The sequence below is a fragment of the Flavisolibacter ginsengisoli DSM 18119 genome (assembly GCF_900129295.1).
GTDB lineage: Bacteria > Bacteroidota > Bacteroidia > Chitinophagales > Chitinophagaceae > Flavisolibacter > Flavisolibacter ginsengisoli.
Genome location: NZ_FQUU01000005.1, coordinates 1 through 115343, shown reverse-complemented (window position 1 = coordinate 115343; position 115343 = coordinate 1). Strand labels below are relative to the sequence as shown.

Below are 115343 nucleotides of genomic sequence, written 5' to 3'. Positions count from 1 at the left end.
TGATCTGCAGGTAATGATCCTGTAATTGTTTTGGCATCACCTCCAGGGTAGCCTTTCCCATTCCTTCAAAAAAACCGGGGATCATTCCTTCGCGCTTATAAAAAGCAGATATCACTACCAGCCTGTCCACCAACCCCGGCGACTTATGCGCCACCATCATTGCCGTATTGCCCCCATTGCTAAAGCCCATTATATGCGCCTTGCTGATGCCCAGGTTTTGCAGCAGTGCTATCACATCTTCCGCATCCTGCTCAAAAGATTCAGGAGCATCCCTGTCACCACTATGACCATGCGCCTGCAGGTCCATGGCGATCACCTTATAGTGTTTTGCCAGCATGGGCAAGAGGGTACCAAAGCTGGTATGGATAGATGAACCGCCGCCATGTATCAACACCAGCGGGTTGCCCGCACCATGAATTTCATAATACATGCTGATGCCATTCACTGGCGCATATGCCCCGGGGTTATTCTTTTCCATTATGGTTTTTACAGGAAGTTAAATGAAAAATGAAAAACCTAAACCATTTTCCCCGGAAATCCGATGAAGCACAAAGCCCTGTAGCCTGACATTCTTACACCCGTCTTACAGGTTTCTAACGCCTATGTACCGCCTCTTTAAAGAGCCGTTACAAAGCCGTTACATAGGCGGCACATAGGCGGTACATAGCCGTTGCATAATAGCAGGAAGTTGGGGGCCCGGAGCAACGAAAATGGTGGTAATTACCAGGCCGGGGGTATTCATTAAGGAAAAATTGTCAGGTGTGAACAGGGAAAGCCAAGCCATCCTATGCGTGAGAAGCCAGCCAACGACATAACAAAAAAGTGCAAAGGCCAGGAAATACCAAAAAACTTAATAAGGTAGCCCTTCAAACTACCATACATTTAACCTGCAGGAAGCCAGGAAACAGGTGGGCACATGCCTGGGAATACAATTTGATGATCAATCCCCGGAATAGCTAATTTTTACGAACCCATACTATGAACTTTGATTTCATCTCACTGGAAAGAAAGGAACTGAATTGCGAAGAATGCGGCTGGAGCGGCAAGGGCTATGAAACGGAAAAAGGTTTTGAATACCTGCCCCGCGCTATAGAGATCTATTGCCCCATTTGCGGCAACTTTTTTGGGGAGGTGCTTCAGGAAGAGGAATAAGCAGCCAGGCTATTACTGTATCATTTTATGGCGGATGATCTCCATAAGATCGGCCTTATAGCTATCCCCTATCAATATTTCCGCTGTTACACCCTCCAGCTTCACCATGTTGCCTTCAATACCTGTAATGCGCGGGACGGGAATGATAAAGGATTTATGTACCCGGATAAATAAGGGAGAAGGCAATCTTTCTTCTATCTCCTTCATGCTGGTATATACCAGGGTCTTTTGACCGGCGCGGTAAATGGCCACGTAGTTCTTCATCCCTTCGATGTAATCAATGTCTGCCAGGTTGATCTTGAGCAGCTTGCCTTTGGATTCTGTTTTGACAAAAATATAATCATCTTCAGCAGCTAAAGGCTGGGAAGCTACTTCTTCTTCACCAAGGTCTTTGACAGCTTTTTGCACGGCTGCCAGGAAGCGTGGAAGCCGAATTGGCTTCAACAGGTAATCCACCACATCCAGCTCATAGCTTTCGAGGGCAAACTCGCTGTAGGCGGTTGTCAGTATCACCTTGGCCTTGCCATTCAGGGCTTTGATGAAATCAATTCCTGAAAGCTCGGGCATCTGTATATCCAGGAATACCAGTTCAGCCTTTTGCGTGGTCACCAGTTGCAGGGCCTCAATGGGATTGGTGGTGCTGCCCACCAGGGTAAGCTGCGGGGTTTGCGCAACGTAGTGTGTGAGGATGTCAATGGCATGTTGCTCATCGTCTACTATGATGCAGTTGATCATAACTGGTTAATGGTTAATTCGGTGGTATAAACGTCAGCTTCGTCCCTGATGAGAAGCTGGTAATGGCTATCATATGCAAGGTCGAGACGTTTTTTGATATTATCTAATCCGATACCCGTTGACAGCTCTTTGGGACCTGTTTTCTTCCTGTTCTGGCAATAAAAATACAGGCTGTCATGGTTCACCTTTAATTTGATCACTATAGGATGCTCGGTGCTTTTGAGGTCACCATGCTTAAATGCATTCTCCACCAGGGTGATCAGAATAAAGGGTATGATCTGGGCGCCATTCACCACGCCTTCCACATCGAAATGGACCTTCAGGTTATTACTGAAACGAAGCTGGTTGATCTTAATAACATTGCGCACATGTTCTATTTCGTCTTTCAGCGGGGCCTTGCCATCTTTTGCATTTCCCTCGCTCAGGGCATAGCGCATGATATCGCTCAGCGTAAGGATACCTTCAGAAAGTTCGGCAGAATAGGGCAGTGATTTGGCATACAGGAAATTCAGGGTATTGTGCAGGAAGTGCGGGTTGATCTGTGCCTTCAGGAAATTAAAGTTGGCCTGCGACTTTTCTATCTCCAGCTGCAGCTTCTGGGCCTCCAGCACCTTGTGCTGCTTTTGCTGATCTCGCAGGTTGGTGAGGTAGGCAATCAGGAGTGACACTCCTATAAAGAAAATAGTATTGATGGATACTCCAAAGACCACGAGAGCGGCATTTGCATCATTTTCGCCTGTGGATTCAGGAAAAAGGAAATGAGAAGCTATGTGGTAGCCAAAGCTGAAAAGGACAAGGATCACTGAAAAACGGATGAAGTGCAGTAGTTTCTTTTTGGCACTAATGAAGTGGTAGTAATAATTGATGCTGACGTAATAGAAAACAGTGGCAAACAAAACACTCAGCACTGTTTTAACAGCTATCCTCCATGTAAATATGGATGACAGCTTGTTGGCTTCCTTGGGAATAAGTGACACAGCCAGGATGCCTATCAGTCCAAATACGGTATATAGACCAACGACTACCCAAAAGATCTTCCAGAAACTATATCGTTTAGCAAACTTCATGTATTATTTTTTCAAAAGGGGCAGGTCAGTGATTCAATTTCCGTATTAATTTTTACATTTCATAAAAAGGTAAAAGGAGGTATGACCCTCCTTTACCTTTCAAACTTTATCTATTAGTTACCGATTCCAATTCCACCTCCGCCGTTGCTTACTCTTTTGGTTTCTTCTTCGGCGCCGGTGTTGCGCTGGCGGGCTGCCTTCACTCCATTGTTACCAAAGCGATAGGTAAGGCTCAACTTGAATTGCTGGCTTTCCCACTTAGAGCTGAACTCAGACTTCTGTCCTGCAAATTCCGTAACACCTTTGAACTTCAGGCTGTTGAACAGGTCACTCACAGAAGCCTTTATATTGATCTTATTGTTCAATAATTGTTTTTGCAATCCTGCATCAACACTCCATAAAGCATTGGCTTTAAAGCTTCCCTGGTAAATGGTAGGTGCATTGTAAAAACCGGAAAGTTCTGCTGTCCATGTTTTGGCAAACTTCAGGCTGTTCTGTGCATAGAAAGTATATCCAAATGCATCCAGGTCTACCTTACGGCCAGTGCCGAAATCAGCTACATAATGAGAATAGTTAGCGCTCATATTGCCGAACACACTGTATGATTTATACTGGAATGGATAGCTGATGTTAAAGCTTACAACATCCTGCGTAGCCAGGTTTCTCTTTGACAGGAAGCTTTTTGTCTTCTCTGTTGTATCAGGTAGCTGCACAAACATGTTTTTGACATGGCTATAGTTCAACGAGGTATTCAGGCGATACTTATAGGTATGCGTGATACCAAAACTGTTGGTGTATTGCGGGCGCAGGTTGATGTTACCACGCATAAAGGTGTATTCATCCAGCTTGAACTCAAAGGGGTTCAGGTCCTGGTAAGCCGGGCGGTCAATTCGGCGGCTATAGGTAAGGTTCAACTGGCTCATTGGGTTCTTGTTGAACGTAATGGCTGCACTTGGAAACAGGTCAGTATAGTTGCGATCAAATGTTGAATCGTAACCAACATAACCATTATCGCCTTTTTTCTGTCCATTAGACACACCTTTTGTAACGGTGTTCTCTACACGAAGGCCAGCCTGGATCATGAATCCTTTAAAAGGACGGTTATAGTTCAGGTAACCGGCATTGATGTTTTCCTTGTAGGTAAAGCGGTTGCTGCGGTCTTTATCCAGCTCGTTTCCGCTGGTGTACACATTATAGCGCTGGAAGTCGTTGTCGGTTTTTACAAATGCAGTCTTTCCACCAAAACCAAGTTTGCCTTTTGCAAAGTTCTGCTCCCAGTCAGCTTTCAAAGAAGAGATATCAATATTTGATGGTGCTATCATCTGGTAGATCACATTGCTGATCTTATTCTGGCCAGAGGCATCATAATAGTAATTGGGCTGGTACTGGTCATTGTGCAGGTTGTAATTGCCATAGTCTGCATTGACAGTAAGGCTTTGACCTTTGGGGTCAGTGAAGCTATAATTCAGGTTATAGTTCAGGTTATCCCTTTTCATGGAGCTTTTATTATCTGCCACCAGGATCCTGTTTACTGTATTCGTTGCCTGGTCAGAGATGGTGGTGCGTCCATAATTTGTGATAGCAGGATCACTGAAGGATCCATTCACCATGACACCCACTGTATTTTTCTTATCAATAAAGTAATCCGCACCAGCCTTGAAATTATGGCTCTTGTTATTGAACATGATGGTGCCAAGGGTTTGAAAAATACTATCAGCAACTGTTCTGTGAATATTCAACGTATTGTAATTCTTTCCTTCATTGTAAGAATAGTTGCCAAACAGGTTAACATTCTTATTCCTGTGGTTCAATGAAATGCCTCCATTGTATTTTGGATAATGACCTATGTTCAATCCTGCATTGACGGAACCGTTTGTTCCAAAGGATTTGTTCTTTTTCAAACGGATGTTGATGATGCCTGCATTACCTGCTGCTTCATATTTAGCCGAAGGGTTGGTGATCAATTCAATAGCATCTATCTCGGCGGAGTTCATTGACTTGAGGTAGTTGGCCAGGTCCTGTCCGGATAGTGGACTTGGGCGGCCGTCAATATACACCTGCACGCCATTCTTGCCGCTGAGGCTGAGGTTGTCATCTTTATCTACAGTCACACCGGGTGATTTGCGCAACAATTCCAATGCTGTGGAACCAGTGGCATTGATGGTACCTTCTACGTTCAGGATGGTCTTATCAGCCTTTACCTCGATGATTGGCTTTTTAGCTGTTACCACGATGCCTTTCATATCGGCAGCTGCTTTGGTTAACAGGAGCTCAGGCGCCTTAACAGCTGTACCTGCCACAGTGAATGGAGTGGAAAGCTGTGAGTTGTACCCCACGTAGGAAGCCCCTACACGGTACTCGCCTTCTTTTACATCAGTAAAACTGTAGTTGCCTTCCTTAGTAATTGAAAGCTTGACTACCGAAGTATCTTTTGCTTTAAATAAGGTGATGGTGGCACCGTTCAGTGGTGTGCCCTGGGCGTCTTTAGCCAGGCCTGATACTTCCTGGGCATTGGAAGCAAGGGCGATGGTCATGGTTAATAGCAGAAATAATGATCTCATAACTTAAGTTTTATATCCCGGGTGATCTTAAAATGGGGATGTTTTCGTTTCAGGCACAAACGTATTCATGCCGTGGAGGACTGAGAAAAATGTTACACAAACAGCTTATTTGACTATACCAACGACCCTTTGTGGTGACTTAATGGTAAACACTTAGCAGCAGAGCTATGCATCCATGTCAGGTGAAATGCAGCTAGATTGAAATGAGCAGGAAATTATTTACTGTTAGGCCCAGAACAGGGAATCCCGTAGCTCATCTTTTAGTATGGACTGTTATTTGAATTTATAAGTGTCTAATTATAAACATATTCCATTAAACAAGGCAGTAGTCAAGCATGATTTTTGCATATAATATGATAACGAAACGCTTTGCTATGGATAACAATACAAACGACAGAACCCATTCCGGGCAACTGGAAAGCAGTCGGGAAACACAGGGGAATTCAAATCTTTCAAGGACGGAAGAGAACAGGAAGGACAACAAAAAAGATGAATCCATTGGAAAAAACATGAAAGCTGCTGAAAGGCCAAGAAAAAGCTTTCATAATGATGGTCCCGGGGGAAATTACAAGGGTTATTAAAAACATAAATGCCGGCAATGCCGGCATTTTTTTATAATGTATGCTCACTGCCTGTTGTACAACCAGGTCCAGTGTTTTAATTTTTCTTCTTCATTGATTCCCGGTTGGCCGGGTAATAACTTCCAGGACCAGTTGCCGTTACTGGTGGCAGGCTTGTTCATGCGGGCTTCGGATCCAAGGCCCATAACATCCTGCATAGGAAAGATTACAGTATTGGCAACAGAAGCAGCTGCCATGCGACAAAAGGTTTCGGCTACATTTTCCCTTGTTTGTTGAATGCCAGTATACTCCTCCAGTGCTTTCCTGGCGGATTCACCTGCTTCATCCAACCACCAGCCGGTGACTGTATTATTATCATGGGTGCCCGTATAAGCCAGGAAATGAGGGGTATACTGATGCGGGATATGCAATGAACGAGGCATATTACCTCCAAAGGCGAACTGCAATACCTTCATGCCTGGCAGTCCAAACTGATCTCTCAGGGCAAAAACAGTTTCATCCACATCTCCCAGGTCTTCTGCTAAAAATGGAAGATCGCCAAAAGCCTTCTTTATTGCATTAAAAAGATCGGCACCAGGGCCTTTTACCCATTGACCACTCCTGGCAGTTTGCGATCCTGCAGGCACTTCCCAATAATCTATAAATGCCCTGAAGTGATCCAGGCGAAGCAGGTCAAATAACTGCAGGTTTTTTCTAAGCCTGGCTATCCACCAGTAATAATTTTTTTTCTTCAACACATCCCAGCGGTACACGGGCATACCCCAAAGCTGGCCATCTTCACTAAAAGCATCAGGGGGCACACCGGCCATGGATATGCGGTTGCCTTCCCGGTCAAGGTAAAAGATCTCTTTATGAGCCCATACATCTGCCGAATCGTAACTAATATAAATAGGGAGGTCTCCAATGAATTGTATATCCAGCTTGTTGCAATAATGTTTTAATTCCTTCCATTGCCGGTGAAAAATGAATTGCAGCCATTGGATCATTTCCAACCCTTTTTTATTTTCCGACTGAAGGTTTTTTAATGTTTTGGCATCTCTGAGTTTCAGCTCTTCAGGCCATTCATACCAGGGTTTGCCACTATACATTTGCTTGATCAATATGTACAGGGCAAAATCATCCAGCCATTCTCTTTCCCTGCTCACAAATTGCCGGAATGCTTTATCCATGTTGGGGAAATGACCCTGCATAAACCTTTCAAAAGCTTTTTGGAAAAGCTGTTGTTTCATGCCCAATACCAAGGGAAAATCTACTGCGCTTTGAACAGGCAAACGACAGGCAGCTGCTTCTTCCTCATTCAATAAACCTTCTTTCACCAGCAAATCCGGACTTATGAGCAGCGTGTTGCCAGCACTGCTTGAAACCGAACTATAGGGTGAGTTGCCCTGGCCTTCTTCTGTAGGCGTAAGGGGCAACACCTGCCAGAAACGTTGGTTGGTGCGGCTTAAAAGATCAGCAAAAGCATAGGCTTCTGGTCCCATATCTCCAATACAATAGGGAGAAGCAAGGGAAGTAATATGCAGCAGGATGCCAGAGCCCCGGGGGTTAGATGGTATGCTGCCTTTAAGAATGGCAAACGGAAGGCCGGCAAATAAATGGCTTACCTGTACTTCTTTTTCATGTTTGTCTTTTGTAGCAAGCAGGATATGCTCCCATTCGGGGTCGGCATTGGCTGGCAGCAAAACACGCGTGTCTTCCCAATTAAGCTGTTCAAAGATGGTATTTTGGTGTGCCGCCATTTTAGCCAGGTGCAGCGGCACCACGACTATAAATAATTGTTTTTTGTGCTTCCTGGAAAATGCCAGGACATGCTGCGCATATTTTCCTTCCACAGCCAGTGGCTGGTACTCACCTTCTGCAAACAGTACAGGGTGTGCTTTGCGCAACTGGAAAAGCTTATGCGTCATCCATATTTTCAGTTGCGGGTGATGCCTCTGCTGCCAAAGGTCATGGTGGAAATTCTTCCTGCCCTCTTTTTGCATGATGGCTGAAAGCAGCTCCCTGTTTCTTTTGTAATCTACCGGGCGGCGGTTATCAGGATCTACCATGCTCAGGTCCCAGGCTTCACAACCCTGGTACACATCGGGCACTCCAGGGCAGGTAAATTTCAATACCAGTTGCACCAGTGAGTTGACAATACCGAAATCAACTATGATATCAAATAAGCTGCGCAGGCTTTTATAAAATGGTGTTTTGGTTTGCAGTAAGGCAGCTATAAACTGTTTCGCCTGTGATTCATAAGCAGCTACCGGGGAGGCCCAGTTGGAATGTGTTTTCCCTTCCCGGAGTGCTTTTTCAATATATTCCTGCAGGCGGCCGGCATAACTATCGGTATGCTCCCCACTCATAGGGTAAGTGCTGACAAGCACCTGGTATATCAAATATTCAATATTGCCATCTGGTATACTATCTTTTCGGAGCGGCTTGTTTAGTTCCTGCCACTCACGTATTTTTTGAAACCAAAGACCAGGTAGCTCGGTGAGCACATTGAGCCTTGCCCTGGCATCCTCTCCTCTTTTTGTATCGTGCGTGGCTGTAGCGTTCAGTGCATAGGGCCATTGTTGTTGTCGCTCTATCATGGCAGAATGGAAATGCTGCGTGCTTATTCCAAAGGCGCCTGGCGCATCGCCTACTTCGTTATGGCCGATAAAGTTATTATAGGTATACATGAGGGTGTCTTCCACGCCCTTTGCCATCAGTGGTCCCGAAAACTGCATGCACCGCTGGTAAAAATGCAGTGCCTGCTTCGCATATTCTTTACTGTTTACCGGGCGAAATAATAAGACATCCCTGAGTAGATTGATAGCTGCGACAAGGTCGCTACGTGATTGTCTTAGTTGTTCGAAAACCGTTTCGATATTTTTTACTTCCTCTGCTTCGAAAGGCATATGGTTGCCATAGAGCCTGTAGACAGGTATATGTACCAGGAATTCAGCCATTGCGGTTTTGATATCTTCTATTCGAATCTGCGCATAATCAGGCACCGCTACCAGGTTGGAATTCATGAGTAATTGGAAAAGATTTTCCAGCTCACCACTCATATGATGGTACAGGATATGTCTTTTCTTTTCCCATACCTGCTCCTGTATGCTTTGTTGCCGGCCTGCCAGCTCTTCATAAAAATCAATGAACGCCTGTCTGTTGTTGCTCTCTGTCAGCAGGTTATTCAACAGTGACAAAAAATGGTAACCTGATGTGCCCTGCACAGGCCAGGTGGCAGGAAGGGACTCGCCGGTTTCCAGTATTTTTTCAACAACGATATACGTGTTGTGCCCAACACTGTTGCGTAGCTGTTCCAGGTATTGAGTGGGGTCGTACAATCCATCCACATGGTCAATGCGTAATCCCTGTATCACACCATCCTTTACCAGTTGCATTACCAGCTGGTGGTGCGCTTTAAAAACCTCCGGCTTTTGGATATCCAGGCAGATCAACCCATTGACAGTGAAGAACCTCCGGTAATTGATATGCGCATCTGTTTCCTTCCAGTCACATAAACGGTACACCTGTTCTTCCGCCAATGCCTGTATCATTGCAGGGTCATTGTTATAAGAAGCCAGCAGTTTTTCAACCGGTTCTTTCAATACTTTATTGCGCATGATACCATCCACCTGTATCAACAGCTCGTGCCACTGCTGCCTGTAAATGCCCGGGTCATCTGCCTTATGGAGGTTCTCAATTTCATTGACCAGGATGAGGAAGGCCTGTGCACCTCCTGCGGCTTTAAAAAGCGTACCATATGACCGGGGATGCAGCGGAAATGCAGCATCAAAGTAGGTTAACACAAACCTGTTATTCTTGTACTCCAGTTTTAATTCATTGTTTTGAATCACTTCCTCAAGGGGTTTGCCAAGGAAGGGGACCATCAAACGACCCTGGAATAAAGAGCTTGTCCAGGCTACATCAAAAAAATCAGCATAAATAGAAGACCTGCCTTTTTCAAGTATATCAAAGATCCATGGATTACGGGTATCGTAGGCCATATGGTTGGGAACAATGTCCTGCAGCCAACCCATGTTAGCCTCCTGTAGCATATGGCTGATCTGCCGCAGCTTTTCTTCGGTACCTATTTCTGCGTTGATGGTTGTGGGATCCAGCACATCGTACCCATGGGTAGAGCCAGGCATGGCAGTGAATACCGGTGATGCATACACGGTAGTCACCCCTAACTCCTGCAGGTAGGGCAATATTTTTTCAAGGTCGTCGAAAGTAAATTCCTTATGAAACTGGATGCGGTATGTTGATACAGGATTGTACATAATTGATCATAATTGAATGGTGAATGGCCTGGTTCCTAAAAGAACAAAGGACTCTGGTTGCAATACAAACACATTAGTGTTGTTTCCTGGCCTGTCTTTAATGGATTTGTCCTCCCCCAATTTCCATTGTGAACTGGCTGAATCCAGGATAGTCATCAACGGGCTGGGGTTGGATATGCTTTGTGTTTGCACCTCGCGGGAGAAATTCATCAGGCACCATACAGATTCATTATGGTGCCAGCGACATAATTGTATTGTTTGTTTTACCTCGTCACAGGCTAACTGCACGTGTTTGCGGTTTAAATCTTTTAATACCGGGTGGGTTTTACGAAGGTGAAGCAAGGTTTTGTAATAATGCAGCATCGTGGCGTGCTGCTCCTGCTCCAGTTGATCCCATTGCAAGGTAGACAGGTCAAAAACTTCCCTTGATAAGGGGTCGGGAGCTTCTCCCTGGGCATGAAAAGCTGCAAATTCTTCCCTTCGCCCCTTGCGCACCGCTTCTGCAAGTTCAGGATCGGAGTGGTCGACAAAGTACTGGAAAGGATGTGTTGATGCCCATTCTTCTCCCATGAACAAAAGCGGTATATAGGGACTGAATATAACCGCTGCGGCCAATAGCTTTTGCATTTCAAAGCTTAACAACTGGCTGGTGCGTTCTCCCAGCATCCTGTTTCCTACCTGGTCATGGTTTTGGGAAAATACTATGAATTGCTGCCCGGGATTATCTATTGCCCTGGCTCCAAATTTTCTTTTCCGGTGTTCAGAATATTGTCCATCGTATACGTAGGCATCGGTATAGGATTTACACAGGTGGGCTATGCCATTGAAATCGGAATAGTATCCATAGTGTTCACCTGAAGCTGTAACCCTTAGCGCATGGTGGAACTCATCCACCCATTGCGCATCCATGCCATAACCACCCTTGGACAGGGGATTGATATAACGCGGATCATTCAGGTCAGATTCCACTACCAGGTAATGGTTTTTACCAGTATGCTGCATCAGATCGTCCACCTGTATCCTGATCTCCTTCAGTATGTGCACCGGGCTCATATCTTTTATGGCATGTACGGCATCAAGTCGCAATGCATCGATATGAAAGTCACGGAACCACATAAGCGCATTTGCTATGAAGAAGTCCCGGACACCATCGCACCAGGCATCATCAAAGTTGATGGCATCTCCCCAGGGTGTATGGTATTTATCAGTGAAGTATGGTGCTATGGCGCCAAGGTAGGCGCCTTCAGGTCCCAGGTGGTTATAGACCACATCCAGTATGACAGCCAGACCTTTTTCATGACATGCATTTACCAAATGCTGCAGTCCATTTGCCCCGCCATAGGAATTCTGCACCGCAAAGGGATATACCCCGTCATATCCCCAGTTGCGCTGACCGGGAAATTGTGCTACCGGCATGAGCTCGATGGCTGTTATGCCCAGTTGTAGCAGGTAGTCTAGCCTGTCTTCAATAGCCTCAAAGGTGCCTGCTGGTGTAAATGTGCCTACATGCAGTTCATAGATGATATAGTCCTGCAAAGGCAGGTTGTTCCAGTCAGTATCAGTCCATTGAAAACTATCAAGGTTTATGATCTCTGAAGGACCATGCACACCACCAGGTTGTGACAGGGATGCTGGATCGGGATATTCTTTATTGTCAATACGAAAGCGGTAGCGGTCACCTTCCTGTAATTCGCCTGAAAGCAAGAACCAATACCCTTCGCCTGACCGGGTAAGCGGTAACTCAAGTGAAGGACCCATCAGAAGAACAACTTCCTTTGCAAGCGGCGCCCATACATTCACCTGTGCCTTGTTATTTTTTAGCCTTATGCCTGGTATTTTGTGTTCTTCACTGTTCATCATCAGGAATAGGGTTGAATCAATACAACTACAGAACGATCGGCAACTTCAATCACTTCACCGGCGTTATAAATATTGGTGGGTTCTTCTATATGGCCTGTATTGGTATCGATCACCTGTATCCAGGTTGTGCCAAATTCTTCATCAGGTAATTTGTATCTCAAGGGGTGATGAGCTGCATTAAAAATGATATAGAAGCTGTCATCCATGATATCTTCTCCCTGTTCACCTTTCATTCTTAGCGCAAGCCCGTTGAGGTAAACGCCAAGGGATTTGGCAAAGTCAAGCTTCCAGTTCTCTTCACTCATTATACTTCCGTCTGGCAGGAACCAGGCGATATCGGGCAGGTTAGATTCATTGACAGGGATGCCTTTGAACCAACGCTTACGGGTAAACGAAGGATGGTGCTTATAGAAATGGATAAGCCTGCGGGTGAAAAGGATCAATTCTTTATCCCGGTCCTTCCAGTTGATCCACGATATTTCATTGTCCTGGCAATAAGCATTATTATTTCCTCGCTGGGTGCGGCCCATTTCATCTCCTGCCACCAGCATAGGTATTCCCTGTGACAGGAATAGCGTGACCAGGAAATTTCTTACCTGCTTTTTACGCAGTTGAATGATTGCTTCATCATCGGTAGGACCTTCAACCCCACAGTTCCAGGAACGGTTATGATTTTCGCCATCCAGGTTATTCTCTCCATTAGCCTCATTATGTTTTTCATTGTAAGAGACCAGGTCGTGTAAAGTAAAGCCATCATGGGCTGTGATAAAATTGATACTGGCAGTGGGCCTTCGGAAATCCGCCTTATACAGGTCGGAACTGCCGGTAAAGCGTTCGGCAAACTCAGAAAGCATACTGTCAGCCCCTCTCCAGTAATCGCGCATGCAATCCCGGTATTTTCCATTCCATTCTCCCCAGCCCGGAGGGAACTTACCTACCTGGTATCCTCCTTCGCCTATATCCCATGGTTCTGCAATGAGCTTTACCTGAGAGATGATGGGATCCTGGTGAATGATATCAAAAAAAGAACTGAGGCGGTCAACATCATGCAGCTCCCTGGCAAGTGTAGAGGCAAGATCAAATCGGAAACCATCCACATGCATTTCCAATACCCAGTAGCGCAGGCTATCCATAATAAGCCGGAGCACATTAGGCAGTCGTACATTCAGTGTATTGCCAGTGCCTGTATAATCCTTGTAATAGCGCTTATTTTCTGTAAGCCTGTAGTAACAACAATTGTCAACTCCACGGAAACTAACCGTCGGACCTAACTGGCTGCCTTCACCTGTGTGGTTATATACTACGTCAAGGATCACCTCAATACCTGCACGGTGCAGAGCTTTCACCATCTTCTTAAATTCATTCACTTGCCCGCCGGTGGCGCCATCTCCGGAATAAAACCGAACATCCGGGGCAAAATACCCGATGGTATTATACCCCCAATAATTGGTCAGGTTGTTTTCATGCAGGTGCCTGTCTGTGATAAAATGATGTACCGGCATAAGTTCAACTGCATTAATGCCCAATTCTTTCAGGTACTTTATTGTTACAGGATGGGCCATACCGGCATAGGTGCCTCTTAATACTTCAGGGATATCCGGGTGCTGTATAGTAAACCCTTTTACATGCGTTTCGTAAATGATGGCCTTATAATGTGGCAACTTCAACTGTGTATCACCCTCCCAATTGAAATTGGGATTGATAACAATAGATTTGGGAACGAAGGGAGCACTGTCCAGCTCACTATAACTCAGGTCCTCAGCAGGGTTGCCTACTTTATATCCAAACAAGGCATCATGCCATTGGATGGTTCCTGAAATAGCCTTTGCATAGGGATCGATCAAGAGCTTGTTAGGATTAAAGCGATTCCCGCTTTCCGGGTCGTACGGGCCATGCACCCTGTAACCATACAATTGCCCGGGGAACAGTTCGGGTATGTATACATGCCATACATGGTTGGTTCTTTCGCGCAGGCGAATGCGGTATGTTTCCACCTCGGCATTTGTAGAATTAAATAAACATAATTCGACAGTTTTCGCATTTTCCGCGTATAAAGCAAAGTTGACCCCGTTACCATCCCATGTAGCACCTAATGGGAAAGGCTGGCCCGGATAAGTGTTCATCTCCATTCAGCGTGTTTTGATAAGCTTTTTAATAAAAGCAATTCTTCCATTGTACTATAGTTTTGCAGTCAATCTTCTTGCCACCAGGTAAAACTGATGAGCATGAAACTATTACAAAAATGAATGACGAGAATACCTGGGCTCAACACCTAATAAACTATTATAAAGCATTACAGCCACCAGTAGAACTTCCCAACAATGTGGAGTGGCTATACCCCCAGCAAAATCCTGAAGTGATCTCTATCGTGGAAACATTTTGCAATAAGTTTTATGACGACAGTAATGAAAGAACATTGTTGCTGGGGATTAACCCCGGAAGGTTTGGAGCGGGTATCACAGGCGTAAACTTTACTGCTTCGAAAGAGCTGGAAGAATACTGTGACATAGACCATCCTTTTAAGAAAAGATCGGAACTATCCGCCGAGTTTATTTATAAAGTGATCAATGCCTATGGTGGCGTGAAACCATTTTATGCAAAATTCTTTATTGGGTCTGTATGTCCGCTTGGATTTATTAAGGGTGGAAAGAACATCAACTATTATGATGACAAGGACCTGGTGAAAGCTGTTCAGCCTTTTATTACACGTAATATGGAACGATTTCTATCCTATAAGGTGAACAGGAAAAGAGTGATCTGTATAGGAGGTGAAAAAAATTACAAGTACCTATTAGCGTTGAATGAAAAACACAAATGGTTCAAAACCATTGAAATTGTACCTCATCCCCGGTTCATCATGCAATACAGGCGCAAATACCTTGATGAATATATTAGCCAATACCTTGAGGTTTTGAAAAAGAAATAATAGTTTTGAGCCATCTTAAAGGCCGCATATGAAGTTCTGACGATTCTCCCAGTTAGTTTATCCGGAAGCAATTGCCTTCCTATTATTTACCAGTAAACTTCAATCCTGATCATGCCAGGCCAATCAACCACAACTATTTCACGGGTATATACTCTTATTGTTAGCGCTCTTAAAGGGGACCAACAGGATTACACAAAAGGAAGTCTGCGCAAGGCTATTCTCCTGCTTTCCATTCCCATGATACTGGAAATGGCTATGGAAAGTGTATTTGCTTTGGTGGACCTGTTCTTTGTCAGTAAGCTGGGCAAGCATGCTGTTTCCACTGTTGGACTTACGGAATCTGTGCTGACGATCATCTACTCTATTGCCGTAGGCATGAGTATGGCAGCTACAGCCATCGTAGCACGCAGGATAGGTGAGAAAAATCCTGAAGGCGCTGCCAGGGCAGCTATGCAGGCCTTGCTGGTAGCTGTTGTAACTATCCTAATCATTAGTGCTTTTGGAATGATCTACGCCCGCGACATACTGCGACTGATGGGTGCAGAGGATATGACCCTTCAAATGGGTGTTCATTATACCAGGACCATGATGGGCAGTAGCGTTGTCATTATGTTGCTGTTCCTAATCAATGGTATATTCAGGGGTGCCGGAGATGCTTCCATAGCCATGAAAAGCCTGTGGCTGGCTAATATCTGCAATATCATTCTTTGCCCCTTGCTGATCAACGGGCTGGGTCCGGTGCCGGCCTATGGTCTCACAGGAGCAGCAATGGCTACCACCATTGGCAGGAGCATAGGTGTATGTTACCAGCTCTACCATCTTTTTAATGGTTCCAGCCTGGTAAAGCTTTCACGCCATGCCATCAAAGCAGAATGGGATGTGATCAAATCGGTAGTGAAGATAGCCTGGCCTGCTACCTTGCAATTCATCATTGCTTCCTGCAGCTGGATCTTCCTGGCAGAACTGGTAGCAGAAACAGGGCATAGTGCTGCGTCGGCAGGTTACCAGACAGCCTTGCGTATCATCATGTTCTTTTTGCTGCCCGCCTGGGGAGCCAGTAACGCTGCAGCTACATTAGTAGGTCAAAACCTGGGTGCCCGGGATCCGCAGCGGGCAGAAAAAGCAGTGATCAAGACCGCGAAATATAATGCCGCTTTTATGGGCATGGTCTCCCTGCTCTTTTTGTTTGCCGCTGAACCGATCGTTTCCTTATTCGCCCTGCAAACAGAGGTAGCGCAAATAGCCACGAGGGCTTTGCGCATCATCAGCACCGGTTATATTTTTTATGGTGTGGGCATGGTGATGATCAATGCTTTTAATGGTGCCGGGGATACCAGGACACCAACATTGATCAATGTCTTTTGTTTCTGGCTGTTCCAGATACCACTGGCCTACCTGCTGGCCAAATATTTTAAGCTGGGATCGACAGGCGTGTTCATTGCCATACCGGTGGCAGAAACTCTTATTACTGTTACTGCCGTTGTGTTGTTTAAGAAGGGACGGTGGAAGAAGGTGATGGTGTAGAACTGGGATTGGGAGGAAGGAATAGGATTTAAGAGGAGTGTTACAATTTTAATGACATAGTGCGCATTTAGTATACTGGATTGATTTGATGTAATCTGTAATAGCAAATCGTAAAGTTGCCCGGTTACCACCACTAACCTTCCTAAATAGGGGCAGAAGAATAAGTTCAAAGTTTTATTTCTATTTTGCTGAGAATATTTGCAAACCTGGCCTTGATCAATAGTCCATCGACAAGTCATTCAGGGTAATGGATATTGTTACAAGACAGGAGTAAACAATACATAGAATTAAAAAACAAAACCAATGAGGAAAATAATTTCATTTATGCACATATCGCTTGACGGATTTGTAGCAGGACCGAATGGAGAAATGGACTGGATTAAAGTGGATGAAGAACTCTTTGATCATGTCGGAAAGCGGATAGGCGAAGGCGACACTGCATTATATGGACGGGTAACATACCAGATGATGGAAAGTTACTGGCCTTCAGCAGGGTCAGAACCGGATGCGAGCAAGCATGATATTGAACATTCAAAATGGTATAACCAGGTTCACAAGCTGGTTTTATCCAAAACGTTGAAAGAAGCTGATTTGAATAACACCACAGTTATCAGTGACAACCTTTCGGACAGAATAAATGAAATCAGACAACAGGAAGGCAGTGACATCCTGCTTTTTGGTAGTCCCACAGCAACGCATTCCCTTATACAACTGAAGCTGATTGATGGCTACTGGCTATTTGTTAATCCAATTATCCTGGGCCAGGGCATTCCATTGTTTGTAGACATCAAGGAAAAAATAAAACTCAAGCTATTGACCACCCGGCAGTTTACTTCGGGGGTAACTGAACTGAATTATATAGTGGACAGGCCATAAGAGTGAATGTAAATTCCCATTAGGACTATACCTTGAAGGCACCCCTTATAATATATTAGTTTGGCAATGGTATCAATTGAAACTTTCAGAAGCCTGGCGCTTTCGTTTCCTGAAACAAAAGAAGAGCTTCATTTTCAAAAAGCTTCTTTCAGGGTAAAGAATAAAATATTTGCCACCTATGATGCTTTACAGAAAAGGGCTTGCATTAAACTATCAGCAATAGACCAAAATGTTTTTTCGTGTGTCGATAAGTCCATCATTTTTCCGGTTGATAATAAATGGGGTAAGCAAGGTTGGACAATTATTGAAATGACGAAAGTGAGGAAAAACCTGTTTATTGATGCGCTGACAACTGCTTATTGCGAGGTTGCCCCCAAGAAACTAGCAGACACAGTTAGAGCAAAGGGAAGCGAATAGAAAAAAGCACAGGTAACAAGGTACACGCAACCTGGTCAACCAGGCTAATTCAATACTTGTAATTCTATTAAGGAAGCTGCGGTAAATTAAACCGGGTATAAACAGCATCACGAAATTTGACTTTATATGAACGTACAGGAGCAAATCACAGATTATATTACCTGCCTGCCTGAACCAAAACGCAGTGACATGAAAGAGTTGCACAGACTCCTGCTTAAAGTGCTGCCCGGAGGTAAATTGTGGTTCGATAAGGGTAAGAACAATGAAAATAAAACAATCAATAACCCTACAATTGGATATGGGGCTTACACAATAAAATATGCCAATGGAAAAACCAGGGAATTTTTTCAAATTGGTATCAGTGCAAATAAAACCGGGATCTCTGTATATATCCTTGGTATAAGTGATAAGACATACTTAGCACAAACATTTGGGAAACAACTTGGAAAGGCGAATGTGAGCGGATATTGCATTAGATTCAAAACGCTTAAAGAGATAAACATTGACATACTTGAAATAGCAGCACGATATGGTGTTTTCAGTTCTTCGGTGAGTAGTACTACAACCAAAAGTGATTAAACAACATTTGACTGAAAAACCCTGGCAATGCTAAGTGGCTGAATGGTTACTTACACATCTTTACATTAAAGTTCCTGTTACATATTTCTGCTCATCCTTTAGTAATTTGCTTAAAGTATATGAACAGGAGCACTATAGATACCAACTTACTGCGGCAGATCATTTTTATTGCAGTTATAATTTTCCTGGGTATCGTCCTGTTCAACCAGCTTTGGTTCTTTTTACCTGCATTCCTGGGGGCTGTAACATTTTATGTATTGATGCGCGAACGTATGTTTTACCTCACGGAAGTAAAGGGATGGGGCTACGGAAGTGCAGCCTGGGTATTGATGCTGCTTTCGTTTTTTGTTATTTTATTACCTACAGGCTTGCTGGGTAATATCCTTTATTCCAAAATCAGTTACGTGGTTACACACTCCAGCGAAACGCTGAACTCACTGAAAAGGGCTGCGGACCAGGTAAGTAAAAAGATCGGGTACGAGATCATCAACCCTAATGCCATTAATAAAATAGGTACATACATCACAGAACTGCTGCCTAAAGCTCTGGGTGTTACACTGAATACATTGATGCTGATAGCCAGTATGTACTTCATACTTTATTTTATGCTGGTCAACGGAAGGAAAATGGAAAACTCCCTGTACGAGTACATTCCATTAGCTGACGATAACGTAGGGCGTATAGGGGCGGAAGTGAAAGTAATGGTAGTTTCCAATGCCATAGGTATTCCCCTGATAGCATTGATACAGGGTGTGGTAGCGCTGATCGGCTACCTGATCATAGGGATTAATGAACCTTTTCTATGGTTTGCGGCCACCAGCATTGCTGCCATGATGCCAGTAGTGGGTGCAGCCCTCATCTATGCGCCACTAACCATCATGCTTTTTGCCCAGGGAGAAACTGGAAAGGGGATAGCTATGGGCATATGGGGTTTTGGCCTGGTGGGCCTTGTAGACAACCTTTTCCGTTTTTTGCTTAATAAATGGCTGGGAGATATCCATCCGCTGATCACCATCTTTGGAGTGCTCGTTGGAGTTCAGCTTTTTGGTTTTATAGGGTTGATATTCGGTCCATTACTTATATCAATGTTCATTCTTTTGCTCCGTATTTATTCTTCTGAATTCATTGTTAAGAAAAGGGATATTAACAGGGTGAAATGATTTTCTCGTAAAAACTCTTAGTACTTTTATCCCAATCCCGAGAAAAGTACCCAATTCCTAAATTATTCTTAGGAACTGCTTGCAAGTGTGATAGTTACATAATATTTTCACACCCAGTGGCGTTCCAATAACCACGAAAAACCCCAGGAGAGTGAGAAAGTTTTATTTGCCATTATCCATGTTATGCCTTCTTGCCACCTTTTTACTGCTTCCCGTAGTAAAAGCAGGTAGTAATAAAAATTTAAAGGCTACATCTTTTCGCCCGGAACGCACAGCAATTTCTACTGCCTTGTCTGCAGAAGCTGTTGCCTCATCCATTTATGATAGTTTGAACCTTGACCACCTTGGCCTTACCAAAGAAGCTTTGCTTTATGCCTATGAAGGACAGCAAAAGCTGGAGGAAAAAGGTGAAGTAGGAAACCCTGACATCTTAACGGTATGCGATTTTAGCCAGCCCTCTGATCAAAAGCGCATGTATGTGATCGATGTAAAGAACCTTAAAGTTTTGATTCATACCTATGTGGCACACGGCAGGAATTCAGGTTTGGAATATGCAGAACGTTTTTCCAACAGGCCCGAATCGCTGCAAAGCAGCCTGGGATTTTATGTAACCAAGAATACTTATTTCGGTAAGCATGGCCTTTCCTTAAGGCTGGAAGGACTGGAAAAAGGTTTTAATGATAAAGCGGAAGCCAGGGCCGTTGTAGTCCATGGTGCTCCTTATATCGGGGATCAACGCCTGGGAAGCCGTTATATGGGAAGAAGCTGGGGATGCCCTGCTGTTCCACAACAAATAGCTTCAGAAGTGATCAACACGATCAAAAACGGAACTACCTTGTTTATCTATCACCCATCTCAGAAGTATCTGCACGGATCCACTGTACTAAATGGCTGATTTGGACGCAAACAAGGATGGATGATAAAAGCCCCAACCGTACCCTATGGTTGGGCTTTTTCTTTTATATAATCTTTCAATTACCACCCTTTCTTCCCCATGCCATTTTTATTTGGAGATCTCTCTGATTAGATGTAGCTTTTACATTCCCCGCTTCCTCCAATCTTTCCCTTTTTCGAGAAGACCATTTTTACTCTGACCTGTGTTGGCTATATTTTTTAACCTTAAAATGTACAAACAATGCTAGTCATTGCACATCACAACATCAGCGATCCTGTTGCATTCTGGAGCAGAGCAAAAGAAGTAACTGAAAATCTGCCCGGTAATTTAAAAGTACAAAGCGTCTTTCCTTCTAAGGATGGTAAAACCGGTACCTGTATCTGGGAAGCCGATTCTGCACAGGATGTCCAGCAATTCCTGGATAAGAATGCCGGGGAATTTGCTAAAAACTTCTGCTACGAAGTGAATATGGAACAAGCCATGGGGCTGCCTAAAATGCAATTAGCAGATACCCTGCACGGTTAAATTCAACCTCTTAATGTAAAAAGCAGGCATTTGTCTGCTTTTTTATTAGATGTAGATAAGCTAAAGCTAAATGAATAGATAAGCCACCAGTTGAGCAAGAATGCCAATAAACAACCCGGTGTATACTTCAACAGGTATGTGTTCATTATTGATCATCCTGGCCGTACAAACCAGTCCTGCCAATAAAAGAGCAATAGATATATAGGCACCAATGTTATCTCCTGAAAGAAAACCCATAATAACAAACAGCGCACTGACAACTCCTACAGAAATGGCATGCATGCTCACTTTCATATAGCTGTTTACAATAAGTCCAAGGCTGGAGGCAAGGAAAACGGCAAGGCTGAACATCACAACCTCTTTTGGAAAAGCCTGGGTCCTGAATACGTACCAAATCCAGAAATAAAATATCCCAGTGGCCACATAGGGAATGATCCTGTCCCGCTGCGTTTTTAAATAAATGGAACTAATAAAACCCAGCCCCTTTGTCAATAGTATCGTTACCAGCGGAAGAACGGTATAATTAACCGTGAAGGAGATTAAAAGCTTTGTCTTGTCCCATTCAGTGAATTGCGGGAAGATCCTAAGGATATAAATAAAGAAATACCCAATGTATACGGGGATAAACAATGGATGGAAAACATAGGAAACTACTTTAGCAGCAATCTTTATTATGGGGTGAAAAGAAATATTTTGTCCGTCAGCTTCGGTTGACATCATTTTGCAAACATACGGGAAGCAGTAATGCCCTTCCCTGTTTTAAGAAATCCTTTTTAGTCCTACCCCCGGGGGTATGGTTATGAATTACATTGACCGCTTTTACAGCTCTTTTCGCAGCCTGGCCACCGGAATATTCAACTGTTCCCTGTACTTAGCCACCGTCCGGCGGGCAATATTATAGCCCTTTTCCTGCAACATTTCGGTCAGGCGTTCATCACTCAATGGCTTTTTCTTATGTTCATTTTCTATAAGGTCACTCAGTATTTTTTTCACCTCGCGTGTAGACACTTCTTCGCCTGTATCCGTTGTCAACGACTCACTGAAGAAGAATTTTAACCTGTAGGTTCCAAATTCAGTCTGCACAAACTTACTGTTGGCCACCCGGCTTACAGTGGATATATCCAGCCCGGTTCTTTCAGCAATATCTTTCAGGATCATTGGTTTAAGGGTGGTCTCATCTCCTGTAAGGAAAAACTCATGCTGGTGGTTCATTATCGCTGTCATGGTACTGATCAGTGTATGTTGCCTTTGCTTAATGGCGTCAATGAACCATTTAGCTGCATCTATCTTTTGCTTGATAAACAGTACCGCTTCTTTTTGGCGGCGATCCTTTTTCGCTCCCCTGTCATATTCTTTCAGCATATCGCGGTAGCCTTCGCTGATGCGTAACTCAGGAGCATTCTTTGAATTAAGGGTAAGCTCGAGCTTGTTACCGGCATTGGTAATAAAGAAATCAGGAACCACATAGTTCTCTGCCTTATTCATTTCACCCATGTTGCCACCTGGCTTTGGATTCAGCCTGGTGATCTGTATCATCACTTCCTTTAATTCCTCGTCACTCAGATTCAGTCCCCTTTGTATCTTTTCGTAATGCTTCTTGGTGAACTCATCAAAATAACGGGTTACAGCCATAATGGCGACATCCACTTCCTTACCCTCGGCTTTTTGCCTGATTAACTGTAAGAGGAGACATTCCTGTAAGTTGCGGGCACATACACCCGGAGGGTCAAATTGCTGAATGCGTTTGATCAACCCTTCCACTTCTGCATCTGAGGTCACTATATTTTGGCGAAAAGCCAGGTCATCCACAATGGCAGAAGTTTCCCTTCTCAGGTATCCATCTTCATCAATGCTACCAATGATCTGCTCAGTGATGCGAAATTCCCTTTCATCCAGGTTGAGCATCCCGAGCTGGGCCTCCAGCACTTCATAAAAGCTGGTCTCTACCTTATAGGGCATGGTGGTCTTTTCTTCCTGCTCACCATAATTATCATCTCTCATCTTATAATCTGCTATATCATCATCTCCTTCCTGCACATAATCCGAGATATCAATATTCTCATATTGTTCCTCATTAGACGATTCTTCATATTCTTCTTCCGGCGACTCCTTGAACTCATCCTGTGCATCTTCAAAGTCATCATGGGCTTCGTCAGATAATTCCAATGCCGGGTTCTCTTCCAATTCCTCCTTTATTCTTTCGTCAAGTATAGCGGTAGGCACCTGCAGCAGCTTCATTAACTGGATCTGCTGGGGTGATAGCTTTTGTAATAGTTTCTGTTGTAAACTTTGGCTAATGCTCATTATCAGTTTCGTCTGTGGCAAAAAAAATTTGCCGGGTTCACAAAAATCAAGCCGTAAATTTACTGCAAATAACAATCCATGGCCCGGATAGTAATTGTTTTGTTGGTGCTAATGGTGTTAAAATCCACCAAATCCGCTTCCCAAGCGGTTTCCAGGGGATATATGGATACGTGTGATAAAAAAATATCATTAAAAGTATTGCCCCCAAACTTCTACACAAACCATCTCTCTTTCTTTTGTAAAAAAGAATTACAGGTACAAAAATTTACTGCCATGCCTGTCTTCTTCAGGCTGGGTTCCAAAGAATATGTTGACCGCCTTGAAAGAAAACCTAATAGCGGTTACCAGGGAAAGCAATAAAAAAAGCTGTATCACTACAGCTTTATAACTAGGTAACCTATTATCGGTCTATAATAATCAGGCTTTCTCAAGGTTCTTTTTAAGTGCATCTTTTAGCGCCTCCAGCATCTTTATTCCTTTTTCTTTCACCTGCTCTTCTGTCCATAATAAGCTGATGGAAGTAGATATACAACGATTCATCACCGCGTCGCTTAAAGAAAAATCCTTTAGAGCCAGGTGTTCCAATGCAGCTACCTGGTCTTTATGCAAACGGTTAAGTGAAGTAGCGCTTTTCAAATGGTCCCATTTACGGATGTAGTGCCAGTTATTATCGAACCAGTAAAAATTCCCTCCTAATATGCCCCTGGCCTTGAATTCATTTACTACAGCGCGGGTCAATTCTTCATTTGGCAGGAACCAGCTGATAAAGGTGCAGCTATCACCTTCTGGATCTGGTACTGCACGGAAGGAGACTTCCGGAACCTGGGAAAGAATTTCTTTAAGGGCAGCATGATTTCTTTTCTGTATGGCCAGGAACTCATCAACTCTTCTTACCTGCGCCAGTCCAACAGCTGCATGCAATTCTGAAATACGATAGTTATAGCCTAGAAAAGGATGAAGGTCTGCGCCCCGGTCAACACCTTTATGATCATGTCCATGATCGGTATACCCATCACAGTTGTTGTAAACTTCTTTATTGTTTGTAAGCACCACACCCCCTTCTCCACAAGTCATTGTTTTGACGAAGTCAAAAGAAAATGTGCCGGCATCTCCAATAGTGCCCAGGCTTTTTCCCTTGTAGGTACCACCTATACTCTGGCAGGCATCTTCAAGTAATAATAAATTATGCTCTTTACAAATGGCCTGCAGTGCATCCAGGTCAGCCATGCTGCCACACATATGTACAGGCATGATGCATTTGGTCCTTTCAGTGATAGCATGACGAACCGCTTCAGGACTGAGTGTTAGTGTTTCATCAATATCAACCAGCACCGGTATGGCACCTACACTTAATACAGCCTCGAAAGAAGCAACAAAGGTGAAGGCAGGCATGATTACCTCATCGCCAGCTCCTACGCCAAGGGCTGCAAGCGCAGTGGTCAATGCAGCTGTACCGCTGGATAGCAACTGTGCGTACTTGCTGCCAAACCTGGAGCATAGGGCTGCCTCCAGTTCCTTAGCTTTCCACATTCCTTTGCGCGCCCCATCAAAGCCATAGCGCATTAATATTCCCGTTTCCAATACATCGTTCACTTCTTTTCTTTCTGCATCACTCCACAATTCAAATCCAGGCATATTTTCAGTTTATAGTTTTATACAATTGTTGAACCCAATGATTGATTTTTATATTCCAATATTGAGTGGTCAAAGATACTAAGACTGCCCACTCATAAAAAAAGCTATAAAGTTTATACTTTATAGCTTTTAACAGATCAGTTAGGCTACCAGGATTAAAGCAATACAGCAAGGCTTTTGATCACCGCTGTCAGCCTGATGGCATCGTGTATCCTTTGTTTGGCAGTACCATGCCCTATCAATGTTTTTTCGTGAGAAGTAACACAAAGTTCACAGCCATTCAAGGCACTAACAGCCAGGCTCACCAGTTCAAAAAATTCTTTTCCTAATAAAGGATTAGCCATTATACTCATTCTAATGCCTGCCTGAGTGTTGTTGTAAAACTCATCGTGCATGAAATGGCGAAAGCGATAATATACATTGTTTGCATTGAGCAAACTGGTGCAACTGATTATTTCAGCCAATTCTTTATCAGAAGCCCCTTCCTTTTCTGCAAAAGCACCAAAAGCTTTTTGCAATACTTCATTCTTCTCATTTACGGCAACAGCATAGGCAAGGAGATAAGCTTCCTTTTTTGTAAACGTGCCTGCATTCAGTGAATTGGTCACATTGATCTTAAGGTCCTTTAAATACCTCGAATCAGTTTGCGCCAGCACACGCAACTGGCCGGTTATATTTTCCTCTGTTAACCCTATCTCTGTTAATAAAGCCAGCGCATTATCTGTAGTTGATGCTATTCCAAACATTTTCTTCCTTTTATGATTGATAAAAAAAGAACGTCACGGTGCAGTATTGAAAATCTTCCAGTCTACACCATGACGTTAGTTATTAAGCTACCAGGGTAGCTTCACCTTTCTGCCAGTTACAAGGACAAAGTTCGTCTGTTTGTAAAGCATCCAGTACACGTAATACTTCTTTTACGTTACGTCCAACATTAAGGTCGTAAAGAGAAACCCAACGAATGATACCTTGAGGATCTACAATGAACGTAGCCCTGTAAGCTATCTTCTCTTCTGTTTCAAGTATACCCAGTTCATTGGCCAGTGACTTGCTGGTATCTGCAAGCATAGGAAACTTCAGGTTGCGCAGGTCTTCATGATCTCTTCTCCAAGCAGCATGTACAAATTCACTATCTGTTGATGCACCGATCAATACCGCCTCACGGTCTTCAAAATCCTGGAAATGGTTATTGAACTCAGCGATCTCTGTAGGACATACAAAAGTGAAATCTTTTGGCCACCAGAACATCACCATCCATTTACCACTGTTTTTGATCTCTTCATAGGACAGGTCATAAAATTCCTTTCCTTTTTCAATAGATACTACAGCCTTTTTATTAAACTCCGGGAAGGCCGACCCAATCGATAATACTACATTCTTCATATTCTTAGTTTCTTTTTTCGAGTGGCAAATGTCGGCAGAAATGCTTATCGATGAAATCGATTTTTATGATGTTATCATAGACGGTGCCTATATTAAAGGGGAAATCATTAGATAAAGCAACCTACTGTGGAGATATTAACAGTTCCATAAGATGGTGGCCAGGGGTAAAGAGAGGTTAAGAATTATATTAAAGCCAATACAGCCTTCAAAGTCAATACTCAAATGAAATGTTCAAGGTATTGCCGTAGTAAACTATCTACTAAGTTTATCTATCATATCTCCAAGGTCACTGATGCCCAAAGTGAACCAGAGAATTATTATGAACAGAATGATCTTTACAAGGAAAGGAATTGCGGTTCCAAATAGCCTTTGTAAAAAAATAGCTGCAGGCGGAAAGTAAAGCATAGAAAGGATGAGGAATACAATACCGGGAACAGGGTGAACCAGGAATAATTCAATACACCTATAGTGGCTACTATCGCCCATGCTATCAAGCTTCCCATGGATAGTAAAATGGTTTGCGTTCTCATGATCCTGCAAATGGTGATCCGAAAATACCTACAGCCAGTTCAATCCATATGATTAAAAGCGCAAGCAGTATGACTCCACATATGGCAAGCCTGGTCTTTATATTTTTAACCTTCCTCATTACCAGTTCACATAAAAGACCTGTACCAAGTAATAGCACACCTGCCACCATAAAATCAGAAACCGACCAATTGACTTCATTGGTGAATTGCATGGCTATGAACGGAATCAGCAACAGGATGGCTATTGTTAGTACAATGCCAGCCAATCTTTTGTTTTGTGTAAGCATATTTTAATTTTTTAATGATAATAAGCCTAAGGCTTAAAAGTACTTTGTAACACAAAGCTAATAGATACACTTTGTATTACAAAGTAAAATGGAAAATATCTTTGCTATTTACATATCTGGGCACTGTACAAGGACAAATAGCTTTCAAATTTCACTTTATATACATTACCCGAACTTGCATTTAATTTGTTCAACAGCTATCTTTCGACACAAGCTTATAAAAAGTAAATACAACCCAGGTCATTTATATCATGGCAGAATCTACCCTGGATATTGAACAGGACTTTTTAGTAAAAGACTCCAAAACCACCAATTACATTATAGGGGTTGCCCTGCTTGCCGTTTTTGTTGTGTCTATGAGTTATGGGGATTATGGTTGGTCCAATTACCTCACGGCTATTTGCCTGTTCCTGGTCCCCGGCGCGGTAGCCATTGCCAAAGGCCAGCGCAATACAATCATCATCAGGATCAATAAAACAGGATTCTTTTATGCAGGCAAGCTTATAACAGGCTGGAAATTATTTTATAATGCCACTGTGCAGGAAAAAACAGCTACAGGTAGCTACCAGGATAATTTTGTGCTGGTCTTCAGGTACTATTCCGCAGATCATGCTTTGATCTACACACTGAACATCCCCCTAACCAATACACAGGATAAATCAGAAGAAGAAATCATAGAAGCGATCAATTTCTTTTGCCATGAAGGCAGGCAGGTAACTCCTGATCAAACAATTACGCAGCAACAAGGATAAGGGCCAAGCTGAAAAGCAAAAGCCTGTAATACATACAGGCCTTTACTTATATTTTTATCTTATCCAGGTTTATGCTAAGGCTTCCCCTTTGTTGGTTTTTTTATATCCATTGGGATCTCTGTTGCTGAAGGCATAACTGAAGGCAAGGTAGCAATACCCCTGTTTGGATTGGGCGGTAGCCATTCCATGGGAGGTACCAGGGCAGGTGTGCTATAATAATTATTACGCAGGCTGTCAGACCATCCATTTGGATTTGACTGAAACGTGGTGCTGCTGAAATATGCACTTCCCTGGATGGTAGGATAGGTTCTTAATAATTTGATCTGGTTAGGCAACTCATTAGGGTTTTTCCAGGCCCGGCTGGAAGGGCTCTTCTCCAGTGCCCTGTAAACGCCCTGGCCAATATACATATGGCGGCCATAAGTATGCTTGCTCCACCAGTCTATCAGTGTTTCATAAGCTACCAGCTTATGACCCATTTCCCAGTATAGCTGTGGGGCTACGTAATCTATCCAACCCTTCTGCAGCCATAATAAGATGTCGGCATACAGGTCATCGTAGTTGGTTTGGCCGGCTTTTGTAGGGCTACCCATAGTATCCTTATCCTGGTTGCGCCAAACCCCAAAAGGTGAAATGCCAAACTTTACCCATGGCTTGGTATCCTTAATGATAAACGCCAGCTTACTTATGATGGAATCAACATTGCTTCTTCTCCAATCTTCTTTGTTTAATCCCCGGGGGTCTTTGGCATAGGAAGCTGCATCCGGAAATTCCCTGCCGGCAATTCTATAAGGGTAGAAGTAATCATCCATGTGAACAGCATCAATATCATAACGGCTTACAATATCCCTGATCACATTCTCCACCCATTGCTGTCCTTCTTTATTTCCCGGGTCAAAATAGGTGGTACCACCATAATTTAGGAACCACTCCGGGTGTAACCTTGTAATATGGGCAGGGGCTATAGAAGCCTTGCCAATAGAAAAATTGGCCCTGTAAGGATTGAGCCAGGCATGAAACTCGAGCCCACGCTTGTGCGATTCTTCAATCATAAACTGCAAAGGATCATAAAAAGGCACCGGGGGTTTACCCTGCACACCTGTCAACCACTGGCTCCATGGTTCATAAGGAGAAGGGTAGAAGGCATCAGTGGCTGGGCGCACCTGCACTATAACCGCATTCATACCATTGCGCACGTGCATATCCAACTGGCGTATAAAATCCGCCTTCTGGCTATCTACATCATACTGCCCCTTTTTGGGCCAGTCGATATTATCAACCGTGGCTATCCAAACGCCGCGAAACTCATACTTGGGTGGCTGAGCCTGTCCAAAAGAATATAAAATGGCTAGTAAAAGGGTGGTGGTGGCTAAAAGGTTCTTCATTATAATGATATGACAGCCGAAAAGTATAAAAATTTAAAACAACAACTCTCAAAGAAAGATTAAAGTGTAAGGATTGTAGACCATACCATGTATTTGATCGGCAGCATGACCAGCAAAAACCACCTAATAAAATGATGAATCAGGCACCTCAAACTCAATAGAATCAACAAAAAGGTCATTCGTCTTCGGAACCCCGAAGCTTGTCTAAAATAGTAGTAAGCATTTCAGCATCCTTTTCCGAAAGCTTGCCCATGATGTTTGAAATGCTGTCTGTTTCAGCATCCACTCTCTTTAATAGCTTCTGACCTTTTTCGGTAATCACCACATCTACCAGGCGTTTGTCGGCAGTGCAGGTAGTTTTTTTCACCAGGTCTTTTGCTACCAGGCGGTCCACAATACGGCTGGTATCACTCATTTTATCCAGCATGCGCTCCCGAATTTGAAGGGTTGACAACGGTTTAGGATGACTGCCTCTTAATATCCGAAGAATGTTGAACTGCTGGTGGGTTACATCAAAGCGGGCCAGGTTTTCCTTGATCTTCTCAATGGCCCAGCCATAGGTATATAGCAGGTTTATCAGCGCTTTATGACGGGCACTGGAAAACTTTTCCTGGTGTATGTCTTTTTCTATACCCACAAGTAATGATACAAATAATATTATTATGTAACAATGATGTGATTCCTTGCTACCTTTTACTTAACCCCACACCTTCACGCCTTCAGAGCAATTGGCACATATATCAATATTCTTACGGCTCTGAAGCACCTGGCTGCGGAAATGACGGTAGTTCTTATTGTGCCAAAGCTCTTTAAAGCTTTGCTGGCTTAGATCACCCAACTTATGTTTGGCATCCTTGTCAAAGCAGCAGGGCACCACAGATCCATCCCAGGTAATAACCGGATCGTGCCAAAGCCGCCAGCAATGGTTGGCATTATTGCCTTTGAACGCCATTTTACCGCTTTTATCCTTTTTGTAGCGGCTGTATTTCTGTATGGTGGGAATCAGTTGGTTAGGATCATTCTCATAATCATAGACCTGCGCCGTTTTCAGGCGTACCTGGTCCACTCCAATTTCCTTTGCCAAACGGTGTACTTCTTCTATCTGGTGTTCATTGTGCCGCACTACCAGGAACTGGAAAATTATAAAAGGTGTCTTGCTGCGCAATTCCTTTTTCCATTTCACAATGTTGGCCGCTCCCTCCAGTACTTTGTCCAGTTTTCCGCCTACCCGGTATTGCTGGTAGGTATCCTGCGTGGTACCATCTATGGAGATGATCAGGCGGTCCAGCCCACTCTCCACCGTTCTTTTGGCATTTTTATCATTCAGGTAGTGGGCATTGGTGGATGTGGCGGTGTAGATCTTCTTTTGCGTGGCATACTGCACCATGTCCAGGAAATCCGGGTTCAGGTAGGGCTCTCCCTGGAAATAAAATACCAGGTAGGTCAGCTCCTTATACATCTGGTCGATGGTCTCACGGAAAAAGTCCTTCTTCAACATGCCTGTAGGCCTTGAAAAAGCCCTCAGTCCACTTGGGCACTCCGGGCATCGAAGGTTGCAGGAAGTAGTTGGCTCAAAAGAAATAGAGATAGGATACCCCCACTGGATGCTTTTCTTCAGCCATTTACTGAGATGATAGCTGCTCACCACTTTCAACCCATTCAGCGCACGACGGGGTGTTATTTTAGTAAGAAAATTCACACTATCATTCCAGTTAAACTGCGGCATGGTGCAATTTACTCGTGAATTATGAATAATGCCTATATACCAATCTTTCTTTTTCAGCCTAGTAGGTTCAACCCTAATACCGGTCTTTCTGCCTTTTTCTGCCTGGCTACTCCCTATCTGCCCCCTACCTAAGTTATAGCTGCAGTATAGATACTGCGTGATCACCACGCAGTATCTATACTGTTCCTATACTGTTGATAGGGCGTTGATAGGAAGAAGCTATAGAACAGAAAGGAAGGAAATAAGGAGGAACCTTTATCCAGGACGGTTTCACTTATGAATCTAATTCATTGCAACTAAAGGCCTATAAGTAGTAAAAGAATGTTTAATTGCTTATAAACGGTTGTTGTTGACAAGGGAAACTTCCTAACATTGCAAAGTGGCAAGCAGAAAAAAATCACGTAACCGTTATTTGGGGCCTATTATTTTCATCTCCATTGTTTCTGCCGGCTGCTTTCTCCTGTACCTGGGCTACCTGTGGTACAAGACGGAAGAACTGAAGTTTATCACTTACCCCGAGTTCGGAATCCCCATTCCTTATGAATACGAGATACACGGGATTGATGTTTCCAAATACCAGCAGAAGATAGCCTGGGAGGCCGTAAAGGACATGCAGGTGCAGCATATAAAACTGGGTTTTGCTTTCATGAAGGCTACTGAAGGCAACGGTAATTATGACAGTTATTTTAAGCGCAACTGGAAGAAGGCTAAGGAAGCAGGCATTACCAGGGGAGCCTACCACTTCTTTATTGCTACTAAAGATGGAAAGACGCAGGCCAATAATTTTATCAATCATGTGAAGCTGGAGAGCGGCGACCTGCCACCTGTGCTGGATGTGGAGCAGACCTTTGGAGCTTCGCCGGCACAGGTGAGAGAACAAATGAAGGAATGGCTGGATGCTGCCGAAGCGTATTATGGCGTGCGCCCCATCATTTATACTTATATAGACTTTTATGAAAAGAACCTGGATGGGTATTTTGATGAATATCCATTGTGGGTGGCTCACTACCTGCAGCCCCACCAGCCCCGCATCAAAAGGCAATGGACCTTCTGGCAGCACAGCGAAAAAGGCAGGGTAAACGGTATTTTATCAAGGGTGGACTTTAATGTGTTCAATGGAGACTCTGCCGAATTCAGATTGTTACTGGTGCCATAGGATTTGCCTGGTATTTGTTTCATGATCTTCATCATTCCATGCAACCATGGTTTGCTTAACTTGCCTTCTTAAGCAAGAACTATGGATGAATACAACCAGGGGATTGACCCTGAAATAAAACGCTTTTTCAAAAAGATCATCAACTCGTTTTCCTATGGTCTGCTTTGGTTATTGAGCATGTTTACGGCGGGATTGTTCTTTGACCTGGGCATTACCCATAATGGTATAAAATGGTATAATATAGTTTTCTATATAGTGGCCATAACGTCCTTTATTTTCCTACTGATGTATTTCTACCGACTTTGGAAAAAAGGAAATCCTTTGTTGTAAGCCTTAGTTGTCCTGTTGTATAATAATTCTCCTGTACGCTCACGAGCTATGATCAGAAATGATCACCCATCTGCCTTTAATTTTCCGCAGCAGCAGGTCGTAGTGACCACTAATATCGCCAATACTTCTTGTTAACATCCATTTGCCCACCACATAGCAATACATCACAGATAAGCGCTTTACCTGGATGATGTTAAATGAAAGCTTGCCCATAGCCGCCGTATCGGGATATCCTTTTTTATAGTTGGCAAGTGTTTCATTCCACCCCCATTTAATGCCATTCTTGCCGATAAACATCAGGGAATCGCTTTTCCAATAGGTTTGCATGAATGCTTCCAGGTCGCCACGGTTCCAGGCTTCCACCTGCGTTTGCAATAAATTCCTGATCTGCTGCTCGTCCTTTGACTGCGCCTGGCTGATAGATGCCGAAACAAATAAAATAGCAGTAAACAACAATTTTAATCTCATACATGCTTTTTTGGGCAGCAATAAATATACAGTAATGCTATTGTATTATGGAAGAGCAATAGCCTGAGAGGGGGATCAAAATCCTGTTAATCCATATTCCCTGTAGGCACTGATGTCTACCTTTGCTGCAATACCCCTGGTTATGTCAAAAAGGATGATTTTTTACATTGTATTCTTTGCTGTGCTGGTCATTGGTTTTTTTGGATTCATATCCTATTCCATTCCTGGTTTTATGAAGCCCAAGTTGCCGCCCATCAGTACTGTAAAACCCTTTGCGTTTATTAACCAGGATGGGGGATACACAACGGAAAAGGACCTCGCGGGCAAAGTAGCAGTGGTGAACTTCTTTTTCACAACCTGCAAGTCAGTTTGTCCCAAAATGAACAATAACCTGAAGCCTGTGTATGAGCAGTATAAGAATAACCCCGATTTCATCATTGTTTCCCATACTTCAGATCCGGAAAGAGATTCTGCTTCGGTATTGAAAAGATATTCAGACTCCATGGGAGTTGACAATAAAACATGGATATTCCTGACAGGAAGAAAGGACAGCCTGTACAGTGCAGCAAGGCATAGTTATAAGATTGACGACCCCAAAAACTTTGTGCAGGATATTAATGATGATTTTTTACACACACAATTCATAGCTTTAATTAATAAGAAAGGAGATGTTGTTAAGATCTACGATGGCATAAAGCCTTCAGAAGTAAAAGAAATGGAAGTGGATATTTCCAAACTTTTGAAAGAATAAACAAATGGCCCAGGCCGAAAACAAATCTACCAATAGTCGTTTAAACGAAATATTAAGACGTAAGAACCTAAGTGTTACTGATAGCCGCAGAAAGATCCTGACGCTTTTCCTCAGCACGCCTGATGCTATGGCGCACGGGGATATTGAGAAAAAGGCAGGCGAAAAGTTTGACAGGGTAACGATTTACCGCACACTCCAAACCTTTGTTGAAAAAGGTATCGTTCACACCATACCTACGGCAGATAATTCTGTGCTCTATGCATTATGCAAGGACTGCGCAGAAGGGCATCACCATGATGACCATGTACACTTTGTCTGCTCACAATGTGACCGGACCATTTGCCTTGATGATGTTGTCTCTCCCAAAATAGATCTTCCTGAAGGTTATATTGCCGACAATGTACAGGTGGTGATCCATGGCACCTGCAAGGATTGTAATAATAAATGATACAGGAGCTTGTAGCTTTATAACAAAGAGAGGCCCCTGATAAGGACCCCTTTTTGTTATAATGTAGTTCTATTGTTTTTAGGAATGGTGCGTGATCTTTTCCATTTCATTCTGCACGAATAACATCAGCTCACTAATATAATCAGGAGCAAAACTGAACTTCAAGCCAGCAGCCTTGTATAGCTCAGGCAAGGTACGCGTTCCCCCCAGTTTGAGTGCAGTGATATAATGATCAATAGCCTTGTTCTTATCTTCTTTAAATTGCTTCCACAGTCCAATAGCACCTAGTTGAGCAATGCCATATTCGATATAATAAAAAGGCACTTCATACAGGTGCAGCTGGCGTTGCCAGGAATACTTACGGTATTCTTCAAGGCCGGTAACATCCAGGGCAACAGATGTGTATTGGTTTAATATTGTTCTCCAGCTTTCTGCTCTTTCCTCCAGGGTATGCTGTGGATTTTCATAAACCCAGTGCTGGAATTTATCGATCGTTGCTATCCATGGGAAGATGGTAAGCACCCTTTCCAGTTGTTGCTGCTTTGCCCTTTTCAGGTCTTCTTTATTGTCAAAAAATACATCCCAGTAATCCATACTGAATAGCTCCATGGTCATACTGGCCACTTCTGCTATTTCCATCGGATATTCTTTGAAAGCTGTAAGGGGTAAGTTATGCGTGAGGAATGAGTGGATGGCATGGCCACCTTCATGCACCATGGTGGTGACATCACTCATCTGGCCTGCAGCATTCATGAATATAAATGGTGCTCCCGTTTCAGGCAACGGGCAATTGTAACCGCCTGGTGCCTTTCCTTTCCTGCTGTCCAGGTCCAGTCTTCCCATCTCTTTCATCTTTGTAAGACATTCTCCGAAAAAGGGATGCATCTGGTTGAAACAGGCTATGGTCTTATTTACCAGCTCTTCTCCATTTACAAAAGGCGTCAAGGGCTTTACACCTTCGGGTTCTGCATCGGTATCCCATGGGCGTAGTGAATCAAGTCCCAGTTTCTGGCGCTTCCTGTCATAAACGAAATCTACCAGTGGAAGCATTTGTGTTCTTACGGCTTCATGAAACTGGAAGCAATCTTCTTTGGTATAATCAAACCTGCCAAGGTCTTCGAATTTATAATCGCGGTAATTTTCAAAGCCTGCATTTTTCGCTACCTGGTCGCGTTTTTGCACCAGCGTAGTGAACATGTCATTGAGCTTATCCTTATCCAGTAATCTTCTTTCCTGTATTTTTCTGTATACTTCTTCACGAATGGAGCGCTCAGGATTTTCCAGGAACTTGCTGGCCTGCTGCAGTGTATACTCTCTTCCCTGCATTTCTATGCTCATCTTGCCGGATATAACACCGTATTGTTGTGCCAGCACTGATATCTCAGCCTGCAGCGGAATATTCTTTTCCCTGAAAAGCTCTATGTTCTTTTTTACATTCCTGAGGTAAACCTTATAGCCTTCTGCATCTAACTGTGAAGTATACTCATTTTCTACCAGCTTACGATTGAGCTTATCAGCAAAAGGCTGGATCTTTGGCTGGATCTCCATTACGAAATACGTAAAGGCATCTTCCAGCTCTTTATTTTCAGTATCGCAGGTCATGCGGATCTGTCTCCATGCTGCATCCTCGCCAATAACAGCTTCCACCTCGCTCATATCCATCAACCAGTCTTCCAATGCTTTCTTTGAAGGGATAGGACGCTCCAGCAATTCTTTAAAATAAGGCTCCAACGTAGCCCAGTCAGTTACTTTAAAGTTGGCTGGTAAATAATTGCGGGGCACACTGGTTATCTGGGCTGAATAACTGATCTCTTGCTCTTCCATATTGGTTTAATTTAACAGGTAGGGTGAATCAAAGGAACAGGTTCTGACACCCGTTCCATGAAACCATTAATGGTGGAATATTGTAATTTTTGCCATGCTATATGGCAAAGGCAATAATTATTCCTCTGACTTTTTCTTACGTGTTCTTTTAGGCTTTTCTGTTTCTTCACCAGCAGGTTCTGCCTCAGCTTTAGGAGTGGCAGTTTTTGCTTTAGCCTTTGTTTTAGCCGGCTTTTCAGCAACTGCTTCAGATACGGCAGCTACTTCTTCCTGTACTGGCACTTCTGCGTTTTCCTCTTCAGGAGCTTCTTCCTTACGTGTATAATCTATTTTGTTGTTCTCTATTACTTCATACCACTTGATCATCTTCTTCATGTCGCTGCTGTATACACGATCGAAATCAAGATCAGGATATACTTTTTCAAAGTATGATTTCAATGCTTTATTATCTTTTACATCTGGCATGGCAGCATCACTGGCTTTCATGGCAGTAAATATATCAGCCAACTGTACGTTATCTCTTACAGTATATACTTCAATGCTTTCCAGGTGTGAAAGGTTGTGCACTCTGGATGAAACGAATTTAGTGCTCTGATCTTCCAAAGACCGCACAATGGCGCCATCAGATTTACTACTTACCACTTCAAATAAGCCCGGCATGCCAGTTACGGCTACTATTCTGTTATACTCCATATACGAAATTTTTGGGGCTGCAATATAAACCGATTTATTAGCATTAATTAACCTGAATTCCAGATAGGGGGGCATGGTTTTTACCAACTTTGTACCGGAATAGCCCTTAAACCAGTATCATGAACAGAAGAATGTTGTTGTCAGGAGTTCTTTTTTTAATCCTTTCCGCCCTCAATGCCCAAACGCTCAAAATACAGGGAACAGTAGTAGACCAGCAACGAAAGGTGCCTTTGCAGGGTGCCACGGTAAAGCTCAAAAGCGCTACCAATTCATTGATATTAAAGACACAGTTGTCTGATTCAACAGGCGCTTTTATATTTTCCGAATTAACACCTGACAGTTTTCAACTATCCATATCTTTTGTTGGTTTTAATACCGTAACCAGGAATATACGCCTGGATAGTTCAGATATAAGCGTAACTGTGAATTTAGTACCAGGCTCATCGCAGGAGTTGGCCACTGTTATTATTACTTCTAAGCCCCCTGTAGCCGTGCAGAAAGGAGATACATTGCAGATCAGCGCAGACCAGTTTAAGGTAAATCCTGATGCCAGCGGGGAAGACCTTGTAAAGAAAGTGCCCGGGATCACCATTGAAAATGGACAGGTGAAAGCACAGGGCGAGAACGTGCAAAAAGTAACTATTGATGGCCGTGAACTGTTTGGAGATGATGCCACGGCAGCTTTGCGCAACCTCCCGGCAGAGATCATTGACAAGATCCAGATCTTCGACAGGCTGAGTGACCAGGCCCAGTTTACAGGCTTTGATGATGGCAATACCAATAAATCGATAAACATTGTTACCAAGGCCAATATGCGTAATGGTCAGTTTGGAAGGGTGTATGCCGGCTATGGTACGGATGCTCATTATTCAGCTGGTGGAAATGCCACCATATTGAAAGATAACCGGCGTATATCACTGGTTGGCAATTTTAATAATACTAACCAGCAGAACTTTTCACAACAGGATCTTTTAGGTGTTACCAGCAACTCGCAACGCGGGGGCGGTGGTGGCAACCGCGGTGGCGGGGGCAGGCCCCAGGGAGGTGGCAATCGCGGCGGTGGTGGTGGAGGAGGCTTTTCAGGCAATTTTGGCAACAGCAGTAATTTCCTGGTAGGACAGCAAAATGGCATCAACAAGACCAATGCCTTTGGTGTCAACTATAGTGACCTTTGGGGCAAAAAAATAACGACCACGGGAAGTTATTTTTACAACCATACCAATAATAACACGAACGAAATTGCTAACACACAATATATAACCGGAAAGCCTGATGACATTAGTGATGTATCGGATACGACAATAGCAGGAAGTCGGAATACCAACCATAGGATTAATCTCAGGATGGAATACAAAATAGACTCCAATAATCAGTTGATTATTACACCAAACCTGAGTTTCCAGGATAATAATTCTGACAGGAATGTCAGTAGCCTTACTCATTTCTTTCCCCAGGGATCTGGTTCCATAAATATCAATCAGAATATTACCAACAGTACGCGCTCTGGTAATAACCTAAACAACAATATTTTGTACCGCCATTCCTTTGCTAAAAAAGGCAGGACCTTTTCTGTTAACCTGAATACTTCTTCTAACAAGAGGGATGGAGAGACATACGTACAAACCTTCTCGCAATACCTTGATAATAATGGAGCCGGGGAAGACACTACATCCAATCGTTTTGCCAACCAGGCAAGCAATGGCATGCAGCTATCTACCAACCTTGCCTATACCGAGCCACTGGGCACTAAGTCACAGTTGCAATTCAACTACAATCCCAGTTATGCTACAAGCAAATCAAACCAGCAAACCTATGCCCTGGATCCGGCTGATAATAAATATTCAGTGTTCCTGAACAACTTTTCCAATGATTTTGAAACCCGCACCAGGGCACAGAATGCAGGTGTTTCCTACCGGCTGGGTGACAGGGACAGGCAAATTTCTTTTGGTGTGAATTACCAGCATACAAACCTGAACAGCGAGCGTATATTACCCATAGTGGCCAGGGTGGATAAGAGCTTTGATAACATATTACCCAATGCCATGATCCGCTACAAGCTTTCCCCAAAAAGCAGCATAAGGCTTTTTTACAGGGCCAACGTGAACCAGCCTTCTGTCACACAATTACAGGATGTGCTGGACCCCACCAATGCGCCTGTGTATACGCTGGGGAATCCTGACCTGAACCAGCAGTATATGCATACCGTAAGTGGGCGCTATACATTTACAGATCCGGCAAAAGGATTGTTGCTAGTGGGTAATATCTTTTACCAGACCGCACAGGATTATATTGCCAATGCCTCTTATAATTCAAGAGATACTGTTATCAATGGTGAAAAGATCAGTGGTGCATACAGATTGAGTAAGCCTGTCAACCTGGATGGATACAGAAGCCTACGTTCCTTCCTCACTTTTGCTGTGCCCATGAAGTTCATTAAATCAAATTTCAACCTGAATGGAGGGGTTACGTTCAGCAAGTTGCCGGGTATTATTAATGGATTGCAGAATGAAACAGATAATACTACCTATACGGCCGGTGCTGTTATCGCCAGTAACGTAAGCCAGTATGTTGATTTCACTGTATCTTATTCAGCCAATTTCAATAACGTAAAAAACCAGTTGCAACCTGCTTCCAATGACCATTACTTCCAGCATGTGGCAGGACTGCAGTTGAACCTGTTATCAAAATCTGGCTGGTTCTTCCAGAATGATCTGAACAACCAATATTACAGTGGACTGAGTGCAGGCTTCAACCAGGACTACTGGCTCTGGAATATGAGTGGGGGCAAGAAGATCCTGAAAAATCAGAAGGGAGAGTTGAAGCTGAGTGTGTTTGACCTGCTCAAGCAAAACAGGAGCATTACACGTGACGTTACCAGTGAATATATCCAGGATGTGCAAAACCAGGTGCTGCAGCAGTATTTCATGCTGACTTTTACCTACAACCTGCGCAATTTTGGAACAGCAGCAGCCAGGGCTGCCAACAGGGCCAACAGGTGGGGCAATTAAAAATGTAAAATGTAAATGTAAAAATGGTTTGCCGGGGATGAAACGCTTGTGGCGAAGATTTCAGAGCCTTAGGTTTTCCTTTCTTCATTTTCCTTTTGAATTTTACATTTTACCTTCATTCCTCTCTAACTTTATTGAAACACTACTGCTATGATCTTTAAGAATGCTATAAGCTGGTTTGAAATACCAGCTACAGATATTGACAGGGCGCAGAAGTTTTACGAAGCTATCCTTGGTGTTTCCCTGGTATCCAATGATCTTCCCCATTTGCAAATGCGGATGTTCCCGATAGGTGATACACAAACAGGCGTTGGCGGAGCCTTATGCAAATCGGCTGAGTTTTATAAGCCATCTGCAACTGATGGCCCTTTGATATACTTTAACGCCAATCCAGATGTGCAAAGAATCCTGGACAAAGTGGAAGCAGCTGGTGGGAAAATAATTGTTCCAAAAACAGAGATCTCTCCTGAGCATGGGCACATGGCAGTCTTTATTGACTCTGAAGGAAACAGGATTGCCCTGCACAGCATAGCACAGCATTAATACACACTTCAACCATTCATATCATGTCAACAGAATCCATTAAAAAAGCCGTTGATAGCCAGGTAAAGAACCTGGAGGAAAAAACCGGGAAGAGTATTAACGAGTGGAAAAGCATTGTAAATAACAGTGGCCTGGAAAAGCACGGGGAACTGGTAGCAATGCTAAAAGATAAGTATGGCATAGGGCATGGCTATGCCAATATGGTGGTGCATCAAGCAAAGGAAACTGGTGCTGCCTCTTCCGCAGATGATGAATTGGTAACAGAACAATATAAAGGCAAAGAAGCGCTGAAGGAATTATATGACATATTGATAAAAGAGATTCATCAATTTGGTCCGGATGTGGAGCTGGCGCCTAAAAAAGCATACGTGAGTGTGAGAAGAAAAAAGCAGTTTGCCATCCTGCAGCCTTCCACCAAAACAAGACTGGATGTAGGACTGATGTTAAAGGACACACCTGCTTCGGGTAAACTGGAAGCAGCGGGAAGCTGGAACGCTATGTGTACGCATAGAATCAAGTTAGAAAGCAGTGCCGACATCACTCCACAACTGATCAAATGGATCAGGCAATCATATGACCTGGCAGGATAAAAGAATTAGCTGGCCGCCTGTAATTCCTGCCGGACATTTTCTATCCTTTGCTTCAAGGTTTCATGATCAGTATAACCCTGTGCCAGCAAGTAGAATTTTGAATCACTCACCTGCATCAATACGCAGGGAAAACCTGTAACCTGCAATTGCTTCACTAATGCAAATTCGTAATAGGCCTTCTCTTTGTATTCCTCGCTTTGCAGCTTTGTATAAAATTCCTCCTCAGGGATGCCATATTTCTGTACCAGGTGACGGTAGGCTTCCTTGTCTGTCAGGTCTCTGCCTTCATAGTTCAATGCATATTGAATATCACTGGCGATGAATACTGCCTTTTCGGGAAAATATTCTTTGAAAATGCATAATGCAATAGCCGGCAATGTTGATTCGGGATACCAGTCACTTTCATCAGCATGAAAGATGTGCCAGAGGAAATCTTCTCCGAATTTTATTCCTGTCAATTCTTCTACATTCTTATAGGCTTTTTGAATAAACGGCGCGATAGCACTGATATGCCTTGGCTTTTCTTCGAATATCATACCTCCGGAAAGCACCTCGAAATCAAACACGTCTTTATATTCAGTAGCTATCTGTGTCATTCCCTTGCTGAATCCATAACACCAGCCACAATAAGCATCATAACAATAATAAATGATGCTTTTGCTGAAATCCCCTGGTTCCTGGTGATCACCTATTTCCTTTAGATCTTCACTCATGTCATTCATTTTACAAATGCTTCTAATAATTATAACGGGCAAGCCATTATACACCTCTTATTAATGCGCTTCCAGCCAGTTGTCTCCTTCTCCTACCTCGGCCAGGATAGGAATCCCGTTTGGAAGTGTCATGGCAGATTGCATGCAATCCAGGATCACTGGTTTTATAAGTTCCACTTCATCACGTGTAGCATCAAAGACCAGTTCATCATGCACCTGCAGGATCATCTTCGACTTGAATTTGTGTTCTTTAAATGCTTTATCGATCTTAACCATGGCCAGCTTGATCATATCCGCCGCTGTGCCCTGTATGGGTGAGTTAATGGCATTGCGTTCGGCATAACCACGAACGGTGAAATTGCCGGAATTAATATCCCGCAACCAGCGCTTACGTCCCAGTATAGTCTGTACATAGCCATGCTCCTGGCAGTAATGGATCATGTCAGCCATATACTTGGTAATTCCGGAGAACTCTTTCTTATAATTATCTATGATCTCTTTTGCTTCCGTTCGGCTGATGCCCAGGTTCTCAGCCAGTCCGAAGGCACCCTGGCCATATATGATTCCAAAGTTGACACTCTTGGCCTTCCGGCGCATTTCCTTAGTTACTGTTTCCTCCTCTATACCATACACTTTTGCTGCGGTGGCAGTGTGCACATCCTTATTATTCCTGAATGCTTCACACATGCTGGGATCTGCGCTGAGAGCAGCCACAATACGTAGTTCTATCTGTGAGTAGTCAGCACTTACAATCACATGGTCCGCATCCCGGGCAATGAATGCCTTGCGGATCTCCCGGCCTCTGTCAGTACGAATAGGAATATTTTGAAGGTTAGGATTATTGCTTGCCAACCTGCCTGTAACTGCTACAGCCTGGCCATAGGTAGTGTGTACCCTTCCCGTCTTCTTATTGATCAAAAGAGGAAGCGCATCCACATAAGTGGATTTTAATTTAGTATACTCACGGTAAGCCAGGATATCATCAGCCACCGGGTGCACTACAGCCATCTTTCTCAACACATCTTCACCTGTTGCATACTGACCTGTCTTTGTCTTTTTAGCTTTTGGGTCAAGCTTCAATTTCTCAAACAATACTTCTCCCAGTTGTTTCGGCGATCCCAGGTTGAACCTAACGCCTGCAGCTTCATATACTTTTTCCTCATGCACCCTTGATTCAATATCCAAAACCCTTGAATATTCATGCAGGAAATCCATATCGATCCTTACACCTTCAAATTCCATTGCTGTCAATACGGGCACCAATGGATTCTCTACTTCGTAATAAATATGCTCTAATTCAAGCTTTTGAAGTTTAGGAATAAAGATATTTTTGAATTGAAGCGTAACATCAGCATCTTCAGCCGCATAGTCCTTCACCTTTTCAATTTCAATATCTTTCATACACAACTGGTTCCTTCCTTTTTTCCCAATCAGCTCTTCTATGTGTATGGGTTCGTAATTCAGGTATTTGGCACTCAGCCAATCCATATTGCTTTTACCATCCGGCTCTATCAGGTAATGGGCCAGCATAGTATCCAAGAGTTTTCCTTTTATCTCAACACCATACCATTTCAATATCAAAAGATCATACTTGATGTTATGGCCTATCCATGTCCTGGTATCATCATTGAACAGTGCAGAGAAACGCCCGAGAATATTTTTAGTGGCATCCACATCATCACATGGAACAGGTACATACCACCCCTGGTGTGGCCGCACTGAAAAACTCAAACCAACCAGGTCGGCATCATTGGCGTCGATGCTTGTTGTTTCTGTATCAAAAGATATCTCCTGGTATTTATTCAGCTCTTCCAGCAACATGCTGAATTCCGCTTCGCTTTCCACCAATTCATATTCATGTGGCGTATTAGTGATATTTTTTCCTGGCTGTACAACGGTGATCACTTCAGTTTCCTCTTCAACCCCATTGCTACCAAATAATTCTGTTTGTAAACCATTACCAGACTTCCTGGTACCAGCAGCATCTGTTTCTTCACCAAGCAGGCGTTTCAATACGGTTTTAAATTCCAGGTCAGTCAGTACTTCCCTAAGAGCATCGGTGTTCCAGTCCTTGATCAAAAAGTCTTCTTCATGGAAATCAACCGGTACGGAAGTAATGATGGTTGCCAGTTTTTTAGACATGATAGCATCTTCTCTTCCATTTCTCACTTTTTCACCCAGCGCACCTTTGATGTTATCAGCATTGGCCAATACATTTTCAAGGGTCTTATATTCTGTAAGCAGTTTGCATGCAGTCTTTTGACCAACACCTGCAATGCCCGGGATATTATCCACGGCATCACCCATCAAGCCAAGGATATCTATTACCTGGTCAACAGAATCAATACACCATTTATCGCACACTTCTTTTGGTCCCATGATCTCGACATCGCCACCCTGGTAGCCGGGCTTGTAGATCTTTACCTTGTCGCTTACCAACTGGCCATAATCTTTATCAGGTGTAACCATGAACACATTATAGCCTCTTGCCTCTGCTTGTTTGCTTAATGTACCTATTACATCATCTGCCTCGTAGCCATCGCTTTCAATGATAGGAATATTCAGGGCTTTGATGATCCTTTTTATATCCGGAATAGCAAGTGTGATGTCTTCGGGGGCTTCCTGCCGGTGTGCTTTATAATCAGCAAAATCAGTATGTCTTTCTGTGGGGGCGGCTGTATCAAAACATACAGCCATATGTGTTGGCTTCTGGTTGTTGATCAATTCTATGATCGTATTGGTAAAGCCGAATTGGGCGTTTGTATTTTTCCCTTTGGAAGTGATACGCGGGTTGCGGATCAGGGCATAGTAAGCCCTGAAAATTAAGGCCATCGCATCCAGCAAAAACAGTCTTTTGTCCATGCCGGCGAAGTTAGTCAAATACCTTACTGTAAAGGTTTAGAAAATGCAAAACCCCGCTTTGTCAGCGGGGTATGTTTAAGGTCTGTGTATCTGGGTTAGTAAATTAATTATAAGATAACTTTTGAGACTGAACACTACCCTGTGGCTTCATGTCTTTACTGATGTATTGTTCCGGGTTGCTTACTAAAACGGTGCCCTGCACGGATGCAGTAGTGGATTTAGCAGAAATAGGGGCCGGAGTGTTGCTGTCTTTGTGAATAAAGTTCAGGTAAAGAGCAAAGAACAGGAGGTTAAATGCAAAAAAGTTTAGGACACGTGATAGACGCTTCTTCATTAGATTTGGATTTAAAGTACAATGCCAAATTATACAGCGACTTTAACTCCTGCAAATGTTTGCTATCAGTTTTTTGCAAAATAGAGTGGAACCACTTAGCACATAATCGTAGAACTACGAAAACCCTTAGTTTACCTACTATAAGACAATTATTAGAGCCTATTAAAGACTGGCATACAATACCACATTTAGACCTTCATGCCTTCCAGCTTTTTTTGCATGGCGAACATTTCGTCTCTTAAACGGGCTGCTTCCATAAAGTCCATATCCCTGGCGGCTTTCTCCATTTCCTTTTTAGTGCGGGTAATGGCTTTTTCCAGCTGGGGAATGGTCGTGTATTCAGCATCATCCTCAGCTGCTTTGGTAATGATCTCTTCAACCGCATAAGGAGAATCCGGGTCATAGCCTTTGATATCAAGCACAGAAGTTTGCGCCATTACCTGCTCAATAGATTTTCGAACAGTCGTTGGCGTTATATTGTGAAGTATGTTGTAGGCTACCTGTTTTTCTCTGCGCCTGTTGGTTTCATCAATAGTGCGTTGCATGCTTTCCGTCATGGTGTCTGCATAAAATATCACCAGCCCATCCACGTTCCTTGCCGCACGTCCTGCGGTCTGTGTCAGTGATCTTTCATTACGCAGGAAGCCTTCCTTATCTGCATCCAGGATTGCCACCAATGACACTTCGGGAAGATCCAGCCCTTCCCTTAGCAGGTTAACCCCCACCAATACATCGATCTTGCCCAGGCGCAGGTCACGCAGGATCTCCACCCTTTCCAGGGCATCTATATCGCTGTGTATATATTTAGACTTGATGTCAATACGCTTCAGGTACTTGTCCATTTCTTCAGCCATACGCTTGGTAAGTGTAGTCACCAGCACGCGGTCCCCTTTCTTTACCCGCTTATCTATTTCATCAAGCAGGTCATCTATCTGGTTTACACTTGGGCGTACTTCAATGGGAGGTTCCAATAAGCCTGTTGGCCTTACCACCTGCTCCACCACTACACCACCAGTCTGTTCCAATTCGTAATCTCCAGGGGTGGCACTAACATAGATCACCTGGTGTACCAGGTCAGAAAACTCATGGAAATTAAGAGGGCGGTTATCCAATGCTGAGGGAAGTCTGAAACCATAGTCCACAAGGGTAAGTTTCCGGCTACGGTCACCGCCATACATACCGCTTACCTGGGGTACAGTTTGATGGCTTTCATCAATCACGCACAAGAAATCTTTTGGAAAATAATCAAGAAGACAGAAAGGCCGGGTGCCGGGTTTGCGCCTGTCAAAGAAGCGTGAGTAATTCTCAATGCCATTACAGTATCCCAACTCACGAATCATTTCCAGGTCATATTCTACCCTTTCCTTTAATCGCTGGGCTTCTATAAACTTACCTGTGCCTTTAAAATAATCCACCTGTGCTTGCATTTCGTCCTGGATCTCGTACATCACATTCTGGATCATATCCTTGGGTGCTACATACAGGTTAGCAGGGAATATAGCCGCATTATCCAGTTTGCCAATGCGCTTATTATCTTTTACATCAATGCTTTCTATCTCCTCGATCTCATCCCCAAAAAAAGTCACCCGGTAACCAAAGTCCACATAGGGGAGGTTGATATCTACTGTATCACCCTTAACCCGGAAAGTTCCGCGGTTAAACTCAATGGATGTCCTGTTATATAAGGAATTGACAAGTGAATGTAAAAAGCCCTGCCTTGATATTTGCTCTCCTTTGGCAATGCGAATGATACCGCTTTCATAATCTGTTGGATTACCCATACCATAGATACAGCTCACACTGGCCACTACAATGATGTCTCTACGACCTGAAAGCAAGCTGGTTGTAGCCCGCAGCCTGAGCTTATCCAACTCTTCATTGATGTTAAGGTCCTTTTCTATATAGGTATCTGTGGTAGGCATATATGCCTCTGGCTGGTAATAATCATAGTAAGAAACAAAATACTCTACCGCATTGTCGGGAAAGAACTGGCGGAACTCTCCATATAGCTGTGCTACCAGGGTTTTATTGTGGGTCAATACCAGTGTTGGCCGCTGAACGTTTTGAATCACATTAGCTACCGTAAAGGTTTTTCCTGAACCGGTAACACCCAGAAGTACCTGTGCACTCTCACCTCTTAAAACGCCATCAGTAAGTTCCTGAATGGCTGAGGGCTGGTCACCGGCTGGTTTATAAGATGATTGAAGGGTAAATGCCATAAAATACAAAATTAGCTAAGCAGGCGTTTATATCTATTTAAAATAAGGCAGAGTAAGCGTTAAAAAAGAAGTATAATTTATGTAATACAACTGAATATCAATGAATTATATATATGGCAACATCTTTGCCAATAAAAAGCAGCCGATCCAAGCAGATAATTATGAAAGCCATTAGCCTCGTGTTTTAAATCCAGATCTGAACAACCGTTTGAAAGTTTAAACCTATTGAACACCATTTAGGCCTGATATGATACTTACAGGCTCTTAAATAAAAATCCTCCTGATTTCACCAGGAGGATTTTTGTTTTTTTACTTAATCAGGCTAATTGCAGATCTCTTAATTTCTCCCTGATCTTGCCTTCAATTTCATCTGCAAGAGTTGGATTGTCTTTAAGCAATGATTTAACCCCTTCACGTCCTTGTCCCAATTTATCGCTGTTATAGCTAAACCAGCTGCCGCTTTTCTGAACAATTCCCATTTCTACACCCATATCAAGGATCTCTCCGATCTTGGAGATTCCTTCTCCGAATACCAGGTCAAATTCGGCAGTACGGAAAGGTGCGGCTACTTTGTTCTTTACCACTTTCACCTTCACACGGTTACCTACTGCTTCATCACCATCCTTGATCTGTGCCATACGACGAATATCAAGACGTACAGAGGCATAGAATTTCAGGGCATTACCACCAGTTGTTGTTTCAGGATTACCAAACATTACCCCGATCTTTTCACGCAACTGGTTGATGAAGATGCAAATGGTATTGGTCTTGGAAATAGTGGCTGTCAGTTTACGTAAAGCTTGTGACATCAAACGGGCTTGCAGACCCATTTTTGAATCTCCCATTTCACCTTCCAGTTCACCTTTTGGTACCAGGGCGGCTACTGAGTCAATCACCACCACATCCAGGGCACCTGAAAGGATCAGGCGATCTGCGATTTCCAAAGCCTGCTCACCATAGTCGGGCTGAGAGATCAACAGGTTATCTATATCTACACCCAGCTTTTGTGCATAGGCACTATCAAAGGCATGTTCAGCATCAATAATGGCACACATACCACCTTTCTTCTGTGCTTCTGCAATGACATGGGTTGCCACAGTTGTTTTACCGGAGCTTTCTGGCCCATAGATCTCAATCACTCTTCCCCTTGGTAATCCGCCAACGCCCAGCGCAGCGTCAAGACCAATGGATCCGGTGGAAACGACATCTATTTCCTTTTCGCCCTTTTCGTTCATCATCATTACACTTCCCTTACCAAAATCCTTATCGATCTTATCCATGGTAAGCTTGAGTGCTTTTAATTTTTCAGCGTTTGACATATTTTTTAGTTGAAAGAGTTATAAGAAAGATGGCTCTAATGTAGAACATATCTATGCATCTGTTCTTAAAATATTATTTGCAGGCGAAGCTAATGTTTTTAGCAAAATATACCTAATTATTATTAACCAAAATTCATTAATGATAGGTTAAAGACTAGCGTACGATCCCACCTGTTTTTGCAGGCAATTCTATCCTATTCCTCCCTCTGTTTATTCCCTTGCTATATACCTATATTCCCCTTAAAATTTCAATCCCTTAAAGAGTATATTTGCCTAAACAGATTAGCCATGAAAAAACTGCTACTTCCTGCTATATTGCTTATGGGCCTTGCACTGAATGCACAGCAAAAAGAAAAAATACCGGCAGCAAAAGGTGTGGTTTATGGCCAGGTTTCTAAGAACGAAACTGCAGCCATTGCTCCCGATGAAATCAAAGCCAAATTGGTAGATAACCAGTATGAAGGCCTTATTAAGGCAAAAGTGGTGGAAGTATGCAAAGCGGAAGGGTGCTGGATCAAGGTGCAGAAAAATGATGGTACCGCAATGATGGTAAGAGCTAAAGACCATGCCTTCCTGATGCCTGAGAACATTGTTGGCAAAACTGTACTAATTGAAGGTGCTGCTACGGTGAAAGAAGTATCAGAAGAAATGCGCAGGCATTATGCAGAAGATGCCGGGAAGTCTAAAAAAGAGATCGCGAGCATTAAAGGTTCAGAAAAAGATGTACAGTTTGCGGCCAGGGGCGTTAAGGTTTTAGATTAATTAATTCCTCAATAAAATTGAAGCCCCGCCTGCAAAGCGGGGTTTTTTATGGCATAACTTTTTTACCCCTATAACAAAGTGTGCCCATGCTCAAAATAGCTTCCTTTGTTTTATTGCTTTACTTGTTTTCCTGCGCTGATCCAGCAAAGGAAAAGGCTGTCAATGAGCATGCTAAAAGTAATCCTGCCCTTACTGATACCCTGCAGGGGTCGGTATCTTCCAATTCCTATGCGGCAAAACCTGCCTTACCCGAGGTTGAGGAGCCTATCATTAAGCCAAAGACCGAACAAATAAAAAGCCCCGTTGGTCTGTACAGGGTAATATTTCCTATTGAAGACTCTGTAAAGGTGGAACAAACTGTAAAGTTTTATAATAACAAGACTTATCAATTACAGGAAAGATACCCCGGGCATAAGAAGGATAGCATGGTGGTTATCCAGGGAACCTTCCTTCCTTCCAATGGTTTTATCTGGCTATACCAGGACCAGGTAGCAAGAGGGCGTTATAAATGGAAGAATGACACGCTACAATATTATGATCCCCTATATAAAAAGAGTTACTCCATGGTAAAACTCCAGGATGTACTGGAAAAGGATATATGGCAGCAGAAAAAAGCACAGGGTTACACATTGTATGGCGTAGGCAATGAACCATTCTGGAGCATAGAACTGAATAATGAAGATACCATTAGCTTCCGCCTGGCTGACTGGGAACAGGCCCTAAAAATGAAGCGTAAAGAAACCCTCACAGCCAAAGACACCATTGTATACCTGGCACAAAATGATTCCAGCCAGATAAAATTGATGGTGCTTCCCTATTTCTGCAGTGATGGCATGAGTGACTTTACCTACCAAAATAAAATATTAGTAAAGTTCAACAACCAAACCTACTCAGGGTGCGGTGTTGTCTACAAATAGAAGGCCTGGAACATACCTTTTAGGATTAGCTTTTCTTTAAAACCCGAAGTGCAATAGTTTATTTTTCTCATCGTTACCTTCCATGTATTCTTTAAGTACCTAAATAACCAGGTTTATGGAAAAAGTTTATTTGCTTCTTCGAAACAACCAGCAAACCGGGCCCCACAGCCTTGAAGAATTATTGCAACTTCAATTAAAACCCAGGGACCTGGTTTGGGTGGAGGGTAAAAGTTATGGCTGGTCATATCCCACAGAAATTGACACCCTACAACCTTATGTAAAAGATACTGCAAGCGCACCTAAACCACAGTCACAGGCTAACGCAGTTTCAGAAACAGAAAGAGTACCAAACCCTACACAGCCATCCCATAACAAGGTCTATGTCAGCATGCCTGGAGGCGGTGTACCTTTTCAATCTCCACCGGTTAGCCAGGATCCAATTGAACAAAAAGCTGAAGAACTCCGCAAAAGAGTTCAATCCTATAGTCCTCAACCCGATAGGGATAACCCTGGCATCCGCACCAACTATTCAAGGAAGTTGGAAGATGTAGAAGAGGATTACACTTCATGGGTCTTCCAGAAAAAAAGAAAGAAGAAGATATTGGCCGGCATATCACCTGTGGCTTTAGGTATAACCCTGGTTATTGCAACATCCGGCGCATGGTGGATGCTAAAAAGTTCGTCAGCAAGACCAGAACAACCACCGGTAGTTTCCACTGCCACACGAGTTGAAGAGCCTAAAGAGAATTCAGTAACGCAGCCTGTAGATAATTCAATAGTTACAACCGTATCAAATACACAAACTCCTGTAAAGAAGCAGCCCGTTACAGCAAATAAAATAAGGGCTAAAAAAGAACAGGCTACCATAATTCCTTCAACTACCAACCTTCATACCCCTTCACCATCTCCAGACAAGGTGAATGATACGCAAGCCAATCAAAATACAGCTGTTATAGCTCCTTCAAAGGAAAATACAGAAGTTGCTGCTGCACCGCAGCAGCCCAAAGAAAAAAGAACTATACGCGGACTGTTGAATGTGCTATTCAAGAAGAATAAAAAAGAGCAGGAAGCTGATGATGCCCGTGCTGCCAGTACCACCAGCAATGGACGGTCTGCATCCAGAAGGGATGAAGAGCAGGGTACCACAAGCGTTGATCTTTCCGACCAGGTGCAGGTTAGATCCAATCAATCACCTGCTGACTGGATGATGGGTGTGCAGGGCCTTAAACTGACCTTATATAATAAGAGTGCAGCCCAGTTAAAAAATGCAACAGTGGAAGTGTCTTATTTTTCTGAACAAAATGACCTTTTACAAAAGAAGACCTTGTCCTTTTCTAATATTGCTCCACAGAAATCACAAACAGTTTCAGCCCCTGATCATAGGCTGGCAGATCATATTACATACAATGTGATCAGCGCTACAGGCGAAAGCAATGCTTATGCAAACAAATAACTTGTACTGGATAAAAAAAGCTCAACCCATAAACCTCGTGGATCAAATAATGGATGCCATAGAGCGAGTATAAAACATTCCATTCTTAATTTTCACCAGTTCATACAAAGGCGTATTGTATCCATATGGTCATGGTTATAGTTTCGGCATTCTTAACCATTGTTTATGATACGCAAGATCTTGAAATGGACGCTTATTGTGGTATTGATCATAATAGCAGGTGTCACTTTAACCACCATCTTTCGACAGCATTTAAAATATGATGCTCCCTATCCCAACATTAAAGCATCAACTGATACGGCCATTATTGCCAGGGGGAAACACCTTGTAGTAGGACCAGCCCATTGCATTGATTGTCACAGTCCCCTTCCCAATAAAGATTCTTTATTGAACCATGGACAAGAAGTGCTGCCGGTTGGTGGCTTTGCATTTGACCTGCCATTTGGTAAATTCTATACCCGCAACCTTACCCCTGATAAAGAAACGGGCATAGGCAATATGACCGATGGTGAAATTGCACGGGTGTTGCGATACGGGGTCAAGAAAAACGGGGAAGCTGTTCTTCCCTTCATGCCCTTCCAGGATCTAAGTGATGAAGACCTTACAGCTATTATATCCTACCTCCGCTCTGTAAAGCCTGTAAAGAATAAAGTACCGGATCATAATTATAATCTTGTCGGCAATCTCATCAAAGCTTTTATGATCAAGCCCGTAGGCCCATCCACTAAACCGCCAATAGCTGTCAGGGCCGATACTACCGTTGCCTACGGTAAACATATGGTGATGGCAGTTGCCAATTGTAATGAATGTCACACCAAAAGAGATGGCATCGGCAATTTCGTTGGAGCACCATTAGCAGGTGGAACGGTCTTCGAAGAGAAAGGGCACCCGACACTCATCTCGCCCAACCTGACGCCTGACCCTACTGGACGTATTACTAACTGGAGCCAGGAAAGTTTTATCAAAAGATTTAGGCTGGGCAAGTTGATCCCTTACAGCCACATGCCCTGGGAAGCCTTTGGAAGAATGACAGATACTGAATTGATCGCCATATATAAATACCTGAAAACAGTTAAACCCGCAAAGACTGAAATACCCAAAAAGGACTCTTAACCAAACAACAACCAAAACACGAGCACAAGCCACCCACGGGTGGCTTTCTTATTTACATACCTGGCATTAAATACATAAAAACCCACTATGGCTTATTACAATTCAGTAAGGGTTTAACGCCATTTAGCAACCTAAAATGGCAGTTCGGTACCATTGCTCTTGATGAAGGATTTTATCCAATGTAGGTTTGTGGTGGAATTAAAATTCAAAACACTTTAAAATACATTTTATGACAAAGATTTTCTTCTCCATCGTTTTATTCACCCTTTTCGGTGTGAATACATTTGCTGCCGATTCACCAGTAACTAAACCAGTTTTACATTCTTTCGAGAAATCTTTCAGCACAGCAAAAGAAGTAGCCTGGACCGTTAGTAAAGACATTTACAAGGCTGAGTTCACATTTACCAACCAGCATGTTACTGCTTATTATGATGCTACCGGTACTTTATTAGGCTTGTCAAAGAATATTCTTTCTACGCAGTTGCCGGTATTATTGCAGAATAACCTGAAAGAGAATTACAATGGCTACTGGATCGCCAGCCTGATAGAGTTCTCTACAGAGGATGGCACTTCCTATTATGCCACCCTGGAAAATGCAGACAACAAAATGATCATTAAATCAAATGTCAATACCTGGACAATAGATAAAAAGATCAAAAAATAAAAACAGGTACACCCTGTTCAGTTGAAGAAGGCCGTCTTAACAGACGGCCTTTCTTTTTTATTGACCGCTGGTTATTCCATTCAACCAACTCCTTAAAATAAGATACAAGAAACCCAACCTGGCTCCTTTAATGCAAATATCTTTTTATAACCTTCATTATAGTTGCAGTTTACCTGAGGCTAAGCTGCAGCATAAGATCTCCCTGGCAGTTCCATACTATCTCAGTACTATCCCCGTAGTATCCCCATATGGCAACGGGTAAAGGATTAGTTGAGTATGAAGAATAAACCCGGATAATACAGTGATATATTACTGTTGATTGGCCTTATCTTACCAGCAATTATGCCGTGAGCCGGTTAGAGATAATAGATGCATAAGTATGCTTTGTAGTCCCGAACAAAAAAGAAGCGGTAATAGAAATTACCGCCGATAACAAAACTAACTGCTAATGAGAAAATGGGAGTTTATAGAACTGTAAAATTGGATCAATTTCCGGCGTAGATCAATACTGAACTGAATAGACCAGATAATATCTTACACGTATTGTAACTATAGTGCAATGAATCGTTTTGTTAGCATTGAGCAGTATTCAACAACTCCTCAAACATGTCAATATATTGGGCTACATGGAAGCCATCCATTAATGCATGGTGCACATGCACAGACATGGGCATGTTTTGGCGGCCATTTTCTTCCACCATTTTACCAAATGATATCTTAGGGATGCTGTCCTTGAATGAAAAGGCGCGGGCATGGGAGAGGGAGGTAAACCTGATCCATGGCACTGAGGAATAATGAATGACATTCTCTCCTGATACTGCCGGTATCAACCCTGTACTGTTCTGGACACGCTCAATTTCCTTTTTTGCACTGGATAAGAACTGGCCAAGGTCTGGATAATAATCTATGTACGAGAAACCAAATGTTCCATCAGGACGATTAATGGTTGGCGAAGCATTTACTTTATCATATACCATCACGCCATCTTCAACTATCCTGTAATGAAAAGGTTCTATAGCATTAGCAGCACACAGCGAATGGTATAGGTAATAAAGAAAGAATGAAATACCATTTTCTTTGGCCATCTTATAGGCATTAGTACAATCTACATTTACCGTTACACCAAAGAATGGTTCTTCAAACTGCCTGAAGAAATGAAAATGATCTTTACGTTTCCAATTGTCCATATCTAATAGATACCTGCTCATACCAAATGAATTAATACTTGCTTTATGTGTTCTACCTGCTTAAAGTTTTCATGTTCTATGGTATGGTCAATGTGCTCATGCGCCCAGGTGGTGTGATAGGGAATATGAAACCCATGGCCTCCAAGATTCAATACAGGTAATATATCCGACTTGAGCGAATTGCCGATCATCAGGAATTCTTCCGGTTGCACATCCAAATGCCGGATCAGCTTTTGATAATCTGATTCCTTTTTATCTGACATGATCTCTATGTGATGGAAAAAATGTTCAATGCCTGAGTTCTTTAACTTACGCTCCTGGTCCAGCAGATCGCCCTTCGTGGCAACTACCAGCCGGTACCTTCCTTTCAGTTGCTGCAACACTTCATCCACCCCATCCAGCAATTCTATAGGACGGGCAAGTAAATCCTTTCCATAACCTATGATCTTTTCGATGACATCAAGACTGATGGTATGTTGAGACACAGACATGGCGGTTTCAATCATGGAAAGCATGAACCCTTTTATTCCATATCCATACAATGCCAGGTTATCTATTTCGGTCTTCAGCAATTCCCGGGCAGAAGTGTGTTGCGGCAGGTAATCTTCCAGCAATACACAAAACTTCTTTTCTATTTCCTGGAAGTAAGGTTCATTTACCCAAAGTGTATCATCTGCATCAAAGGCAATTACTTTTATTGACATAGGTTGTTTGTAACTGCAAATCTGCGTTTTTCGCCAGATTTCTAAGTTATTACTATAAGTATTCAAATTTTCCCTCCCTATCCCATGTTTTGCCATATTAATAAATCTTATTAGATTCCTTTACAAAACCAAAAAGATGCGCCCGTTGTTACTGTTATCAGCCCTGCTATTAACACTTGTTTGCTTTTCCCAGGATAAAAACAGTTATGACTCTGTACTTGCTAAAAAATGGGGAGCAGATCAATATGGCATGAAGCAATATGTAATGGCATTTTTAAAGAAAGGCTCTAAAACAGTTGATTCTTCTCAAAGAAACCAATTGATACAGGGACATTTAAAAAACATTGGCAGGTTGGCCAAAGAAGGCAAGCTGCTGCTTGCCGGGCCCTTCCTGGATAATGGTGACCTGGCAGGGATCTTTATTTTCAATGTGACCACCGTTGAAGAAGCAAAAAATTTAGTTGCCACTGACCCTGCGGTAAAAGCGGGAATTTTTGATATGGAACTCCATCCATGGTATGGATCCGCAGCCCTTATGCAGGTTGCGACCCTCCATCGAAGCGTTCAGAAAACGAGCATTACAGATTAAGTGAGTAAAATAAGAGTGCATTTGCATTTAGTTACTCCCAAAATATTACATATTAAATCTTAACTATTACATCTCTTGATTAGTTCACCTGCACAAAATCGGGCCTGCGGATAAAGTTCTGTTTGTACTTAAATCTAATGTTGGTATTGAGTTGTAACTGGTAAGTATTGTTAAATGCATCCTTCTTGGGGAAATAAGAAGCCCTTAACTCCATGGTTCCGAATATTAGGCTTTCATTGCGGGTGCGTATTCCTCCGCCAATGGCCGAATAGAGCCTGGTGTTGCTATTTGATACCTCAGAGGGAAACTGAAACACAGTGGCACTGCTGAACACAAACGGAGCAAACTTGAAGAAGAATAGATTCCAGGGGCTGAAGAAAACAGATTCACCCTTTATAGTGGATCGCATAAACCCTCCCAGGTAGTTATTCTTAAAGTTATCGAACCCATATTTGCTTTCCATCAGCAATGGTTCATCCATCAATCCATTGAATTGCCTGCCATAGCTGGCATTAAAGAACCAGCGTTGTTTCCATTTGGTGCCCAATTGCCTTAACCTTGTGAAATAATCGATATTAGCAATAAGATTGATGTCCTCAAAACTGCTCTTATATAAGGATCCACCTACTGCCAGTGAATAACTCATATGTCCTTCTTTCTTTGTCAGGTAATACCTGTCAAATGACAATCCAAGGTAAGGACGATTCCTACCCTCTTTAATTGTCATTCCCCCAGTAATGGATGCTTCCAGGCCCTCCGGCACATCTTCTTTTCTTCCAAAACCATATATGTATTGCGTCTTGTAATAGTTCAGTTTAAAGATGGAAATGGAGCCTAGTAAAGCCCTTGAATTAGCATAAGCATAATAATAATGGTTGGTATATTCTATGGGCTTTTCAGTAAAATGCTGATCGAAAAAACGGGCGCTCACTAAAAAGCGCATACGTTCAAACTCGTTGGCACTCCCTATATTCTTAGAGCTTAGGTTCCATCCTGCCCAGGCATCGTAAATACGGTATTTATATTTAAGGTTAGTATGGTATACTGAATCCAGGTTAAACATATTGGTAGTGGAATGCCAGGCGGCGGAAGCTGAATATGTCCAGCGCATGTATGGGTTGACCAGGGGCTTCTCCAGTTTCAAATAGCCAAGTTGCTCTTCTGCTTTTTGGGTGTTGAAGGCAGGACTGAAATTGAGGTATCCTGCACTTCCATCTATAAATGTCCCTATTATATTGCGCTTTACATATTCGGCACCAAACCCGAATTGGTTATTCCTGGCCCTGTCGTATAAGGTTTCCACTTCCATCTTATCACCCCATCCCATAAAATTGTCTTCCCTTGCCTCTACCCGGCCACTCTGTGAATTTTTTACTGAAAGGGCGCCACCAATAGAAAGCACATCCTTTGTGTACACTACCACATCCACCGAATCAGGGTTGCCTTTTATTGACCTTACTTTTATATGAGCTTCCTGCAGAAAGGGCAGGTCTCTTAAATAGCGTTCATTATTGCCAAAAAGAAAAGGAGAAAGCGGCTCGTTCTCCTTAAAGAATAAGTGGTTGCGCACCACCCAGGCCCTTGTATTGCAATGGACAAAGTTTGCAATGTCTGTCAGGGTATTGTTGAATCGCCTTGAAGTATCCCCGATCATGATACCAAAATCAATAGGTTGGATAGTTATATTACGAATGATCTTGTTATTGTACTTCTGAAAAGGCAGATCGGCACGCTCCAGTATTTTGTTTTCTTCCCTGGTGGTATCGGTTATTAATGTTTGTGCAATAGCCCCTATAACTCCCTTTTTTGAGCGAAGGCTGTCCAGGGTGTTTTCTGCTTCTTTCTGCCCTTGAGCATCAGCAAGTGCCGGCATAAAAATGCCTGTCAATACCCAACTGCCGATATATATCCATTTTAGAAGCATCGAATCCCTATATGATTAAGTATTTACAAAAGGAATACCATCAAATTTATCAGGGGAACAATTTACAGGAATAACTGTTTTATTAGCCAATAAAGAGTGTTTTTTAAGACAAATTAATACCCTGCTTACGCTTTATGAGGTATTACTTCTTCCTCTGTCAGCCGGTAATGGGCCGCATAGGGAAGGGGGGTAATAGGTCTTTTTTTATATTCTCCCCATACCATGGTAAAACTGGCACCAAAGTAAAGGATCAAAGAAGAGTAAAATACAAACAAGAGCAACAATACCAATGAAGCTGAAGCACCATATACGTTATTAATACTGCTGTATCTCAAAAGCCAGTGCAAAATGATCTTGCCTGCTGTGAATAATAAAGAGGTCACCAGGGCGCCCACCAATGCTACTTTCCATTCCGGCCTGGCATCCGGCAGGTACCTGAATACCATCATGAACCATATCATCACTACCAATACAGAAACTACCTGGTTCAATACACCTTTAAAATACAGGGAAAGCAAGGGTGAGAATTCAAAAATGTAATTACTGGCAAGCGTCCTTGCGCCCTCCATCACTATACCGATTAGAAAAAGTATGGCTGCGATCAACAATATGAGAAGCGACTGTATCCTGGTATGTAGTCCTTTCATCACTCCTTTTCTTTTATGAGGACGTACCATCCAAACCTGGTTAATTGAGTTTTTAATAACCTTGAAAAGGGTAGTAGCTACAAATAGTAAAAAAATAAACCCGCCTAAGGTAATGTACCAGTTCTGGGCCATCTTGTGGAGGTTTACCAGGACATCCACCAATTGCTTTACCGCTTCGGGTCCAATGATCTCCCTTAAATTTTTAAATAATTGCACCCTTATAGTGCGTGGGTCCAGGATCAACCTCAATGCCTGTATAAGTATGACCAAAATAGGGGGTAATGCAAAAGTGGTAAAAAAGGCTGTCGCTCCTGCCATTCGTAAAGGATCGTTTTTCAACAATTCTTTCAGGGATTTTTTGAACAGGCCTGGTATGGATGCAATTGAGTTCCGGATAGTTTTTGTTATGAAGGTAATCATTGAACCTTTGAAAAACGAAAGATCTCCAGTAGCACATGTCATTTCAACCACTGGTATAATTTTCCAAAACAAATGACCTTCTTTATATATATTGAACTGCTATTATGCAGCAATAGATCCTCTGTTGCAAAACTGTAAATTATTTAACACACATATGCTTATGAAGTACTCACGTGTATTGCCTTTAAAGTGTTTGGGGCTGCTATTGCCGGTTCTTGCACTCATCTCCTGGTACAAACCAGCAAATGGCCCCGGCGATGAACTGCAGGTGCCCGTTACGTATTACAAATTACCCAATGGATTGAAAGTGGTTTTATCTCCTGATAAAACAGCACCTACCATAGCTGTAGGTGTTTATTACAACATCGGCTTTCGCATCGAGCCAAAGAACCGCACTGGTTTTGCACACTTGTTTGAACATATGATGTTCCAGGGATCTGAAAACCTGGGTAAGATGGAGTTTATACAACTGGTGCAAAAGAATGGCGGCATTCTAAACGGGTCTACCCGCTTTGACTTTACCAATTATTTTGAAGTTATGCCTTCCCACAAACTGGAAACGGCTTTATGGGCTGAAGCTGACCGTATGAAGGGACTGAAGATTACCCAGGACAACCTGACCAATCAACAGGGCGTAGTTAAGAACGAAGTAAAGGTCAATGTGCTCAACCAGCCTTATGGCGGTTTCCCCTGGCTTGACATGCCCCAGTATGCCAATAAGAACTGGTACAACTCTCATAACTTTTATGGCGACCTGGCAGACCTGGATTCTGCCAAGTTGGAAGATGTGGATGCATTTTTCAAAACTTTCTATGCTCCTAATAATGCAGTATTGGTAGTGGCAGGGGATTTTGAAATACCAGCAGCCCGTAAGTGGATTGACCAATACTTTGCTAAGATCCCGTCTTCCAAGTTGCCACCAAAGCCGGATCTAACTGAGCCCCCACAGGAGAAAGAACAGCGCTTTACCAAGGAAGATGCGCTGGCTAAAAAACCAGCTATTGCCATCAGCTATAAAATGCCGGAGCGTAATACACCGGAATATTATGCCATGGGCTTAATAGACCAGATGTTGGGACAGGGGCAGGATAGCAAACTATACGAAGCCCTTGTACAAAAGAAAGGATATGCCAGCAGTGTCAACTCCGGCATCAATATAGGGCTGGGAAGTATGTTTGATTATAATGGGCCGATGCTCTGGACTTCAAGCCTCATTCACGATGCTTCAGTACCCGCTGATTCTATCATCAGGCAATATGACCTGGCAGTGGCAGATATTGCCAATAATACCACGCAGGAAGATCTCCAGCTGGCCATTGTGAAAATGCGTTCAGGTCTTTATGATGCCATGGGTGGCATGTTTGGCATTGGCAAAGTAAACCTCCTGGCTTCCTTTGCACTTTTTGATGATGATCCATCAAAAATCAACAACCTTGAAACTTCATTCAAAAAGGTAACTCCAGAGCTCATTCGCCAGGTAGCACAGAAATACCTCGCCCCTAACAACAGAACCATTTTAATCATTGAACCAAAAGCTTCCAAATAATGAGAACGATCAAAATAATTATCATTGCCGCTATAAGCTTTTGCATCTGTCAACCAATAATTGCTCAAAAGCAAACACCTCCTGCCGGTGGAGTAGCCAAAGATTTTAAACTCTCGGCTAAATCAGTTAAAACCTATCCCAACGGCCTGAAGACAATGGTGGTCCATTATGGTGAACTGCCAAAGGCCAATATAAGCCTGATCATAAAGACAGGTAATGTACATGAAGGACCTAACCAGGTATGGCTGGCTGACCTCACAGGAAGGTTGTTGCGTGAAGGCACTTCGACCCTGAACTTCGCAGCCCTTTCCAAAAAAGTGGCTAAGATGGGTGGTAGTCTTAATGTGAATGTTGGCTCTAACCAAACTACCATTTCAGGTACAGTGCTTTCAGAATATGCACCGGAGTTTATTAAACTGGTCTCTGACCTGGTGATGCAACCCGCCTTCCCAGCCAGTGAATTGGATAGATTGAAAAGCGATTTTAAACGCAGGCTGGCCACTCAAAAAGCAGTTCCGCAGGCACTGGCACAGGAGCAGTTTTACGCGGCCGTCTATAAAGATCATCCTTATGGTCGCATATTCCCAACTGAAGAAATGCTGAACAGCTATACTACTGCAATGGTCAGGGATTTTTACAACGCCAACTTCGGAGCAAAGCGGTCAGTTTTGTATGTTGTTGGAAAGTTTGATGATAAAGCAGTGAACAATGCCATCAATACTTCATTGACAAAATGGAAAACAGGACCTGCGGTATCATATCCACCAGTTACAGCAAAAGCATTTTCAGATACATTGGTCCTTGACCGCAAGGGCGCTCCGCAAACAACATTAATGGTGGGCCTGCCTGTAGTATCCCCCACCAATAAAGATTATGTTCCTTTCCTGGTAGCCAATTCCTTATTGGGTGGTTCTTTTGGCTCACGTATTACAAGTAATATACGTGAAAACAAGGGCTACACATATTCTCCCTTTAGTTCAGTTAACAACCAGGTAGGTTCTTCGCTATGGATTGAGCAGGCAGATGTGACCAGCGAGCACACAGTTGACGCGCTGACAGAAATTGAAAGAGAGATCAAGCGTTTGCAAACAGAACCGCCATCCAAAGAAGAATTGTCTGGCATTCAGAACTATGAAGCAGGCATATTCGTTTTGCGCAATTCTTCACCAGGTGGTATTATAAGCCAGCTGAATTTCCTGGATCTATATGGTTTGGATGATAGCTTTTTGAATAACTATGTAAAGAACCTATATAAGGTGACACCTGAAACAGTTTCCAGTATGGTGCGCAATTATGTTGACTACAATAAAATGATCAAGGTGATGGTAGGTGACAAGGATACCATTCAAAAGCAAGTGCAGAAAGCAAAAGCAACTCCCAGGACATTTTAATTATAAAGTAAAAAAATCGAAGCCTCCTTTCAACAAAGGGAGGCTTTTTATTTTACATCACTGTACAAGGTTTATGAATAAGCAGTTACAATATTTAATACATCCATGTCTTAAAATCTCTCTGCAATTGTACCTGCGATAACATTGGTAAGGGGAAGAGAATGTTTTGAATTATATGTTCCATTCGACTATACTATGACCACTATCATTGTTTAAGTACCAGGACTAACATACCTTGTGTTGCTCTTAAAATTTGACTCCCTAAGAAACAGAATTTCTTAATTTAAAACAAAAGGAGTCTATATGTTAGTAAGACAAATGTTCCTGAAAATTGCTCCAGAACGCATCAATGAAGTAAAAGAATTATACAGGAAAGAAATCATTCCTACATTGAGAAAAGTTAAAGGATGCACTGATGCCAGGTTCCTGGTACCTACTGTTAACACAGATGAATTCATAGCTTTTTCAGAATGGAAAACCAAGGCTGATGTTGATCTTTATGAAAATGGACCAGTTTATAAAGAACTGCGTAATAAAGTAACAGCATTCACCACAAAAGAACCAGTGTTAAAGGTTTATACATTTGAAAAAGTAGGAGAATTAATTCCTGAAATGCATTAAGGGTCTTTTCATTCCACAGTAAAGCACGCAGCTTTATCTAAGATACGTGGGTATTGAAAAGAACATAGGTCATCCTTTAATAAGGATGACCTCTGCGTATTATAAATAAAAATCTTTTTCACCGCTCATCCATTATACAGCAACAACTCTTCTTCACTGCCAGGAAAAACAATGGTTTGACTAAACTGCAATCCAATCTTTTCCAATAGCCTTACCGACCTGGAATTACCAGGCAATGTAATTGCAGATATTACAGGAAGCCCTAAAGTCTGTTTTGCATAGTTAAGTGTGGCGGATGCAATTTCCAGGGCATATCCCTGGCCATAATACTCTGGCAAAAAAGCAAACCCTATATCAGGATTGTTCAAAGTGTCGCGTTTAATGATACCACACATGCCTATAGGCACCTTGCCCTCCTTTTTCTCCACCATGGACAAACCGAATCCATTTAGCTGGTAACTTTTCAATGGACCATTGTGCAGATATGCCAATGCCTGTTTTTCAGTTTTGATATTCCTGTCGCCAATATATTTGATCCACCCCGGGCTATTCAGTAATTCAATTATAAATGCTGTATCATCCAAAGTGAATTCTCTTAATAACAAGCGCTCTGTTTCCAGTATAAGTTTCATATAATACTTCCCTTGCTCCAAGATAAATATTAATCAATTCGTTCCTTTAATACCCCGAACAATCTGTAATAAAATTTCCAATATAGTCATTTGTGTAAGTTACAATCTATATAGATCACCAAAATGTCATTAGCATACAGGATACTTATTCCATATGTTTGTTGAAACAAAACTACACGATGATCACTTACATTGAATTATGGAAGGCCAAACAAGCCTGGATGGATCTGTCAACTGAAGAAAGAGGAAATTACATGAATGCCTTAGGGCCTGCTATTCAACAGCTATTAGAAAATGGTGCACAAATTATTAGCTGGGGCGCCAATGATAAAGCCACTTTCACCAAGGCAGACTACGATTTTTTTGCTATATGGAATTTCCCAAATAGCGAAGCAGCTCAAGGCTTTGAAAAATTAGTGGAAGGCGCAGGCTGGTACAATTACTTCGACCAGGTGAATTTAATGGGACCTGCCGGCGGGCCACAGGAGGTCATCGGGCAAATGATAGCCTTATAAGACAACGAGTACGCTAACATAGATTAAACGGAAGCCCTGGCACATTATGTTGCCGGGGCTTTTACATAATTCCATTTTATATTGCGATAGACGTTTATTCACTGATCATTCTTTTTGTCTTGACGATTTGTTACTCGATGCAATTCTGAGATCGTACCCGGGAATGAAAAGACCCCTCATTTACTCAGTTCAGCCGTCTCTTCTTTCATCAGCCATTTTATTCTTAACATGTTCAATGTGCTCAAAATATTCCATTACTTTCTTTTCAGCTTGCTGATGTAACAGTACGTTTGTTCCAAACAGTGATTGACGCAACTGCCTGTAAAGTTCAACGGCGCTTCTCAAACCGCATAGCAAACCCGATACGTCGTAAGTAGGAATTGTGTCTAGTAACCTCTTCAAGTCATCCTCCTGAAGGGACGTCTCAACCTTTCTCACACCGCGCGGAAGATTTTCATTTTTGATGTGAAGCAAAGGTCCAAATACAACCATTCGTAAAAAACCAAAGAAGTCGTATGCCTCCAGGTATTCACCCCGCCCGATTTTAAGTAGCGCATAATGGATCCATATCCAAAACCGGTCTTCAATCCATTGATAGTCCGGATACGGAAACTTCGGCCTTGAATTGTCCAAAGCCTGTTGCAGCCGTGAGCCTTTGTCAAGCAGGATAGTCGGCGTCTCAATTCTTATGTGAAACTCTTCCAACGTCACAAACTTGATGTCCACATGAAGTAAAGGGTTGTCATAAAGGCAAATCAACACTCTTGGTTCACCAACATGTTCCCCAGTGAATCCCGATAATAGATCACCAAGGCGTTTAGCATAACCAAGCATTTTGTCTTTATCATTAGAAATCTTGTCCTGGGTGACAAGGATAAGGTCAAGGTCCGAAAACTCATCCATCTCATTTGTTAGCCAGGAGCCCGCAACGGCCAGGCCAATTACATTTTCGTCTGTTTCTATAACTTCTTTTGCCCGCTCTGCGAATTGTCGTTGTATCATATATGATGATCTTTCCTTGTGCCGGTAACGTTGTCAACTTTGTTAAGGTTCTATATGCATAGCTTAGGAGCTTAACATGCGCATAAACGCTAAATAGTGAATTGTGATTTAAATTTATTCAGTATCCTCAAGTTTTACAAAATAGCGGTTTGCTTCAAGGATTTACTCCCCAGGCAGGACTCTCGAAGAGGACTCGCACATTACTAATACTTATTCTTCAATGTATTACTTCTTTGTTGTGCCAGGAGAGGAGACATAACCTTTCCTGGGACATTCAAAAACATGTTAAGCATTTCAATTAAACCAAACAGCATATCCCTGCCTTCTAAGATCCAATGCTAGTTTTTCTTCCATCTGTAATGCCTCATGCCTTGACATGGCTTTAACATTGATATGTTCGTAAAGGCTTGGTCTTAAATACCTGCCGTACTTGTGAGGAAGGTAGGCCGAAAGATTAATACCCTTCTTATTAATGTATCCATTCTTGTGTTGTTCAAATCGTTCTTTCGGAGTTTTGCTGGTCATGCCAACATACAGGCATTCAAGCACACCATTGAATTGAGGATTAGCAGCACGAAACCTTGCGTTTTCAGTAAATACCCGTTTTGACAGCTCAATAACGTATACACTATATTTCAAACGATTGGATTGTGTTTTAATTGGCAAATTGTGGATTACCCTGGATCGGGATTGTTATTAAAATTACAGCCAACTAAAAAGGTAAGCCATGTATTCAAAAAAATATTGGAAGCATTATATTCCCTTCACCTGATCTCAAAACTTATAAGTTTTGGTTGTATTGTTGGCTTGCCGTTTACTTTCGTTGGTGTCCAGTTTTCCATTGTTTGCAGGGCCCTGATTAAATCAAATTCGTACCCGAGGTTAGAAACTGGCTGAAAATTAGTCATTTTGCCTTCCTTATCAATTGTCATTTGAACTTTGATTACGCCCCGCATAAGTACTGATCCGCTTAATACTATTTTTTCCCTGATCTGGCTATAAAACCTATCCATACCACCAGGATATGTGGCAAACTCCCAGTTGTTTTTCAGGTACTTAAAGCAACGGTTCATCTGGAATTGTTCTGCCGCTATAAACATTGGTGTTTTGTCAATGGAACAGTATTGTGTATCCTTGTAAGTTTCAGTTCCTCCAACAACTGAAAACATTTTCCCGCTGATCAATTTTCCATCTTTATACTTTTCTGTATTAGTCGTCAGGTTTTGGGAGGGTATCGTGTTTTTCCATGTACCATTTCTCCGCCCATTCAGAACTTCTCCTGATGTTTTCATGAATCTTTCCGAAGACGCATAACTGAACCACTCACCATTTCCCAAGTCAACCATTTTCTTTCCTTCTTCATTCCAAAACTCTTTAACCAGTATTTCATCACCCTGAAAGTCCAATATTTGCCGCCTTGTTCCGTTCTCATAGAAGTATTCCCAAATTCCACTTTTTTTGTCATTGATATAATTCCCGGATTGTGCCAGCTGTCCATTTGGGAAATAAATAGCAAACCTCCCCTCTTTTTTCCCATTTGTATAATTTCCTTCAGTTGCTACTGTAGTATCGCTGGAATAATAGTCCTCAAATTTTCCTGTAAAAGTTAACAGGACTGTGTCCAGTTTTGAGATTCTGAAAATTGTTCCACATATTGGCTTTACTAATTGCCAGTTGTCATTGTAATAAAACACCAGTTTATCAGTACCCAATTGCCGGATGACTTCATATATTGAAGTTGGTTGTGCTTCAAAATTTGTTGTGTCATTTTCTTGAGAATAGAGTTTGTTAATTGATAAAACAAACAATAGTAGTGTTAGAAGCATTTTCATAAGTTACCTGGCTCTTTTTGCATTGTGGCCAACGCATACCCGCATACCGATAGCAGCATTAGCAGTACTGTTGTTGATTATGGCGTTAAAACTAATAAATTGTTCTTCTATTTCATAGTACCAGTTCTGCTGCTATCTTCGTAATCTACCCTTGGTAGCAATTGCCGCAATTCGCCTTTAGAATTGCCGTAATAGTACTCTAAATAAATCAGCAACCGATTCCATCTTGGTAAACAAATCGAAAATATGAACCCCAAAACCATCAACACACTCTACTGGATATTCACCATTCTATTTTGTGCATTAATGATCTTTTCCTCATGGTCAAGCATATTGGTAAATGAAGATTCAGTAAAACTAATTCACGGCATGCTGGGCTATCCAGAGTATTTTATTCCCTTTACCGGCTGGGCAAAATTAATCGGGTGCATTGTCCTCCTGATTCCGGGAAAAGGCAGGATAAAAGAATGGGCTTACGCAGGCTTGTTTTTTGATTTGATTGCTGCGGTTTATTCTGGCATTGCGGTTTCCAAAACTTTTGATCCGTTAATGCTTACGCTGTTGTTTTGGTTTATTCCTGGTATATTATCTTACATCTACTGGCATAAGAAGATAAAACTTAACAGAACAAATATTTATAAGACAAACTGATGTTGATGCAGGTGGGTCTGCCTCATAGCCGCCATATTATTAGTGAGGCAAAATTGGTGCAAAAGTGCCAAAGTTTTTCAATCGCCTTCCCTTTAGCGTCACTGTTACCTGCTGTCTCACTTTGATTTGAGTAGTTGCCCAGGTACGTCATGTTTGATAAATGCTTGTCCATTGAATGTACAAATAGCATCCCCATTTGTTACATACCATAATTCGCCTTTATTGTCTTTGTAAATTGTCCATATAGCGTTACCTGAAAGGCCGTCTTTGATCGTGTAATTTGTTAGATTAGTTCCGTCAAATTTCCATACCCCAGCGTCAATTGTTCCTATCCAAAGGTTACCATCATTGTCTTCATTTATGGCCCATACTCTTGCCAGCGAACCGGGTTTATCATTGAATGTACCTTTCAAAAATTCAGCATTACCTAAATTTTTTTCTTCTGTAATGTTGGTTAACTTTTTCCCGTCGTAACGGTATAACCCTCCACCGTTATTGCCAAACCAAATATTTCCTGCCTTATCCTGAAACATGGTTCTTACGGCAGGACCTGCTAAATTTTTGTCAGTTAAATATGTGAATGTTTTGCCGTCGTAACGGCAAACACCCTGCGACTGGGTGCCAAACCAAACATTTCCCGTATTATCAATAAGAGTTGAATAAATACCATAGGGCCTGTTCATATCGCTCATAGAAGGCTTGTAGCTGCCAGGGTAAATGACGAAGTTTGTAAACGTGTTGCCGTCATAAAAACAAACTCCGTTTAAATGATTAAAAAACAGTCCGCCTTCTTTGTATTGTAATCTGCCAATTGGTGCATTTTTTATGATAGTGGTATAATTGGTAAATTTCTTTCCATCAAATTGGCAAATGCCATCGCGGGTTGAGAACCACAAATACCCATGTATGTCCTGCTGAATTGCCAAAACAAAATTGCTGCATAAGCCATCCTTGTCAGTAATGTGTAAAAGCGTTTTGTTGTCATAGCGGTAAACGCCATCTCCGTTGCTGGCAAACCAATAATTCCCGTTTTTGTCTTGCAACATGCAGTCAATGTTTTTTCCAAGATCGGAAACAGGGTGGCCAATTGCTGCAGTTGTGGGTTCTATTCTATACTCATATAGTTTTTGATTTTGACCGTTACAGGAAACAAAGGGAGTCAAAACGCAGAAAAAAATAATCGTGCTCTTGATCATTTTTATAAATATCATTTACTCTTGTTTATACCTTATTCGTTAATAGTTACACCGTTGCAAAGACTCATTGCTTATTTCAAAAGGTAAGAGTTTTTAGTCTTGTTTATCTTTTCTCTTATTGGAACATTCAGTTTCATTCCTGGAATGATGTATTTTTCGGTCTATTTATTTCTAACAATTTTACTTATTCCTTCTCCGATGAGTCACCGAGGCAATATCTTGCTTCTCCAGGCTCTCTGGCGGGACTCATCGATTCTGTTCCTCCCGCTTCCTTTCCTCCTACTCCGCAACACGCCGATAAAACTCTATTTATAACAGGTAAAGGTGATAAAATAAATGCCTGCTCTTGCTTTGGGTTTGTGTACTGCAATCAAGAGAAAAGAAAGCAAAAGGGAAGAAGGATACAAGTGAGTCAGCCGATGAGTCCCGCGCTGGATATCATAAAGTGATAGCCTACTGCTGCGGTGACTCATCGGGAAAGAAAATCTAGCGTATCTTTTTCATCAATGGCAATTCTGCCAACATAACTGTCAGTGCCTCTTGCTTTGATTTGCTGCCAGGATTGAGGCGTCCTAACGCTAAATGCACCAAAATCCATTGTCTTTGTGTCAACCTTGGGATTTGACTGATTACAGGTGGTAAGTCCTATTAAACTAAATAAAGTTAGAAGTCTTTTCATGATAGGGAAAACTTCGCATACATGGATAGTACTTGCCGAAGTATGGTCTTTTACAAAACTCCAGTTCAGTCTATGTGCTGTTGCTGAATAAAGATAATCAGATACAAAATTTTTCAAAAGCCCGTATTTAGACATACAGTTGTTGTAAGTCCGTTTACTCGCCCAGGAAGATGATAGCCTGATAAACCTTACTATTCCCGAAATAGAATGTTCCTTGTTCACCACCTAGAATATCCTTTTTATAAACGTACTTTAGCTTCTTTGAATTTTGCGTTTGGCTTTTAAGTGATATTTTGGCCTTTCCGACTAAAAGCAGTCTGTTCGCGATCAAACTGTCCAAATTACAGCTATTTGTTTTGTTGTCCACAGCAGAAAGATTTTGATATAGCTGCGGTGACTCATCGGGAAAGAGATTACTGAACCTTAGCTGCCAACTCAAATGATAAAGTTCTAAACTGCATTGGTTCATTAAGCTGCTGTTCGGGACCGTCGGGCAACAATTATAGAGAGGGCGGCCAAAACCATAAATGATATCCCAATTACAAGGCGGTTCTTCCAGAATGAACTTTCATGGTCAGCATAGACGAGTGCATAAACCATAATTACAAAAGAATAACTGATATGCTTACAATTGTTGTAATAATTGCTTTTTTCATGTCAGGGTCCTGTTTAGTGTTGTTAACAAGTTACGAGTCTTGCAACAAAGGAACTTTTCATTGCGCACAACGTACGGCAGGTACAACGGAAAACTGCCTTACGAAGGCAGGGAAATTTTATATTCTACTGCTTCTATGCCATTCGGTTGCTGATTAAAGATAATTAGTTGAAAGATTATTTCTCAGCCCTGCTTTTTGGAGGCGATGTTAGCCGAATTGACCTTTGCCTCAATATCTCTTTTTATCTTCTTTTTCGCTAAATCAAAAGTCTCGCATTTGCCTATCGTCACTATGTTAAGTTCACCAGTTTCCTCCAGGTTAATATCAGATATCTCATTAAGGGCTTTTTGATAGGTGCGCTCAGTAAAAAAAGAGGTGATATACTTTATTTGCAACTCTTCTTCTCTTATTTCGAACCCAGCGACATATCTGGTTTGAATAAACAAGGTGCGTAAAACAACACCAAACATCAAACCAAGGATAGGGTAAAAATTAAAAGCCGGCCAGATGCCTGCAACGACTATTATGGCAATAACGCCTCCAAATAGAAGAAGTCCATATTGCGATAGAAAGACTGCTGTTCTGATATTTTTATAAGGATCGACCATCATTCCTTTTTTATTACTTTCTTCCTCCGCGAGTCTCCTGAAAGGGACTCGCGGATTTCACTGGTACATATTCTCCCAATCCAGCACTTCTTCATAATGAGTTACCTCACAGAATCTATGTTTCTTCTTAAAATAGAAAAGACAGGAAGAATGATCATACGCTTCATTGTCTTTAGCTAACATCCACTTCTCCTTTACAGGATTATCATAAATGTAATTGAGCTTTTGCAGCAGGAACTTTTCTGTCCTGCATTCTTTTACATCAAATCCCGGTTTCCATACCTCATGTTTCTTGCCCCTTGACCTGTCTTTTTGCTCTACCACTGAAGCTAACAGATTCAGCAACTCAAATTCTTTCCTCTGTTGTAGCTTTTTTACTATATCATAAGCCAGGAACCTTTTACCATTACCTATAATCGTATTGAGCTTTTTAGAAGTATTCTTGTAAATGATTAGGAATGATCACATATCCTACTATGTCATTCCCATCCCTTTTTATTACTTCAAAGAATTTATATACATCTGCATAGGCATCAGCGGTATCTATTAATGGAAGCCAGTTATGACAGGTAAATATTATGAAGTATATCCCCTTCGATGTAACTGAAGTTTCAATGGCCATAATTCAATTTACGTCATCAAACTGAAACCCGCGAGTCCCTTTCAGGAGACACGCGAGGGAAGTAAATACCTATACTAAGTCCTACAATATCCCTCTTTACTAAGTATACTATCCCCCGAGTAAAAGTCCTGCGGCAAAGGGAGAAGCCATTATTTGGAGCCATCCAACTGCTTCTGTTACGAATTGAAATATTTTCATTTTGTCAGTTACAGGTTGTAAGTGTAAATTATGGCAAAGCAAATTGTTTATTCTTTTGCTTGTTGCTATCCTTCTAAGAAACAGTAGCTGAGTTGCGAATTAAAAGATTCCAAATGTAATGTTGTGTGCAGAATTATTTATGTCCCACTTTTGATTTTATAAAGTCTACCTGTTCTGCAGTCAACTTCGTTTTGTCAATGAAGTTCCCAAACTTTTTGTTATGGTATAGTATGAGAAACTTGCTAAGTTCTTTTTGCTTGATAATGTGCGACCACAAAAACTCACTCTTGAACGTTGTCCACTGAATGGCAATTCCGTTTTCACCAAAAGTATATGCCGTGTCATTTTGAAAACTTGGATTTGATGTGAATTGTCTGACGGCGATAAATACGATTAGTGTTGGTGCTAACATAAAAAAGGTACCACAAGCAATTTCAAAAATCGGGAGTTCATCATACCAGGCAATTACGCCCAGGTAATCAAGAATTACCGTCGTTAAAAAATAAAGGCCCAAAAGAGTTGAAAGTATAAATGCAGGTTTTTTGTAAAGTCCCACAAACATAACTTTTGCATACTCTTTTGTTGTCAAACGTGTTTTAATAGTAAAGTTTCTCATCTTAATAAGGTGTCGGTAGTTTTTGCAAACAGCGTCTCGTCGTATTGGCGAAGTCGTTAGCTAAGATAACTTTTTGCTTTTATGTTTAATAGCTTTTGCCAATACGTCAGAATAGCCCTTAACCCACCATCATCTCTATCCCCACAACAGCCCCCATCCCCAACACCCCTCCAATGATCGCCGCCACAGCATCCATCACTTCATAATGACCATGGCCGGTGAACTTAGAGTACAATTCAAATCCATAACTGATAGCTACCACAATGATCAAACTAATAGCAGTGGCTACATACAAATGCAAAGGCAAAAGATACATCCCCACTGCCTGGAACAATAATCCCATGGCTATGCCAACCCAAAAATGCTTCCATTTATCCTGCGCTATTCTCATTGATCGTTGAATTGGAAATGTGTTTATTATAATCCCTGTTTGGTGTTGCCAATGTTGGTTGCAAACTATTTACCGGTTCATCATTTTGCGGTGTAGTGCATTGCTGATGGTCCTTGCAATGCCAACCGCCGTTTTCTCATCACCATGAATACAGATGGTCTCAGCCTGCATAGGGATCACCTTTCCCGAAACAGTGGTCACTGTGCCCCGCTCCATTATCTGAATCACCTGCTGCAGGCTTTCTGTTTCATTTGTTATTATAGCATTGGGTTGCGATCGTGGTGTCAGGCTTCCATCATCCCTGTACGTTCTGTCTGCAAAGGCTTCATTGACCGCCACCAGTCCCATGGCCTGCGATTCTTTTACCAGGTGGCTACCGCTCAATCCATAGATCACCAGGCTCTCATCAAAATCCTTTACCGTCTGCGCAATGATCCGCGCAATCTTCGGATCTCTTGCAGCCATATTATACAGGGCGCCATGTGGCTTTACATGGTATAACTTCACTCCCTTTTCCCTTGCTATCATATCCATCTTGATGATCTGCTCAATGACTATAGCATATAATTTATCCCCTGGAATATCAAGTTCCCTCCTACCAAAAAAGTCCTTATCCCGGAAAGAAGGATGCGCGCCTATACGCACGTTGTACAATTTGGCCAGTTCAATAGTGCGCCTGATGGTCTCACCATTTCCGGCATGAAACCCACATGCTATGTTGGCGGAGTTAATGTAAGGCATTAGGGCTTCGTCGTTGCCCATACCTTCGCCCATATCGCAATTAATATCTATGGCCCGCAACATCTATGCTCTTAAATAGGGTTTCGTGAGTGATTTGAAAAGAAGGCGCAACTTAACATTATTCTTTTCAACTTATATATTCTTCAATGCGGAATTTACTGGCCAGTTGCAATTGCTGTAAGTATTTCTGTTGCTTGATCTTTTTTGATTCTGCAATAGTGAGGTCAGTCAATTCAAATTGTATCACATCGTTGGGTTTCTTCTGCGCCAGTATGGGCAGGTGTGCCGATATCACCTGGGCCACCCTGGGGTAGCCGCCCGAGGTTTGATGGTCGGCCATCAGGATGATCAACTGGCCATCAGGTAACCATTGCACCGTTCCAAAACATACAGGTGCTGACACCAGTTCTGCACCATTACTGCCTTCCAGCTTTGGCCCTGCCAGTTTGTAACCCATGCGGTCAGCTTCATTGGTTACCTGGAACCAGCTGGTTAAAAAACTTTCCCGGGCTTCAGCGGGCATCCACTGCCATTCGCTGCCATAAATGAACTGAATATTATTCCGGTTGCTTACGATCTCCTGCGATTTCCATGGCATCACAATACAATCTTTTGCCTTCAGGAATGCAGCCAGGCTTTCTTCTTTTTTTATAAGAGGAATGATATCATCTTTTGCCAGCTTCCGGCCTTCAATTCCACCCACGGCTGCACGCAGGTTGGTGCTGTAGCTGTTCAACCATTGTTTCAATTCCATGTCATGCCACACCGCCAGGTAACACCTTGCTCCGCTCATCATGCGATTGCATTTCAATAAGGCATTGGGACCCACCATTATGGGATGGTGCATAGGTATTTCATTGCCATCAATCGTAGGTGCCATGTCTGCACCTGTCAGGCAAATAATGGTTGGACTTGTAAATTCAATCTGCGCACTGGGAAAATGCATTTCTATAACTGGTGCCCTTAGTTCCTTGCCCAGCAGGGCATTACCCAGTTGTGCAGAAAAACGATCCATAGGACCATTAATATTAATTCCCTGGTGTTGATAACCCCAGCGGCCACCATCCTGGATGGTATCAAATACACCTGGTTTAATGATCCGTAAACTCATCTTCCGTAATAGAATAAAATTTTACCTGGTCGCCGGGCTCAAACAACACCGGCGGATTTTTGTCCCTGTCAAATGGCTTTACTGGTGTTCTGCCAATGATCTGCCAACCACCGGGCGAGTCAAGCGGGTAAATACCTGTTTGCCTGCCCGCAATGCCTACTGACCCTGCCACTACTTGCTGCGGTTCGGGCTTTCGCTTGATAGCGATCCGTTCATCCACCACTCCCATATAGGAAAACCCGGGAATAAATCCCAGCATGTAAACCCTGTAGGTACGTGAAGTATGTAACCGTATGATCTCTTCTATGCAAATATTGTTTTGAGAGGCCAGGTAGTGAATATCTGTAGCATACTTTTCAGCATAACAGACAGGTATGCGTATCGTTTTACCAGTAGTGTTTTCCATTTCCCCCGCATTTCTTAATAACCCACCAATCACTTCTGCCATCACATCAAAAGCTGTAATGCCATTCTCCATGTGATGCAAAACATCCATGATATCGTAATACACTGCAAGGGAGCTATAGGCCGGTACCAGGTCTTTAATGAAAGGGTGTCCTTGTTGCTTTAAAAAATGAAAAAGTCGCAACACTTCATCATTGATGTCTTCATTGATGGTATTACCAAAATCTATTAACAGGGCAGTATCCCCTAATGGAAATAAGCTATATGGGAGGTACTGTGCCATGAATTGTGTTCAATGTAAGAAAAGAAGCTTGAACCGCGAAGGTATACAAGGGCTGTTGCACAGAAAATGACCCTCGTCGTAGGAAGACCCTCCCAAAGACAAGATCCCGCCCGGAGGGGCAGGATCTTTCTTTATTTAAACCTTAAAACTTAAACGATCATCAGGCCAATACGGCGCTTCCATACATTTCTTCTCTCAGTTCTTTCACTCTTTTATCTTCCATGTATTCGTCAAAGGTCATCAACCTGTCAATGATACCCTTAGGGGTCAGCTCAATGATACGGTTGGCAACTGTTTGCAAGAAGGTATGGTCATGAGAGGTTAACAACACAATACCCGGAAAAGTTTGGCAACCTTCGTTAAAACTTTGAATGCTCTCCAGGTCAAGGTGGTTGGTTGGCTGGTCCAGCACAACAACGTTTGGATTTTGAAGCATCATCCTGCTGATCATGCAACGCACCTTTTCACCTCCGCTTAATACGTTTGTCTTTTTGTTGATATCGTCACCGCTGAACAGCATTTTACCAAGAAATCCACGTAAGAATGGTTCGTCGGCATCGGTTACATGCGGTGGCACATACTGGCGCAGCCACTCCATCAGGTTCAGTCCATTTTCAAAGAAGCCATTGTTCTCAACAGGCAGGTAAGCCTTGGTAATGGTTGTTCCCCATTCAAACTTTCCGCCATCAGCTTCCATGTTACCATTGATGATCTCGAAGAAATTGGTCACTGCCAATGGGTCCTTGCTCAGGAAAGCGATCTTCTCACCTTTATTGATGCTGAAGGTCACTTTGCTGAACAGCTTACGTCCTTCAATAGCCGAGGAAAGGTTCTCGACATTCAATATCTGGTTGCCTACTTCGCGCAATGGCTGGAAAATGATACCAGGGTAGCGGCGGTTGGATGGTTCTATTTCTTCAATTGTCAGTTTTTCTAAAGCCTTCTTACGTGAAGTAGCCTGCTTTGATTTAGAGGCATTGGCCGAGAAACGGGCAATGAAATCCAGGAGAGCCTGGCGTTTTTCCTCTGTCTTCTTATTTTTATCAGTCATCTGGCGGGCCATCAATTGCGATGACTCATACCAGAAGGTATAGTTACCTGTAAATACTTTGATCTTGGAACGGTCAACGTCAGCCACGTGGGTACATACTGAGTCCAGGAAGTGACGGTCGTGCGATACTACCAGCACAATATTCTCATAATCTGCCAGGAAGTTTTCCAGCCAGCCAATGGTTTCAATATCAAGTCCGTTCGTAGGCTCATCCAGCAACAATATGTCGGGATTGCCAAATAATGCCTGCGCCAATAACACCCTGAGTTTTAAGATAGAAGGAATGTCCTTCATCAGCATCTGGTGGTATTCTTCCCTTACGCCCAGCTCGCTCAATAGAGTTGCCGCATCGCTTTCTGCAGTATAGCCACCCATTTCACCAAACTCAGCTTCCAGCTCTCCAGCCTTCATGTAATCATCTTCTGTAGCCTCAGGATCGGCATAGATGGCATCTTTCTTATGCATCACATCCCACATCTTCTTATGGCCCATCAGCACGGTATTTAATACCGTCTGCTCATCAAATTCAAACTGGTTCTGCTTTAATACAGCCAAACGCTCACCGGGTGAAATGGTTACTGTTCCTTTATTGGGCTCGATCTCCCCTGAAAGTATTTTCAGAAAGGTAGATTTACCGGCACCGTTGGCGCCAATGACACCATAACAGTTGCCCTTGGTAAAACCAATGTTTACCTCGTCAAATAATACCCTTTTACCAAAGGAAAGCGACACATTATTAACTGAAATCATAATTATCTGGAATTTACCTGCTTCAAAAAGGTAGCAACTACCCTGAAACGGCGGGCAAAGGTACAAATTTATGCCTGCTTTTCGGGCAAGATAAACGTTAAGAATACGTCACTATAAGATTCTGAATACGCTTAGATTTTTGCTTCCCTTGCTAAAGATTTCATATGCCAATTATCTCTGCTACATCATTTATACCATGGCAAAGTAGTTGCTTGACTAAAGGAAAGTAGAATCACATGAAACTTATCTATGGATGTATACTCTTATTGGTTTTCAGTGCCTGCAATAATTCAACAGAGCATGCAGCGCCTACTGGTGTTGACAATACGGTTAATAAAGACACCACTATGGTTACCAATGATTCCATACATAACCATGCTTCAATGGATTCTATGAACAGGGACAGCTCAATAAAAACAATAAAATAAATACTATGAAAAAGGTTTTGATCGCAATGGCCGGCTTTATTATGCTTCAATCGTGCAGCAACAATGGGGGAGAAAGCGGTGCTGTAAATGATGGCATTAAACCCATTGACTCTAATGGAGGGCTCGCAGATACACCCTATGTAACTGCACACCCGGCAACGGACAGTGCTAAACTGGAGAACCGCGTTGACCTGTCTAAAAGAGACACTTTCGATAAAAATCCAAAGAAATAAACCTGGTTTTAATCAGCGGCAGCCCCTGGCGGCCCCGTTTCGGCATCGGGTGCCTCAACAGCAGGGGCCAGCTTCTGCATACTGTATCTTTCCAGCCGGTTCAGCAGCCACACTGAAAATACCAACCAGAGGAAGCCAATGCAATAGCCCGCTATCACATCTGTGGTATAATGCACCCGCAGGTAAATGCGGGTAAACCCGATAATGAGGATCAATAGCAATAACAGGGAAATGATGGTCCATTTTGCTCCTTTATTCCTGAAGGTTTTGAAAACTATATAGATCAGCAATCCATAAAAGGTCACGCTCATCAGGGCATGACCACTCGGAAAACTAAGGCCCTTTGCCTCGTAAAGCAGTGGAATCCCCGGCCTGGGGCGGTTGAAGAGGCGTTTGAGAATGAACATCAGCAACAGGCTGCTGATGGCTATAGCCGGCACCTTGATGGAGTACCATTTCTTTTTTCTTATAAAAAGATAATAGCCTATCAGCACCAGGTTGGCCGGGATCAGGAATTCATGCGAGCCCAGAAAGGTGAAGAACAGCACAATCTCGTTGTTCTCTTCACTGACATGGCTGCTGAGTAATTTAAACACACGTTCGTCAAAGCCAGTGCGGTGCATGAAAAAGATTCGGCGGGTAACAAAAATGAATACCACCAGCGCACAAACGAACAGGCTGACCACGATCGCCATCTCCACTGATAATAAAGCCATTGCCGCAGCCGTCTTCCTGAACTTTGCTGATATCCACCGAAACATAGGAAGGTGTGTTGCAAACCATATACCGGAGAGAGGTTGAGTCTATAGTCTGGAGGCAGGAGGCAGAGAGGCTGCTTAAAAATGTTTGATTGATAGATAAAGGATGAATAATATTCAATGAGCAATGTTCAATTTTCAATTTTCAAGTAAAGGGAAATGGACAGAAGACCATAAAGGTTTGAATCAATTGGCGAGTCGAACGATGACTTGGCTTTAGATGGCTGCAGTTCCTTGCTATGCTGGCTGGCCAGTTCTACCTGGTACCGGTCTGAAGCATATCAACGCCCTATCAACTGTATAGCTCCGGTATAGATACTGCGTGGTGATCACGCACTAAGTATACCGTAGATAGGGCTTTGGTAGCAAGTTGCCTGACCTTGGGTTACCATTAGGTGCCTGTATTCCTAGGCTCCTGACTCCAGACTGTAGACTCCCGACTCAATTCCCTTCCGGCCAAAAGCTGACATTATCGGTCAAATCGGCCAAAAGCGGCCAAAACGGACATGGTGGTTTTGAACTAACATGGATTTTCAAAATCTTGCAGCTATAAAATCTAATATCATATGGCTAAGCAAACAGGATACGTTAAGGCAACAGGTACAGTGGATGGTGACACCAACTTTTATTATGATCAGTTGTGGGGCTACCTGGTAAGAATGCTGCCCGGAGTGGACTCAAAGCGCTACTGGAAGGACCCTGCCTTTGAAGGAAGCAGGAGAAGTGCTGAAAGGTTTGGTACAGGCAATATCATGTCTTCCATAATCTACCGCTTTGTTCCCACCAAAAGAAGATACAGGCATTTGTTTAAACTGGTAAGGACCATAGCTATTGTCTGTTTAAAACAGGGAATGGAAAAAGGGGATGTATTCACTGCCCTGTATACTTTCCTTTCAGAACAAGAACGTATTTCTTTAACCCGGGAGCAGTTTACCCTGCTTGTTTCTTCCTTTGAAAAGGAACTGGAGGCTAGGCTGAAAGAACCAAAGAAAGAAAAGGTAAAGAAGATGAAGAATAAACTCCTGGTCAAAGTAACTGCACCACTTACTGCTGAAGACACAGAGTACTTAGAGCTTTATATGGAAGATTATGACTGGAAGATAAGGTTTGAAGGAGACTTTGCACCGGATTACCAGGTCCCAATGTTTCTCCTTAAACATACTGCTTAAGCGTTTCTGGTTTTTTGTTTTTTGTTTCTGGTTCGTTAGGTCTTAAGTGAACTAATGGGTGCAGGCATGTTTTATTGGTATTCATCTTTTCGGTCCTTTGCGGACATCTTTGCACTCTTTGCGTTACTGAGTATCGCCAAGTTCGCAAAGAGAGAACCCACGCAAAGAATACGCAAAGGCTCCTCATATCAATTTATTTTCCGAACTTTAAGACTACTTCTTTTTGATAAATTACAATATCTTCTTTTTAAAGTCATCCTGAAAAAGCTACAGATCCAGTCCCTAGAATATTATGCCTAAAATGCCAGGATGAAACCAGGATTTTTATTCATTGTAATGACCGTTTTTTTTGGAACAGTTTTTAACTCCTGTTCCAAAGAATACTCTTGTGAACACTGCCTTGCAGGTAATAAACCACCAATCGCTGATGCAGGAATAGATCAACTGGTCATACTTCCTAAAGACAGTACAACTATAACCGGAAAAGCTTCCAAAGATCCTGATGGTTTCATCGTATCCTATAAATGGAGGGTGGTCTCACCAAACCCTTCGTTGATAATTACACATCCCGATTCCGTTGTAACAATGCTCAGGGGAATGATAGCTGGTATATATGACCTGGAGTTGAAAGTAACAGATAATGAAGGCTTAAGTTCTGCTGATACTATGCAAATCAGGGTATCTATTTCATCACAAATAAACCAACCACCTGTTGCTAAAGCTGGTGCCGATATTACGTATACTCAGCCGATTAATTCTGTTAGTATTGATGGAAGCCAATCTTACGATCCCGATGGATCTATTGTATCCTATGTATGGAAACAAATTGGAGGTGCCAATCAAACCAATATTACAGATCCAATGAAGGCAAGTTCAAAGGTTTATGATGTAACGGGTGGCACTTATCTTTTCGAACTAACCGTTACAGATAATGCAGGTCTATCTTCTAGTGATACTGTGCAGGTATCCGCCACTCTCAATCCTACCTGCTCATCCAACAGGCCCATTATTAATGCACAATTAGTGCCTATCGGAATGCTTTCTGCAGGGAGAATGGGTATGCTAACTGCAACTGCCGGCAATAAAATACTTTTTATCGGCGGGTTTACTTACGATGAATATGCACTTCTTAAAATTTCTTCCAGGGTTGATATTTATGATTATATGACTAATACCTGGTCTTATATTGATTTAAGTATTCCTCGCCAGGATATGAGTGTAGCAACTGCTGGAAATAAAATTTATATAGCCGGGGGCTTTGGCTCTGGTATTAATCATTCGATGATCGATATATATGATGCAAACAACGATTCCTGGACGAAAGCCGAGCTTAGTGAACCAAGAGGCAATATTTGCAGTGTGACTATGGGCGATAAGATCTTTTTTGCCGGAGGTAGCAAGTGGATCTTTAACCATTATGAACCTTCAAACAGAATTGATATTCTTAATACAACGACAGGCACCTGGACAATGGATTCATTGAGTGAAGCAAGAGCTTCAGCTGTCGGAACTACTATAAATAACAAAATTTATTTTGCTGGCGGAAAAACAAAAGATAATAATATATCTAACCGTATAGATATTTATGATGGTGTTTCTAATTCATGGTCAGTCTCCAGTTTACAGGAAGGAAAGTTGTTTTTCGCATCTGCTGTTGACAAAAAAAATATCTATTGGGCTGGAGGAGTTACAGGAATAACATCTACATCCGCCGTGCAATCTTTACTTGTGGAGATCAGGGATGTTGAAACACAAACTTCAAGCTTTTCATGTTTGTCAAATCCAATAGCTGGATTAAACTCAGTATTATTTGGTGAAAATATTATCTTTTTCCCTGGATTCCCCAGCTGGAATGTTGATGTAAAAACATTTGATGTTTTTAACCTGGTGTCTAAATCCTGGTCGATAGGGAAATTAAATTATATTGTTCCTAATGCATCTATCATTTCAGTCAATAACAATATCTATGTGGCTGGAGGGAACCAAAGTAACATCATGACAACTCCAGAAGTTTTCCTTTTAAAGTGGTAAATAAATAATTCGCTGGTATAATTTTTATGCACACTTATTTATGGCAAAGCCGGTATTCACTACTAAGTCTTCTACCATTCACAAGGTAGATTATAATGAAAAGGAAAAAACGATGGAGATCGAATTCCGTTCTGGCAATGTGTACCGCTACTATGATGTGCCTCCAAGGATGTGGAAGATCTTTCAATTGTATATTGAATGCGAAGGATCTGCAGGTTCTTTTTTCAATGAATACTTAAAGAATCAATTCACATCAGAAAAGGTATCAGGTAACGAACCAGAAGAATAGAGTTTCACGATCTTCATTTAAGATGCCGGAGATAGTAGTATCCCCTGCATTATAGATTTGCTATGGCTGATGCACTTCTCTTGGAACGCCTCTTAACATATTCGTTGCCCCATCCATGCTATGGTGTAAGTTCAATTCGCCCTTAGGCTCTTCGGTAACTTCACTTTCCGCTTCCTTGCCAACAGGCCCCTTGGAAATAGTGATACCTCCATCAACAGAAAACAATGCACCTGTTACATACGACGCTTCGTCTGAAGCCAGGAATAAATAGGCATTGGCAATTTCTTCCGGCGTGCCTCTTCTGCCCATGGGCGTACCGGCAATGATCATTTGCTCATGCTTGGCCTTCATAGGCCCTGTTTCTTTATGTGTCCACGCCGTGTCAATGGCGCCCGGGCATACGCAATTGGCCCTGATGCCATATTTAGCCTGCTCTACTGCCACGCCTCTTGTAAAGGCATGCATCCAGCCTTTTGTACCACCATAAACAGAATTTTCACCCAATCCCAATTTGCCAGATTCTGACCCGGCAGATACAATGCAACCCTTTGTTTTTTTAAGCTCCGGTATGGCATAGCGTGTCATCAAAAATGCTGAACGGATATTGTTCTTTATCAGGTATTCAAAAGCATCTATTGGATAATTCTGAATCTCGGCCATTACAGGAAATACACCTGCATTATTTATGAGTATATCCAGCTTTCCATAGGTGTTAACGGCAAACTCTACACAACGCATGGCATTGTCTTCAACAGAGATGTCGGCAATAAATGGTGAAGCATCTCCACCCTCAGTCATGATCTCCCTGACTACATCATGTACCGGGTCTTCAGGAAAGCCGCTTACAATGACCTTGGCACCTTCCCTTGCAAATTTTTTACAGATGGCTTCGCCAATGCCAGTACCTCCACCGGTTACGATGGCAACTTTGTCTTTCAATCTGTTCATACTATTTCCTTTTGATAGATTGCAGCAATAGTTATGCTAGGCGCAAAAAAAAGGCAAAGCCTGGTGGCCTTGCCTTTACTGAACAAGAGAAAATAAATGAATCAGAGATAAAGTGTTAGCTGCAAGTTAGGGTCTTATATAAGCCTGGGAAATACCTACTTATGGGTATTTTTTGCACTCTGGTTATTAGAGATCCTGTTATTGCACCCATTTAATACAGACAGGATTACCCACCTGCACACGATGCCCAGTGTCTCTTAATAAACCTGTTTTTGGATTCCTGCGGAAAATGACAATGTTATCAGAGTTCTGATTGGCAGCTAAAAGAAAATTACCAGAAGGGTCAAGGTTGAAATTGCGTGGTGTATTTCCCAAAGTTTCCTGTTGGGATATCAGGCGCAGTTGCCCGGTTTTAGCGTTTATTTTAAATATGGCAATGGTATTGGCCTTATCTCTTGTGGAGGTATAGAGGTATTGGCCATCCGAAGAGATGTGTATGTCTGCGCTGGTAAAAGATTTATTAAACCCTGCAGGCAGGGAACTTATTGTTTGTCTTTCTTTCAGCTTACCCTTAGCATAATCAAAAAGGGTAACATTACCTGATAATTCCTGCACCAGGTAACCCCATTTACCATTGGGATGAAAGATAAAATGCCTTGGCCCTGAGCCCCCGGGCATGTCAATAACAAACTTCCTGGCAGAGTCAAGCGTGCCCCTGCTTTGACTAAAAGGATACAGGGTTACCTTATCCGTGCCCAAATCCGATACAACCAGGTATTTATTATCTGGAGTGAATACAGTAGAATGCACATGCGCTTTTTCCTGCCTGTCCTTGTTGGGACCACTACCGCTATGATGAACCGTGCTAACAGGCGATCCAAGGCTGCCATTCCGGGTTGAAGGAAATACGGCAAGGCTGCCAGAGCTATAATTGCCAACAGCTACCCATTTTCCTGTTTTGTCAACGGCTACATAGCATGGGTGATCTCCCATGGAACGAACCTGGTTCACCAGCGTTAAATGTCCATTCTTTTTATTGAACTGGAATGCTGATACTTTACCCCCTACACCAGGGGTAGCATCTTCATTGACAGCATACACAATCCTTTGATCAGGGGATACGGCCAGGTAAGATGGGTTGGAAGTAGCGCTGGAATCAACCAAACGAATAGCTCCCGTATTCGTGTTGAATTCATATACATAGATGCCTACACTCTTTCCGGATGTGTAAGTGCCTACAAGCATATAGGTTTTATTCTGAGCCATTGCATGCATAGATATCATAAGAAATAAAAAGGAGGTAATAAACTTCATAAGAATAAATATGGATGAAGTTACTTGAGATAAGAGAATAAAAAACGGTTACAGGAAATTAGAAAACTCCTGTAACCGTTTTTTACATACCAGGTAAACCTTTACATTGAAGTGAACATTCTTTCTCCTGTTTCTTTATCGTGCCCGTAGACATCATTCCTGAAGTTCATTTTACCCTTCTCGTCCACCCAGGCTGTGAAATAGGTAATATATACAGGTTCCTTTTGCTTTACTGCCACATGCTGTTCATTATTACCCTTCATCACCTGTTCAATCTTTGTAGCAGACCAATCACCCTGGTCTCTTAACAGGTATGCTGCCAACTTTTTCGCATCTGCCACACGTATGCAACCATGACTCAAAGCCCTATCCTTTTTAGCAAACAAGGATTTGTCAGGTGTATCGTGCAGGTAGATATCGTAGCGATTAGGGAAGAGGAATTTTGCCTGCCCTAAAGAGTTTTTCATACCTGGCAACTGTTTGATCTCAGGAACACTGTCTTTATTGCTGACGACCTGCATATTATTTTTCTCCAGGTACTTAGGGTCAGCTTTCATTTTAGGCATTATTTCCTTTTCAACTATGCTTTGCGGTATATGCCATACCGGGTTAAATACGATCTCGCTGATATCACCGCTGAACATTAATGTGCTGGTACCTTCTTTACCTACAATGACAGGCATCTCGAATACCTTTCCGCTATCTTCAATAGCATACAGCATCAAGGAAGGAATGTTGACCATGATGCGATTGCTGTCATTCATTGGTCGCATCCATAAAGTACGGTTGAGGTTCACCAGTATCTGCTCTACTCTTTGCTTTAAAGGCACATTCAACACCTGCACCAATGAATCATTCACCACACCGGTTGGCATTAATCCATTCCTATATTGGAAGTCTTTAATGGCTGTTTCCAGTGAGTCATTAAATTTTGAAGATGTATCTGTAGTTACATAATCCCCGGTTGCTGCCAATCGTTTTTTTATTACGACCACCTGGGGCGTAGTACTTCCTTTTTTTAATTTCTCCGAACGAATGGAAATATTCTTTAAGGAGCTATCGGATGCTGCTTTGTAATAAATAGCCAATTGTTGTTTTAGTGCATTGTATGCCTTGTTATTGGCATATTGTGCTGAATCCTTTTCCCTGTGCAGGATAGAATCAGCCAATTGCATCACATCCTGTTTTTTAGCAGGCACCAGGTAATAAATATTTTCACTTGTAATCAAACCGCTGTCCTGCCTGGCTGCATATTGTACCAGCTGCCTGGTCATATCAAGCTCAGTCTGAGCAAAAGAAGAATCGCCCCTGTTTAATTGTAATGAATCATTCTGCATCAGGCTATCAATATGAGCCTTCAGCCTTTTGTCAGCATTACTTGAATCGCCTGCATATAAATTCCACATTGCCCTTGCCTGTTCAGTCATTCCCTGCGAAGTAAACCAGGCATACTGATAGTTGCGGACCAGGTAAAAATTGCGTAAGTCCCTTGCAGCGGAGTCGCTGAGCTTTTCTTTTTGAATATATGATGCTACTGCTGCACTATCCAGGAACATATCGGAATAGGCATTGGCCTGTGTGATAGTTTCATCTCTAAACGCAGCATATGAGCTGCTGTCAATTTCTTTGTGGGTAGTACTGTCTGTTGTATTGCCAAACCAACCAGCCACCTGTGTGCAGGAACTTAGTAAAGCTGCTGCCACTATTACACCTATCATCTTTTTCATACCCTTGATTTTACAAAGGTTATGCCGTTAAAACCGATGAGGCAGGTTGTTAAGAGTGCCAATAGCCATTATTAAGGGCAGCTTTGGATAATCTTTCACTTTATGTTTGCCTGTTACTATAGTTGGCTTTTACCACCCTTGCGGTAACCAGCAGTTGCCCCAGGTGTCTTTGTGTATGTTCTGCAGCATGAAATAACAATCCCAGGTGCGTTGTAGGTAAAGCTTTTCTTCCTATGGTCCTTGATTCTGTAAGCGAGGACTCGCTGGTTTTGGACAATTGCTGCAGGTACAATTGAACATTATGTTCCAAACGGGCAAGGAGTGCATCCACCGTAATGTTTATTTCTTTCCCTTCACCTTGTAACCAGTTCATTTGTTCCGGAGAAAGCATTTCCTTGCGGGCATAAGTGGACAGGCGATCCAGTACGCCCGCCATATGTTGTAGGTGAAAGGCAACAGAAGCCACACCCGCAGGCTTAACCCATAAAAGTTCATGGGGGAAATCCTGCATAATAGCTTTTACTTCTTCAAGCGCCTGCATCACTGCATGTGCTGCCGGCTGCAATAGCGAAGGGATATTTTCGACAGGCCCGCGCAGCCATACCTCGGGTAAATTTGTGTTCATAGCCATGTATTGAGAACGGCAAGGTATTAAAACTAATATATCTAAGATGGCGCCAGGCGGAGATATAAAGGGATTAAAAAACAAATTCAATGTTTTACAGAATCCTTGCAGTTTAAAATATAAAAAGGCCCTCTGAAGGGAAGGTTTTTGTTGTTCTTTTAAGATAGTACCTGCATGGAAAGCCACCCCAAAAAACTACCTTCGCGGCATGCATGATTATTTGAAGGGATTGAATGATAGACAGCGTGAAGCTGTATTGACCACCGAGGGCCCACTAATGATAGTGGCAGGCGCCGGAAGCGGCAAAACAAAGGTGTTGACCACCCGTATAGCACACCTGATGGCCCAGGGAGTAGATGCTTTTAATATCCTGGCCCTGACGTTTACCAATAAGGCAGCAGCCGAAATGAAGGAACGTATTGGCCACATCCTTGGCAACCGTGAATCCCGCAACCTATATATAGGAACATTTCACAGTGTCTTTGCCCGCATTATGCGTGCCGAAGCACACCGCATAGGATATCCAAATGCCTTTACCATCTATGACACAGACGATGCCAAGAGCGTGGTAAAAGCGGTGACGAATGAGTTGAACCTGGATGTGCAGCATTATAAGCCCAATGCCGTATATAATCGCATCTCATCTGCCAAGAATTCACTGGTTGGTCCAAAGGAATACATGACCGACTATTACCTGCAGCAGGAGGATATGAGGGCTAACAGACCCATGATCGGCCATATCTACGATGCTTACAGTAAACGGTGTTTTAAGAATGGTGCCATGGATTTTGATGACCTGCTGTTCAAGATGTACGAACTGCTAAAGCATTTCCCTGAAGTATTGCACAAGTACCAACATAAGTTCAAGTACATCCTGATCGATGAGTACCAGGATACTAACCCGGCTCAGTACGAGATCATCAAGCTATTGGGTGCTGTGCATGAAAATGTTTGCGTGGTAGGTGATGATGCCCAGAGCATTTATTCTTTCCGTGGAGCTACCATCCAAAACATATTGCAGTTTCAGAAGGATTATGATGAAGTGAAGGTGATAAAACTGGAACAGAATTACCGCAGTACGCAAAACATATTGAGTATTGCCAATGAGATCATCAAGAACAACAAAGGCCAGATACCCAAGACACTTTTTACAGAGAATGCTACCGGTGAAAAGATCAAGCTGGTGCGCACCATGACAGATAACGATGAAGGGAAGTTTGTAGCGGATGCCATACAGGAGCAAAAGCTGCGATACCATCATAACAATAAGGACGTAGCTATATTATACCGCACCAATGCGCAGAGCCGTTCTTTTGAAGAAAGCCTGAGAAGAATGAATATTCCCTATACCATCTATGGAGGCATTTCATTCTACCAGCGCAAAGAGATAAAAGATTATATAGCTTACCTGAGGATCATTGTCAATCCCAAGGATGAAGAAGCTTTAAAGCGCATCATCAACTATCCTGTACGCGGTATAGGCAAGACATCTGTTGACAGGGCCATACTGGCTGCCAATGAGAATAATATCAGCATGTGGCAGGTGTTGGAGAATGCGCAGATGTTTGGATTTAAGGCGGGTACCTTAACGGCTATAGAAGAATTTGTACTGATGATCCGCAGTTTTCACAGCATGCTGCCTACCAAGAATGCTTATGATATAGCTTTTCATGTGGGAAAGCAAACAGCCTTTGTAAAGGAGTTGTTCAATGATAAAAGCACCGAAGGGGTTCAGCGTTATGAAAACGTGCAGGAATTATTGAACTCTATCAAGGAGTTTACTGAAACACCCATGAGTGAAGAAAGTGGCGAAGTGGGAGATAAAAGTCTTGCTGGCTATTTACAACAAATTACTTTGCTAACGGATGCCGATCAGAAAGATCCAGATGCAGATACCGTGAAGCTAATGACTATTCATGCTGCCAAGGGACTGGAATTTCCTGTTGTCTTTGTGGGCGGCCTTGAAGAAGGATTATTTCCCAATGCCATGAGCATTAATACCAGGGAGGAACTGGAAGAAGAGCGCAGGCTGTTCTATGTGTCGGTAACAAGGGCAAAGGGAACATTGTATCTAAGCTATGCCAACACCCGGTATAAATTTGGCAACCTACAACAGAATGATCCCAGTCGCTTCATTGATGAAATACCCATGGAATTCATTGATAAGAGCTTCGCGGGAGGAGGTGTAAAAAACCATTCGGGACAGGGTATGATGGGTTCTGCCTTTGAAAGAATGCAGCGGGGATTTGGCAGTGCAAAAACAGAACCAAAGGAAAAGACCTTTGTGTCCACCTTACTAAGTGGAAATAACAAGCCCAAAGAGGTGGCACATGTACCTTCTCCCAATTTTGTTCCCAGTGATATTACAAAACTGGAGCAGGGCATGCGGGTGGAACACCAGAAGTTTGGTTTTGGTGAGGTCTTGAAACTGGAGGGTTCGAGTCACAATCCTGTAGCCACCATAAAGTTTGATGAGAATGGGGAAAAGAAGATCATGCTGAATTATGCGAAGCTGATGATAGTAACTTAATAATCAACTTATTATTTTTTTATATAAGGGCATCATACTTAGGTATGATGCCCTTCTTTTTGGGGCAAAACGCTTCTTTTCCTAAGATAGTGTTTGGCCTATATGCCTAATAGATTCCACTTATTTTCCGCCATTAGGTTAAAAAATGTTAATGGCTTTTTTAAACCTCAGCCTTAATTACCCTTCTATGATACACGAAACACAAAATATACTCGTATGAAAACAATCAAACAATCCGTTTTAGTTTTAGCTGCCACGTTTGCAGCTTCAGTAACCTTTGCACAGGTAGGTTTAGGTGTTACCAACAGCACCCGTGCTTCCGTTTCAAAATCAGTTAATGTAACAGGCGCTACACAGGCCGCCGCTCATGCTGCTGCTAATGCAAGTGCTGCTACTAAAGCTACTACAGGTGCTGCTACATCAGCAACCAAAGCTGCAGTAAAAAATTCTGTTCGTACAACAGGCAGTGTATCTACTACCGCTAAGGAAAATGCAAGGGTAAACGCCCAGGCCGAAGTACATGCATCTGAGCAGGCTAAAGCACATGCAAATGATAACTCCGCTGTATTTGGCGCTAAATCAGATGGTACTACTTCTACTGATGCAGACGTGAAAGTAGATGGTGACCAGGCAGCTGATAAGGCAAAGTCAAAAGCAGATAAAGTAAAGGTGAAGGCTGAAGACGAAAAAGATGCGGCCATTGTAAAAACAAAAGAAGCAAAAGACAAGACCAAAACAAAGGTGAAGGCTGAAGGCCGTGCTAAATCAAAAGCTGCTATTCATGCTTCTGACGAAGCTAAAGAGCATGCCAATGAGCATTCTGCCGTATTAAGCAGCAGCAATGAAACTGATGCATCCAACAGTGTGAAAGCTGATAAAGACGGAGCTTCAGTAAATGGAAAAGTAAAAACTAAAACCGAGGCTAAAGGCCAGGTGAAGAAAGGATAATATTACCCCTATGTAACTCATCCCATTCATAACCTGGATGGGATGCTTTTTTAAAACACACCCCATGAAAAAGATATTCTTCCTGCTGGCAACTACTATATCAATTTATTCCCAGGCCCAGGATAGTACTGTCAGGAAAGTTCAGCTTAAGCTGAGTTTGAACTATAATTCCAACCTTAATTATTTTGGCCGCACAGATAGTTTAAAAAGCACAGGATTCTTCCCTCTTGCTGAAGTCTGGCTGGGTGAGAAATTCTATGTCAATGCTGCGCCGGTGTTTGTAAATAATAGTATGCAAAAGATGGAATATGCAGGCACTATTACAACAGTGGGTTATCAAAAGACCAGTGAAAAATGGATGACCAACTTGTTTGTGCTGAAACCCTTTTATACCGCAGGAAGTCAATTGGTGCAATCAGCTTTAAAATCCCAGGCAGGATTTAGTGTAAGTGCTTTAAATAAAATTGTGAACCTTACGCTTGGTGGTGATGTTAAGTTTAGTGATAAAACAGACTTTGGTGCCACTGCCGGAGTAGACCACATCATCAGGAAGGAAAATAATAATGGCGGTGTAATTGTTATTGACCCTTCGTTCTATGCTTATGCAGGTACACAAAACTTTACCAACACCTATAATAAGAAGAAAGGCGGCCTTCCATTATTACAAGGGTCAAATACCCAGGTGACTGAGCAGGTGCAACAATTCAACATCCTGGCTTATGAAGCCTCTATTCCTTTCATCTATGCAAAAGATAAATGGATGTTCATGGCTACCCCTTCCTATATATTACCCCAAAACCTGATAACAGTTGCGGGCCGGGCAGATCTTTCTGAAAGGGGAGAAAACCTGTTTTATATTACCCTTGGCCTGAAACGTACGTTTTAAACCTTTACGAATTGCGCAAATTGCGCTTTCATAGCATCCTTTTAACAGGAACTATGGTAAATTTGCAGTTCAAATAGTGCAAAATGATCAAAACAGGCAATCCTATTATCAGCATATATACCGAAATGACCCCCAACCCGGAAACAATGAAGTTTGTTGCAAACAAGCTTTTGTATCCAGGTAAAAGCATTGATTTCCCGGACGTAGAAAGCGCGAAGCCCTCTCCGCTGGCCAATGAATTATTCGGTTTCCCCTTTATTAAAGCGGTTTTCATTGCTTCTAATTTTGTTACACTGACTAAAACTCCTGAAACTGACTGGCAGGATGTGATCCCAGCTATACGCGAGTTTTTAAAAGGATACCTTGAGGAAGGTAAACCTGTGATCAACGAAGAAGAAGTGGCTGTAAGGAAGGTGGAGAGCAGCAATGATGTAAATGTTGATGACAGTGATGTGGTAAAGAGGATCAAGGAATTGCTTGACAACTATGTGCGACCAGCAGTTGAAATGGATGGTGGGGCCATACAGTTCAAGAGTTATGATGAAGGTGTAGTGAACCTGATGCTCCAGGGAAGCTGTAGTGGCTGTCCTTCTTCTATGATCACGCTTAAAGCTGGCATTGAAGGAATGATGAAGAGGATGATACCAGAGGTGACTGAAGTAGTGGCTGAAGCAGAATAATAAAACAATACTAGAATCATGAAAGCGGCCAGTGGCCGCTTTTTATTTTTGTACCCGATGAAGCTGTTAATCCTGTGGTTAGTTTTAGCATCCTTACTTTCTTCCTGTGGAAAGCAATTTCATTTTGCCAGTATAGAATCCTATGCAAATGACAGCAGCTTTGTGTACAGGCTTCCGTATGAAAAAGGAAAGTCCCACTTTTTGGTCCAGGGGTATAATTCAATATTCTCTCACCGGGGTAGGCTTGCACTGGATTTTAAAATGAATAGGGGAACTCCTGTCCTGGCGGCCAGGGAAGGCATAGTAACCAGGGTGGTGCAGGATTATGAAAAAGGTGGCATAGGCAAAAGGTATGCAGGCAAGGCAAATCTTATAGTTATCAGGCATATAGACAGCAGCCAGGCTTATTATGGACATATTAGTTTCCACGGATCATTGGTAAAAGTGGGAGATAGTATTGCGCAAGGCCAGGTGATCGGATACAGCGGCAGTACAGGCTTTTCTGCTTTTCCTCATTTGCATTTTTCTGTATGGCAAACAACAAGTATGGGAAGAAAACAGTTGCCCACCAGGTTCTTAACAGGCAAAGGCATACTATATTTAAAGCCAGGCAACTGGTACAAAGCCGTTGATTTCAAGTAGGTTTGCAACTCTCTATGCAAGACCTGGTACAACAATTTATAACCGGAATAAAGGCGACCACTCCACTTGAATATATTGCTGTGGTTACCGGCATACTCAGTGTATGGTTTTCTAAAAAAGAAAACATTTGGGTATACCCGGTAGGCCTGGTCAATACCATCATATATATTTATCTCAGCTTTAAATACCATCTTATTGGCGAGGCAAGCGTCAATTTTTACTATACGGTAATGAGCATTTACGGGTGGATTGTTTGGGCAAGGAAAGACAAGCAGGCGCATCCACTGGTTCATATTACTTATTCCAGCAGAAAGCAATGGATCTACCAATTACTTTTTTGTGCCTTCTTTTATGTAGCTGTATATTTTTCGCTCGTTTATTTAAAACAATTATTTGCCTCTGGTGCCATACCATGGGCCGATGCATTTGCTTCTGCAACTGCCTATACCGGCATGTGGCTAATGGCAAGAAAAAAAGTGGAAAGCTGGTACTTGTGGATAGCTACCAACATAGCTTCTATTCCTCTCTACTTTGTAAAAGGCCTGGTGTTCACAAGTGTGTATTATGTTGTGTTGTTGGTGCTGGCAGTATTAGGTTTACAGGAATGGAAATTGAGAGCTATCAGGAAACCTGGTGTTAACCATTTAAGTGAAGTTGCATGAGAAAGATCGTCATTATAGGGCCGGAGTCGACCGGGAAAAGTACACTATGCAAGCAATTGGCTGAGTACTATAATACTGTGTGGTGCCCGGAATTTGCCAGGGAGTATCTTTCTGAAAAAGGAATGGATTATAATTATGAGGACCTGTTGAATATTGCCCATGGACAATTGGAGTTGGAAGACTCAATGATGCAGGAGGCACGTAATGGTTATTATTTTATTGATACGGATATGTATGTAATGAAGGTATGGTGTGAAGTGGCATTTGAAAATTGCCATACCTGGATATTGAAGCAGATAGCGCAACGCAAATATGATTTCTACCTGTTGTGCTCGATAGACCTGCCCTGGGAATCAGATGGCCTGAGAGAGTACCCTGACCCGGTATTTAGAAAAAAGTTATTCGATATGTATAAGGATATTGTCATTAACAGCAATACCATGTGGGCGGAGATTACCGGAACAGATACACAAAGACTGCAAACGGCAATAACCATTTTAAATACTATCTACAAAAGGAAATAGGTACGTTAGCCTTCTATTTATTGTAAATACTTTCTTATTAGTCTGCTATGATCTTTTGAAGGTCAGGATCTCCTTCAAGATTATTCATTTGCTGGAGTATCCACCATGATTTGGCTTGCACAAAATTAGAGGCAGGCTTTACTGTATATTTTTTTGGATTAGGCAGGCAGGCAGCAATCATGGCAGCTTCTCTTCGGGTTAATTTCTTTGCGGGTTTTTTAAAATAATATTGTGCTGCAGCTTCCGCCCCGAAAATGCCTTTACCCATCTCTATAACATTTAAATAGACATCAAGGATTCGTTCTTTGCCCCAGATCCATTCTATCATCTTAGTGAAATAGATCTCGAGACCCTTTCGAATCCAGTCACGTCCCTGCCATAAAAACACATTCTTGGCCACTTGCTGGCTAATGGTGCTGGCACCCCTGATACGGTTAGGTTTTTTCTTATTGTATTTCATAGCTTTCTCAATGCTCTTCCAGTCAAAACCACTATGATCAGGAAAAACCTGGTCTTCGGAGGAAACAACGGCAAGTTTCATATTATAAGAAAGCTCATCTCCGCTAACATAATCCCTTTTAAGACCATTACCTGTAAACAGGCTTTGTAATTGGGTAAGCGTTACGGGAGGATTGATCCATTTCAAAGCAATGATGTAGACTAATTGCAGAATAAATAAACCAAGGATAATTCTTTTGACCCAGGTCCAGATAGTGGTTTTTCCCGATTTAGATTTCATTACCGCAGTTTACTGTAAAAAAATGATCACCACACCAAATCCAATTAATATGATCCCATTAAGCTGGTTGATGCGGTGAATGTTTTTTGGCGTTAACCTTTTACGTAAATTATTTGCCAGCAGGACCTTTAATACATCTGCTGCCAATGCCAAAAATAGGGCAGTAGTAAAAATGATTATGCGGTGCTCTAAAGTATTTCCTATAAAGGTGGTTGAGGTTGTGAGCCAGAAAATGATAATGCCTGGGTTAAAAACATTCATGATAAACCCCATAGTAAAGATCTTGAGGTAATCACCGGTGTTAAATGTCAGCGATTGCGCTCCTTCCGCAGTGACCTTAACCTTTTTGAAAAACAGGTAATAAACGCCAACCAGGATAAGGAAAATGCTGGCTATAGTGGCAAGTACCTGCTTATGTTCATTTAATGTGGTAAAGAGATTGGTGAACAGGTTGGCCAGTATGACTAAAATGATATCGCTTAAAGAAATTCCGGCAATAAAAGCAAGCCCTCCCTTTGTTCCATTATTAAGGCTTTGCTTGATAACAGTAAAAACTATAGGTCCTACGGATATTGCAAGCAAGAGCCCCAGCGTTATTCCTTTTAGTAAAGCATTGACCATAAGTGATTGAAATCTGCTAAGTTAGAAGTAGAAAATGAAAAGGGGATTCAATAATGAAATAAGAACCACTATTTGTTCTCGTAATTCATGTTCAGGAACTCATTCCATTCCTGCCATATTTTTCCTTTTAACACGCGGGGAAACTTATGCTGACTACCTAACTTGCCCTTGGTTTCCATAAATTTTAGAAAGGCCTGTTCGGGAAGCTTTTCAATAAATACCTGTTTGAGAGCACTGGTGCGCTCAACTGCATAGTCATCATTTAACTGGCAGAGGTGTTCATCGATCTTTTTAATCAAAAGATCTTCATCCACTTTATCGTCACAGGCTACATACCATTTATGAGCAAAGAGATTCTCATAAGGAAATCCAGCTACTGTAAATTCAGGTATTGAAATATTAAGCTCCTCGCTCACCAATTCAACCGCCTTGTTCATATTCTCCACGCTTAGATGTTCTCCAACAAGGCTTAAGTAGTGCTTTGTGCGACCGGTTATCACTACTTCTTTTCTTTCTATATCAACAAAACGAAGCGTATCTCCTATCAGGTACCTCCATGCCCCGGAGTTGGTACTCATCAGCAATGCATAGTCTTTGCCTTCTTCCACTTCATGTATCATGTATGCTTCAGGATCTTTCACCATGTTCCCCTCACTATCAAAGTTTTTACTGTCAAAAGGAATAAATTCCATGAAGATGTTATTATCCAGCACAAGCTTCATGCCCCTGGCATTTTCACGATCTTTATAGCCGATGAATCCTTCACTCGATAGATAGTTTTCTATATAGACAATAGGTTTAGCCAATAACTTTTCAAATCCCTTCTTATAGGGTTCGAAGGCCACACCTCCATGAACAAAGAATCCAAGGTTAGGCCATATATCATGAATGGTTTTGACCTTGTAATGTTCAATGATCATTTCCATACACATCTGACACCAGGCGGGTACGCCAACAATATACCCTATATCCCAATCAGGTGCTTTTTCTACAATCTCGTTCAGCTTTTCATTCCAGTCTTTGATCTTAGCAATGCGCCCACCAGGCTTATAAAAAGTCTGGAACCAGAAAGGCCTGTTCTTTGCAAGGATGCCACTTAGGTCACCGGCGTACCAGCCTGCCTTACCTTTCTGCAGGTCGGTTGCACCGCCCAGCATTAAGAATCCTTTTGTTACAGCATTGCGTGGTAAATGTTCGTAGTTAAATACAGATATTAGCTGGCGGATATAGTTGATCCGGTTGCTGCGCAACATTTCTTTGGTGACAGGGATATACTTGCTGGCAGATTCAGAGGTGCCGGAACTAAGCGCGTAATATTTTATTTTCCCAGGCCAGGTAACATCGGGAACGCCTTCAAGTGTTTTCTTCCACCATTCTTCATAGATCTTATTATAATCATGTACGGGTACCCGTTGCTGAAATTCTTTTCCTATGTGTTTACTTAGTAAGATCTCGTCAAAATGGTATTTCTGGCCAAACTCTGTAAGGGTAGCCTTTTTCAACAATTTCTTCAATACCCTTAACTGTTGTCTCCTTGGATCGTTTTCAGGGATACGCAAGGCCGCTGCTATCGCTTTAGGAAGTTTTATATCAATGATCCTTGCCATTCTTTACAACCGTTAGTGTTATCAATAAAGGTACCAATTGTGCCCGGCGAATCTAAGCATCCAAATATACATAGCTACTAAAAATGGTTTTAATGTCCTGCAAGGGTTGATAATCCCTTGCATACCATTCGTCCACCATTTTTAAGCTTTCTACCGGCAGCTTTTGATCTTTTAGGGGGAAGCCATTTGAACCCAAAATACTTTTTCTCAACATGGGCAACTGAACTTCATGAATAATATACCCCACCCATGTTTTTTTTCCTAAAAGAACATGAATGCAGTTTCTAAAAAAGTTAGAGGGCCGTTTCAAAACAAAAATAGGTATCGGGAAGAAGATCAAAAACAGAATAGATGCGCTTACATCTATTAGTCGTTTGCTACGTCTTTTCCCGGCATTGAATAAATTATATTCTTTTTCTGCTGCAAGAGTTGCCCCGGCTGTATGGCCAGCTTCGCTGCCTACAATACTACCGCTGCAGGAGGCATGAAATCGTATTCTAAGTCCTCCGGGCATTTGCGGAAGTAGCCTAATGATATTTTTATAGCTGATACTTCCCGTACAAAAGATGATTTCTTCCGCCTTCAGGGACCTGGACGCATTGGCTATATCTCTTAACCCTGAAACAGCTTCACCGGTATCACCATTGATTGCCACCCTGCCAATGATCTTATCCTCCATGTTGGTAGGCTGCAGGAAATTTTTGATTTCATTGAATTCCTTCTCTGATCCTGCCACAAGTATGTATGGTTTTGTTATCATTCCCGGTGCGGGCCTCAGCATATCACCTTTCAACAAGAACCATCGGAATGCGTTTAATAGAATAAAAGAGATAAGTGATCCGAACAGTACTATACCCCTGGAAAATCGCAGGTCTTCGGGTAGCAAAGCATAAACCGCTAACAATACCAGGGTAGCTGTAAAGTTGGATCTTGCCAGGTTGTTGAATTTATAATACCTGTCGTACAATCCTGCATAATAAGCTACTAACAGGTAAACGATCATAAACGCAGGAAAAGAAACCAATAATAACCCCTTTGGGTAAATGGTATCTGTTTTAATATAGTTGATCCATACTTCCTTTGTAAGCCAGAAGGATAGTAGTATCAATAGGCCATCAATTACCGGAAGTCCAATCCATTTAATAAACTTGGCAATTGCAGTAATGGTAGCCCTTGCCCAGATAGCCAATTGTATACTGATATTGAAAATACCAGCGCTGGCACCCCCGTAATGTTTGTGGACAAACAGGCTCATTGCCTTGTAAAACATCCTCACATAGTTCAGGCTGCCGCGCCGCGTGCTTTCTCCCTTAAAGTGGATTATACTTGTCTCTGCCAGGTAATAATTTTTATAACCCGCCTGTTGTATCCTGTAACTTAAGTCCACATCCTCCCCATACATAAAGAACATCTCGTCAAATCCACCGGTTTCATCTAAAACCTTTTTTCTTACCATCATAAAAGCCCCCGCCAGTACGTCCACTTCGTGGTTTTTAGAATCATCCAAATGTCCCAGGTGATACCTGCTGAATACCTTTGATCGTGGAAAGCACCTTGAAAGCCCTGCTAATTTGTACAAGGATGTAATTGGGGAAGGAAAGGATCGTTTAGATTCTTTCAAAAACCGCCCTGACCCATCCACCATTTTCACACCTATAGCTCCACAATCTTCATGGGTTTCAAAAAAAGAAAAACAGGCAGGAAAGCAATCTTCAGGCACCAGCGTATCCGGATTTAAGAATAATATATACTCGCCCTTTGCCAGTTGTAAGCCTGCATTACAGGCTTTTGCAAAGCCCACATTACTATCTTTTTTTATAAACCGTACATCGGGAAACTTGGGCTTTAGGTAGGCAATGCTGCCGTCGGTTGAGAGATTGTCTATTACAAATATCTCTGCCTCTACTCCTTTACAGGCTTTGCGCAATGAGAAAAGACACTGTTCAAGGAAGTATTTGACATTATAATTGACTATGATGATGGATAACTTCAATAGTGGCAAGTATCTAAACGGACAAACCTACAAGAATATCATTCAAAGAACAAGAAGATTGTCTGTTTGCTTAAATGCCGGTACCTGCCTAATGTACACTAATCTATAACCACCCCCGGCAGGAAGTATACCAAAACTATCAGCTATTTTTGCGGATGCTCAAAAACACCCTTCTCCAGGCAGTGCAGGCTGCGGCAAGTGAGATCCTGAGATTTAATGACCTGGATATCAAGATCTCCAACAAGGAAGGGGTAAATAACCTTGTAACAGAGGTAGATCATGCTTCTGAAAAGGCCATTATAGACATTATCAAACAAAACTTCCCGGAGCACCATATATTAAGTGAGGAATGTGGTGACCTTGTACAGGATTCAGAATACAAATGGATCATTGATCCTATTGATGGCACAGTGAACTTTGCCCATCGTATCCCTATTTGCTGCATTTCCATTGGAGTTGAATACCAGAAAAAGATGGTGCTTGGCGCTATCTACAACCCCTTTATAAATGAGTTTTTTGTAGCAGAAAGGGGAAAGGGTGCTACCCTTAACGATAAACCTATCAGCGTAAGTAAAAAGGAGAATGTAGTAAATGCCTGCATGGTCACAGGGTTCCCTTATACCTACCTGGATGAGCCAAATGGTCCCTTGCAGGTATTTGAACGATTTATCAGGAGGGGGGTGCCCGTACGCAGGTTGGGTTCTGCTGCCATTGATCTTGCCTGGGTGGCCTGTGGGCGCTTTGACGGCTTTTATGAGCATAAATTACAGGCATGGGATAGCGCTGCGGGCTTTTTATTAGTAGAAGAAGCGGGTGGAACAGTTACTGACCTTAATGGAAGGCCCTATTCTCCTTACCAGCCTGGTATAATTGCCAGTAACGGTATTATTCACGAAGAATTGGTGGAGTGGGTAAAAGGGAACGTTCCGGCTAAATCATAATTATCTTACAACTATGAGTGACAACAGAACAGAAGTTTCTACACTTGGAGAATTTGGTCTCATTGACCACCTTACTAAAAATATTGAGATCCAGAATGCCTCCACCATTATTGGTGTGGGGGATGATGCGGCAGTGATAGATCATTTTGGAAAACAAACAGTCGTTACCAATGATCTTTTACTGGAAGGCGTGCATTTCGATCTTATGTATACGCCACTAAAGCACCTGGGTTATAAAACGATCGTGGTCAATGTGAGTGATATCTGCGCCATGAATGCAACACCTACCCATGTTATTTTGGGATTGGGTTTCAGCAACCGGTTCAGCCTCGAAGCATTAGAGGAGTTTTACGAAGGAGTGTATGCCGCCTGCGAAAAATATGGTGTTGACTTAATCGGTGGTGACACCACTTCCTCTCAAAAAGGTTTTATTATCTCGTGTACCGCAATAGGCGAAGTGGCCCCTGACAAGTATGTAAAACGCAGCGGGGCTCGAAAGGGCGACCTCCTTTGTGTTACGGGTGACCTTGGCGGCGCCTTCCTCGGCTTGACATTATTGGAAAGGGAAAAGAAAATATTCATGGAAAGCCCGGGTGTTCAGCCAGACCTGGAGGGTGAAAAATATATTGTTGGACGGATATTGAAACCCGAGGCAAGAAAAGACATCATAGAGTTCTTTGCCAATAATGATATTACACCTACATCAATGATAGATGTTAGCGATGGTCTCAGCTCGGAGATCTTACATATCTGTAAGAACAGCCAGGTGGGTTGTGTACTGTATGAAGAGAAAATACCTATTGCGGAGGAGTCCAGGATGGCAGCCTTTAAATTCAATCTGGATCCAACAGCTTGCGCCTTGAGTGGTGGTGAAGATTATGAACTGCTTTTTACCATGAAGCAGGATGATTATGACAAGATTACCCTTTCGGAACAAATAAGCGTTATAGGTTACATTACAGATCCGGATGCCGGTGCGCATATTATTACAAAAGGCGGAGGAAAGCATCCTATTACAGCGCAGGGATGGAATGCTTTGAAAGGAGAATGATCGCTGCTATGAAAAAGGGTTACCCACTAATTTTATGGTTGTTTTTTGCCTGCAGCTGCGCAGTTAGTAATAAATATGACCCGGCAAAAAAGTATAGTCCCGGGCAATTAAAGGAAGATTATACCTTATTCAGGAATATACTGGAAGAATCACACCCTAGCTTATATTGGTATACCAGTAAGGATAGTATTGATTATTATTTTGACCAGGGTGCCAGGCAATTGAATGATTCACTGCCCGAATACAAATTCCGGAACATTCTTAGTTACGTAGTGGCAAAGATCAGGTGCGGCCACACCACCGTAAGGTCTTCCAAAGCTGCCAGCCGCTACTCGGACAGGTCAAGAAGCTTTTCCCTGCCCTTAAGTGTGAAGGCGTGGCCGGATACCGTAATGGTCACTTCTAACCTGAACAGGAAAGACAGCAATGTCACCAGGGGCGTGATCCTTAGATCTATTGAAGGACGCCCGATCCAATCAATTGTAGACACCTTTTTTAATTATTTATCTGCAGATGGTTATAACCTCACACACAAGTACCAGACAATAAGCAATGGTGGCATGTTTCGCAATATGTACGGCTCTATTTTTGGCCTGCGCAGAAAGATGAATGTTGAATATATAGACACTACAGGAAGTATAAAGGCGGCACAAATAGATGTATATAATCCTACTTTAGATAGCCCGGCACACAGGCCTGTTGTTAAAAGACCTTCGGCAAGACAAAGAAGGAAAATGGAATTCCAGGCCCAGCGCAATATGCAGGTAGATACGGCAAAAAACCTGGCCATAATGGAGGTGAATGGATTTTCGAAAAGCTACAGGTTGCGCACTTTCTTCAGGAAGTCTTTTAAAAAGCTCAGGAAAGAAAAAGTTCAAAACCTTGTCATTGACCTGAGAGGGAATGGTGGGGGCAGCGTTGTATTATCCAACCTGCTCACCCGGTATATTGCCAATGCACCTTTCAAAATAGCAGATTCCATCTATGCTGTAAAACGAAAAAGTAAATACCACAAGTATATAGAAGATTATTTCCAGAGTCGTTTGTTCCTGCTATTTATGGCACATAAAAGAGAAGATGGCAATTATCACTTCAAGTACTATGAAAGGAAATATTTCTCTCCTAAAAAGAAGAACCACTTTAACGGAGACGTATATGTGCTGACAGGTGGCAACACTTTTTCGGCAGCTACTCTTTTTGCCAAAACCATTAAGCCACAGGATAATGTGACCATTGTTGGCGAAGAAACTGGTGGAGGAGCCTATGGCAACACAGCCTGGTTAATTCCTGATGTAGAACTACCCAATACCAAAGTGAGATTCAGGTTGCCGTTATTTCGATTGATTATTGACAAAAACGAAGTCAAAGGAAGGGGAGTAATCCCGGAGGTTGAAGCATTGCCTACTGTTCAGGCCATAATGCGTAATGAAGATTTTAAAATGCAGAAAGTGAGGCAACTCATCTTAGAGAAAAGGCAGGACAGTGCTGTTCATGGACTCAAGTAAATACGGCTGTTTGATCCTATAATAAAATATCAAAATTATCGGCATCTCTCCAGAAAGGAAATCTTTTCCTTACAGCGTCTAAATGATCCTTGTCAAGTGTTAATGTTGCCACGTCTTCCTCATTGGCTTTTTGATACAAGATCTCTCCCAGCGGATCTATTACCATGCTATCTCCGCTGTAAATAATATCATTCGCGTCTTTCCCTACGCGGTTCACTCCAACAACATAGCATTGGTTTTCTATGGCCCGTGCCTGCAACAGGCTTTTCCAGGCTGTACTTCTTTTTTCTGGCCAGTTGGCTACATACACCAATACATCATATTCATAATTTCCCTGCTCATCAAATTGTTGCCTGGCCCATACAGGGAAACGCAGGTCATAACACACAAGCAAATGAACCTTCCATCCATTTACAGAAGCTATCAATCGCTTTGTTCCACTGGTATAATGTTTATCTTCTTCAGCAAAGGCAAATAAGTGTCTCTTGTCATAAGTACCATATTGCCCGTTAGGAAGCATCCAAACCAACCGGTTATAATAATTGCCTTCCTGTTCTGCAATCATACTTCCTGTAAGTATCACCTTATTGTCCCTGGCAGTTTGCTGCATCCAGGCTAAGGTGTCTCCCTCCATATTTTCAGCCAGCTGCTCCGGCTTCATACTAAAACCAGTAGTGAACATCTCTGGTAATACTACCAGGTGCGTAGATGCTTTAACGCCTGCTATCTTTTCAGATAGCATGGATAGGTTAGACGCCTTGTCTTCCCAATGCAATGAGGTTTGGACCAGGCTTACCTTAAGGTTTGACATACTGCAAAAAAAAGAATAATTCCCAAGGGAAGCTATTTTATCAATTTGTTTAACTTTCTTAATCTATTTGTGGGCATATGAAACAAGAACAGGTACAATACAGGGAAGCTCTCCCGGAGGACATACCGCAGATTCAAATTGTTCGTCACAGTGTGAAGGAAAATGTTTTATCCAATCCAGCCCTGGTGACTGACGATGATTGTAAAGTATATATTACTGTAAGAGGTAAAGGTTGGGTCTGTGAGGTCAACGATCAAATAGTAGCCTTTGCCATAGCCGACCTGGTTGACCACAATATCTGGGCTTTATTTGTTCACCCTGATCATGCCGGAAAGGGCATTGGCAAATACCTCCATACCATTATGCTTGACTGGTATTTTACACAAACCAGCAATAAGGTCTGGCTTAGCACGGCACCCGGCACAAAAGCAGAAACTTTCTACAGGATGAATGGATGGAAAGCCGTGGGTATCACCAAAAGCGGTGAAGTAAAATTTGAAATGGATAATGAGAACTGGAAATCAATGCATCTGCCCGATTATAAATATTAATTTCCCCGGGCTCTTGTTTTTGCTCTTCTGAACAAAAAATAGATGGCTATCAGGAGTGCCAGTGAGGCAAGTGCAATAAGGATAAGATCCTTGTTGGTATAACTTGTTACTTTATTGGGCTCAATGATCCTTGTGCTGTCAAGCTGGCAATAAACAGCTGTAGACAATAATAAAAAACAGGGAAGCAAGCCTTTTCTCATTAGTAGAAATTTAGCCCAAGATAATTATTCTTTGGTTGCTATATCTTTCAGAGCAGACATAACAAGATCTGATTCGTAACCTTTCTGAATTAAATAATCTATTGTTTTTTTCTTACGCACCATGAACTGTTCTCCTTTCAGAGATTCGTATTTCTTTTCTGCCAGCTCATGTAAAATAGCATGATAAGCTTCTTCATCTATCTGGGCCATGGCTTTTTTTATACTGTACTCACTTACTTTTTTTTCTTTTAGTGCATAGTAGATCTTTTTCCGTCCCCAGTCTTTCATCCTGAACTTACCTCCCACGTATTGCATGGCAAACCTTTCTTCATTCAGGTAATCCTCTTCTATCAATGTTGAAATGATCTCATCGTGTTCAGCTTTTCTTACGCCAAGCTCATAAAGCTTTTGCTGAACTTCATAATGGCTGCGTTCCTGGTAAGCGCAGTATTGACGTAGTTTTTGTAATGCCTGTTCTTTAGTGAGGATCTTTCTTTGCACGGTGGTTTGTTTATATAGATCACAAATTATTCTTCCAATAGTTCCATGCAACCAAACTCCTTTTCCAGTAACTGGTCATAATAATCTGCTTTTTGAAACAGATCACGAAACATTTCCACACCAGCCTCTTTTGTCATGTCCATATCATACATGATGCAGGAAAGTACAATGTTCTGTTTCACACAGCTTAATACCAGGCTTTCCATTTTATAATTCTCCTGTAGCAGGAATTGGTAAAGCGGTTTTATTTGAGCAGTGTCTGTGGGCAATTGGCATAGATAAGCATCACCCGCCACAAAATAATTATCCGGGTTGTAGTTGATCTTGATCTTGGCCGTTCCTTCTTTCACACTCCAGTTGTTATTGCCATCTCTTGCCAGCTTCACATCCTGTCCCAGTTCTCTTAGTATTTCCTCCACGGTTTTAGCTACCCCTACAGGTTTTGCTTCCCGTTCGGGTGGCTGTGGCAATTTTACTTCGGTACCACAATAAGGGCAGTATTTACTTGCTTCTATATTGCTGGCCGTTACCAGGTGGTTACAGCTATGACAACGGGTAGATGGCTCGCCTTTATGAGGCAAATAGAGCTCCAGCGCCTCCCTGATATAACTAACAGGTAAGGCAAAACCCAGGTTGTCCCCACCGCGTATAATAAATGAATTAATGCCTATAATATGACCTTCCTTATTTACTAAAGGTCCACCACTGTTTCCTGGATTGATAGCGGCATCAATCTGTATGTATTTGACGCCATCCCTAATACGGTCCACCTTTGAGATCACCCCCTGCGTAGCGGTATAGTTCAGGCCGAAAGGATGCCCTATTGCTACTACCACATCACCATCCTTTGTTTCATCATAATTACCCAGCTTCACTTCAGGTATTTGAACTTCCAGTGGTGGCTGAAGGAAAGCCAGGTCATGCTTACGGTCAGTGAACCAAACCCTTGCCAGTCTTTTTTCAAATAGCCTACCCTGTATGGTCACCTCGGCATTCTTACCTACTACATGATCATTGGTCACTATCAGGTCGAACTCTTTTAAATAAAAACCAGTCCCCGTGCTATTTTGGGTAGCAATCTGGATGATGGCCGGCCGGTAAAGCTCTATGATCTGCTGGGTGTTCATGCTTACTTGGTTTCTAAATTCAGGTATTCTATCTCGGTAGTAAATGATTGATTAAAGGCTACTTCGTTGTCGAACTTCAACTTATCCGTTTTAAACTTTAACTCAGGGTATTTCTCTTTCCATCTTGCTTCTGTTTCTTCTATCCTCTGGAAGATCAGTTCCCGGTTATACTCCCCTGTTTCTTTCTTATAATATTCCTCTTTGAATCCTATATCCCTGAAAAAATCACCGTAATTGATCATCATGAATAAATGGAAATATTCGGTTATCGGTCTTGGCAAGCTATAAGAGTACTGGCAATAGGAAAGGCCATATTCACTGATCTGTGCTGCAATGCCTGGCAGTTTATTATCCTTATACCAGGCCACATTCTGGTTAGCATTGTATATAGCATCTGCAATGGTCTTGTAATTCTGCGGTGTAACTATGGAAAAGGTGAATTTTGAACGAAACAGGAAGGGGAAAAAGTCTTCCTTTTGCTTTTCCAGTAATTTTTGATAGCCATCTATCATTTCCTGGTTCTTTTCTGTTACTGGCCTGTCATCCTTTCTAAAATAGATCTCTACTATTTTTTCCAGTGCCAGTAATAGCTTGCCTTCAGGGACTATCAGATAATCTATCCGGTAAGCCAATGCGAGCAACAGGTAGGCTATACCACCGGAATATTTATCCTGGTCAACACCATTGATCAATGCCAGGGTCTCTTCTATCCATTTCTTAAAGTATTGATACTTGACTTCCTTTTCTTCCTCTGGAATAGGCTGCAGATGGTCTGTGTCTATTGCTTTTAAGGCCGTGAAATCCTGCACCAGCAAGTCATCCTGCTTGTCGGTTTTTGTGGCTAGCTCTTTCAGGCCATAATACAATTTGCTTGGATTGGCTGTCTGTATATCACTATCGAATAACATGGAGATATTGTCGCCATTTATAGCATACCTGCTATAATACAAGGTGAAGTTCATTTCCAGCAACCTTCTCATTACAGGCACACTTGCCTGCGGCATGGAGGCAAGAAAGCCTTCTGCCTCAAACAACTTATCATCATAGTGTCCGCGAATGATCTTTGATCCCTGGTAAAATTCAAAGCTTCCCTTGTTCCCGTCCTGTTTATGAATGACATTGCCCAGCTCATCATCAGATAAATATTCAAAGAAGGCAGAAATGCTTTCATAGTACTTCTTTTCCTTGAAGAGGTTATCTGCTGCATTCCACTTTTCAACCTTGGCTACAGATTTATTATTGTCCGAGTAACGTCCAAATATTATTTGCGGCTGCACTTCTTCATCAGGCTTTTTCTTTGACCAGCTAAATATCTTATCCAGCATACTTATTATCTCTTAGATTTAGCAAATATCCTAACAGAAAACTTTCTAAATCAGTCTCAGCATTATATTAAACAATTCGGGCAATTTACACTATTCAAAACATGGGCCGCGAAAGCATCCTAAATCATTAAATCTTATGGGATTATTAAAAACTTATACCTGCCTGTCTTACCGATCCCCAGGAATAAGATAACCACTGCACCCATACAGATGATAGCTTCCCGAAGCAAAACCTATAATATATATTAATGCTTAGCAGATAGGCCTTTAACTTCATTGGTCCAACTTATCAACGCCCCTATTTTGTCCGCTAAAAATGATTAGTTTCGCCACACTTATTTCAAACAATCCAGAACATGAAGTTTATTGTTTCTTCTTCGCAACTGCTTAAACAACTGCAGCATATCAACGGGGTTATCAATGCCAATACTGTTTTACCCATTCTTGAGGACTTTTTGTTTGAAGTAGATAAAAATAAGCTTACCGTGGTAGCTACCGACCTGGAGACTGTAATGAGGATCCAGATGGATATTGAAGCAAAAGAAACGGGAAAAGTTTGTATCCCTGCCAGGATCTTGATGGATTCACTTAAAAACATTCCTGACCAGCCTTTAACCTTTAATATCGACAAGAATTTTAGTGTAGAGATCACCAGCGATAATGGTAAATACAAGGTTATGGGTGAAAATCCGGATAATTTCCCCAAGGAGCCAACAGCCGACGATACTACCTCTTTTACCATGACCGCAACAGCATTGGTGACAGCTATCAATAAAACTTTGTTTGCTGTAAGTAATGATGATCTCAGGCCGGCAATGACTGGTGTTTTCTTTGAACTGAACAAGGACTATTTGCAGTGCGTGGCTACTGATGCACATCGGTTGGTACGCTATAAAAGAACGGATGTAAGCTGCCCTAAAGCAGACTCTTTCATAGTTCCCCGAAAGCCATTAAACCTTTTAAAGTCTGCACTCCCTGATAATGAAGATGAGATCACTTTAAGCTATAATTCCAACCATCTTTTCGTAAAGCATGGCACTACTCAAATGAGCTGCCGCCTGATAGATGCAAGGTTTCCGGATTATAAGGTGGTCATTCCTTCAGACAACCCCTATAAAATGGTGGTTACCAAAAGCGATTTCCAGAGTGCGCTGCGACGTGTAAGTGTATTTAGTAATAAAAGTACCAACCAGGTAGCACTGAACATTAGTGGTAGTGAGTTGCAATTGGCCGCCCAGGACGTTGACTTCAGCTTTGAAGGAAATGAAAGAATGAAATGCCAGTATGATGGAGAGGATATCACCATTGCATTCAATGCACGCTTCCTTATAGAAATGCTGAATGCAGCAGATAGCGAAGAGGTTAGACTGGAACTGTCTACTCCTACCAAGGCAGGAATTATCAAGCCAACTGAAATGGATGATAGTGAAGATGTATTGATGTTGGTAATGCCTTTAATGTTGAATCAATAAGGCATGGGACCCGGGTCCATTATTATAATTAAGAGTATTTTTAACTAATAGTTTGCCGGGCCCACAAGCCCGGCAATTTATTTGCTACTACTAACAACCCTCCGGCCCTGTAAATCAGAGGTATGGATTATGTAGAACTTCGCTCATTTGACAATTACATGGAAGCCCGTATAGTGTTGAATATGCTTCAGCACAGGGATATCAATTGCCATCTCAAAGATGAACACATTTTAACCGTTGACCCGCTTTTAACCCCTGCACTGGGCGGTATTAAATTAATGGTCTATCACAGCCAGGCAGAAAGAGCCTGGGATATGATGGAGCAAGCTGAACTTGATTATTTGAAATCTATTCCCTGCCCGGTATGCAAAGCCCACAAATTAAAAGTAGTAAGCATCACCCGCCAACATAAATGCAGGCTTTCTGCTATCATCAGTATGATATTGAACGGACATTCCATGGAAGTTAAAAAAGTCTATCAATGCGAAGACTGTGGCTATGACTTTAAGGAGTTACCCTAACCCTGCCTTTAATAATCAACTCTTTTTCGCATAGGCAAAGCGGCCTGTTCTTATTAACTTTAAGTTATGTGGCAAAACATGATTGATTATTTCCAGGAGCTGGAAAAACACCCTGCCCAAAGAATGGTTTTCCTGGTGGGTGGCATGTTGCTTTTATGGCTGCTGGAAGGTGCTATACCTTTCTTGTCACTTCAATATAAAAAAACAAAATGGCGCCACGCTTCCGTAAACCTCACCTTCACCGTTGTTCACCTGGTTATACATACAGCGTTTGCCCTGGTCATTGTCCTTCTTTCAGATATGAGTAAAGCCAATGGGCTTGGATTGGTTTATTGGCTCCATGCTTCTAAATTATGGACAATCGTTATTTCCTTTTTTGTTCTTGACTTCTTTGGTGGCTGGCTGGTTCACTGGGTTCAACATAAAATATACCCATTATGGAAGTTCCATGTGGTGCATCATTCAGATAATAATGTAGATGTCACCACAGGCTTGCGGCACCATCCCATCGAAAGCGTTCTCAGGGGAGTATTTTTCCTGGCAGCTATAGCTATTACAGGAGCGCCCATGTATGCAGTAATGATCTACCAGACAGTATTGGTTTTATCAACCCAATTCACACATGCCAATATCCATCTTCCAAGGTGGCTGGATGCTTCGTTGAGTTACCTTTTTGTCTCTCCCGCCATGCATAAGGTGCACCATCACTGGCAACAGCCATACACAGATAGTAATTATGGTGCAGTGTTTTCTGTGTGGGATCGCCTGTTGGGTACCTACAAAAAACTGGATGCTGCACAAATCCGTTATGGCCTTGACGCTTATTATGCCAATGAACAGGATGAGAACCTTGGCATGCTGCTCAAAAAGCCTTTCCAGGAAATGCGCCCTTGATCTTATTGTTTCTGATTCTCGCAGACTCGCCTAAATTGCACCCTGCTTTATTAACACTACAGGTATGAAAATAATTGCAATGATCCCGGCACGTTACGGGGCCACCCGGTTCAATGGAAAACTCATGGCCACATTAAAAGGCAAGTCTGTGATCAGGCATACTTATGATGCTACAATGGCAACCGGGTTGTTTGACGAAGTAGTAGTGGTTACCGATAGCGATGTTATTTATAAGGAGATAACGGGTAATGGTGGTAAAGCCCTGATGAGTCAAAGAGAGCACGAAAGTGGAAGCGACCGCATTGCCGAAGCCGCAGCATCACTTGATGTGGATGTCATTGTAAATGTGCAGGGAGATACCCCCTTTGTGAAAAAGGAACACCTTGAAAAATTACTACAACAATTTCTTGATCCTTCTGTACAGGTAGGTTCTTTAATGCAGATACTGGAAGACGAGTCTTTGATAGCGGATCCTAATTATGTGAAAGTATGCGTGGATAAGAACAGCAACGCACTTTTCTTTAGCCGCAGCATTATTCCTTATCCAAGAAATAAGAACATTCCTATTGTTTACTACGAACATATTGGCGTATACGCTTTTCGCAAGCAATCCTTGCTTGACTTCACTTCATGGCCTGTATCTCCCCTTGAAAATGCTGAAAAGATCGAATGCCTGCGCTACCTGGAGAATGGAGTACCCATCCGAATGGTAGAAACAGGCTTTATGGGAGTGGAGATAGACACACCTGAAGACCTGGAAAGAGCAGCGCAGCTATTGTAATTTTTTACGCCAAACATTGCAAACCAGGAAATATTGTTCTGCCGGGTATTATCAGAACCCCTTATTCATTCAAAACCTTACAAATCAGCATCCCTTACTTTTGCATCCGTTCAAGTAATACATTGATGTTTTCAGTATACCTGTTTAATTCACTATCAACATTTTCATGGCCTTGAAGTGCAATAATTATCAGGTCTGTTTGCTTAATTCGAAGATCCAAATATTGTTCAAGCATTTTCCTATGATTCACAAGCTGGCCATTAAGTTTATACATCGAAGTTTCCTCCAATAAATGTTTTGCCTCCTGCCATTTAGGTTGTGTTACCGTGGCTACCTCCTTCAACAGCATAGGGTCTTTAATGTTCTGCAAGGGCTTCAATGCTTCCGCTTCAATGCCAACTATTTTTTCAACATGCTGTTGGTAAACCCATGAATCGTCATTTGAATTCATGATGTATAAACTACCAAAAATCACAGTTATTGATATAATAGCAACAAGGGTTGCATTGGTTTTTAACCTGGCCTCTGTTTTTATTGTAAAAAAGTATAAATAGCCTATAGCCAATCCGCTAAGCAGTCCGCCAATGTGAGCAGAGTTATCTACGGTTTGTGAACGAAGCCCATAAGTAATATTATAAAGTACAAAAATTCCAATACTTTGAAGCAAAGCCTTCCTGGCAGAGTGAGGGATCAGGTTAGTGGTTAATAAGGCCAGGAATAAACCATATAATCCAAAAATAGCTCCCGATGCTCCGGCACTTACTATAGGATCCTGGTGCCACCACAAACTTGTTATGCTGGCAATGATACCAGTACAAACATAGGCAACGGTAAAACGTAAACGTCCAAGCATCGGCTCCAGGTAATTTCCAATCATTAATAGAGCATACATATTGAGTAACAGATGTACAATTCCAATATGCACAAATATGCACGTAAACAATCTCCACCATTCACCCCCTGTGGTCATTGGTTTATAGTTAGCACCCCATTTTATAAGTACGTCAGTGCCGGGCTCCCATATACCGGCACCAGTAATCCACATAAGTAAAAAAATCAGGGCATTTGTTCCAATAAGAAAGTAGGTCACTGAACGGGAACCTGATGATAACTTCATGATTCTTTCCACTTCCATCCGCTCTTCCTTTTCCTGTTCTGCCAACAGGAATGTTTCTTGTTGCAATGTGGACAATTCACCGGTCCAATTTTCTAACTGCAGAACATCTTCATGCTGCACCAAATTTTCAAATGCTTGTTGGAACCGTGTAATATTTCTCCTGTTTTTTTGTAGGATATCAAGTACCTCGCCGTTGACCATTTTGCTCATCATAATAACTTTTTCATTTTCTGTTATTACAATTATCTCTTCACCCTTGTTTTTCCATTTGCTATTTGTATATCCAACTATCTGGTCATTACCGGCAATCTTAAGTTTCCATGAAAGCTCCTGGAAGGTTCCATAGGCTATTGATAATAACTCTGCTGAGCTTCTTCCAGGAAATAACAGTGTTTTGCTAAAATGAGGCATAGTTAGTTGGTTGATCGGCCAAGATGTTCAAATTTTCTTTAAAGTCAAAACAAGTATGGTAATAGTTTTCGACATTTGCCCGAATTAGAAATTTAGGCTATGAAATTCAGAAACTTTAAAATGGTGGATTACGTGGTCTATGGCCGTGGTAGTTTCAACCAGTTAGACGAAATACTTCAACCACAACGGAATAATGATGCACCTATAGTGTTCCTGGTAGATCATTATTTTCAAGGTAAGGATCTGGTGAATCGTGTTCCGGTGAGGGGTAATGACAAGATCATTTTTGCAGACGTCACCTACGAGCCCAAAACCACCTATGTAGATTCCATAGCCGACCAGTTGAAAGATGAATTTGGAATGGTCAGTGGCATCGTTGGTATAGGTGGTGGCTCTACCATGGACCTTGCCAAAGCCGTGTCTTTAATGATGAACAATCCCGGCTCTTCAGCAGATTACCAGGGTTGGGACCTTGTTAAGCATCCCGGTATCTATAAAGCAGGCATCCCCACTTTAAGCGGTACGGGTGCTGAAGTAAGCCGCACAACAGTACTTACCGGCCCTACAAGAAAACTGGGAATGAATTCCGACTTTACACCATTCAACCAGATAGTGCTCGATCCGGAATTAACCAGGAATGCGCCTGTCAACCAGCGGTTTTATACTGGTATGGATTGTTACATACATTGCATTGAAAGTCTTACAGGCACCTACCTCAATGAGTTTAGTAAGGCATATGGCGAAAAAGCGCTGGAGCTTTGCCGAAAAGTATTCCTTGAAAAAGAAAGCTGGGATGATGAATGTGATGATATGTTGATGATGGCTTCTTATGCAGGTGGCATGAGCATCGCATATTCCCAGGTGGGCGTGGCACATGCTGTCAGCTATGGTCTGAGTTACCTGCTGGGAACAAAACATGGAATTGGTAATTGCATTGTCATGAACCATATTGAAGAATATTACCCGGAAGGAGTGGCGGAATTTAAAAGGATGGTGGAGAAGAACGGTATTGATATACCACAGGGCATCTGCAAAGGACTTTCTGAAGAGCAATTCGATACCATGATCAACGTAGCCTTAGGCATGAAGCCATTATGGGAAAATGCATTAGGCCAGGACTGGGAGAAAATCATGACAAGAGAAAAATTACGCGAGCTCTATGGCAAACTGTGAACAGGGCCTTTGCCACTTTCTCTAAAAAATCATATTTATTATAATGGCGCTTTCCCTGGCGCCCTTTTCTTTTCTGTACACAAATGAATACACAATTATTCGCCTTTAGCTATCTTTCCTTAAAGAAACAGCATGATGAAGGCTGAGAAGTACTTCCGATATTTTATCCCTACCACGCTCCTGGGCACACACCGTACCAGGGAGATATTAAACAGCAATCCCATAACTAATGTCAGCAGGAAAGATGCAGAGCAGGTCTTTGTACGTGTTTATGATTACGATGAGAATTCACTGGATGAATGCACACTGCATAATGTAGAGCAAAGCTTTGCCTATAAAGAAAATAAGCATGTCAGCTGGATCAATATTGATGGCATTCGCCGAAAAGACATAGAATTGATTGGAGAACATTATGGTATACATCCTTTGATCATTGAAGATATTGTTAGCGTAAACCAGCGGCCGAAGATGGATGAAATGGAAAACATTTTATACTGCCTTCTGAACATGCTGTATTATAACGAGGATACGCAAACAGTGGAACATGAACAGGTAAGCATCGTGCTTGGAAAAGATTTTGTCATTACTTTCCAGGAAGATCCAAAAAGAGATGTATTCAATCCTATCCGGGAGAAATTAAAAGTGCCCAATAGCAAGTTGCGCATGAGAGGTGCTGATTACCTATGCTATTCAATGCTGGATCTTATTGTGGACAGCTACTTTTTTGTGATGGAAAAGCTGGGTGATAGCATTGAAATACTTGAAGAAGAAATTATTCGAAATAGTAATAAACGCTCTTTGGCCAGGATCAATATGCTAAGAAAGGAACTCATTGTCCTCAAGAGAAATATTGCTCCTGTCCGGGACCTTGTCAGTGGTATTATTCGCAGTGAGAACCCATTATTGGATGAAAGAACAACCAAATATTATAAGGATGTATATGACCATATCATCCAGGCCTACGATTTAAGTGAGAACTACCGTGATGTCATGATCAGCATGCAGGACCTGTATATCAACAACGTAAACCTTAAGATGAACGAGGTGATGAAAGTGATGGCAGTAGTTACCTGCTTGCTGGCTCCTGCCACTGTTATTGGCGGCATCTTTGGGATGAACTTTGAAACCATCCCAATGCTGCATAACAAATGGGGCTTTATGATTTCAGTTTCCGCTATGTTGCTCATTCCTTTATGGATGGTGCGGGCATTTAGAAAGAGGGGCTGGTTTTAGCAACAGTCTTTATGTTCAATAGTTGCTCTGTATAATTTTTGATATCGGCTTTCAAAGGAGCATTATAATTATATATCTCCATTGTTCCTGTTCCTGTATCATATATCCAGAATGTAGGTTTCACCTTCTCTTCCCCCAGGTCTTCAGCACCGGCTATCAGCACTTCATTACCATCCCAGTCTGAATTCAGAATGGTTGCGGAAGAGCCCAAAAACAATATGCGCTTACGGGAATTGTTCTTAAAGTCTAATAAGGCTACCTCGGCATCGGGGCCTCCTTGCTCCAGTTTGGTTTGGCCGTTCTTATTCACCAATACATAATTATAACTTACAAAATCTATAGCTTTTGTACTGTCATCATTGAACACGAGATAGGAGTGGAATGGACGTAATTGTGCTGTATCGATAGGTGTGGAAATAAGGGAATCTTTTCTTTCCAGTTCGCCGCCTTCAAATCCTGCTTTGGGAAAAGAAGCGTCCTGTTGCTGGTAAAAAGCAAAAAGCTTTGGGAAATGTTCCTGTAAACGAACATTTATACTTACTGAAGTTTCCACGGTATCTTCTGTTTCTTCAGGAACAGTGGAAGCATTATTGCCGCAGGAAAGCAATAAGAATATGGCTGGAAAAATAAAAAGGCTGACAGTACGCATTTATTTCTTTTTATAGATGGGCACCGTGCTGCAGGGCTCACCATACATCAGGCTTTTTACTACCGGTCTTAATAACCGGGTAACTTCTGTATAGGTATAATTATCAAGCGTTACATCACCACAGCCCTTTATGACCACACGTTGATCTGCAAAACGCGCCGGATCTATAGCCGCAAGGTTTTGAAGAAAAAGGTACTTATACATTTCTTCCTTAGTACCCGCATATACATACCTGGCCACTGGTTGCAGGTAAGAGGTTACAAGCATATAAGCCCAAAGCGGTATAATGGCATCTGCCGTGCAGGTAACATTTACATTTTTACCGGCATAAATTGTCCAGTCAAAGTTCTTCAATGCTTCCCTGAAATCTTTTTCCTTTAATATCATTCCCATAAATAAATGATCTGCCAGGTCAAAGCTTGCCATTTCCTCCTTAGGAATATAGTCTTCCAGGTTCAGGGTTATGATCCCGCTTTCAGCCACCTTATTTACGATCACTTCACTCATAATACAAAATTATAATTATCGGGTGGTAATTAGGGTTAAGCTATCGCCAACATATCCACCCCAGTAAAGCATGCAAAATATATTACAGTTAAGTGAAATGATATATTGCCCATGCACATAAAAAAAGCCGCCCGAAATCCGGGCGGCTTTAATATGAAGCAGGAACAATTCTAGAAGAACTTAGCCCTGTTGTCTTTTATTTTAATTGATTTCTTCAGTGGCTCAATGAATGGATTGCCACCACCATATTGCATTTGGCTCATAATGCGCTGGCGTGTTTGATTCTCCATCATCTTACGCTGATCTTCAATGCTTGCAGTTTCTACAGGTATGGTGGTAGTATTGTCTACTCTTAATACATATACACCAGCCTGGCCGGCTATTGGCTCACTGGCTACTTTTCCTTTGTTGGCAGGATTGAAAGCGGCACCCAGTACCTTGGGCTCATAACCCAGCATATTGCTCGCACCACTGAAACGTACACTATCCACAGTTTGAATCTGTTGGGATACTTTAGCTGATGCAGCTTCAAGTGTAGTTACCTGGCCTATGTTCTTTTTGATCAGTTCAGCCTTTTTCTTGTTACGCAGTAATGGTTCGATGGCAGGACGTGCATGTGCTACACTGGATACGCCTTCTTTTGATATGTCGGTAACAATTGCCACTACATAAGAATCACCTACTCTTTCAGGTCCTACTACATCACCTTTATCAGCTTCAAAAATATCCTTAATGAACTTCCTTGAAGTTCCGTTGATACCCTGGATGGCAAAATCCAAAGGTTTGATGTCAGCCGCTGTCAGCTTATTGATGCCTTTTCCTTTCAGGTTCTTTTCCCAATTCTGGTTGAAAGACTTTTCATCACGGCTGTCACCTGCAAACAGGCTGGCTGCATTTTGAGCATTATTGTCAGTTTCCTGGCTGGCATCAATCGGCTTGGCCACATAAGCTATCTTATAGGCTGG

113 protein-coding genes and 1 pseudogene (1 of these 114 running past the window's edge) are annotated in these 115343 nt (G+C 42.3%); 52 read left to right on the top strand and 62 right to left on the bottom strand.

Annotated elements, in window-relative coordinates; all coding sequences use genetic code 11:
• Positions 1-478 carry the 5' portion of an alpha/beta fold hydrolase gene (locus BUA53_RS07790; protein ID WP_072834798.1) on the bottom strand. The gene continues 299 nt to the left of window position 1, outside the view, so 478 of the gene's 777 nt are visible here — the first part of the coding sequence; the start codon lies at positions 476-478; the stop codon falls past the left edge of the window.
• A gap of 500 nt (positions 479-978) precedes the next feature.
• On the opposite strand from BUA53_RS07790, the gene BUA53_RS21205 reads away from it, so the two are divergent.
• Positions 979-1152, top strand: coding sequence for a hypothetical protein (locus tag BUA53_RS21205; protein WP_175546035.1), 174 nt, complete (start codon positions 979-981; stop codon positions 1150-1152).
• A 12-nt stretch (positions 1153-1164) separates the two neighbouring features.
• On the opposite strand, the gene BUA53_RS07785 is transcribed toward BUA53_RS21205, so the two are convergent.
• The 3 genes from BUA53_RS07785 to BUA53_RS07775 all read right to left on the bottom strand — a co-directional run bounded on the left by BUA53_RS07785 (position 1165) and on the right by BUA53_RS07775 (position 5515).
• On the bottom strand, positions 1165-1887 hold the full coding sequence (locus BUA53_RS07785; RefSeq protein ID WP_084079891.1) for a LytR/AlgR family response regulator transcription factor: 723 nt from the start codon (positions 1885-1887) through the stop codon (positions 1165-1167).
• A complete protein-coding gene (locus BUA53_RS07780) occupies positions 1884-2954 on the bottom strand; it encodes a sensor histidine kinase (protein WP_072834797.1) in 1071 nt (356 codons plus the stop codon). Before BUA53_RS07780 ends, BUA53_RS07785 begins: the two co-directional genes overlap by 4 nt.
• A 113-nt stretch (positions 2955-3067) precedes the next feature.
• The gene (locus BUA53_RS07775; RefSeq protein WP_072834796.1) at positions 3068-5515 is read right to left on the bottom strand and encodes a TonB-dependent receptor domain-containing protein; all 2448 of its coding nucleotides are present in this window, start codon (positions 5513-5515) and stop codon (positions 3068-3070) included.
• 374 nt (positions 5516-5889) lie between these two features.
• Here BUA53_RS07775 and BUA53_RS07770 point away from each other — a divergent pair, with 374 nt between their 5' ends.
• A complete protein-coding gene (locus tag BUA53_RS07770) occupies positions 5890-6096 on the top strand; it encodes a hypothetical protein (protein ID WP_139256372.1) in 207 nt (68 codons plus the stop codon).
• Between the two features lie 44 nt (positions 6097-6140).
• Here BUA53_RS07770 and treY read toward each other — a convergent pair whose 3' ends face one another.
• From treY to glgX, 3 genes are read right to left on the bottom strand one after another with little or no spacing between them, the layout of a single operon-like run.
• Positions 6141-10355 carry a malto-oligosyltrehalose synthase gene (gene treY / locus BUA53_RS21535; RefSeq protein WP_072834794.1) on the bottom strand — a complete coding sequence of 1405 codons (4215 nt, stop codon included), beginning with the start codon at positions 10353-10355 and terminating at the stop codon, positions 6141-6143.
• A 6-nt stretch (positions 10356-10361) separates the two neighbouring features.
• On the bottom strand, positions 10362-12215 hold the full coding sequence (gene treZ / locus BUA53_RS07760) for a malto-oligosyltrehalose trehalohydrolase (RefSeq protein ID WP_139256371.1): 1854 nt from the start codon (positions 12213-12215) through the stop codon (positions 10362-10364).
• On the bottom strand, positions 12215-14344 hold the full coding sequence (glgX, locus tag BUA53_RS07755) for a glycogen debranching protein GlgX (protein WP_072834793.1): 2130 nt from the start codon (positions 14342-14344) through the stop codon (positions 12215-12217). The genes treZ and glgX overlap by 1 nt, the downstream gene beginning before the upstream one ends.
• A gap of 56 nt (positions 14345-14400) precedes the next feature.
• Here glgX and BUA53_RS07750 point away from each other — a divergent pair, with 56 nt between their 5' ends.
• From BUA53_RS07750 to BUA53_RS07715, 8 genes are all read left to right on the top strand, one after another.
• Positions 14401-15141: a uracil-DNA glycosylase family protein gene (locus tag BUA53_RS07750; protein ID WP_217652955.1), complete on the top strand. Its 741-nt coding sequence runs from the start codon at positions 14401-14403 to the stop codon at positions 15139-15141.
• Between the two features lie 111 nt (positions 15142-15252).
• Positions 15253-16665, top strand: coding sequence for an MATE family efflux transporter (locus BUA53_RS07745; protein WP_084079889.1), 1413 nt, complete (start codon positions 15253-15255; stop codon positions 16663-16665).
• Positions 16666-16968: 303 nt separating this feature from the next.
• A complete protein-coding gene (locus tag BUA53_RS07740; protein ID WP_072834791.1) occupies positions 16969-17541 on the top strand; it encodes a dihydrofolate reductase family protein in 573 nt (190 codons plus the stop codon).
• A gap of 66 nt (positions 17542-17607) precedes the next feature.
• Positions 17608-17958, top strand: coding sequence for an MmcQ/YjbR family DNA-binding protein (locus BUA53_RS07735; protein WP_072834790.1), 351 nt, complete (start codon positions 17608-17610; stop codon positions 17956-17958).
• Positions 17959-18084: 126 nt separating this feature from the next.
• The gene (locus BUA53_RS07730; protein WP_072834789.1) at positions 18085-18537 is read left to right on the top strand and encodes a DUF1801 domain-containing protein; all 453 of its coding nucleotides are present in this window, start codon (positions 18085-18087) and stop codon (positions 18535-18537) included.
• A 119-nt stretch (positions 18538-18656) separates the two neighbouring features.
• On the top strand, positions 18657-19697 hold the full coding sequence (locus tag BUA53_RS07725) for an AI-2E family transporter (protein WP_072834788.1): 1041 nt from the start codon (positions 18657-18659) through the stop codon (positions 19695-19697).
• A gap of 151 nt (positions 19698-19848) precedes the next feature.
• Entirely contained in the window at positions 19849-20592 is a 744-nt protein-coding gene (locus BUA53_RS07720) for a murein L,D-transpeptidase catalytic domain family protein (RefSeq protein WP_139256370.1), read from the top strand.
• A 240-nt stretch (positions 20593-20832) separates the two neighbouring features.
• Positions 20833-21117, top strand: coding sequence for a hypothetical protein (locus BUA53_RS07715; RefSeq protein WP_072834786.1), 285 nt, complete (start codon positions 20833-20835; stop codon positions 21115-21117).
• Positions 21118-21183: 66 nt separating this feature from the next.
• Here the strand turns inward: BUA53_RS07715 and BUA53_RS07710 are convergent, their stop codons facing one another.
• Together BUA53_RS07710 and rpoN are read right to left on the bottom strand one after the other, a co-directional pair.
• Positions 21184-21837, bottom strand: coding sequence for a hypothetical protein (locus BUA53_RS07710; protein ID WP_139256369.1), 654 nt, complete (start codon positions 21835-21837; stop codon positions 21184-21186).
• 99 nt (positions 21838-21936) lie between these two features.
• A complete protein-coding gene (rpoN, locus tag BUA53_RS07705; RefSeq protein WP_072834925.1) occupies positions 21937-23421 on the bottom strand; it encodes an RNA polymerase factor sigma-54 in 1485 nt (494 codons plus the stop codon).
• 78 nt (positions 23422-23499) lie between these two features.
• Here rpoN and BUA53_RS07700 point away from each other — a divergent pair, with 78 nt between their 5' ends.
• Positions 23500-23781, top strand: coding sequence for a hypothetical protein (locus BUA53_RS07700; protein WP_072834784.1), 282 nt, complete (start codon positions 23500-23502; stop codon positions 23779-23781).
• 57 nt (positions 23782-23838) lie between these two features.
• Here the strand turns inward: BUA53_RS07700 and BUA53_RS07695 are convergent, their stop codons facing one another.
• The 5 genes from BUA53_RS07695 to BUA53_RS07675 all read right to left on the bottom strand — a co-directional run bounded on the left by BUA53_RS07695 (position 23839) and on the right by BUA53_RS07675 (position 27256).
• Complete coding sequence (locus tag BUA53_RS07695) at positions 23839-25056, bottom strand: DegT/DnrJ/EryC1/StrS family aminotransferase (protein WP_072834783.1); 1218 nt, start codon at positions 25054-25056, stop codon at positions 23839-23841.
• A 155-nt stretch (positions 25057-25211) separates the two neighbouring features.
• Positions 25212-25802, bottom strand: a complete 591-nt coding sequence (locus BUA53_RS07690; RefSeq protein ID WP_072834782.1) for a carboxymuconolactone decarboxylase family protein — start codon at positions 25800-25802, stop codon at positions 25212-25214.
• A gap of 82 nt (positions 25803-25884) precedes the next feature.
• A complete protein-coding gene (locus tag BUA53_RS07685) occupies positions 25885-26439 on the bottom strand; it encodes a peroxiredoxin (protein WP_072834781.1) in 555 nt (184 codons plus the stop codon).
• 335 nt (positions 26440-26774) lie between these two features.
• On the bottom strand, positions 26775-26969 hold the full coding sequence (locus BUA53_RS07680) for a hypothetical protein (RefSeq protein WP_217652954.1): 195 nt from the start codon (positions 26967-26969) through the stop codon (positions 26775-26777).
• Complete coding sequence (locus BUA53_RS07675) at positions 26966-27256, bottom strand: hypothetical protein (protein WP_072834780.1); 291 nt, start codon at positions 27254-27256, stop codon at positions 26966-26968. The genes BUA53_RS07680 and BUA53_RS07675 overlap by 4 nt, the downstream gene beginning before the upstream one ends.
• 251 nt (positions 27257-27507) lie before the next feature.
• Between BUA53_RS07675 and BUA53_RS07670 the strand changes: the two genes are divergently transcribed.
• Complete coding sequence (locus BUA53_RS07670) at positions 27508-28008, top strand: hypothetical protein (RefSeq protein ID WP_072834779.1); 501 nt, start codon at positions 27508-27510, stop codon at positions 28006-28008.
• 74 nt (positions 28009-28082) lie between these two features.
• On the opposite strand, the gene BUA53_RS07665 is transcribed toward BUA53_RS07670, so the two are convergent.
• The 3 genes from BUA53_RS07665 to BUA53_RS07655 form a co-directional block, all read right to left on the bottom strand.
• Positions 28083-29393, bottom strand: a complete 1311-nt coding sequence (locus tag BUA53_RS07665) for a glycoside hydrolase family 10-like protein (RefSeq protein WP_072834778.1) — start codon at positions 29391-29393, stop codon at positions 28083-28085.
• A 175-nt stretch (positions 29394-29568) separates the two neighbouring features.
• Entirely contained in the window at positions 29569-30030 is a 462-nt protein-coding gene (locus tag BUA53_RS07660) for a MarR family winged helix-turn-helix transcriptional regulator (protein ID WP_072834777.1), read from the bottom strand.
• Positions 30031-30090: 60 nt separating this feature from the next.
• Positions 30091-31119 carry an SPASM domain-containing protein gene (locus tag BUA53_RS07655; RefSeq protein ID WP_072834924.1) on the bottom strand — a complete coding sequence of 343 codons (1029 nt, stop codon included), beginning with the start codon at positions 31117-31119 and terminating at the stop codon, positions 30091-30093.
• Between the two features lie 379 nt (positions 31120-31498).
• On the opposite strand from BUA53_RS07655, the gene BUA53_RS07650 reads away from it, so the two are divergent.
• Together BUA53_RS07650 and BUA53_RS07645 are read left to right on the top strand one after the other, a co-directional pair.
• Entirely contained in the window at positions 31499-32275 is a 777-nt protein-coding gene (locus tag BUA53_RS07650) for a glycoside hydrolase family 25 protein (RefSeq protein ID WP_072834776.1), read from the top strand.
• Positions 32276-32356: 81 nt separating this feature from the next.
• Positions 32357-32605 carry a hypothetical protein gene (locus tag BUA53_RS07645; protein WP_072834775.1) on the top strand — a complete coding sequence of 83 codons (249 nt, stop codon included), beginning with the start codon at positions 32357-32359 and terminating at the stop codon, positions 32603-32605.
• Positions 32606-32644: 39 nt separating this feature from the next.
• On the opposite strand, the gene BUA53_RS07640 is transcribed toward BUA53_RS07645, so the two are convergent.
• Positions 32645-33073 carry a YybH family protein gene (locus tag BUA53_RS07640; protein ID WP_072834774.1) on the bottom strand — a complete coding sequence of 143 codons (429 nt, stop codon included), beginning with the start codon at positions 33071-33073 and terminating at the stop codon, positions 32645-32647.
• 142 nt (positions 33074-33215) lie between these two features.
• Here BUA53_RS07640 and BUA53_RS07635 point away from each other — a divergent pair, with 142 nt between their 5' ends.
• Together BUA53_RS07635 and BUA53_RS07630 are read left to right on the top strand one after the other, a co-directional pair.
• Positions 33216-33824, top strand: a complete 609-nt coding sequence (locus tag BUA53_RS07635) for an SCO family protein (protein WP_072834923.1) — start codon at positions 33216-33218, stop codon at positions 33822-33824.
• A gap of 4 nt (positions 33825-33828) precedes the next feature.
• Positions 33829-34272: a Fur family transcriptional regulator gene (locus BUA53_RS07630; RefSeq protein ID WP_072834773.1), complete on the top strand. Its 444-nt coding sequence runs from the start codon at positions 33829-33831 to the stop codon at positions 34270-34272.
• A gap of 78 nt (positions 34273-34350) precedes the next feature.
• On the opposite strand, the gene BUA53_RS07625 is transcribed toward BUA53_RS07630, so the two are convergent.
• On the bottom strand, positions 34351-36096 hold the full coding sequence (locus BUA53_RS07625) for a M3 family oligoendopeptidase (RefSeq protein WP_072834772.1): 1746 nt from the start codon (positions 36094-36096) through the stop codon (positions 34351-34353).
• A gap of 117 nt (positions 36097-36213) precedes the next feature.
• Complete coding sequence (locus BUA53_RS07620; protein WP_072834922.1) at positions 36214-36789, bottom strand: DUF5606 family protein; 576 nt, start codon at positions 36787-36789, stop codon at positions 36214-36216.
• Between the two features lie 119 nt (positions 36790-36908).
• Between BUA53_RS07620 and BUA53_RS07615 the strand changes: the two genes are divergently transcribed.
• The 3 genes from BUA53_RS07615 to BUA53_RS07605 all read left to right on the top strand — a co-directional run bounded on the left by BUA53_RS07615 (position 36909) and on the right by BUA53_RS07605 (position 40930).
• Complete coding sequence (locus tag BUA53_RS07615) at positions 36909-39797, top strand: TonB-dependent receptor domain-containing protein (protein ID WP_072834771.1); 2889 nt, start codon at positions 36909-36911, stop codon at positions 39795-39797.
• Between the two features lie 150 nt (positions 39798-39947).
• Positions 39948-40340, top strand: a complete 393-nt coding sequence (locus BUA53_RS07610) for a VOC family protein (RefSeq protein WP_072834770.1) — start codon at positions 39948-39950, stop codon at positions 40338-40340.
• Positions 40341-40363: 23 nt separating this feature from the next.
• Positions 40364-40930, top strand: a complete 567-nt coding sequence (locus BUA53_RS07605) for a DUF4287 domain-containing protein (RefSeq protein WP_084079887.1) — start codon at positions 40364-40366, stop codon at positions 40928-40930.
• Positions 40931-40935: 5 nt separating this feature from the next.
• On the opposite strand, the gene BUA53_RS07600 is transcribed toward BUA53_RS07605, so the two are convergent.
• From BUA53_RS07600 to recA, 5 genes are all read right to left on the bottom strand, one after another.
• On the bottom strand, positions 40936-41643 hold the full coding sequence (locus BUA53_RS07600; RefSeq protein ID WP_072834920.1) for a DsbA family protein: 708 nt from the start codon (positions 41641-41643) through the stop codon (positions 40936-40938).
• A gap of 60 nt (positions 41644-41703) precedes the next feature.
• Positions 41704-44505 (bottom strand): DNA polymerase I, encoded by a 2802-nt coding sequence (gene polA, locus BUA53_RS07595; protein ID WP_072834769.1) that lies wholly within the window; start codon positions 44503-44505, stop codon positions 41704-41706.
• Between the two features lie 103 nt (positions 44506-44608).
• On the bottom strand, positions 44609-44839 hold the full coding sequence (locus tag BUA53_RS07590; protein WP_072834768.1) for a hypothetical protein: 231 nt from the start codon (positions 44837-44839) through the stop codon (positions 44609-44611).
• Between the two features lie 188 nt (positions 44840-45027).
• Positions 45028-47058, bottom strand: coding sequence for an excinuclease ABC subunit UvrB (uvrB, locus tag BUA53_RS07585; protein ID WP_072834767.1), 2031 nt, complete (start codon positions 47056-47058; stop codon positions 45028-45030).
• A gap of 317 nt (positions 47059-47375) precedes the next feature.
• Complete coding sequence (gene recA / locus BUA53_RS07580; protein WP_072834766.1) at positions 47376-48377, bottom strand: recombinase RecA; 1002 nt, start codon at positions 48375-48377, stop codon at positions 47376-47378.
• A 288-nt stretch (positions 48378-48665) separates the two neighbouring features.
• On the opposite strand from recA, the gene BUA53_RS07575 reads away from it, so the two are divergent.
• The 5 genes from BUA53_RS07575 to BUA53_RS07555 all read left to right on the top strand — a co-directional run bounded on the left by BUA53_RS07575 (position 48666) and on the right by BUA53_RS07555 (position 53286).
• Positions 48666-49139 carry a DUF4920 domain-containing protein gene (locus BUA53_RS07575; protein WP_072834765.1) on the top strand — a complete coding sequence of 158 codons (474 nt, stop codon included), beginning with the start codon at positions 48666-48668 and terminating at the stop codon, positions 49137-49139.
• 86 nt (positions 49140-49225) lie between these two features.
• Positions 49226-50056: a COG3650 family protein gene (locus tag BUA53_RS07570; protein ID WP_072834764.1), complete on the top strand. Its 831-nt coding sequence runs from the start codon at positions 49226-49228 to the stop codon at positions 50054-50056.
• Between the two features lie 115 nt (positions 50057-50171).
• Complete coding sequence (locus BUA53_RS07565) at positions 50172-51509, top strand: hypothetical protein (protein WP_072834763.1); 1338 nt, start codon at positions 50172-50174, stop codon at positions 51507-51509.
• Between the two features lie 165 nt (positions 51510-51674).
• Positions 51675-52622 (top strand): c-type cytochrome, encoded by a 948-nt coding sequence (locus BUA53_RS07560; RefSeq protein ID WP_072834762.1) that lies wholly within the window; start codon positions 51675-51677, stop codon positions 52620-52622.
• Between the two features lie 229 nt (positions 52623-52851).
• Positions 52852-53286: a hypothetical protein gene (locus BUA53_RS07555; protein WP_072834761.1), complete on the top strand. Its 435-nt coding sequence runs from the start codon at positions 52852-52854 to the stop codon at positions 53284-53286.
• A 572-nt stretch (positions 53287-53858) separates the two neighbouring features.
• Here the strand turns inward: BUA53_RS07555 and BUA53_RS07550 are convergent.
• Both BUA53_RS07550 and BUA53_RS07545 read right to left on the bottom strand, forming a co-directional pair.
• A complete protein-coding gene (locus BUA53_RS07550) occupies positions 53859-54494 on the bottom strand; it encodes a chloramphenicol acetyltransferase (protein WP_072834760.1) in 636 nt (211 codons plus the stop codon).
• Positions 54491-55177, bottom strand: a complete 687-nt coding sequence (locus tag BUA53_RS07545; RefSeq protein WP_072834919.1) for an HAD family hydrolase — start codon at positions 55175-55177, stop codon at positions 54491-54493. The genes BUA53_RS07550 and BUA53_RS07545 overlap by 4 nt, the downstream gene beginning before the upstream one ends.
• Before the next feature lie 136 nt (positions 55178-55313).
• Here BUA53_RS07545 and BUA53_RS07540 point away from each other — a divergent pair, with 136 nt between their 5' ends.
• On the top strand, positions 55314-55766 hold the full coding sequence (locus tag BUA53_RS07540) for a YciI family protein (RefSeq protein ID WP_072834759.1): 453 nt from the start codon (positions 55314-55316) through the stop codon (positions 55764-55766).
• Between the two features lie 79 nt (positions 55767-55845).
• On the opposite strand, the gene BUA53_RS07535 is transcribed toward BUA53_RS07540, so the two are convergent.
• Positions 55846-57639, bottom strand: a complete 1794-nt coding sequence (locus BUA53_RS07535; RefSeq protein ID WP_217652953.1) for a hypothetical protein — start codon at positions 57637-57639, stop codon at positions 55846-55848.
• A 176-nt stretch (positions 57640-57815) separates the two neighbouring features.
• Complete coding sequence (locus tag BUA53_RS07530) at positions 57816-58757, bottom strand: YihY/virulence factor BrkB family protein (protein WP_217652952.1); 942 nt, start codon at positions 58755-58757, stop codon at positions 57816-57818.
• A gap of 160 nt (positions 58758-58917) precedes the next feature.
• Here BUA53_RS07530 and BUA53_RS07525 point away from each other — a divergent pair, with 160 nt between their 5' ends.
• The 3 genes from BUA53_RS07525 to BUA53_RS07515 all read left to right on the top strand — a co-directional run bounded on the left by BUA53_RS07525 (position 58918) and on the right by BUA53_RS07515 (position 62315).
• On the top strand, positions 58918-60303 hold the full coding sequence (locus tag BUA53_RS07525; protein WP_084079908.1) for a M16 family metallopeptidase: 1386 nt from the start codon (positions 58918-58920) through the stop codon (positions 60301-60303).
• The gene (locus BUA53_RS07520) at positions 60303-61694 is read left to right on the top strand and encodes a M16 family metallopeptidase (RefSeq protein WP_072834756.1); all 1392 of its coding nucleotides are present in this window, start codon (positions 60303-60305) and stop codon (positions 61692-61694) included. The genes BUA53_RS07525 and BUA53_RS07520 overlap by 1 nt, the downstream gene beginning before the upstream one ends.
• Before the next feature lie 303 nt (positions 61695-61997).
• Positions 61998-62315 (top strand): putative quinol monooxygenase, encoded by a 318-nt coding sequence (locus BUA53_RS07515; protein ID WP_072834755.1) that lies wholly within the window; start codon positions 61998-62000, stop codon positions 62313-62315.
• A gap of 125 nt (positions 62316-62440) precedes the next feature.
• On the opposite strand, the gene BUA53_RS07510 is transcribed toward BUA53_RS07515, so the two are convergent.
• Positions 62441-62947 (bottom strand): GNAT family N-acetyltransferase, encoded by a 507-nt coding sequence (locus BUA53_RS07510; protein ID WP_072834754.1) that lies wholly within the window; start codon positions 62945-62947, stop codon positions 62441-62443.
• Between the two features lie 179 nt (positions 62948-63126).
• On the opposite strand from BUA53_RS07510, the gene BUA53_RS07505 reads away from it, so the two are divergent.
• On the top strand, positions 63127-63462 hold the full coding sequence (locus BUA53_RS07505) for a DUF6616 family protein (RefSeq protein WP_072834753.1): 336 nt from the start codon (positions 63127-63129) through the stop codon (positions 63460-63462).
• Positions 63463-63651: 189 nt separating this feature from the next.
• Here the strand turns inward: BUA53_RS07505 and BUA53_RS07500 are convergent, their stop codons facing one another.
• The 3 genes from BUA53_RS07500 to BUA53_RS07490 form a co-directional block, all read right to left on the bottom strand.
• Positions 63652-64464 carry an aminoglycoside 6-adenylyltransferase gene (locus BUA53_RS07500; protein WP_072834752.1) on the bottom strand — a complete coding sequence of 271 codons (813 nt, stop codon included), beginning with the start codon at positions 64462-64464 and terminating at the stop codon, positions 63652-63654.
• A gap of 294 nt (positions 64465-64758) precedes the next feature.
• Positions 64759-65130: a GIY-YIG nuclease family protein gene (locus BUA53_RS07495; protein ID WP_245793057.1), complete on the bottom strand. Its 372-nt coding sequence runs from the start codon at positions 65128-65130 to the stop codon at positions 64759-64761.
• Between the two features lie 98 nt (positions 65131-65228).
• The gene (locus BUA53_RS07490) at positions 65229-66296 is read right to left on the bottom strand and encodes a toxin-antitoxin system YwqK family antitoxin (RefSeq protein ID WP_072834750.1); all 1068 of its coding nucleotides are present in this window, start codon (positions 66294-66296) and stop codon (positions 65229-65231) included.
• A gap of 246 nt (positions 66297-66542) precedes the next feature.
• On the opposite strand from BUA53_RS07490, the gene BUA53_RS07485 reads away from it, so the two are divergent.
• Complete coding sequence (locus BUA53_RS07485; RefSeq protein WP_072834749.1) at positions 66543-66947, top strand: DoxX family protein; 405 nt, start codon at positions 66543-66545, stop codon at positions 66945-66947.
• Between the two features lie 116 nt (positions 66948-67063).
• Here the strand turns inward: BUA53_RS07485 and BUA53_RS21415 are convergent, their stop codons facing one another.
• The 11 genes from BUA53_RS21415 to BUA53_RS07425 all read right to left on the bottom strand — a co-directional run bounded on the left by BUA53_RS21415 (position 67064) and on the right by BUA53_RS07425 (position 76254).
• Positions 67064-68143, bottom strand: a complete 1080-nt coding sequence (locus BUA53_RS21415; protein ID WP_262494391.1) for a ligand-binding sensor domain-containing protein — start codon at positions 68141-68143, stop codon at positions 67064-67066.
• 469 nt (positions 68144-68612) lie between these two features.
• Positions 68613-68939: a hypothetical protein gene (locus BUA53_RS07475; RefSeq protein ID WP_139256365.1), complete on the bottom strand. Its 327-nt coding sequence runs from the start codon at positions 68937-68939 to the stop codon at positions 68613-68615.
• A 721-nt stretch (positions 68940-69660) separates the two neighbouring features.
• Positions 69661-70089 carry a hypothetical protein gene (locus BUA53_RS07465; protein ID WP_139256364.1) on the bottom strand — a complete coding sequence of 143 codons (429 nt, stop codon included), beginning with the start codon at positions 70087-70089 and terminating at the stop codon, positions 69661-69663.
• Between the two features lie 54 nt (positions 70090-70143).
• Positions 70144-70431 (bottom strand): hypothetical protein, encoded by a 288-nt coding sequence (locus tag BUA53_RS07460; protein WP_072834744.1) that lies wholly within the window; start codon positions 70429-70431, stop codon positions 70144-70146.
• 85 nt (positions 70432-70516) lie between these two features.
• A complete protein-coding gene (locus BUA53_RS07455; RefSeq protein WP_072834743.1) occupies positions 70517-70708 on the bottom strand; it encodes a hypothetical protein in 192 nt (63 codons plus the stop codon).
• A 331-nt stretch (positions 70709-71039) separates the two neighbouring features.
• The gene (locus BUA53_RS07450) at positions 71040-71522 is read right to left on the bottom strand and encodes a YcxB family protein (protein WP_072834742.1); all 483 of its coding nucleotides are present in this window, start codon (positions 71520-71522) and stop codon (positions 71040-71042) included.
• 118 nt (positions 71523-71640) lie between these two features.
• Positions 71641-71913 carry a hypothetical protein gene (locus tag BUA53_RS07445; RefSeq protein ID WP_072834741.1) on the bottom strand — a complete coding sequence of 91 codons (273 nt, stop codon included), beginning with the start codon at positions 71911-71913 and terminating at the stop codon, positions 71641-71643.
• A 69-nt stretch (positions 71914-71982) separates the two neighbouring features.
• Positions 71983-72717 (bottom strand): 5-oxoprolinase subunit PxpA, encoded by a 735-nt coding sequence (locus tag BUA53_RS07440; protein WP_072834740.1) that lies wholly within the window; start codon positions 72715-72717, stop codon positions 71983-71985.
• A gap of 64 nt (positions 72718-72781) precedes the next feature.
• Positions 72782-73765, bottom strand: a complete 984-nt coding sequence (locus tag BUA53_RS07435) for a 5-oxoprolinase subunit C family protein (protein WP_072834739.1) — start codon at positions 73763-73765, stop codon at positions 72782-72784.
• Positions 73746-74453, bottom strand: a complete 708-nt coding sequence (gene pxpB / locus BUA53_RS07430; RefSeq protein ID WP_072834738.1) for a 5-oxoprolinase subunit PxpB — start codon at positions 74451-74453, stop codon at positions 73746-73748. The genes BUA53_RS07435 and pxpB overlap by 20 nt, the downstream gene beginning before the upstream one ends.
• Positions 74454-74613: 160 nt before the next feature.
• Positions 74614-76254, bottom strand: coding sequence for an ABC-F family ATP-binding cassette domain-containing protein (locus BUA53_RS07425; protein WP_072834737.1), 1641 nt, complete (start codon positions 76252-76254; stop codon positions 74614-74616).
• Positions 76255-76490: 236 nt separating this feature from the next.
• Here BUA53_RS07425 and BUA53_RS07420 point away from each other — a divergent pair, with 236 nt between their 5' ends.
• A complete protein-coding gene (locus BUA53_RS07420; protein WP_072834736.1) occupies positions 76491-76682 on the top strand; it encodes a hypothetical protein in 192 nt (63 codons plus the stop codon).
• Positions 76683-76687: 5 nt separating this feature from the next.
• On the top strand, positions 76688-76915 hold the full coding sequence (locus BUA53_RS07415; protein WP_072834735.1) for a hypothetical protein: 228 nt from the start codon (positions 76688-76690) through the stop codon (positions 76913-76915).
• Positions 76916-76923: 8 nt separating this feature from the next.
• Here the strand turns inward: BUA53_RS07415 and BUA53_RS07410 are convergent, their stop codons facing one another.
• Entirely contained in the window at positions 76924-77676 is a 753-nt protein-coding gene (locus tag BUA53_RS07410) for a phosphatase PAP2 family protein (RefSeq protein WP_072834734.1), read from the bottom strand.
• Positions 77677-78239: 563 nt separating this feature from the next.
• On the opposite strand from BUA53_RS07410, the gene BUA53_RS07405 reads away from it, so the two are divergent.
• The 3 genes from BUA53_RS07405 to BUA53_RS07390 all read left to right on the top strand — a co-directional run bounded on the left by BUA53_RS07405 (position 78240) and on the right by BUA53_RS07390 (position 81162).
• Entirely contained in the window at positions 78240-78842 is a 603-nt protein-coding gene (locus BUA53_RS07405; protein WP_072834733.1) for a hypothetical protein, read from the top strand.
• Between the two features lie 309 nt (positions 78843-79151).
• The gene (locus tag BUA53_RS07395) at positions 79152-80873 is read left to right on the top strand and encodes a Kelch repeat-containing protein (RefSeq protein WP_072834731.1); all 1722 of its coding nucleotides are present in this window, start codon (positions 79152-79154) and stop codon (positions 80871-80873) included.
• Between the two features lie 40 nt (positions 80874-80913).
• Positions 80914-81162 carry a KTSC domain-containing protein gene (locus tag BUA53_RS07390; protein ID WP_072834730.1) on the top strand — a complete coding sequence of 83 codons (249 nt, stop codon included), beginning with the start codon at positions 80914-80916 and terminating at the stop codon, positions 81160-81162.
• Positions 81163-81222: 60 nt separating this feature from the next.
• Here BUA53_RS07390 and BUA53_RS07385 read toward each other — a convergent pair whose 3' ends face one another.
• From BUA53_RS07385 to BUA53_RS07370, 4 genes are all read right to left on the bottom strand, one after another.
• The gene (locus tag BUA53_RS07385) at positions 81223-82110 is read right to left on the bottom strand and encodes an SDR family NAD(P)-dependent oxidoreductase (RefSeq protein WP_072834729.1); all 888 of its coding nucleotides are present in this window, start codon (positions 82108-82110) and stop codon (positions 81223-81225) included.
• Positions 82111-82308: 198 nt separating this feature from the next.
• Positions 82309-83424, bottom strand: a complete 1116-nt coding sequence (locus tag BUA53_RS07380; protein ID WP_072834728.1) for a lactonase family protein — start codon at positions 83422-83424, stop codon at positions 82309-82311.
• Between the two features lie 101 nt (positions 83425-83525).
• The gene (locus tag BUA53_RS07375) at positions 83526-85151 is read right to left on the bottom strand and encodes a L,D-transpeptidase family protein (RefSeq protein WP_072834727.1); all 1626 of its coding nucleotides are present in this window, start codon (positions 85149-85151) and stop codon (positions 83526-83528) included.
• Positions 85152-85251: 100 nt separating this feature from the next.
• On the bottom strand, positions 85252-85776 hold the full coding sequence (locus BUA53_RS07370) for a DinB family protein (protein ID WP_139256363.1): 525 nt from the start codon (positions 85774-85776) through the stop codon (positions 85252-85254).
• A 208-nt stretch (positions 85777-85984) separates the two neighbouring features.
• Here BUA53_RS07370 and BUA53_RS07365 point away from each other — a divergent pair, with 208 nt between their 5' ends.
• The 7 genes from BUA53_RS07365 to BUA53_RS07335 all read left to right on the top strand — a co-directional run bounded on the left by BUA53_RS07365 (position 85985) and on the right by BUA53_RS07335 (position 92648).
• The gene (locus BUA53_RS07365) at positions 85985-88306 is read left to right on the top strand and encodes an ATP-dependent helicase (protein ID WP_072834726.1); all 2322 of its coding nucleotides are present in this window, start codon (positions 85985-85987) and stop codon (positions 88304-88306) included.
• Positions 88307-88522: 216 nt separating this feature from the next.
• Positions 88523-89254 carry a hypothetical protein gene (locus BUA53_RS07360; protein WP_072834725.1) on the top strand — a complete coding sequence of 244 codons (732 nt, stop codon included), beginning with the start codon at positions 88523-88525 and terminating at the stop codon, positions 89252-89254.
• A 64-nt stretch (positions 89255-89318) separates the two neighbouring features.
• Positions 89319-90140, top strand: a complete 822-nt coding sequence (locus BUA53_RS07355; protein ID WP_072834724.1) for a hypothetical protein — start codon at positions 89319-89321, stop codon at positions 90138-90140.
• 83 nt (positions 90141-90223) lie between these two features.
• Positions 90224-90820 (top strand): NifU family protein, encoded by a 597-nt coding sequence (locus BUA53_RS07350; protein WP_072834723.1) that lies wholly within the window; start codon positions 90224-90226, stop codon positions 90818-90820.
• Positions 90821-90877: 57 nt separating this feature from the next.
• Entirely contained in the window at positions 90878-91462 is a 585-nt protein-coding gene (locus tag BUA53_RS07345) for a M23 family metallopeptidase (protein WP_175546034.1), read from the top strand.
• A gap of 14 nt (positions 91463-91476) precedes the next feature.
• Positions 91477-92124, top strand: coding sequence for a nicotinamide riboside transporter PnuC (gene pnuC, locus BUA53_RS07340; protein WP_072834721.1), 648 nt, complete (start codon positions 91477-91479; stop codon positions 92122-92124).
• Positions 92121-92648, top strand: a complete 528-nt coding sequence (locus BUA53_RS07335) for an AAA family ATPase (RefSeq protein WP_072834720.1) — start codon at positions 92121-92123, stop codon at positions 92646-92648. The genes pnuC and BUA53_RS07335 overlap by 4 nt, the downstream gene beginning before the upstream one ends.
• Before the next feature lie 37 nt (positions 92649-92685).
• Here BUA53_RS07335 and mtgA read toward each other — a convergent pair whose 3' ends face one another.
• The 4 genes from mtgA to BUA53_RS07315 all read right to left on the bottom strand — a co-directional run bounded on the left by mtgA (position 92686) and on the right by BUA53_RS07315 (position 97608).
• On the bottom strand, positions 92686-93387 hold the full coding sequence (gene mtgA, locus BUA53_RS07330; protein ID WP_175546033.1) for a monofunctional biosynthetic peptidoglycan transglycosylase: 702 nt from the start codon (positions 93385-93387) through the stop codon (positions 92686-92688).
• 9 nt (positions 93388-93396) lie between these two features.
• A complete protein-coding gene (locus BUA53_RS07325) occupies positions 93397-94008 on the bottom strand; it encodes a LysE family translocator (protein WP_072834719.1) in 612 nt (203 codons plus the stop codon).
• Positions 94009-94076: 68 nt separating this feature from the next.
• Positions 94077-95615 carry a GH3 family acyl-acid amido synthetase gene (locus BUA53_RS07320; protein WP_072834718.1) on the bottom strand — a complete coding sequence of 513 codons (1539 nt, stop codon included), beginning with the start codon at positions 95613-95615 and terminating at the stop codon, positions 94077-94079.
• Between the two features lie 52 nt (positions 95616-95667).
• A complete protein-coding gene (locus BUA53_RS07315; protein ID WP_072834717.1) occupies positions 95668-97608 on the bottom strand; it encodes a glycosyltransferase family 2 protein in 1941 nt (646 codons plus the stop codon).
• Between the two features lie 155 nt (positions 97609-97763).
• On the opposite strand from BUA53_RS07315, the gene BUA53_RS07310 reads away from it, so the two are divergent.
• The 3 genes from BUA53_RS07310 to BUA53_RS07300 are packed head-to-tail and all read left to right on the top strand — an operon-like array spanning position 97764 to position 101105.
• On the top strand, positions 97764-98549 hold the full coding sequence (locus BUA53_RS07310) for an inositol monophosphatase family protein (protein ID WP_072834716.1): 786 nt from the start codon (positions 97764-97766) through the stop codon (positions 98547-98549).
• 13 nt (positions 98550-98562) lie between these two features.
• Entirely contained in the window at positions 98563-99600 is a 1038-nt protein-coding gene (gene thiL / locus BUA53_RS07305) for a thiamine-phosphate kinase (RefSeq protein WP_072834715.1), read from the top strand.
• 8 nt (positions 99601-99608) lie between these two features.
• Complete coding sequence (locus tag BUA53_RS07300; protein ID WP_072834915.1) at positions 99609-101105, top strand: S41 family peptidase; 1497 nt, start codon at positions 99609-99611, stop codon at positions 101103-101105.
• A gap of 16 nt (positions 101106-101121) precedes the next feature.
• Here the strand turns inward: BUA53_RS07300 and BUA53_RS07295 are convergent, their stop codons facing one another.
• On the bottom strand, positions 101122-101916 hold the full coding sequence (locus BUA53_RS07295; RefSeq protein WP_072834714.1) for an amidohydrolase: 795 nt from the start codon (positions 101914-101916) through the stop codon (positions 101122-101124).
• Between the two features lie 77 nt (positions 101917-101993).
• Here BUA53_RS07295 and BUA53_RS07290 point away from each other — a divergent pair, with 77 nt between their 5' ends.
• Positions 101994-102467 (top strand): GNAT family N-acetyltransferase, encoded by a 474-nt coding sequence (locus BUA53_RS07290; RefSeq protein ID WP_072834713.1) that lies wholly within the window; start codon positions 101994-101996, stop codon positions 102465-102467.
• On the opposite strand, the gene BUA53_RS07285 is transcribed toward BUA53_RS07290, so the two are convergent.
• Genes BUA53_RS07285 through BUA53_RS07270 form a run of 4 tightly spaced genes read right to left on the bottom strand, consistent with a single transcriptional unit; the run spans position 102464 to position 105620 of the window.
• Positions 102464-102667 carry a hypothetical protein gene (locus tag BUA53_RS07285; RefSeq protein WP_072834712.1) on the bottom strand — a complete coding sequence of 68 codons (204 nt, stop codon included), beginning with the start codon at positions 102665-102667 and terminating at the stop codon, positions 102464-102466. The genes BUA53_RS07290 and BUA53_RS07285 overlap by 4 nt on opposite strands.
• Before the next feature lie 24 nt (positions 102668-102691).
• Positions 102692-103168 carry a regulatory protein RecX gene (locus BUA53_RS07280; RefSeq protein WP_072834711.1) on the bottom strand — a complete coding sequence of 159 codons (477 nt, stop codon included), beginning with the start codon at positions 103166-103168 and terminating at the stop codon, positions 102692-102694.
• A 26-nt stretch (positions 103169-103194) separates the two neighbouring features.
• Positions 103195-104295 (bottom strand): trypsin-like peptidase domain-containing protein, encoded by a 1101-nt coding sequence (locus tag BUA53_RS07275; RefSeq protein WP_072834710.1) that lies wholly within the window; start codon positions 104293-104295, stop codon positions 103195-103197.
• A gap of 2 nt (positions 104296-104297) precedes the next feature.
• Positions 104298-105620 carry a type III secretion system chaperone family protein gene (locus BUA53_RS07270; protein ID WP_072834709.1) on the bottom strand — a complete coding sequence of 441 codons (1323 nt, stop codon included), beginning with the start codon at positions 105618-105620 and terminating at the stop codon, positions 104298-104300.
• Positions 105621-105976: 356 nt separating this feature from the next.
• Between BUA53_RS07270 and dnaN the strand changes: the two genes are divergently transcribed.
• The 4 genes from dnaN (at position 105977) to kdsB (ending at position 109288) form a co-directional block, all read left to right on the top strand.
• Positions 105977-107092, top strand: coding sequence for a DNA polymerase III subunit beta (dnaN, locus tag BUA53_RS07265; RefSeq protein WP_072834708.1), 1116 nt, complete (start codon positions 105977-105979; stop codon positions 107090-107092).
• Positions 107093-107214: 122 nt separating this feature from the next.
• On the top strand, positions 107215-107613 hold the full coding sequence (locus tag BUA53_RS07260) for a putative signal transducing protein (RefSeq protein WP_072834707.1): 399 nt from the start codon (positions 107215-107217) through the stop codon (positions 107611-107613).
• A 66-nt stretch (positions 107614-107679) separates the two neighbouring features.
• Positions 107680-108507 (top strand): sterol desaturase family protein, encoded by an 828-nt coding sequence (locus BUA53_RS07255; RefSeq protein WP_072834706.1) that lies wholly within the window; start codon positions 107680-107682, stop codon positions 108505-108507.
• A 64-nt stretch (positions 108508-108571) separates the two neighbouring features.
• Positions 108572-109288: a 3-deoxy-manno-octulosonate cytidylyltransferase gene (gene kdsB / locus BUA53_RS07250; protein ID WP_072834705.1), complete on the top strand. Its 717-nt coding sequence runs from the start codon at positions 108572-108574 to the stop codon at positions 109286-109288.
• 94 nt (positions 109289-109382) lie between these two features.
• Here kdsB and BUA53_RS07245 read toward each other — a convergent pair whose 3' ends face one another.
• Positions 109383-110816, bottom strand: a complete 1434-nt coding sequence (locus BUA53_RS07245) for a rhomboid family intramembrane serine protease (RefSeq protein ID WP_072834704.1) — start codon at positions 110814-110816, stop codon at positions 109383-109385.
• 99 nt (positions 110817-110915) lie between these two features.
• Between BUA53_RS07245 and BUA53_RS07240 the strand changes: the two genes are divergently transcribed.
• Both BUA53_RS07240 and corA read left to right on the top strand, forming a co-directional pair.
• The gene (locus tag BUA53_RS07240; RefSeq protein ID WP_072834703.1) at positions 110916-111989 is read left to right on the top strand and encodes an iron-containing alcohol dehydrogenase family protein; all 1074 of its coding nucleotides are present in this window, start codon (positions 110916-110918) and stop codon (positions 111987-111989) included.
• Positions 111990-112121: 132 nt separating this feature from the next.
• Complete coding sequence (corA, locus tag BUA53_RS07235; protein WP_245793054.1) at positions 112122-113222, top strand: magnesium/cobalt transporter CorA; 1101 nt, start codon at positions 112122-112124, stop codon at positions 113220-113222.
• Here corA and BUA53_RS07230 read toward each other — a convergent pair.
• From BUA53_RS07230 to BUA53_RS21195, 3 genes and pseudogenes are all read right to left on the bottom strand, one after another.
• Positions 113200-113871 carry a hypothetical protein gene (locus tag BUA53_RS07230; RefSeq protein WP_072834701.1) on the bottom strand — a complete coding sequence of 224 codons (672 nt, stop codon included), beginning with the start codon at positions 113869-113871 and terminating at the stop codon, positions 113200-113202. The two genes, corA and BUA53_RS07230, sit on opposite strands and share 23 nt — an antisense overlap.
• Entirely contained in the window at positions 113872-114378 is a 507-nt protein-coding gene (locus BUA53_RS07225) for a DUF2480 family protein (protein ID WP_072834700.1), read from the bottom strand.
• 170 nt (positions 114379-114548) lie between these two features.
• Positions 114549-115343: pseudogene (locus BUA53_RS21195) on the bottom strand (peptidylprolyl isomerase); the annotation flags it as partial.

Excerpts from the sequence above, each read along its gene's own strand:
- BUA53_RS21205 (WP_175546035.1), top strand. The coding sequence starts at position 979 with ATGAACTTTGATTTCATCTCACTGGAAAGAAAGGAACTGAATTGCGAA.
- BUA53_RS07785 (WP_084079891.1), bottom strand. The coding sequence starts at position 1,887 with ATGATCAACTGCATCATAGTAGACGATGAGCAACATGCCATTGACATC.
- BUA53_RS07780 (WP_072834797.1), bottom strand. The coding sequence starts at position 2,954 with ATGAAGTTTGCTAAACGATATAGTTTCTGGAAGATCTTTTGGGTAGTC.
- BUA53_RS07775 (WP_072834796.1), bottom strand. The coding sequence starts at position 5,515 with ATGAGATCATTATTTCTGCTATTAACCATGACCATCGCCCTTGCTTCC.
- BUA53_RS07770 (WP_139256372.1), top strand. The coding sequence starts at position 5,890 with ATGGATAACAATACAAACGACAGAACCCATTCCGGGCAACTGGAAAGC.
- treY (WP_072834794.1), bottom strand. The coding sequence starts at position 10,355 with ATGTACAATCCTGTATCAACATACCGCATCCAGTTTCATAAGGAATTT.
- treZ (WP_139256371.1), bottom strand. The coding sequence starts at position 12,215 with ATGATGAACAGTGAAGAACACAAAATACCAGGCATAAGGCTAAAAAAT.
- glgX (WP_072834793.1), bottom strand. The coding sequence starts at position 14,344 with ATGGAGATGAACACTTATCCGGGCCAGCCTTTCCCATTAGGTGCTACA.
- BUA53_RS07745 (WP_084079889.1), top strand. The coding sequence starts at position 15,253 with ATGCCAGGCCAATCAACCACAACTATTTCACGGGTATATACTCTTATT.
- BUA53_RS07740 (WP_072834791.1), top strand. The coding sequence starts at position 16,969 with ATGAGGAAAATAATTTCATTTATGCACATATCGCTTGACGGATTTGTA.
- BUA53_RS07735 (WP_072834790.1), top strand. The coding sequence starts at position 17,608 with ATGGTATCAATTGAAACTTTCAGAAGCCTGGCGCTTTCGTTTCCTGAA.
- BUA53_RS07730 (WP_072834789.1), top strand. The coding sequence starts at position 18,085 with ATGAACGTACAGGAGCAAATCACAGATTATATTACCTGCCTGCCTGAA.
- BUA53_RS07725 (WP_072834788.1), top strand. The coding sequence starts at position 18,657 with ATGAACAGGAGCACTATAGATACCAACTTACTGCGGCAGATCATTTTT.
- BUA53_RS07715 (WP_072834786.1), top strand. The coding sequence starts at position 20,833 with ATGCTAGTCATTGCACATCACAACATCAGCGATCCTGTTGCATTCTGG.
- BUA53_RS07710 (WP_139256369.1), bottom strand. The coding sequence starts at position 21,837 with ATGATGTCAACCGAAGCTGACGGACAAAATATTTCTTTTCACCCCATA.
- rpoN (WP_072834925.1), bottom strand. The coding sequence starts at position 23,421 with ATGAGCATTAGCCAAAGTTTACAACAGAAACTATTACAAAAGCTATCA.
- BUA53_RS07700 (WP_072834784.1), top strand. The coding sequence starts at position 23,500 with ATGGCCCGGATAGTAATTGTTTTGTTGGTGCTAATGGTGTTAAAATCC.
- BUA53_RS07695 (WP_072834783.1), bottom strand. The coding sequence starts at position 25,056 with ATGCCTGGATTTGAATTGTGGAGTGATGCAGAAAGAAAAGAAGTGAAC.
- BUA53_RS07690 (WP_072834782.1), bottom strand. The coding sequence starts at position 25,802 with ATGTTTGGAATAGCATCAACTACAGATAATGCGCTGGCTTTATTAACA.
- BUA53_RS07685 (WP_072834781.1), bottom strand. The coding sequence starts at position 26,439 with ATGAAGAATGTAGTATTATCGATTGGGTCGGCCTTCCCGGAGTTTAAT.
- BUA53_RS07680 (WP_217652954.1), bottom strand. The coding sequence starts at position 26,969 with ATGAGAACGCAAACCATTTTACTATCCATGGGAAGCTTGATAGCATGG.
- BUA53_RS07675 (WP_072834780.1), bottom strand. The coding sequence starts at position 27,256 with ATGCTTACACAAAACAAAAGATTGGCTGGCATTGTACTAACAATAGCC.
- BUA53_RS07670 (WP_072834779.1), top strand. The coding sequence starts at position 27,508 with ATGGCAGAATCTACCCTGGATATTGAACAGGACTTTTTAGTAAAAGAC.
- BUA53_RS07665 (WP_072834778.1), bottom strand. The coding sequence starts at position 29,393 with ATGAAGAACCTTTTAGCCACCACCACCCTTTTACTAGCCATTTTATAT.
- BUA53_RS07655 (WP_072834924.1), bottom strand. The coding sequence starts at position 31,119 with ATGCCGCAGTTTAACTGGAATGATAGTGTGAATTTTCTTACTAAAATA.
- BUA53_RS07645 (WP_072834775.1), top strand. The coding sequence starts at position 32,357 with ATGGATGAATACAACCAGGGGATTGACCCTGAAATAAAACGCTTTTTC.
- BUA53_RS07640 (WP_072834774.1), bottom strand. The coding sequence starts at position 33,073 with ATGAGATTAAAATTGTTGTTTACTGCTATTTTATTTGTTTCGGCATCT.
- BUA53_RS07635 (WP_072834923.1), top strand. The coding sequence starts at position 33,216 with ATGTCAAAAAGGATGATTTTTTACATTGTATTCTTTGCTGTGCTGGTC.
- BUA53_RS07630 (WP_072834773.1), top strand. The coding sequence starts at position 33,829 with ATGGCCCAGGCCGAAAACAAATCTACCAATAGTCGTTTAAACGAAATA.
- BUA53_RS07625 (WP_072834772.1), bottom strand. The coding sequence starts at position 36,096 with ATGGAAGAGCAAGAGATCAGTTATTCAGCCCAGATAACCAGTGTGCCC.
- BUA53_RS07620 (WP_072834922.1), bottom strand. The coding sequence starts at position 36,789 with ATGGAGTATAACAGAATAGTAGCCGTAACTGGCATGCCGGGCTTATTT.
- BUA53_RS07615 (WP_072834771.1), top strand. The coding sequence starts at position 36,909 with ATGAACAGAAGAATGTTGTTGTCAGGAGTTCTTTTTTTAATCCTTTCC.
- BUA53_RS07610 (WP_072834770.1), top strand. The coding sequence starts at position 39,948 with ATGATCTTTAAGAATGCTATAAGCTGGTTTGAAATACCAGCTACAGAT.
- BUA53_RS07605 (WP_084079887.1), top strand. The coding sequence starts at position 40,364 with ATGTCAACAGAATCCATTAAAAAAGCCGTTGATAGCCAGGTAAAGAAC.
- BUA53_RS07600 (WP_072834920.1), bottom strand. The coding sequence starts at position 41,643 with ATGAGTGAAGATCTAAAGGAAATAGGTGATCACCAGGAACCAGGGGAT.
- polA (WP_072834769.1), bottom strand. The coding sequence starts at position 44,505 with ATGGACAAAAGACTGTTTTTGCTGGATGCGATGGCCTTAATTTTCAGG.
- BUA53_RS07590 (WP_072834768.1), bottom strand. The coding sequence starts at position 44,839 with ATGAAGAAGCGTCTATCACGTGTCCTAAACTTTTTTGCATTTAACCTC.
- uvrB (WP_072834767.1), bottom strand. The coding sequence starts at position 47,058 with ATGGCATTTACCCTTCAATCATCTTATAAACCAGCCGGTGACCAGCCC.
- recA (WP_072834766.1), bottom strand. The coding sequence starts at position 48,377 with ATGTCAAACGCTGAAAAATTAAAAGCACTCAAGCTTACCATGGATAAG.
- BUA53_RS07575 (WP_072834765.1), top strand. The coding sequence starts at position 48,666 with ATGAAAAAACTGCTACTTCCTGCTATATTGCTTATGGGCCTTGCACTG.
- BUA53_RS07570 (WP_072834764.1), top strand. The coding sequence starts at position 49,226 with ATGCTCAAAATAGCTTCCTTTGTTTTATTGCTTTACTTGTTTTCCTGC.
- BUA53_RS07565 (WP_072834763.1), top strand. The coding sequence starts at position 50,172 with ATGGAAAAAGTTTATTTGCTTCTTCGAAACAACCAGCAAACCGGGCCC.
- BUA53_RS07560 (WP_072834762.1), top strand. The coding sequence starts at position 51,675 with ATGATACGCAAGATCTTGAAATGGACGCTTATTGTGGTATTGATCATA.
- BUA53_RS07555 (WP_072834761.1), top strand. The coding sequence starts at position 52,852 with ATGACAAAGATTTTCTTCTCCATCGTTTTATTCACCCTTTTCGGTGTG.
- BUA53_RS07550 (WP_072834760.1), bottom strand. The coding sequence starts at position 54,494 with ATGAGCAGGTATCTATTAGATATGGACAATTGGAAACGTAAAGATCAT.
- BUA53_RS07545 (WP_072834919.1), bottom strand. The coding sequence starts at position 55,177 with ATGTCAATAAAAGTAATTGCCTTTGATGCAGATGATACACTTTGGGTA.
- BUA53_RS07540 (WP_072834759.1), top strand. The coding sequence starts at position 55,314 with ATGCGCCCGTTGTTACTGTTATCAGCCCTGCTATTAACACTTGTTTGC.
- BUA53_RS07535 (WP_217652953.1), bottom strand. The coding sequence starts at position 57,639 with ATGCCGGCACTTGCTGATGCTCAAGGGCAGAAAGAAGCAGAAAACACC.
- BUA53_RS07530 (WP_217652952.1), bottom strand. The coding sequence starts at position 58,757 with ATGATTACCTTCATAACAAAAACTATCCGGAACTCAATTGCATCCATA.
- BUA53_RS07525 (WP_084079908.1), top strand. The coding sequence starts at position 58,918 with ATGAAGTACTCACGTGTATTGCCTTTAAAGTGTTTGGGGCTGCTATTG.
- BUA53_RS07520 (WP_072834756.1), top strand. The coding sequence starts at position 60,303 with ATGAGAACGATCAAAATAATTATCATTGCCGCTATAAGCTTTTGCATC.
- BUA53_RS07515 (WP_072834755.1), top strand. The coding sequence starts at position 61,998 with ATGTTAGTAAGACAAATGTTCCTGAAAATTGCTCCAGAACGCATCAAT.
- BUA53_RS07510 (WP_072834754.1), bottom strand. The coding sequence starts at position 62,947 with ATGAAACTTATACTGGAAACAGAGCGCTTGTTATTAAGAGAATTCACT.
- BUA53_RS07505 (WP_072834753.1), top strand. The coding sequence starts at position 63,127 with ATGATCACTTACATTGAATTATGGAAGGCCAAACAAGCCTGGATGGAT.
- BUA53_RS07500 (WP_072834752.1), bottom strand. The coding sequence starts at position 64,464 with ATGATACAACGACAATTCGCAGAGCGGGCAAAAGAAGTTATAGAAACA.
- BUA53_RS07490 (WP_072834750.1), bottom strand. The coding sequence starts at position 66,296 with ATGAAAATGCTTCTAACACTACTATTGTTTGTTTTATCAATTAACAAA.
- BUA53_RS07485 (WP_072834749.1), top strand. The coding sequence starts at position 66,543 with ATGAACCCCAAAACCATCAACACACTCTACTGGATATTCACCATTCTA.
- BUA53_RS21415 (WP_262494391.1), bottom strand. The coding sequence starts at position 68,143 with ATGATCAAGAGCACGATTATTTTTTTCTGCGTTTTGACTCCCTTTGTT.
- BUA53_RS07465 (WP_139256364.1), bottom strand. The coding sequence starts at position 70,089 with ATGATGGTCGATCCTTATAAAAATATCAGAACAGCAGTCTTTCTATCG.
- BUA53_RS07455 (WP_072834743.1), bottom strand. The coding sequence starts at position 70,708 with ATGGCCATTGAAACTTCAGTTACATCGAAGGGGATATACTTCATAATA.
- BUA53_RS07450 (WP_072834742.1), bottom strand. The coding sequence starts at position 71,522 with ATGAGAAACTTTACTATTAAAACACGTTTGACAACAAAAGAGTATGCA.
- BUA53_RS07445 (WP_072834741.1), bottom strand. The coding sequence starts at position 71,913 with ATGAGAATAGCGCAGGATAAATGGAAGCATTTTTGGGTTGGCATAGCC.
- BUA53_RS07440 (WP_072834740.1), bottom strand. The coding sequence starts at position 72,717 with ATGTTGCGGGCCATAGATATTAATTGCGATATGGGCGAAGGTATGGGC.
- BUA53_RS07435 (WP_072834739.1), bottom strand. The coding sequence starts at position 73,765 with ATGAGTTTACGGATCATTAAACCAGGTGTATTTGATACCATCCAGGAT.
- pxpB (WP_072834738.1), bottom strand. The coding sequence starts at position 74,453 with ATGGCACAGTACCTCCCATATAGCTTATTTCCATTAGGGGATACTGCC.
- BUA53_RS07425 (WP_072834737.1), bottom strand. The coding sequence starts at position 76,254 with ATGATTTCAGTTAATAATGTGTCGCTTTCCTTTGGTAAAAGGGTATTA.
- BUA53_RS07420 (WP_072834736.1), top strand. The coding sequence starts at position 76,491 with ATGAAACTTATCTATGGATGTATACTCTTATTGGTTTTCAGTGCCTGC.
- BUA53_RS07415 (WP_072834735.1), top strand. The coding sequence starts at position 76,688 with ATGAAAAAGGTTTTGATCGCAATGGCCGGCTTTATTATGCTTCAATCG.
- BUA53_RS07410 (WP_072834734.1), bottom strand. The coding sequence starts at position 77,676 with ATGTTTCGGTGGATATCAGCAAAGTTCAGGAAGACGGCTGCGGCAATG.
- BUA53_RS07405 (WP_072834733.1), top strand. The coding sequence starts at position 78,240 with ATGGCTAAGCAAACAGGATACGTTAAGGCAACAGGTACAGTGGATGGT.
- BUA53_RS07395 (WP_072834731.1), top strand. The coding sequence starts at position 79,152 with ATGAAACCAGGATTTTTATTCATTGTAATGACCGTTTTTTTTGGAACA.
- BUA53_RS07390 (WP_072834730.1), top strand. The coding sequence starts at position 80,914 with ATGGCAAAGCCGGTATTCACTACTAAGTCTTCTACCATTCACAAGGTA.
- BUA53_RS07385 (WP_072834729.1), bottom strand. The coding sequence starts at position 82,110 with ATGAACAGATTGAAAGACAAAGTTGCCATCGTAACCGGTGGAGGTACT.
- BUA53_RS07380 (WP_072834728.1), bottom strand. The coding sequence starts at position 83,424 with ATGAAGTTTATTACCTCCTTTTTATTTCTTATGATATCTATGCATGCA.
- BUA53_RS07375 (WP_072834727.1), bottom strand. The coding sequence starts at position 85,151 with ATGAAAAAGATGATAGGTGTAATAGTGGCAGCAGCTTTACTAAGTTCC.
- BUA53_RS07370 (WP_139256363.1), bottom strand. The coding sequence starts at position 85,776 with ATGAACACAAATTTACCCGAGGTATGGCTGCGCGGGCCTGTCGAAAAT.
- BUA53_RS07365 (WP_072834726.1), top strand. The coding sequence starts at position 85,985 with ATGCATGATTATTTGAAGGGATTGAATGATAGACAGCGTGAAGCTGTA.
- BUA53_RS07360 (WP_072834725.1), top strand. The coding sequence starts at position 88,523 with ATGAAAACAATCAAACAATCCGTTTTAGTTTTAGCTGCCACGTTTGCA.
- BUA53_RS07355 (WP_072834724.1), top strand. The coding sequence starts at position 89,319 with ATGAAAAAGATATTCTTCCTGCTGGCAACTACTATATCAATTTATTCC.
- BUA53_RS07350 (WP_072834723.1), top strand. The coding sequence starts at position 90,224 with ATGATCAAAACAGGCAATCCTATTATCAGCATATATACCGAAATGACC.
- BUA53_RS07345 (WP_175546034.1), top strand. The coding sequence starts at position 90,878 with ATGAAGCTGTTAATCCTGTGGTTAGTTTTAGCATCCTTACTTTCTTCC.
- pnuC (WP_072834721.1), top strand. The coding sequence starts at position 91,477 with ATGCAAGACCTGGTACAACAATTTATAACCGGAATAAAGGCGACCACT.
- BUA53_RS07335 (WP_072834720.1), top strand. The coding sequence starts at position 92,121 with ATGAGAAAGATCGTCATTATAGGGCCGGAGTCGACCGGGAAAAGTACA.
- mtgA (WP_175546033.1), bottom strand. The coding sequence starts at position 93,387 with ATGAAATCTAAATCGGGAAAAACCACTATCTGGACCTGGGTCAAAAGA.
- BUA53_RS07325 (WP_072834719.1), bottom strand. The coding sequence starts at position 94,008 with ATGGTCAATGCTTTACTAAAAGGAATAACGCTGGGGCTCTTGCTTGCA.
- BUA53_RS07320 (WP_072834718.1), bottom strand. The coding sequence starts at position 95,615 with ATGGCAAGGATCATTGATATAAAACTTCCTAAAGCGATAGCAGCGGCC.
- BUA53_RS07310 (WP_072834716.1), top strand. The coding sequence starts at position 97,764 with ATGCTCAAAAACACCCTTCTCCAGGCAGTGCAGGCTGCGGCAAGTGAG.
- thiL (WP_072834715.1), top strand. The coding sequence starts at position 98,563 with ATGAGTGACAACAGAACAGAAGTTTCTACACTTGGAGAATTTGGTCTC.
- BUA53_RS07300 (WP_072834915.1), top strand. The coding sequence starts at position 99,609 with ATGAAAAAGGGTTACCCACTAATTTTATGGTTGTTTTTTGCCTGCAGC.
- BUA53_RS07295 (WP_072834714.1), bottom strand. The coding sequence starts at position 101,916 with ATGTCAAACCTTAAGGTAAGCCTGGTCCAAACCTCATTGCATTGGGAA.
- BUA53_RS07290 (WP_072834713.1), top strand. The coding sequence starts at position 101,994 with ATGAAACAAGAACAGGTACAATACAGGGAAGCTCTCCCGGAGGACATA.
- BUA53_RS07285 (WP_072834712.1), bottom strand. The coding sequence starts at position 102,667 with ATGAGAAAAGGCTTGCTTCCCTGTTTTTTATTATTGTCTACAGCTGTT.
- BUA53_RS07275 (WP_072834710.1), bottom strand. The coding sequence starts at position 104,295 with ATGAACACCCAGCAGATCATAGAGCTTTACCGGCCGGCCATCATCCAG.
- BUA53_RS07270 (WP_072834709.1), bottom strand. The coding sequence starts at position 105,620 with ATGCTGGATAAGATATTTAGCTGGTCAAAGAAAAAGCCTGATGAAGAA.
- dnaN (WP_072834708.1), top strand. The coding sequence starts at position 105,977 with ATGAAGTTTATTGTTTCTTCTTCGCAACTGCTTAAACAACTGCAGCAT.
- BUA53_RS07260 (WP_072834707.1), top strand. The coding sequence starts at position 107,215 with ATGGATTATGTAGAACTTCGCTCATTTGACAATTACATGGAAGCCCGT.
- BUA53_RS07255 (WP_072834706.1), top strand. The coding sequence starts at position 107,680 with ATGTGGCAAAACATGATTGATTATTTCCAGGAGCTGGAAAAACACCCT.
- kdsB (WP_072834705.1), top strand. The coding sequence starts at position 108,572 with ATGAAAATAATTGCAATGATCCCGGCACGTTACGGGGCCACCCGGTTC.
- BUA53_RS07245 (WP_072834704.1), bottom strand. The coding sequence starts at position 110,816 with ATGCCTCATTTTAGCAAAACACTGTTATTTCCTGGAAGAAGCTCAGCA.
- BUA53_RS07240 (WP_072834703.1), top strand. The coding sequence starts at position 110,916 with ATGAAATTCAGAAACTTTAAAATGGTGGATTACGTGGTCTATGGCCGT.
- corA (WP_245793054.1), top strand. The coding sequence starts at position 112,122 with ATGATGAAGGCTGAGAAGTACTTCCGATATTTTATCCCTACCACGCTC.
- BUA53_RS07230 (WP_072834701.1), bottom strand. The coding sequence starts at position 113,871 with ATGCGTACTGTCAGCCTTTTTATTTTTCCAGCCATATTCTTATTGCTT.
- BUA53_RS07225 (WP_072834700.1), bottom strand. The coding sequence starts at position 114,378 with ATGAGTGAAGTGATCGTAAATAAGGTGGCTGAAAGCGGGATCATAACC.